This is a genomic window from Microbacterium sp. P5_B6, assembly GCF_056400345.1.
Genome location: NZ_JBFULL010000008.1, coordinates 114,573 through 199,584, shown reverse-complemented (window position 1 = coordinate 199,584; position 85,012 = coordinate 114,573). Strand labels below are relative to the sequence as shown.

The window sequence follows — 85,012 nt, the reverse complement described above, 5'->3', positions numbered from 1 at the left end:
GGCTATGTCTGGCCGACTCAGTGCTGGGGGCAGCTGGATTGCATGAGCTGCTTCACGAAGATCGTCGACGGTGAGCGCGATGCTCTCCCCGCCGAGGATGCAGAGCTCGACGCCGTACGGATGAAGATGCCGGGACCGATGGCTAGCGACAGCCTGGTGCGGCTGGCATGCCAGCTGCGATGCAAGGGCGACTCCCTGGTTCTCGAGAAGCGGGGCGTGCGGTCCGAGGTCGCTGAGGACAACAACATGAAGGATCTGGAAAGGAGTGCGACATGAGCGCAACAACCGAGGCCGTCGGTACGGCCTCCGTTCTCGACACCGCGGCGCTGCGGAGTCTGTGGCGGTCGATGGCCCGTGAGGAAGCGCTGGATACGCGCATCGTCACCGGCATCAAGCGAGGAGAGCTCGCCACGGTGATCTGGCCCTCACGCGGACAGGAAGCCGTGTCCGCCGCGATGGGTCACGTGCTCCGGCAGGACGACCGGCTGGTCACCACCTACCGCGGTCTGCATGACCACGTCGCGAAGGGCGTGCCGCTCACCGAGATCATCGGCGAGGTGATGGGCACCTCCGTCGGCGCCTCGCGTGGCAAAGGCGGCACGATGCACATCACCGATCCCGAACATGGAGTGCTGCTCACGACCGGCATCGTGGGTTCCGGCATACCGATCGCAGTCGGTGCCGCCCTTGCCGCGGTCAAGCAAGGCTCCGACCGTGTCGTCGTCGTCACGTTCGGCGACGGGGCCACAAACACGGGGTCGTTCCATGAAGGCGTCAACCTGGCGGCGGTCTGGAAGCTGCCGGTCGTCTTCCTGTGCCAGAACAACCTGTACGCCGAGATGACTCCGATCGAGGACACGATGGCGATCCCGCATGTGGCCGATCGCGCCAAGGGCGTCGGGATGCCGGGGGTCACTGTCGACGGCAATGACCCGGTCGCAATGGTATCGGCGCTCGAGGAAGCCGTCGAACGCGCCCGGGCGGGAKGCGGCCCCACTCTGGTCGAGGCCGTGACCTTCCGATTCGAAGGTCACTACGCAGGCGACTCGGGCAAGTACATCCCGGGAGATCAGCTCGCGCACCAGAAGACGGTAGACCCCATGGTCACCTTCCCCCGGTACCTCGTCGAGAGGGGGATCTCGCAGGCCGAGATCGACCGGATCCGCGCCGAGGCTGCGGCCGAGGTCGAGGAAGCACTCAAGATCGTTCTCGCCGCACCCATCCCGGACGCCGACGAGATCCGCGCCGACGTCTACGCAAACGAATTGGTGGTCACTCATGACTGACACACGCGTCATCTCCATCCGTGAGGCTCTCAACGAGGCGCTCGAGGAAGCCCTTCGGACCGACCCCACGGTCTTCCTCCTCGGGGAGGACCTCGCAGATCCCGCCGCGGGGGTCAACGGTGTCACCCGCGGACTCTCGACGGCCTTCGGTGACGACCGGGTGATGAATACCCCAATATCGGAGGCAGCGATCATCGGCGCCGCCGTCGGTGCCGCGATCGAGGGCTTCAAGCCCGTTGCCGAGATCATGATCATGGACTTCATCGGAATCGCGATGGATCAGATGGTCAACCATGCGGCCAAGATCCGATACATGTCGGGCGGGCGCACAACCTGCCCGCTGACCGTGCGCACCGCCGTCTTCGCGGGAACCGGCTCGGGCGGCACGCACTCGCAGTCTCTCGAGGCCTGGTTTATGCACGTTCCAGGAATGAAGGTCGTCTTCCCCAGCAACCCTGCCGACGCTAAGGGGCTGCTTCTCGAGGCCATCTTCGACCCCGATCCTGTCCTCGTCATCGAGGCGTCACGCCTATACGGGCTGAAGGGTGAAGTGCCGGTCGGTGACGGACATCGGGTGCCCATCGGAAAGGCGGCGGTACTCCGCCCGGGATCGGACATGACCCTCATCACGTACGGCCTGGCGACCACGGCGACCTTGCAGGCCGCCGAGAAGCTGGCGGAGGAAGGCATCGAGGCCGAAGTCATCGATCTTCGGTCGTTGCTTCCCCTCGACATGGACACCGTGCTCGAGTCGGTGGGTCGCACTCGTCGTGCCGTCATCGCCCACAACGCCACCACCTTCGCGGGGCCCGGGGCCGAGATCGCCGCGCAGATCTCGGCGAAGCTCTTCGGGGTCCTGGCCGAGCCGGTCCAGCGCGTCGGGGCGGACTTCACGCCGATTCCCGCGCGGGCCTCTGAATTCGCCGTGACGCTTGGCGTGGACGGCATCCTCAATGCAGCAAGAACAGTGATGGGAGCAGTACGTGTCTGAAGTGTCGGTGACGATTCCGAAAGTGTCGATGGCGTCCGAAGAGGTCGTCTTCGTGGGATGGCTGGTCGGCGACGGGGCTCCCGTCAGCGAGGGGGATGCGATCTACAGCATCGAGACGGAGAAGGTCGAGACGGACATCGAGGCGGCTGCCAGCGGCATTCTCCGGTACGGAGAAGCCACGGACGACGAGACCTACGCGGTCGGCAGTGAAATCGGACGCATCGAGCTGACGTCTTGAGCGCAGTCGTCTGGGACGAAGAGTTCGACGTCGTTGTCATCGGCAGCGGGGGCGGCGGACTTGTCGCCGCTCTCGCCGCGCACTCGTCGCGCAGGCGGTCGAGTTCTCGCAGCTGGCCCAGAACATCATCGTCAAGATTCCCGCCACAGCAACCGGAATCGCCGCGATGGAGGAAGCCGCATATCGCGGCGTCAGCATCAACGCGACCCTGAGCTTCACCGTCCCGCAGGCGGTCGCGGTCGGAGAAGCGCTCGAGCGGGCGCTTGACCGGCGCGCCGCAGACGGACTGCCCGAGCAGGAGTTCGGTCACGTCGTCACGATCATGGGTGGGCGCTTGGACGATTGGCTCAAGAAATGGACCTCGGAGCATCGCGTCCTCACCAGCCCGGGTGCCCATGGACTGGGCGGGGGTCGCCGCGCTCAAGCGCGCACACCACCTGTTCACCGAGCGCGCTTATCGGAGCCGCATCCTCTCCGCTGCCTTCCGCAATCATCTGCAGTGGTCAGAGCTCGTCGGTGGCGATCTGGTCGTTTCACCTCCGTTCGACTGGCAGGCGCGCATCAATGAAAACGAAATCCCGGCGGAGTCCCGGATCGACGTACCGGTCGCCGCGGACATCCTGAGCGAACTCTATTCGCTGACCGAGTTCCGTCGCGCCTACGCAGTCGATGGCATGGTGCCTGCGGAGTTCGAGGACTTCGGCGCCGCGCGCAACACGCTGCGTCAGTTCCTCGATGCTGCCGCTCAGCTTGATGCTCTGGTCCGCGACATCCTCATTCCCGCCGCGTGACGAGAGAGCCTTCGTAGAGGAAATCACCTTTCGATCTCGTCGCTGGGTGCGCCCCGAGGACCTGAACGCGAACGGGACACTGTTCGGCGGCAGCCTGTTGCGCTGGATCGACGGAGAGGCCGCGATTTGCGCAATCGTTCAGCTGGGCAACAACCGTGTTCAGCGACATCACCTACGACCGTGATCGGATGCCGAGAGCATCCTTCTCATGACAGGCTCATTGCACGGGCTCAAGGGGGACTCCATGACCGGTTGGCGCATCCGCGACTACCACGCCGACGATGTCGACGGCATCCTGCGCCTTTGGGAGCAAGTGCTCGCCGCAAACGCGGAGCCCGTGTACGGGCTTGCGGACGTCCTCGCCTCCTGCTCCAAGGACCATGCGGTTGTTGCCGTGATCGGCGACGAGGTCGTCGGCGCTGCCATCGGCCGCGTCGCGCACGCACAGGGCTGGGTGGTCTTTCTTGCAACGGCATCGCACGTGCGCGGCCTCGGAATCGGCTCGTCGCTCCTTGCCGCGCTGGAGGCCCGAATGGCGGCTGCGGGCATCTCGAAGATGTCGGCGCTCATGCCGGCCGCCGAAACGAGGATCGGCGCATTCCTGCATCAGGGATTCGCTTTGAAGCAGGACCTGCACTACTTCGAGCGTCACATCCCCGTCCAACGGGAGGAGCTGAAGATCCTCGCCGAGCTGGGCGGACGCGTTCTTCCGCGTGGGCTGTGGGACAGCGTTGGCGGAATGACCGCCGAGAAGGCTCTGCTTGAGCGCCGTGTGGTGATGCCGCTCGCGCAGTCCGAACTGGCGGACAGATTCGGTGTCGTCCCACCACGTGCCATCGTGCTGTTCGGCCCGCCCGGAACGGGCAAGACCACGTTCGCGAAGGCCATCGCGTCGCGCCTCGAGTGGTCCTTCGTCGAGGTCTTCCCGTCCCGCCTCGCATCGAACCCCGGTGGGCTGGCGGGGGCTCTTCGCGAGACCTTCACGAAGATCTCCCAACTAGAGCATGCTGTGGTGTTCATCGACGAGGTCGAAGAGATCGCCTCGCATCGTCAGGGGGAGCCGCCCTCCCCGACGCAGGGGGTCACGAACGAGCTCTTGAAGATCATCCCCGCCTTCCGGGAGCAGCCAGGGAGACTTCTGATCTGCGCGACGAACTTCATCAGGGCGTTGGATGCCGCCTTCCTGCGGCATGGGAGGTTCGACTACGTCATCCCGATCGGGCTCCCCGACGAGGAAGCCCGCGACGCGATCTGGCGTCGCTACATCCCGGCTGCGGCAGGCAGCCTCGACGTTCCGAGCCTGGTCGGAATGACCGAGGGATTCTCGCCAGCAGACATCGAATATGCCGCCCGAAAGGCATCCCAATCCGCGCTCGAGAACGCGGTCTACTCCCGCGCGGAAGACCCTGAAGGTCCCTTGGTCGAGGATTACGTCGCGGCGATCTCGGCGACGCGGGCCACAGTGTCGGCCGAGGTCGCCGCCGAGTTCTGGGAGGACATCGAGACGGTCGGGCGCCTGTAGTGCGTGGCAGTGGCGAATGGGCGAATGTGTGCACGGATGTGTGAGCGAAGGCTCGACATCCGCGGCTTCACGCGACTCTCTGGCCTCCTGCCGTCCGCCTACGGATCAGAAGGTTGCGCTGCGCCGACGCTGCCGGTGCGCGGCCTCACCTTGACTTCAGCTGACCCATGACGCGGCCTGACACATGTGCATCGATGTCGAATAGTATAGGAGATCCGCAAGACAGGGTTTGGAAGGGGTCCGTATGGGGAGCGTGGAGCCTTACGAGACCACGGCCGGGCGCCGCTACCGCGTGCGCTATAGACGTCCCGACCACCGGCAGATGGCCAAGCGAGGCTTCCGGACCAAGCGTGAGGCCGAGCGCTATCTGGTTACCGTCGAGTCGCAGATGCTGACCGGAGAGTTCATCGACCCCGCGAGCGCTCGAGTGACCGTGGGGGAACTCGCTCCGAACTGGCTCGGCGTCAAGCGGATGAAGCTGAAACCGTCCAGCTACAAGCCACTAGATGATGCGTGGCGCGTATACGTGGAACCCCGATGGGGATCGATTCAGCTCGGCGCGATCACTCACTCAGAAGTGCAGAAGTGGATTACCGAAGTGAGCGCAGGGACCGCGCACACCACCCGACGCCTGCACCCGCGGACCGCCGGACAAGCCGGTCGCCCGAAAAGCGCATCCGTTGTCATTCGCGCACACGGCGTGCTTGCTGCGGTCCTCGACGTCGCCGTCCGTGATCGGCGGATTCCACGCAATCCCGCGCGAGGGGTCGACCTGCCTCGAAAGCTCAAGAAGCCCCACCGTTACCTCTCTCACGAGGAGGTGGACCGGCTCGCGGACGCCGCGGGCCCACTACATTCGACTGTTGTGCTCGTTGCGGCGTATACCGGGCTTCGATGGGGCGAGTTGTCGGCCCTCCGTGTCCGCGACCTCGACATCGAGCGTGGCCGACTGGCAGTCAACGAGAACGCCGTGGTAGTCGGAACCGACTTGCATCTCGGTTCACCGAAGACTCACGAACTGCGATCTGTGGGATTTCCTACGTTCCTTCGCGGATCTCTCGCGGCTCTGGCGGATGGCAAATCGCCGCACGCCCTTCTCTTCGGAGCCGGTGAGGTTCATCTCACGCGACCGCGATCATCCGGCGCGTCGCGATCGTGGTTCATGCGCGCGTTGGCCGAYGCGGGCCTGCCTCGCATGACCGTTCACGATCTTCGTCACACGGCGGCGTCCCTCGCGATCGCGTCTGGCGCCAATGTCAAAGCGGTCCAAAGAATGCTCGGTCACGCATCGGCGGCGATGACCCTGGACGTATATGCCGACCTCTTCGACGAAGACGTGGATACCGTCTCGGCGGCACTGGATCGAGCCCGCTCTGCAGCGCTTGTGTCCAAATTGTGTCCATTCGAGGTCGAGGCCTCGGACTAGAAGGTCCGCGATCCCAGTCTTTTCAAGGGATCGCGGACCTTCTAACTTCGACGCGACGGCGGGAGTCGAACCCGCTGCTCAGCCGGTATGAGCCGGTGCCCGGGACCACCCGGATCGTCGCGATGACCTCACGCTAGCCCCAGTCGCCCACAGAGTGAGAGAGCGTTAACCGGGGTTTCGCTGTGAGTCCTCTCGTGACGGGCGCACCGCCTCAGGCGAGAGACGCCGCATATCGCCGCAGGTGCTCGACGACGAACGCGTGATCATCCTCCTGCGGCAGACCAGATACGCCCACCGTGCCGACGACGCCCACCCCCGCAATGGTGATGGGAAACACCCCGCCGTGTGCGGCGTAGAGCGTCGTGTCGAGGCGGCCGTCGACGTCGAAGTCGCCCCCGTGGGCCTTGAACGACTGCCCGACGGCGTACGAGGAACGCCCGTACCGGCGGGCGACGCGCGTTTTGCGTTCGAGCCACCCGTCGTTGTCGGCGCTCGATCCCTTCAGCGCCTTATGGAACACCCGCGCCTCGCCCAACGTGATGCCGATCACGATCGGCAGCCCTGCATCCAGGGCTGCGGCGCGCAGCGCCGATCCCAGCCGCCACGCGTCCTCCAGGTCGAAGCGGGGGAGCACGATCTCCGCTTCTTCGGCCTCGATGCGGGTCAGGATCTCGCGAGGGTCGCTCATGCACTCGAGCGTAGCGACGCGCGTGGCGCGGCATCCGTCACCGTTTCGAGTCGCACGGCACGGACCCGGAGCCCGATCTGCGGACGGATGCTGTCTCGACGGTGGTCAGCGCGTATGACGTTCTGCGCGCATCGATGACGGCATGTGACACAAGACAACCAACCGTGACGCGGCGGTGTGCGGGCGGCCCGGCGCCATCCCTACTGTCGGGGAGCGCCGAGGAGCACCGAGCCGGCGCCCCTGCCCCTCCCCACGAAAGGCGCCGTGATGTCCACGACGACCGCTCCACTCGCCGACACGCGGCTGTCCACGGCCCTGCGCTCCGTGCTCGCCGACCTCGGGCGATTCCCGCAGATCGAGGTGCGGCATCCTTCTGAGGACACCCTCGACTATCTGCACGATGCGGCGACCCGCGGCGCGCGCATCGGCGCCGATGCGGGCCCTGCCGTCGCCCTCCCGACTTCGGCCGAGCAGGTGCAGCAGGTCGTGCGGATCGCGGGGGCGCACGGTGTCGCGATCGTTCCGCGTGGCGCGGGCACCGGTCTGTCGGGCGGCGCGCTCGCGGCCGGCGACCAGCTCGTCGTGTCGACGGAGCGTCTGGACAGAATCGTGGAGGTCTCGCCCCTCGATGAGGTCGCCGTCGTCGAGCCCGGTGTGCTCAACGCCGCTCTCAACGCCCACGTCGCCCAGTGGGACCTCTTCTATGCGCCGGATCCGGCAAGCTACGAGATCTCGACGATCGGCGGCAACATCGCCACGAACGCGGGCGGCCTGCGCTGTGCGAAGTATGGAGTGACTCGCGAATCGGTCCTCGCCCTCGACGTCGTCCTCGCGGACGGCAGTCTCGTCTCCGTCGGGCACCGTTCGATCAAGGGCGTGACGGGTCTCGACCTCGTCTCGCTCTTCGTCGGTTCGGAGGGCATCCTCGGCATCGTGGTGCGGGCGACCGTGCGCCTGCGGCCCCTCCCTGTCGCGCGCCGCACGATCACCGCCTTCTTCGGCTCGACCGACGACGGGGCTTCGGCGCTCGCCGCCATCACCCGCAGTCGCGTGAGGCCCGCCGTCATCGAGTTCCTCGACGAGCGGACCCTCCGCAACATCGACCGGCATCGCGGCACCGACCTGCGGGAACGCGGGGGATCGCTGCTCCTCATCGAGCTCGACGGCTACGGCATCGACGAGCAGTTCGCCGATCTGCGGGTTGCCCTCGAAGGCGTCGGGGGAGTCGTCCGAGTTGAGGACGATGCCGAGGGTGAGACGCTCTGGGCGCTCCGTCGTGGGGGCCGCGGGTTCGACGACGACACGTGGTTCGCCGGCGGTGACATCGCGGTGCCGAAGTCCCGGATCCCCGAGGTGTACCGCGCCCTGCCGAGCCTCGAGGCCCGGTTCGGGGTCGAGATCGGCGCGGTGGCGCACGCCGGCGACGGGAATCTGCATCCGATCATCACCAAGCCGATCCCCGCAGGCGCCGATCCCGCATCGCCGCCCGCCGAGCTGCACGAGGCGGCCGACGAGCTCGTCCGCCTGGCACTCGCCCTCGGCGGCACCGTCAGCGGCGAGCACGGCATCGGCACGGTCAAGCGAGAGCTCGCCGCGCTCGAGCTCTCGGAACGCAGCCTCACCGCGCAGCGGGCGGTCAAGGCGGCGTTCGATCCACACGCCCTGTTCAACCCGGGCAAGGCGTTCTGAGACGTCGGCGCCTCGGCGCCGCCACCCATCCCCACATCACAGCAAGGACAAGAAGAATGACCAAGAGACGATTCCTCTGGCGGGCCGCGGTCGCGGCCACCGCCCTTCTCACGACGACGGCGCTCGTCACGGCCTGCGCCGGCCCCAGCACCGACACGGCGAGCGTCGACACCGCTTCTGTCTCGCCGAAGGAAGGCGGCGACCTCGTCTTCCTCATCGACTCGCTCGGCGCCACCTGGATCCCGAACTCCAGCTCCATCTCGAGCTATCAGGGCCACGTGTGGGGCCACATCACGGACAAGCTCATCTACGTCGACGGCGAGGGCAATCTCAGCCCCTGGGTCGCCGAGAGCTGGGAGCAGAGCGCGGACGCGACCGAGTTCACGATCCACCTGAAGGACGGGGTCACCTTCTCGGACGGAACCTCGCTGGATGCCGCAGCCGTCGTCGCGAACATCGACATCTGGGCGAAGGGCGCGCCCGACAAGGGCATCGCGCGCATCGGCCTGTTTCCGTCGGCGAACTACGTCGCGGCGGAGGCCGTCGATGACACGACGGTGAAGGTCACGTTCTCGAAGCCCACTCTGAGCTTCATCCCGACGCTCGCGTACCACGGCTCGATCCTCATCTCGCCCTCGACGCTGTCGCTCTCCGCCGAGGAGCAGGCCGATCTCTCGAACGACATCGGAAGCGGCCCCTTCGTCGTCGAGTCCTGGAAGGAGGGCGACAGCGTCGTCCTCACCAAGCGGGCCGATTACGACTGGGGGCCCGAGGCACTCGATCACGAAGGCCCGGCTTATCTGGACTCGCTCACCTACAAGATCGTCGCCGAGCCGACTCTGCGCACCGGAGCGGTGCAGGCAGGGCAGGCGGATGTCGCCTACAACGCCTCCCCGCAGGAATTGGATGCCCTGAAAGACGAGGGCTTCGTCATCTCGGTGCCCCGGTACCTCGGCTTCGCGAACGGCTACGCGCTGAACACCACCGTCGCGCCCTTCGACGACGAGGCCGTCCGGCAGGCTTACACGCACGGCATCGACCGCGACCAGATCCTGGCGACGGTCTACACCGACGACTGGCACGCGGCCGAGACGTTCGTGCAGAGCAACGTGCCCGAGGCGACCGACCACACATCGGCTTTCGCGTACGACCCCAAGAAGTCCGAAGAGCTGCTCGACGACGCCGGATGGGTCGAGGGCGCCGACGGAGTCCGTGCCAAGAACGGCGTTCCGCTCGCTGTGACGCTCTACCCGAACCCCTATCTCGCGACGTCGAAGGCGATCGACGAGCTCGTCGCCCAGCAGCTCGCCGAGATCGGCTTCACAGTAGACATCGAGGCGTACGACGTGGTCACCTACGGCACGAAGGTCATCGGCAACAAGACCGTCGCGGCCACCGAGATCACCCGAAGCTTCGTCGACATCGGCACGATCCCCGGCGTCCTCACCGCCAGCAACCCCGGCGACGAGGACTGGTTCAAGGTCGGCACCAGCGATGCCCAGCTCAACGATCTCGCTGCTTCCCTCGCCTCGGCGACCGACACCGAGTCGCGCGCGAAGGTCTTCGAGGACGTGCAGGAGCACGTGCTGTCGAAGGGCTACTTCGTCCCGCTCGTGGCGCTGCGTTCACGCGCAGCGCCACGGTCCCACCTCTCGAGGAGGCCGAGATGAAATCCGAGTACGCCCGCTTCGCCGTCCCGCGGATCGCCCAGGCGATCGTGGTCGTGCTCCTGGCCTACGTCTTCACGTTCATCGTCATCAGCGTGCTGCCGGGCGATCCGGTCTCGAGCACGCTCCGCAATCCCGACAACGGTTTCACCGAAGATGAAATCCAGACGATCGTCGAGTACTACGGCCTCGACCAGCCGATGTTCGTCCAGCTCTGGCAGTCGCTGACGCGCTTCCTGCTGGGCGACTTCGGCCTCTCCCTGCGCTCCAACATCCCGGTGAGCCAGCTCATCGCCGAAGCACTCCCGTCGACCGTCATCCTCGCCTCGACCGCGCTCGTCGTCGCGATCGTGCTGGCCGCTCTCATCGCGTGGGGCAGCCAGGTGCTGCCAGTCCGCTATGGCCAGGGCGTCCTGCGCGCGTTCCCCTCGCTCTTCCTCTCCATCCCCAACTTCGTCATCGGATTGCTGCTCATCCAGGTGTTCGCGTTCGGCCTCGGCGTCTTCCGGATCATCGACGCCGAGAGTCCGTGGTCGACGTTCTTCGCCGCCATAGCCCTCGGCATCCCGGTGTCGGCTCAGCTGGCCGAGGTGCTCATCGCGAACCTCGACCACGAGAGCCGGCAGGAGTACGTCGCCGTGGCCAGGTCACAGGGACTGCGCCGGACGGCGGTCTTCGGGCGCCACCTGCTCAAGCCCTCCGCCCTCCCGACGGTGACGGTGCTCGCGCTCATCGTCGGAGAGCTGCTCGGCGGCTCGCTGATCACCGAGTCGATCTTCGGTCGCACCGGGATCGGCTCTTTGGTCCAGCGCGCTGTCGCCACGCAGGACCTCCCGGTTCTTCAGGCCGTCGTCTCTCTCGCGGCCGTCGTGTTCGTCGTCGTGAATCTGCTGGCCGACCTCGCCTACCCGATCCTCGACCCGCGCGTGAGCCTCGGCAGGGCGCGACGAGCCTCCGCGCCGGTCGCGGTCCAGCCCGCGGCCCTCCCCGTGCCGGCGACCACCGGCACCGGCCCAGAGCCGGCCCCGATCAAAGAAGAGGTGAGCGTCCGATGACCGGCGCAGCTCTCACCCTGCGCCGGCCGGTGTCGGCCACGCGGGCCCTTGCGGCATCCGTGCCCCTCACGACGCTCGTGTCGTTCGCGTTCCTCGCGATCGTCCTCGCCTGGGCCGTCGCACCGGGCGCCTTCACGGCGTACGACCCCGCAGTCGGCGTTCCTGAGGACAAATTCCTCGCACCCAGCGCCGTGCATCTCTTCGGCACCGACCAGCTCGGCCGGGACCAGCTCACCCGCGTGATCTTCGGCACGCAGTCGTCGGTCCTGAGTGCGCTCGTCGCCGTCGCCATCGGCGTCATGGTCGGCGGCGTGATCGGCCTGGTCGCCGGCTCCTTCGGATCCTGGCCCGACATCGCCCTCGCCCGGCTCGTCGACGTCCTCCTCGCCATCCCGAGCTTCCTGTTGGCCGTGGTGATCGTGAGCTCGCTCGGCTTCCAAACGATCAACGCGGCGATCGCGACAGGCGTTTCCGCCGTCGCGGTCTTCGCGCGAGTCATGCGCTCCGAGGTCATCAAGACGCGCCGTGCGGTGTTCGTCGAGGCATCCACGCTGCAGGGCGGCTCCCGCGCGCACATCCTCTTCCGCCACATCCTGCCGAACGCCTCACGGTCAATCCTGACGCTGGCCGTCCTCCAGTTCGGCCTCTCGATCCTCGTGATCGCCGGGCTCGCCTTCCTCGGCTACGGCGACCCGCCCCCGGCATCGGACTGGGGTCTGCTCATCTCCTCGGGCAAGGACTACCCGCGCGCACCCTGGCTGCTCGTCTTCCCCGCCGCCATCACGATCGCCACCGTCCTCTCGATCAACCGCATCAGCCGCTGGCTGCGCAAGACGTCCTGACCGCACGCAGAGAGGAAACGCACATGATCGACAGCACTTCTCCTGAACTCCTCCGCGTCGAGGGCCTGACGGTCGCCTACGGCAGGAACGAGGTCGTCTTCGATGCCGGCTTCGGGCTCCGCCGCGGCGAGAGCCTCGCGCTCATCGGTGAGTCCGGCTCGGGCAAGTCCACGATCGCCCGGTCGATCCTGCGCCTTCTGCCCGAGGGTGCGCGGGCGCGGGGCAGTGTCTGGTTCCAGCGCACAGAGACCCTCGGCCTCTCGGATCGCCGGTTTCGCCCGCTGCGCGGACGCGAGATCGGGTTCGTCCCTCAGGACCCCGCCAATGCGCTCAATCCCGTGCGCACGATCGGGGGCCAGGCGCACGAGGCGGCGGCCCTCGTCGAGCCGCGGGATTCCCGCCTGCGCAGAGCCCTCATCCTCGACACCTTCGAGCGGGTCGGGCTGCGCGATCCGCAGCGCGTCTACGACTCGTACCCTCACCAGCTTTCCGGCGGAATGCTGCAACGCGTGCTCATCGGACTCGCCGTCATCCCGGCACCCCACCTGATCGTCGCGGATGAGCCGACGAGCGCGCTCGACGTCACGATCCAGAAGCGCATCCTCGACCTGCTGTCCGACCTGCAGGCCGACCGTGGCATCGGACTGCTCCTCGTCACACACGACCTCGCGATCGCGGCCGAGCGGACCGATCGGATCGTCGTCCTGAAAGACGGACGGGTTCAGGATGCCGGTGCCACCGCCGACGTGTTCACCGCGCCCTCGTCGGACTACACGGTCCGGCTGCGCGACGATGCTCCGTCACTCAATCCCGATCGCTACAGCGCGGTGCGCAGCATCCGTCGTCCCGATCCGACTTCGGACCCGCGGATCGAGGTCACCGACCTGACGAAGACCTTCCACGTGGACGGTCGGGCGCACACAGCCGTCGACTGCGTCTCGTTCTCGGTGGCCGCCGGGACCACCCATGCGCTGGTGGGCGAGTCGGGGTCGGGCAAGACCACCGCGCTGCGGCTGCTGCTGGGCCTCGAGCAGGCGGACGAGGGCACCATTCGCATCGATGGCGAGTCGATCGCGGGGCGCTCGACCGCCGAGGTGCGCGACACCCGCCGGCAGCTGCAGCTCGTCTACCAGAACCCCTTCACGTCGCTCGACCCGTCGTGGCGGGTGGGTGCAATCGTTCGCGAGCCGCTCGACCGGTACAAGGTCGGGGCGCGGCGCGATCGTGCGGCGGTCGTCGCATCGACGCTCGCAGCAGTGGGCCTGAGCACCGGGCACGCGAAGCGGCGACCGTCGGAGCTCTCCGGCGGCCAGCGCCAGCGCGTCGCGATCGCCCGGGCGCTCGTGCTCGAGCCCGAGGTCATCGTGTTCGATGAGCCGACCAGCGCCCTCGACGTGACCGTGCAGTCCGAGATCGTGCAGATCCTCCTGCGACTGCAAGCCGAGCGGGGCCTCACCTACCTGTTCGTGTCGCACGACCTCGCACTCGTCCGCCAGGTCGCCGACAGCGTCTCGGTGCTGCATGGCGGCGTGGTCGTCGAGAGCGGCCCCGCCGACCGGGTGCTCAACGATCCTCGGCACGACTACACGCGCGGACTGCTCAACGCCGTGCCCCGACCCGCATCCCGCGGCGAGAGCTTCGCCGAGACCAGCCCCGAATCACCGCTCGAGACCCGCGCCGACGCCGCGCCGCTGGTCCGCACCATCTGACATCCGGAGGACACCGTGACCATCGACACCCTCACGCACGAGCACCGTGCGACCGCGCTCATCGCAGCCCTCTCCCGTCCGAAGGGCTTCGGCGACCAGACGCTTCGCGAGCGCCGGCCCGATGCCATCGAGCTGCTCGGAGGGATCCCCGACCCGTCGGCGCTCCCGGCGGCGGAGCTCGCCCAGTCGGCCGCGCGCGTCCTCGCCGAGCCCGGGCTCCCGGCGCTCCAGTACTCGCGCACCGAGGGGATTCCGCTCCTGCGCGAGTGGATCGCGCAGCGCGAGGGGGTGGATGTCTCGCGGATCGTCGTGACGAACGGGGGGTTCCACGGCCTCGCGCTGGCGATCCAGACGACCGTGGAGCGAGGCGACCTCGTGGCGGTCGACACTCCGATCTTCCCGCTGTTCCTCCGCGGTCTGGAGCTCTCGGACGCGCGGACACTTCCCGTGCGGGTGGGCGCAGCCGGACTCGACCTGGACGAGCTCGAGACGCACCTGCGAGAGGGTGCGCGCCCGTCCGCGCTCTACACGGTTCCCGACTTCCACAACCCGTCGCAGGGGTCGCTGCCGGTCGAGAGCCGGCGCGAGCTCGTGCGGCTGGCGGAGCACTACGGCTTCGTCGTGTTCGCCGACAATCCCTACCGCGAGCTGCGCTTCGAGGGTGGGTCGGCCGACGAGGAGCCGTTCAACCACTCCGAGCAGGTCATCCACGTCAACACGTTCACCAAGACGCTCGGGCCCGGGCTCCGGCTGGGCTGGCTCGTGCTGCCCGACGCACTCGTCCCCGACGTCGTGGCCCTGCGGAGCCGGCAGGACTCGCATTCGTCGACCCTGGTCGAGGCGATCGTCGCCGACCTGCTCACCCAGGACGAGGGGCTCTTCGATCGCACGCTCACGGCGGCGCGCGGACTGTACGCGAGCAGGGCGCGGGCGCTCGCCGCTGCCCTCGAGCGCGAGGCCCCCGGCGTGTTCGACATCGAGGTGCCCCTCGGCGGCCTCTTCCTCTGGCCGCGCGTGCGCGACGAGAGGATCGACACCGACCGCCTCGCCGATGACGCGAGCGACGAGGGCGTGCTCTATCAGCGCGGCTCGTTCTTCGCTTCGGGACCCGGGACGGATGCCGGGCGCCATCTGCGGCTGGCATTCGGCGATACCCCGATCAAGGGTCTCGACGAGGCCGCCGCGCGCATCGGGAGGGCCGTCCGCCGCCAGCGCTGATCCCGGCATGCGACTCGCTGTGGCCACGGAACCGTAACGATTCCGGCGAAGGCGGCCGCGAGAGGGCGACCGGGAACGGATGCCGCGACCCGGCCCCTTAGGCTTCTCCCCATGTCTATGGCGCGACGACGGGGGATCCTCGCTGTCGTCACCGCCATCGTCCTCCTCGCCCTCGGTCTCGGCGTGGGCGTCGTGGTCGGTGACGCGCTCGGCATATCCACCGAGCCCTCCACGCAGATGACCCCGGCCGACCCCGTCGTCCCTGAGGTCGCCGCTCCCGTGGCCGCCCCTCGCTTCTCCACCGTCGATGCGCCTGTGACACCACGCATCTCGCTCGCTCTTGAGGATCTGACGGATGCCGCAGCCGGCGCCGAGACGTCGGGCGAGGCATCCCTCACCGTTTCTGCGGGGGAGGGCGACGACTCTGACGACTCGTACACCCTGAGCGGCGACGCGACCGCGCTGCGGATCGACGCGGCCAGCGAAGCGGGAGCAGCGCGAGGCGTCTACGACCTGGCCGATGCCACCCGCACCGGCACGGACGTCACCGCAAGGCTCGGTGCGCAGCCCGCCGCCGACCTCCCGTTCCGCATGGTCGATCTCGGCGCCGTCGGCGTGGACCCCGACCCGTCGCAGTGGGTGGACGGCACCGACTACTCCCACGTCTCGCGGGCCTTCGAGGACGTATACCTCGCCGACCCGCCCTACATCGACCAGGATGCCCTGGCGCTCGCGTACGACGACTGGGAGAGCTTCCTCGCGCACTCTGTGGCGAATGGCTACAACGCCGTGTCCTGGCCGGGATTCGTCGAGTTCGCGACCTTCGCCGATGTGCCCGACGGTCCCGTCTATCCGGACGGCGACCCGCACGAGGCTCGCGCGCTCGCGCTCCGCGAGGCCTTCGGGCCGTTCTGGGATCGCGCCGCAGAGCTGGGTGTCAAGATCTTCCTCCGCACCGACATGCCGACGCTCACCCCCGAGCTCGCGGACTACTTCGACAGCCGCTTCGGAGGCCTCGACACCGAGAACCCCGAACTGTGGCAGGTGTACACGGCCGCGCTCGACGAGCTGTACGCCGCCGAGCCGGCGCTGTCGGGCATCCTGATCCGCATCGGCGAGGGCGGCAACGTCTACCAGGAGCCGGGCTGGAACTACTACTCCGAGATCGCGGTGCGCACGGTCGACGCGGTGCGGACGATGCTCGAGACGTACTCCGCGCAGGCCGAGGAGACCGAGCGCGAGGTGATCTTCCGCACGTGGAGCGTCGGGATCGGCGATGTCGGCGACATGCACACCGACCCCGCTTCGTACCACGCGGTGCTCGACGGCATCGACTCCCCGGCGCTCATCGTGTCGACGAAGTACACGCTCGGCGACTTCTACAGCTGGCTGCCCCTCAACGAGACCCTCGAGACGGGCGACCAGCGCCGCATCATCGAGTTCCAGAGCCGACGCGAGTTCGAGGCGTTCGGCTCGTTCCCGAACGATCTCGGCCCCGAGTACCAGTGGGCGCTGCAGACGATCCTCGCGTCGAATCCGAACGTCGAGGGCATCTGGACGTGGACGCAGGACGGCGGTCCCTGGCGCGCGGGTCCGATGATCCTCTACCTGAAGACCGGCTTCTGGCACCTCTCAGAGCTCAACACCCAGGCCGCCGCGGCTCTTGCCCGCGACCCTCAGGCCGACATCGGCCAGGTCACCGTCGATTGGGCGCGCGAGTGGTTCTCGGATGATCCCGCAACCGCGACGGCCATCGCCGACGCGATGGCGCAGTCACGCGACGCCATCACGCAGGGCCTCTACATCGAGCCGTTCGCCGAAGTGCGGACGGTGGCACTCGGGCTGCATCCGCCGCCCCAGATGTGGCTGTTCGAGTGGGACATCCTGACCGGCGACAGTGCCACCCTCGGCGTCATCTACGAGATCACGGGCGACCGGGTCGACGAGACGATCGCGGCGGGAGCCGAGGCCGTCGCAACGGCCGAGCGCATGCGCGACACAGTAGCGGGGACGGATGCCGGCACCTGGCGTGATCCCGCGCTTCGCGACGACCTGATCGGCGCACTCTCGTACCAGGCCGACGTGCTCAAGCTGCTCGGCGCCTACCGCGCGATGTTCCTGCAGCAGATGCGCTGGCACGACACCCTCGACCCGGCGGCGCACGCCGCGTGGACCGAAGCCCGCGACGAGTACGTCGCCCTCGCCGACGCACACCTCGACACCTACACGGGCGACCTCGCCCACCCCGCGTGGAACCTCGCCGCCGCCGAGCTGGGCGTGCAGCGCGCGGACCGCGACGAGGCGATGGCATGGATCGCCCGCGTGCTGCTCGCGCTCGCTCTCGGGTGGCTCGTGATCGGCATGGTCGCCGCGCGCACACGTCTGGTGCGCAGGCCCGGCGCCGCGGCCGCGCGCAGCACCTGGCTCGCCTCGACCCGTCCCTGGCGGGCGCGCGAGTCGATCCTCGGGCTGCTCCCTCTGGACAGATGGATGCTGGTCCTCGTCCCGGGCGGCCTCCTCGTCGCGACGCGCGCCGTGCAGACCTCCTTCCTCTCGTGGACGCACCTCGTGCTCGTGCTCGGGGCCTGGCTGGTCTTCCTCATCGTGGTCGACCTGTTCCTCCGCCGCCGTTCGCCGTGGCCCGTCATCGCGGCCGTCGGCGGCGTGATCGTGCTGCGCTGCATCGTGACGCTGACCGCCCTCTCGTTCACCGGGCCGGGCGGCTACTGGTTCGCGTTCTGGACCGACCCGGTACGGCGGACGCTCTACATCTCGGTCGCCTTCGCCCTCTTCGTGTGGGTCTTCGTCGCGGCGGGCTGGGCCCTCTCCACTCAGTTCGGCCGTCGCCGGGGAACCGGGATCATCCTCACGGCCGTCGGCGCCGGACTCGCCCTCCCCGCTGCGGTCGTCGGCCTGCTCGGCCTCGAGACCGTCCTCTCGGCATGGAACGACCAGATGGGGCTCCTGCCCTGGGGCCTCGCGCGCATCCTCGGCCTCACGACGTACCTCGAGATCCCGGACGACACCGCGTGGTGGGCGGCCGCACTGGGTGCCGTGATCTGCGCCGTCGGCGTGCTGCTGACCCTCCCGTGGGGGAGCCGCGACGGCAAGGGCGCGGACTCGGCCGGGTCGCGGCATCCTGTCCCCTCCCAGGGCTAGGCTGACGCCACGTGCGCGCCTCGCCGCACGAGGAACCGAGGAGACGCCGATGTCCAAGAAGTCGAACGAGGGCGGCGGCCTGAGCGGCAAGCAGTATGCCAAGGAGCTCAAGCGGCTGCACATCGAGCTCGTGAAGCTGCAGGAGTGGGTCAAGTACTCCGGAGCCAAGGTCTGCATCGTCTTCGAGGGCCGCGACGGCGCAGGCAAGGGCGGTGTCATCAAGGCGATCACCGAGCGGGTGAGCCCGCGGGTCTTCCGCGTGGTGGCGCTCCCGGCGCCCACCGAGCGCGAGCTCAGCCAGATGTACATCCAGCGGTACATCCCGCATCTGCCCGCCGCGGGCGAGGTCGTCATCTTCGACCGCAGCTGGTACAACCGCGCGGGCGTCGAGCGGGTGATGGGCTTCACGGATGACGCGACGGCCGACAAGTTCCTCGAGCAGGTGCCGTTCGTCGAGCAGTCCATGGTCGACTCGGGCATCATCCTGCTGAAGTACTGGCTCGAAGTCAGCCCCGAGKAGCAGACGAAGCGGCTCGAGGACCGCATCCACGACGGACGCAAGACGTGGAAGCTCTCGCCGATGGACCTCAAGTCCTACAACCGCTGGTACGACTACTCCCGGGCGCGCGATCTGATGTTCGCCGCCACCGACACTCCCACTGCGCCGTGGCACGTCGCGGTCTCGGACGACAAAGAGCGTGCGCGGCTCAACATCATCACGCACTTCCTGTCGCAGGTGCCCTATGCCGAGGTGCCGCACGAGGAGCCCGTGCTCCCCGCGCGTCAGCAGGCGGGTGACTACGTCGACCCGAATTACGCGTACCGCTACGTGCCGGACGTCTTCTGACCCGGGCGTCGCTGTCGGCGCCCGCGTTTAGACTCGAAGGGACATGACCGACGCATCCACGCCCCTCATCGTCGGCAGCGAGCGCGGGCCCGGCGCGTCGAGCTTCCGCCCCGACGAAGACCTCCTCGCGGGACTCAATCCGCCGCAGCGTGAAGCCGTCACCTACCGTGGCCCGGCGCTCCTGATCGTCGCGGGCGCAGGGTCGGGAAAGACCAGTGTGCTCACGCGACGCATCGCGTCGCTGCTGCGCAGCAAAGAGGCCTGGCCGAGTCAGATCCTCGCGATCACGTTCACGAACAAGGCGGCGGGCGAGATGCGCGAGCGCGTTGCGCACCTCGTGGGTGACGCCGTGCAGGGCATGTGGATCTCGACCTTCCACTCGGCGTGCGTGCGCATCCTGCGGCGCGAGGCCCAGCAGTTCGGCTTCACCAAGGCCTTCACGATCTACGATTCCGGCGACTCGCGCGCCCTCATCAAGCGCCTCGTCAAAGAGCACGAGGCCGACGCCTTCGGCCTCACTCCCGCCGCGGTGCAGGGCAAGATCTCCAAGCTCAAGAACGAGCTGGCAGACGCGGAGTCCTATGCCCGCTCGGCCAACATGGAAGACCCTGCCGAGCGCATCTTCGTGGAGCTCTTCAGCGAGTATCAGCGGGCGCTGCAACGGGCGAACGCCTTCGACTTCGACGATCTGATCGCGCAGACGGTGTACCTGTTCCGGGCGTTCCCGCACGTCGCCGACGTCTATCGCCGGCGGTTCCGCCACATCCTTGTCGACGAGTACCAAGACACCAACCACTCCCAGTACGCGCTCATCCACGAGCTCACCCGACCCGTGGTCGGGGCCGCGGCCGACCCGTATGCCTCGGGCGGCATGATGATCTTCGAGCCCTCCGAAGCCCCTGAGCTCGAAGGAGCCTCGCTCACTGTGGTCGGGGACTCCGACCAGTCGATCTACGCCTTCCGCGGCGCCGACATCCGCAACATCTCTGAGTTCGAGCGCGACTTCCCTGGTGCCCGCGTCGTGCTGCTCGAGCAGAACTACCGGTCGACCCAGAACATCCTGACGGCGGCGAACGCCGTCATCAGCAACAACTTCGACCGCAAAGACAAGAAGCTGTGGACCGACGTCGGCGCGGGCGAGAAGATCGTCGGCTTCACCGGCTACTCGCAGCACGATGAGGCCCAGTTCGTCGCCGACGAGATCGACCGCCTCCGCCGTGCGGGAGTCGACTACTCGCAGATTGCGGTCTTCTATCGCACGAACTCCCAGTCCCGTGCGCTGGAGGAGATCTTCATCCGCTCTGCGCTGCCCTACAAGATCATGGGCGGCACCAAGTTCTACGAGCGCGCCGAGATCAAGGACGCGCTCGCGTACCTCGTGGCGGTCGCGAACCCCGCCGACGAGATGGCGGTGCGACGCATCCTCAACAAGCCGCGGCGCGGGATCGGCGACGTCACCGAGACGGCCATCGCGCGCTACGCCGCCGACGAGGGCATCACGTTCCGCGATGCCCTCGCGAACGCCTCGGCGCTCGGTGTCGGACCCAAGATCCAGGCGGGGATCGCCCAGCTCGATGCCGTGCTGGCCGAGGCATCCGAGCACATGCTGCCCGCCACCGGCGAGCTTGCGCCGCCGACGGCCGTGGCGGAGGGCCTCCAGCTCCTGCTGCAGAAGAGCGGCTACCTCGATGCTCTGCGCGCGAGCCGCGACCCGCAGGACGAAGCGCGCCTCGAGAACCTCGACGAGCTCGTGGCGGTCGCCCGCGAGTTCGCCCGCAACAACCCCGAGGGCACGATCATCGACTTCCTGACCGAGGTCGCGCTGGTGTCCGATGCCGACGACCTCGAAGACGCGTCGGGCTCGGTCTCGCTCATGACGATGCACACCGCGAAGGGCCTCGAGTACGATGCCGTCTTCATCACGGGCGTCGAGGAAGACCTCATCCCGCACCGCATCTCGGCGGGTGAACCCGGCGGTCCGCAAGAGGAGCGCCGGCTGTTCTACGTCGGCGTGACCCGTGCCCGCAAGCGCCTCTACTTCACCCTCGCGATGACGAGGGCGCTGTTCGGCGAGGTCACCGTCGCGATGCCGAGCCGATTCCTCCAGGAGATCCCCGCCGAGCTGCTGGACTGGCGTCAGTCTCCGGGCGACGTCAATTCACGCGGCGGCTCGCAGTCTCGCGCCCTCAACGCCCGGCGCCCCGGCGGCTTCGGCAACAGCTCGGGATCGAGCCGCTACGGCGAAGACCTCGTCCCGAAGTCGACGTCGATCGAGCGTTTCGCGAACCGCATCCCCGCCAAGGTGCGTGACAACGGCGACATGCAGCTCGTGCCGGGTGACCGCATCCGTCATGACGATTTCGGCGAAGGAAAAGTGGATGCCGTGACCGGCGAAGGCGCGAAGCGCGTCGCGCACGTGCGGTTCGACAAGGCCGGTCCCAAGAAGCTGCTCGTCAAGATCGCGCCGATCGAGAAGATCTGACCACACCTGTCGGTTCTGCACGGGATGCACCCGACGAGCATGGGGTTGTCGGGCTAGGCTCGCCTGATGCCACTCTTCTCCCGCGGCAAGCGCGACCGGGACCAGCAGTCCGATACTTCCCCGCCGCAGGATCCTCAGGCGGCAGATCCGGCGGGCGAAGACGCGATTCCGGATGCTGCGCCCTCCGTGGCCGTCGAGCCGGCGCAGGCTGATACCGGCGCGGAGGCACCCGGGCACGTCGACACCGCCGCCGATGCGGCATCCGTCGGCATCTCGGTATCGGCGTACCGGGGGATGGGGGCGACAACCCCGGAGCGCGCCCCTCAGGCCTCCGGGCTGCCCACCCCTGAGCCCGCCAAGGCTCCGGCGCGCGAGATCGCACCGCCCACCACAGAGACGCTGCCCGGCATCCGCGACAACGTGCTGCTCGCCGAGGCGCTCCGCGCGCTCGACAGCCCGCCGTCGCCGCCGCAGATCCTCGAGGTCGCGCGCCAGCTTCTGCAGGGTCCGCTCGTGCTCCGTGTCAAGGGCGATGCCCGTTCCCTGCTGGCACAGGGGGCTCAGCCGCCGCTCGCGGTCGCCAAGCTCGGCGAGGAGACGTTCGTCCTCGTGTTCAGCGGCGGCGCAGCGCTGTCCGAGAGCGTCAAGCGCGACGGCGACACCGACACATCGGCGATGGGGCAGTCGGCTCTGGCCATCCTGCGCTACGTGCTCGCCGGCCCGCACGCCGGCATCGTGATCGATCCGGCCTCCGCGCCGCACAGCGCAGTGCTCCGCCGGCCGATGCTCGAGAAGATCTTCGAGAGCATGGACTCGGAAGTGACGATCAAGAGCCTGCTCGTGTCAGATCGCACCGCCGCGACGGCGCCGGCCATCGCCGACGCGCTCTCGCGGGTGCCCTTCTGGGTCGCGGTGCGGCGCGTGGGGGAGTCCGATCGACTGGGCGTCGCCGAGGCGCGCACCGCCGAGGGCGAGCGCTACCTCGAGGTGTACTCGCATCCCCTCGAAGTGGTCGCGCTGGGTCGGGGCGACCAGCCCGCCCCGATGACGGGCGCGCAGCTCGGCAAGGCTCTTGCCTCCGACCCCGAGGTGACGGGCGTGCTGATCGACCCCGCGGGCCCGTGGATCAAGCTCACACGGGCAGACCTCGCCGGCATCATCCCGGCCTGAATCACCGCGCACGGCGTTTCGGGGTCTCGAACCATTGACCTCGCGCGAAACCACGAGTTCAGCGCGTCGAACTCGGTGGTTTCGGGTGAACTCGGTGGTTTCAGCGGATCGTGGGGCTGAGCGACGGCCTCGGGCTGTGGGACCCGGTCGCTAAAGTCAGTGCATGGCGTCGGAACGCATCACCGTGACCGTCCCCGGACCGGACGGCGACCGCGAGGTCGGACTCTCCAGCCCGAACCGCGTGCTCTGGCCCGAGCTGGGGATCACCAAGCACGAACTCGCGGAGTACCTCCTGGCGGTGTCGGGCCCGTTCCTTTCGGCGAACGGCGACCGAGCGGTCTCGCTCGAGCGGTTCCCCGAGGGGGTGGACGGCGAGCGGTTCTACTCGAAGAACCCGCCGAAGGGCGCGCCGTCCTTCGTCCAGGCCCAGACCGTCACCTACAACAGCGGGCGTCGGCATCCGCAGCTCATCCTCACCGAGATCGCCACGGCGGTGTGGGCCGTCCAGATGAACACGATCGTCTTCCACCCCTGGGCGTCGCTGACGGCGAACGTCGACAATCCGGTCGAGCTGCGGATCGACCTCGATCCGTATGGAGACACCGGATTCGCGGATGCCGCAGCCGTCGCCCCCGCGATGCGCGAGGTACTGGCCGAAGCCGGCCTCACTTCCTTCGTCAAGACCAGCGGCAACCGCGGCATCCACGTCTTCTGCCCCATCCAGCCGACGCACGAGTTCCTCGACGTGCGGCACGCGGTGATCGCCGCGGGGCGCGAGCTCGAACGGCGCATGCCCGACAGGGTCACGATGAACTGGTGGAAGGAAGAGCGCGGAGACCGCATCTTCATCGACTTCAATCAGGCGAATCGCGACCGCACGATGGCCGGCGCCTACAGTCCTCGTGCGCTGCCCGGTGCCACCGTGTCCACGCCGGTGACGTGGGACGAGCTCGAGGCCGGAGTCGACCCCTCATCCTTCACAGTGCGCTCGCTGCCGCAGCGTCTCGCCGATCACGGCGACCCCTGGAACACCCTTCTCGACGAGCGGGGCACCATCGACACGCTCCTCGAGTGGTGGCAGCGGGATCTGGATGCCGGGCTCGGCGAGCTGCCGTTCCCGCCGGACTTCCCGAAGATGCCGGGCGAGCCGCCGCGCGTTCAGCCCAGCAGGAAGAACGAGGCGAACTGGGACTGAGGCCGGCAGGGCTTCAGCCCTCCGCCTCGAACTCGTTCAGGATGGCTTTCGCCAGGTCGCGGGCGTTGCCCGGGAGCATCGCTTCTATGGGGGATTGGTCGAGGCCGATCTCGGACGCGACCACGACGACCAGTTTCCGGGATGGATCCACCACGACGACGGTGCCTCCGATGCCGATCGCGCTGAAGAAATGGTCGGCGGACGATACCCACCACTGAAACCCGTAGTGATCGGTGTGACCGCGCCGCGCCGGTACCTCCACTTGGGGCATGGTGGCCTGCTCGACCCATGACTCGGAGACGAGCTGCGTCCCGTTCCACTGCCCTCGGTCGAGGTACAGCTGACCGAGCTTCGCCAGATCCGATGGTCGGAGCTTCATCAACCCCGAGCCGAGATGGATCCCCGTGACGTCGACGGGCCATGCGAATTCGGCCTCGTGGTAGGCCTTCGCCTGAAGTTCATACTCTTCCGGGGTCGAGGGGAAGGGGATGGTGGGCTCCAAGGCCGGCCGTGTCACGATGCCCAGTGGATCGAGCAGATACTGACGAGCGAACGCGAGCACGGGCATACCGGCCGCCTCCGAAACGATCGCGGCGAGAACGTGGGAACCGGCACCGGAATAGTTGAAGTACCCGTCGCCTGGGCCCATGCGGGCGCGCGTTGCGAGGATCTCTCCGACCGGGTCGGCTGACATGAACACGCCAGAGGCGTCGGTCTGGTTCTCGGGCACGAAATTCGCCGTGTGGGTGAGAACAGCTCGCAGGGGGATCGCGCTGGTCTCAGCTGTGAGCTGCGCCGACCAGCGGGGCAGCAGCTCACCAAGGGTCGCATCCACATCGGAGATGAGTCCCTGGTCGATCGCGATTCCGACGAGCGTGGCCGTGAAGCTCTTGGTGACCGATCGGATATCCCAGTAGTCGTCCGGGCCCGAGCCGATGTAACGGTCATAGATCAGGTCGCCATCCTCGAGCACCAGGACAGCGCGGACGCCGTCATGGGGATCGCGTTCGGCGAGTTGGGCCTCGACCACTTCGTCCAGCGCGGCGGTGAGCGTCGGCGTCGGCGTCGGCGTGGGCGTGAGCGTGGGGCCGGCCGTGCATCCGGACGCCATGGCGAGGAGGAGCACGACCGCGGGAAGTCCGGCGCGCCTGACGCGCGCGTCGAAACGCGGCGAGGGTGACATGGCGACCTCTCATCGGGATTGATCCGCTGAGCCGAACCATACGCCTCGCGTGCTCCCCGTGGCAGGCCTGCGACTGGTTGCGCCGCGGGCGCTGCAGTTTCCGGCATCCGCTGTCTCTATCGGTGGCGCGGATGCCGGAATCAGGCGCGTTCGCGCCGCTCTTGCCGCCGGGTGGCGCGGATGCCGGAATCAGGCCGGCGCCCGGCATCCGTCAGTCCAGCACGTCGCCCAGGTCGTAGGCCGAGACGGTCTCGAGCTGCTCATAGGTGCACGAGCGCGGATCACGGTCGGGGCGCCACCGCTCGAACTGCACCGTGTGGCGGAAGCGCCATCCTTCGAGCTGGTCGTAGCGCACCTCGAGCACGCGCTCGGGGCGGAGCTTGACGAACGACGAGTCCTTGCGCGCAGCGGCGAAGCGCGACTTCTCGCCCTCACCGGTAAGCGCCTCACCGTCGTCGCCGCGCTGCACGAGCGGCTCGAGCTCGTCGACGAGCTCGAGCCGGCGGGCGTTGCTCCACGCCGCCACGCCGCCCACGGGGTAGAGCGTGCCGTCCTCGCCGTAGAGCCCCACGAGGAGCGAGCCCACGCCCAGCCCGGACTTGTGCACCCGATAGCCGAGGGCGACGACATCCGCCGTCCGCGCATGCTTGATCTTGAACATCGTGCGCTTGTTGGGCGCGTAGGGCTGGGCGAGCGGCTTCGCGATGACGCCGTCGAGGCCCGCGCCCTCGAACTCGGCCAGCCAGCCGTGCGCCAGGTCTGCGTCCTGCGTCGTGCGCGTGAGGTGCAGCGGATGCGGCACTCCGCGGAGCAGATCGACGAGCTCCGCCCGGCGCACCGAGAACGGCTCGCCCTGCAGGTCGCGATCGCCGCGCGCGAGCAGGTCGAAGGCGATGAACATCGCCGGCGTCTCGACGGAGAGCTTGGTCACGCGGGATGCCGCCGGATGTATGCGCTGCGAGAGCGACTCCCAGTCCAGCCGCTGCGCGCCGGCCGCGCCCTTCGGCACGACGACCTCGCCGTCGAGCAGGCACGGCTCGGGCAGGAGTCGGGAGAATGCGTCGACGAGCTCGGGGAAGTAGCGGGTGAGCGGCTTGGCCCCCCGTGAGCCGATCTCGACCTCGGTCCCGTCCCACGACACGAGCGCCCGGAACCCGTCCCACTTGGGCTCGAAACTGAGCCCGCCCGCGACCGCATCCTGCGCGGGCACCTGCGGAACGGACTTCGCGAGCATGGGGGCGGGGATGTCGTAGGGCATGGCGTCCATCCTGCCGTCCCGCAGGCGACACGCACAGATGTCCGAGCCCACGGCCGTAGCGGTCGACGTGCCATCACGGCAGACTCAGAGCGGGTGCTCGCTTCAGATGACGGGAGGTGCGGGTGGACGTCATCTTCACGTTCCTCGCGGCGCAGCCGGTGATCGTCGTCTTCCTGCTCCTGGGTATCGGCTCTGCGCTGGGCCGCATCAGGGTCGGTGGGGTGTCGCTCGGTGCGGTCGCGGTGCTGTTCAGCGCGATGGGGCTCGTCGCCTGGAGTGTCGCCGTCGGCCAGCCGATCGCGATCCCCAGTTACATCGGCGACGTGGGACTGGTCGTCTTCGCCTTCTGCACCGGCATCATCGCCGGTCCGGGCTTCTTCAACGCCATGAAGACGGCGTACCCGCTGATGATCGTGGTGACCGTGATGATGGCGCTCGCGGCCTTCACGGCGATCATCCTCGGGAAGCTGGTGAACCTCACGCCCGTCACGATCGCCGGTGTCTTCGCCGGGGCGGTGACGAACACGCCGGCGCTCGCGGCGACGGGCGGAAGCGCCGAGGCAACTGTCGGCTACGCCAGCACCTACGCGTTCGCCGTCATCGCGGCCATGGGAGCCGTTGCGCTCGCGCTGCGCAACAGCGACAAGGACAAGGACACCCCGAGCCCGATCGTCGACAAGCCGATCCGGGTCGACACCACGTCGATGCGCAGGACGACCGACATCGCCAAAGCACACGGCAACCGCGTGGCGTTCTCGCGTCGCAGCGCCGGCGGAGACGGCCCGGTGGAGGCCATCGGGCCCGACACGACCCTCTCGGCAGGCGATGTCGTGAACGTGGTCGGCCCGAGCGATGTCGTGGATCAGGTCGCGGCAGAGCTCGGCCACACCTCGGCGATCGACATCGCCAGTGATCGCAGCCGGCTCGACTTCCGCCGGATCATCCTCTCCGAGTCCAAGCACGCCGGGCGGACGATCGAGAGCCTGGGCCTGCGGGCGCGCTTCGGGGCGAACATCGTGCGGGTGCGGCGCGGCGACGTCGAGTTCGTCGGCAGCCCCTCGTTCGTGCTGCAGCTGGGCGACCGCCTGCGGGTGGTCGGCCCCACCGACACCATGCCCGAGGTGACGACGTTCCTCGGTGACTCCGAGCGAGGCCTCGCCGACCTCAACCCCGCCGCCTTCGGCATCGGCATCACGATCGGCCTCCTCCTCGGCTCGATCCAGATCCCGCTGCCGGGCGGTTCGCACTTCAGCCTCGGCTTCGCCGCCGGCGCGCTCATCATCGGGCTCGTCATGGGCCGCGTCGGCCGCCTGGGACCGTTCGTCCTGGCGCTTCCGCACACCGCGGCCACGGTCCTCGCCGAGCTCGGACTGCTCATCTTCCTGGCCTACGCGGGAGCCAACGCCGGGTCGCTCATCGTGCCGGCCTTCGTCTCGGGCGAGGTGTTCGTGCTGGCCGGTGTCGGGGTCGTGGTGACCCTGATCGCCACCTTCGGCACCTTCCTCGTCGTGAAGTACGCCTTCCGCACTGGCGGCACCCGGCTCTCCGGCGTCGTCGGCGGATCGCAGACGAACCCGGCGATCCTCGGCTTCGCGAACTCCCGCACCCATTACGACATCCGCGTCGCACTCGGCTACAGCCTGGTGTACCCCGCCGCGATGGTCGTGAAGATCCTGCTCGCACAGGTCATCGTCGTGCTCTGACGGATGCCCTCGCGCGCCGTCTCGGGATCCCTCTGTTCGGCGTGCTGAGCGGAGCCAGCGGCCCCCGCGCTCCGCATCCGTCACTCGCCCTCAGGAACCGACCGCCTTGCGCGGACGCGCCCACCGCGCGGGGGTGTCGGGCCCGTCCCAGACCTGGATCGCGCCCCACACGACCGCAGCCATCGGAACCGCCAGCACGGCGCCGAGGATGCCGCCGATCGCGGCGCCCCCGGCCAGCACGATGAGGATCGCGAAGGAATGCAGCCGCATCGACCTGCCCATGAGGACAGGCTGGAGGAGGTTGCCCTCGAGCTGATTGACGAGGACCACCACGCCCACGACGAGAAGGGCGTTGAGTGGGCCATTCGAGACGAGCGCGACGAGGGCAGCGATGATGCCGCCGAGGACCGCTCCGACGATCGGGATGAACGACAGGATGAAGGTCAGCACGGCCAGCGGAATTGCGAGCGGCACCTGCAGGATCAGCAGGCCGATCAGGATGCCGGTGGCATCGACGAGCGCGACGAGAGCCGTTCCGCGCACATACGAGCCGAGCGTCCCGATGGTCTTGTCGCCAATGCGCCGTGCCCTCGTGTACGACGCGCCCCGGAAGGGGCGGAGAACGAACTCCCACATCTCGGGTCCGTCCTTCAGGAAGAAGAACAGGATCGTGACGAGGAGCACGAGCCCGGTGATGAAGTTCGTGATCGCGTTCACCCCACGGAGGGCGCTCGAGCCGAACTGGGAGCTCGTGAGGAAATCTGTGAACTGCGCGGTCCACTCGCTGAACTGGTCAGGGGTCGGCGCGAAGGGCAGCGTCTGGACCTGATCGGTGAGGCGGCTGAAGCCCTCCCGCGCCTGCTGGGCGAGGTCGCTCCACTGATCGCTGACGGCCCACACGATGAGCCAGGTGAACCCGCCCAGGATGAGGAGCACAGCGAGAAGCGAGATGACGGTCGCGAGCGGGGCGGGCACGCCGCGGCGCCGCATCCAGGCCATCGCCGGCGCGAAGGCCGCGGCGAAGATCAGGGCGAGCACGAGCGGGATCGTCACAAGGGTGAGCTGCAGATTCACCCAGACGAGCGCCGTGGCGAGCAGAGCGACGATGAGAACCTGCAGCGACCTCGTCGAGAGCTTTCCGAAGGTGTCGGCCCAGAGGCTCGTCGGAGGACGCTGCGCCGGCTGCTGGTCGGCAGCGAGCCGCACGCTGAGCGGTTCGCGGGGTCGGAAGATGGCCATTCGGCCACGGTAGTGGCACCGGACGTCGCGTTTCGGGGGCTTGCGCCGGTGGCGCTGTCCCCGTAGCGCTGTGGCGGCGGCAGCGGGGGAGCGCCGCCGGCCTCACGCGTAGAGCGTCTCTGAACTTCAGGCGCAGAGCGTGCCGGACCTCAGGCGAACGCGCTCATCCCGGTGATGTCACGGCCGATCAGGAGTGCCTGGATGGATTCGGTGCCCTCGTACGTGTGGATCGCCTCGATGTCGGCCAGGTGCTGCATCACCCGGTTCTCGAGCAGGATGCCGTTGCCGCCCAGCAGATCGCGCGCGGTCGCCGCGATCCGACGTGCGGCCCGCGTGTTGTGGTACTTCGCGAGCGAGGCCTGGGTCGGGCGCAGGCCGCCGGACAGCTCGAGATCCGCGAGATGCCGGCAGTACAGCTGCATGCCGGTGAGCTCCTCGAGCATCTGCGCGAGCCGCTCCTGCACCATCTGGAACTTCGCGAGCGGTCGGCCGAACTGCACGCGCTGCTGAGAGTAGCTGAGCGCGGCCTCGTAGCAGGCGGTGGCGTGTCCGAGCGCCGACCAGGCGACGCCCGAGCGCGTCGAGTAGAGCACGGTGGAGGCGTCCTTGAAGCTCTTCGCGCCCGGGAGCACCGCATCCTGGGGCACGCGGACACCGTCCAGGGCGATGTGGGCCTGATGGATGCCGCGCAGCGAGGCTTTGCCGGTGATCACCGTGCCGGTGTAGCCCGGGGTGTCCTGCTCGACGAGGAAGCACCGGACGGACCCGTGGTCGTCGGCGTCCGCGTCGTCCACCCGGGCCCAGACGAACGTCACGCCACCCGATGCCCCGTTGCCGATCCACTTCTTGGCGCCGTCGAGCACCCACTCCTCCCCGTCGCGCCGGGCGATCGTCTCCAATGAGACCGAGTCCGATCCGTGGTCGGGCTCGGTCAGCGCGAACGCCGCAGGCACCTCAGAGCGCGCGATCGCACGGAGCCATCGCGTCTGCTGCTCGGGGCTGCCGAACAGTGCGAGGGTCCGCAGCGCCAGGCCGCCCTGCACGGCGACGACGGTGCCGAGCGACCCGTCCCCCCGCGAGACCTCCATGTTGACCAGGCCCGCGGCCAGGGGCGAGAAGTGGGTCAGCTCAGGATGCTCGATCCCGTCGTTCAGCAGATCGAGCTCGCCCAGGCGCCGGGCGAGGTCGAGGGGGTACTCGGCGCGGTCCCAGGCGTCCAGCATCCGGTCGCCCACCTCGTCGACGAACGCCTGCGCCCGCTGCCAGACGGCGCGGTCCGCCTCGGGGATGTCGGCGAACACGCCGTAGTAGTCGGTGCCGAGGCGGCGCGTCACGTCATACCCGTCAGCGCCCTCGCCGGGGCGCGCGGTGAAGTCGGTCATGGCAGCCTCCAGGGTCGGTGCAGATGCATTCCGCACCGATTCTACTGGAACTGAGTCTCATGAATTACAGGACTCAGTGTCACTGCGTCATGGTGATGAGCTGCCGCAGCTCTGCTCCCGACGCGAGCCGGTCCATTGCGCCGTCGAGGTCGTCGAGCCGGACCCGCGACGACACGAGCCGCTTGAGGGGCAGCCTGCCCGCGCGCCACAGCTCGACATAGCGGGGGATGTCGCGAGCCGGCACCGCAGAGCCGAGATAGCTGCCCACGATCGTGCGGGCCTCGGCCGTCAGCACGAGGGGTGAGACGCTCGCCCGGGCGTCAGGAGAGGGGAGGCCCACAGTGACGGTCGTGCCGCCCGGTGCAGTGATCGCCAGCGCGGTCTCGAATGCCCGCACCGCTCCGGCAGCCTCGATGACCACCGGGGCGCGGATTCCGCGGTCGAGTGCCTCTGCCGGCCCGAGAGCTTCGGCAGCGCCGAGCTCGAGCGCGAGGTCCAGCTTGGACGGCACCGCGTCGATGCCGATGACCTCATGACCGAGTGCGACCGCCACGAGGAGGGCGGCCATGCCGACGCCGCCGAGACCCACGATGGCGATCCGATCGCCGGTTGCCGGGCGGCCCGCATTGAGGACGGCTCCGCCACCGGTCAGAACGGCGCAGCCGAGGAGGGCGGCGACCTCGGGTGGCACGTCCGACGCTACGGGGACGACCGAGGTGCGGCTCACGACGGCGTGCGTGGCGAAGGCCGAGACGCCCAGGTGGTGGTGGACGTGCTGGGACGATCCGTCCGGCCCGGTCCTGTGCAGGCGGATGCCTCCTCCCACCAGCGTCCCCGCGTTGTTGGCTTCGGTGCCGCGCGCACCCGGCAGCCGGCCGTCGGTGCGGCATCCGTCACATTCGCCGCAACGCGGAAGGAACGTCATCACGACACGGTCGCCCGGTGCGATGTCCGCCACGCCGGCCCCGAGCTCTTCGACGATTCCGGCTGCCTCGTGACCGAGGAGCATGGGGGTCTGCCGCACCCGGTTGCCGTCGACGACGCTCAGGTCGGAGTGGCAGACCCCAGCAGCCTCGATGCGGACCAGGAGCTCGCCGGGCCCTGGCGGATCGAGCTCGAGCTCCCCGATCGTGAACGGCTTCGAGACGGCGAACGGCGCCGCGGCTCCGGACTGCTCGAGGACTGCTCCCGTGATGCGCATGCGACCTCCGCGTACGATCCTGCCGTACGAGCCGCCGCGGGCGTCAGCCCTTGACCACCGCCCCGCGCTTGGCGATCCTGCGCCGGCGGATCCACTTCTCGACCTCGACGAACAGCGGGACGACGACGGCGAGGCCGATGCAGATGAGCCACTGGTCACCGCTCAGCGAGGTGGTCAGGATGAGGTTCTGCAGGAAGGGGATTTCGACCGCGGCCACGGTCAGCGCGAGCGGGATCGACAGCCACTTGATCGCCGAGATGATCGGCGCGTTGAGGCCGGCATCCGGGTCGCGGCGCATCGCGAGTCCGCCGAGGACGGCGCCGAACGCGGCGACGACGAAGGTCATCGTGACGGGGACGTTGGGCTCGGTCGGGCTCAGCAGGTCGGGGTAGAGCAGCAGCGGGACGAGGGTCATCAGGAACAGCAGGCCGCCGTAGACGAACCACAGGATGACGGCTCCGCGGTTGGCGATGGTCTTCTTCGGGTCGCGCGGGGGCTTCTGCATGATCCCGTCCGGCACGGGGTCCTGGAGGATCACGATGACCGGGAAGATCGCCACGAAGAAGTTGAGGAACAGGATCATGATCGGCTGCAGCGGAACGCCGTGGTTGATGTTGAACAGGCTCGCGACGAGGAAGAGCAGCACGAGCGAGAACAGCTGCGACATCTGGTAGCGGACGTAGCTGACGATCTTGTCGTAGATCGCGCGGCCCAGCCGCACCGCGGTGACGAGGGTGCCGAAGTTGTCGTCGACGAGGATCATCTTGCCCGCCTGCTTCGTCACCTCGCTCCCCGAGCCCATCGCGACGCCGATGTCGGCCTGCTTGAGGGCGGCGGCGTCGTTGACGGCGTCACCGGTCATGGCCACGACCGCCCCCTCCTCCTGCATGAGCCGTGCGAGGCGCAGCTTGTCTTCCGGCGTCACGCGCCCGAAGACGTGGAGGTCGGGAAGCTTCGCCTTGAGCTCGTCGTCGCTCATCGCCTGGATCTCGGCGCCGCTGGCTGCTCCGGATCCGAGCCCGAGCTTGGAGCCGATCGCGGCCGCCGTGATGGCGTGGTCGCCCGTGATCATACGGACCTCGATGCCGGCCTCGCGGGCGATGCGCACGGCCTCCTTCGAGGACGGACGCAGCGGGTCGATGATGCCGACGAGTCCGGCGAGGGTGAGGTCCTTGACCTCGGCCATCGGATCGGCGGGAACCGCAGTGCCCGGCTCGAAGCGGCGGAAGGCGAAGGCGAGCACTCGCAGCCCCTGCTCGGAGAGGCTGCGGTTGGCGTCGATGACGGCCTGCCGCTTCTCGTCGATCGACACAGGACCGTCGGCGGTCAGCACCGTCGAGCAGCGCTCGAGGACGACATCCGGACCGCCCTTGACGAGGCCGATGAGGCGGGTCGCGCCGTCCTGCGGGATCTCGTGGAAGGTCGCCATGAACTTGTACTCGGAGTCGAACGGAACTTCCGCGGCACGCGGGTACTCGGCGCGGGTCAGCTCGGCGTCGACGCCCATCTTCGCGGCCAGCACGATGAGCGCGGCCTCTGTCGGGTCGCCGATGACGACGCCGTCGTCGGTGACCGTGGCGTCGCTGCAGAGGGTGAGCCCGAGCGCCAGCGTGGTGAAGTCGGGGTTCGGGGTGCCGGCGACGCGCCGGATCTCGCCGGACTTCTCGTAGCCGCTGCCGGCGACCGTGAACCACTCGCCCGCGAGGTAGAGCGACTCGACGGTCATCTCGTTCATCGTGAGCGTGCCGGTCTTGTCGGAGTTGATGGCGCTCGTGGCGCCGAGCGTCTCGACATCGGTGAGGTTCTTCACGACCGCGTTGTGCTCGGCGAGCTGCCGCGAGCCGAACGACAGCATCGCCTGCACGAACGACGGCATGCCCGTCGGGATGGCCGAGATCGCCATCGAGATGCCGAGCAGGACGACAGAGGTGATCTCCTGCCCGCGCAGGAGGCCCGTGATGACGATGATCGCAACGGCGCCCCAGGCGATCCAGCCGAGCACGCCGGTCAGCGAGTCGAGCTCGCGCTGCAGCGGCGACTTGGCGGGCTTCACGGCCGACAGCATCGACGCGATGCGGCCCATCTGGGTGGTCATGCCCGTGTCGGTCACGACGATCGTCGCCGTCCCGCGGGTGACCTGGGTGTTCTGGAACACCATGTTGGCCCGGTCGCCGAGGGTCGTCTCGGGATCGCTGAGTGCGGCGGCGTCCTTGGGGATCGGCGCGCTCTCACCCGTCAGGGCGGCTTCCTGGGTCTCGAGGGTCGCCGATCGCAGGATGCGGCCGTCGGCCGGGACGATCTCGCCGGCTTCGAGGGCGACGATGTCACCGGGGACGAGCGTCGACGCCTCGATCTGCACGAGCGTGCCGTCGCGGAACACGCGAGCACGGGGGATCTGCATCTTCGACAGCGCGTCGACGGATGCCTTCGCCTTGAGCTCCTGCCGGGCGCCCATGACGACGTTGAGGATGACGAGGATCCCGACCAGGATGCCGACGCTCACCTGATCGATGAAGAGGCTGATGACCGCGACCGCCACGAGCATCAGGTTCATGGGGTCGATCACCTGCGCCCACGCCACCTGCCAGATCGACGGTGAGGGCTCTGCCGGGATGGAGTTGGGCCCGTGCTCAGCCAGGCGGCGCGCGGCCTCGGCCTGCGTCAGCCCCCGCTCACGGTCGGTGCTGAAGGATGCCGTGACATCAGCGGCGTCTTGTACATACCAGGGTGCGGTCGGCGAGGTGTCCACAGCGGTCATGCTCTGACGCTACGCCTATACGGAGAGGCGGGGGCGGCGATTCAGCCTCTGGGGGCGAGGGTGCTCAGCTGAGGCTCTCGCCGAGCCGTCTCGCGAGCTCGGCCTTCGGCATCCGTCGTGGAAAGATCGCCACCACCAGGTCGTCCTGTGCGGCATCCGCCTGGCCGGGGTGCACTCCGAATCGGCGCAGCACATCGTCCAGCGCGTTGCGGAGGACCGATACGGGCACGCGCTTCGAGGTGCGCAGCAGCTGGCGGAGCACGTGGTTGTGCACGGCGGTCACGAGCGCCGCGAAGCCGACCGCATCGAGCGGATCGATCCCGGGGAGCGCCTCACGCAGGTAGTCGTCGAAGAGCCGCTCGTACCGGAAGACCGTGACGATCTCGCGCTCGCGGAGGGCGGGCACGCCTCGGACGACCGCGTAGCGGCGCCGCGCGAGCTCGGGATCCGCGGTGAACTGCTTGAACACCCAGATGGATGCCTCGCACACGGCCGCCCACGGGTCATCGTGCGGCTGCGAGAGGTAGGCGCGGAGGCCGTCGAGAAGCTGCTCGTGGTCGGCGAAGACGACGTCGTCCTTGCCGCCGAACTGCCGGAAGAACGTCGACCGCGAGATGCCGGCGGCCTGCGCGATCTGCTCCACGGAGGTGGCCTCGAACCCCTGCGACGCGAACAGATCGAGAGCCGCGGAAACGACGGCGTGTCGTCCGCTGGCGGGCGGAGCGGAGTCATTCATGGGCCGAGCCTAGTGTGGCGCCGCCGCGAGGGAAGGCGGCGCCCCTATCCTGGCGGCATGCCGGGGACTGGCGAGGTCTTGCGGCGGCGTCGTCGGCGCGGAATGGCGACTGTCGTCGTGTGCGCTGTGGTGGCGGCGGGGACACTCGCCCTCGTCGCGGCGACAGACGCGCGGCCCCCCGACACGGGCGGAGCAGCCGCGGCCTTCCTGCCCGCGGACGGCGCGGTCGGGTGGACGGCGATGCCGGGAGGCGTCGCGCAGTACGAGCATCGGCGCGCACCGGGAGCGGGGGCGCTCTTCGTCCTCCCCGAGGTCGCCGCCGGCATCGCCATCACGGCGTACCTCGATCGCGCGCAGTCGACGCCGCACTGGGCCACCTACTGGGGGCCGGAGGCCGGTCGCCCGGGCGCCAACCCCCGGGATCTCTACAGCATCGGCCCGGACGGCATCCGGACCGTCGCGAATATCGGATACGCGGTCGACGCGGTCTTCGCGCCGGGGCTGCGCGTGCTGCCGTCGGATGTGAAGGCGGGTGCGAAGTGGACGAGCGACGGCACCAGCGTGTGGTCGCAGCTCGCCGCAGACGGCTCGTCGCAGTCGGCGGAGCTCGCCTACTCCGCCGCATTCACGGCTCGGGAGCCGGAGGCGGACGAGTTCGCCGGGTTCTCACGTGAAGGATGCCTCGAGACGGTGTCCGACCTGAGCCTCACGCCCGCCGAGGGGGATGCCCTGATCTATCACCAGACCTCACTCTGGTGCCCCGGCGAAGGGCAGATCGCATCCTCCGGGGGGCTGGAGGGCGAGGAGCCCACGACCGTCATCCTGGCGAGAGCGCCCGATCTGGCCGTGCAGCTGTCGGCGCGGGTGCCGTCGTGGCAGCATCCCGAATCCTGGGATGCCGCCGCCGTCGCCGCGCGGTGGTCAGACCCCGTCTGGGGAGACACGGCCTTCACGGCCACCCCCGCGGTGACCCCCGTGATGGTCGGCGACGCGCTCGCCGTGGCCGACGTCAACTCGGGCGACCTCACGCTGCTGCGAGAAGACGAGCAGGGTCTCGTCGTCTCGCGGGTGCTGCGACCGGGCGGAGATGTCATCGCCCTCGCAGCCGTGGGGGAGCTGCTCGTCGCAGCGACGTCGCAGCGCGACCTCGTCGCCTACACCGTGCGGGGCGATCGCGTCTGGACGCACCGCACGCCCGACCTCGTCGTCGCCGCGCCCGTGACCGACCGCGGGGATGGGCTGGTGGTCGCGTGCCTCGACGGCACTCTGCGACTGCTCGACGCGGCCACGGGCAAGGAGCGCTGGTCGACCGAGGTCTCGAGCGACGGCGTGGACTCGCTGACTGTCACGAGGGACGTCGTCGTCTCGGCGGACCGCACGGGAGCGCTTGCGGCGGTCGATCTGGACGACGGGGAGCCGCTGTGGACCGACGAGAGCGAGGGCGAGGTGGCAGGCTTCGCGACCGACGGCGACAGCCTCTACGCCGCCCGCGACGATGACATCGAGCGATTGGATGCCGCCTCCGGCGCGACGGTCTGGAAGGCGAACGTCGGCACCGGGACCGACGACGTCGTCCTCGCCGGCGCACACGTGGTGGCGCAGACCTGGGACGACATCGCGGCGATGGATCCCGAAACCGGCCGTATCGTCTGGCGCGCGCCCGGTGCCGGCGCCATCACCACCGACGGCTCCTCGCTCATGGCGGCAAGCGGCGCACGCCTCCGTCTCATCGGGAAGGACGGAGCGGATGCTGCGACCTGGCCCGTGCCGCCGGAGTCGCTGGGATCGTTCCGCTTCCTCACCCCCTCGGTCAACGCCGTCTGGGTCATCGACGGCACGACCGGCATCGTGAAGGCGGGACCATGAGCGGCGCACCGGTGCACGTATCCGAGACGCAGCGGCCGAACCCTCGCTCGGACCGGATGCGCGGCATCCGTCCCGTGCTCGGCGTCGTCCGCGACTTCGTGGTGCACGTCCTCGTGGAACCTGTCCGCACGGGACGGCTCCGGGCCGGGCGGTGGCCGCGCGGCCTCGCGCCCGTCGTCGCGATCGCCTTCGCGGGCTACGTGCTCGCCGCGGTAGCCGTCGTCGCGGCGAAGGGCATCCGCGAGGCGAGCGAGCTGAGCGCCTCGGCCGGGGTGGCAGCGATCTCACTGCCCGCGTGGACGGTCGGGCCTCTGCTCGCACTCGTCGTCCTCTCGCTGGCGCTGGCGCAGACGGCGGCGCTGCGGGTGCCGCTGTGGCTCGCGCTGATCGTGACCGTGCTCTCAAGCCTCGTCATGATCTCGGTCGGCGTGAACGACACGGCGCTCGACACCGCCGTGACCCCGGGACGTGTGGCGGCGGCGCTCGGGACGATCGCGCTCTGGGTGATCCTGCTCGTGCGGCGTGGACGGCGGTATTCGTGGGTCGAGTTCGCCGTCGTCTTCGGAGTGATCACGATCGGCATCGGCGTGGGCGCCTGGGCGACCACGCATGACGCGGCCGACTTCGGCATCGAGGCGGGTCCGGTCGCTCTCGCCTCGATCATGCAGAACATCGGGACGCTGGCGTACCCCGCGGCGCTCGCCGCTGGCGCGGCGGTCGCACAGCTGTCGTGCGCGATGGCGACGCAGTCCGTCGCATCGGTCGAGCGCAGGCTGCCGCTCGTGGCGGGCGCGGCCCTGCTCGCGGCGCTCGTCGTCTGGCGCGGATGGGCGATCATCGCCGGCTTCACCTCGGGCGAGATCTACGAGCCCCTCTCCTTCTTCTCGGCCGCACTGCTGCTGGCGGCGATCGCGGGCAGCTGGGTGCTGCTCGGACGCACGCGAGGCCCGGTCGCGCCGCCCGCGGCAGCGGCGCTCGAATCGCGGTTCGGGGAGGTCGCGCAGGGGATCGCGGCGCTGCTCGTCATCGGCATCCTCCCCTCGACGATCCTCTACATGGCGACGTCGATCCTGTACGCCCTGACCTTCGACGATCAGGTCGCCGGGCCCACCGCCGCCGTGGCGGGTGCGATCGCGAATGAGCGGGTCGTCTGGCTGGTCCGCGCCGCAGTGGGCGGCGGCCTGGTGCTGTTCGCCGTCCGCGACGCGCGGCGCGGGCGTCGGACGACACCGGAGCTCTACTCGTCGATGGGCATCGTCTGCCTCGTGACCTCGGCGTTCGCGCTGGCGGGGCTCGACCGATTCGCCTGGACGGGCTTCTCCCTCACCGTCATCGTCACTGTCGCGGCTGTCGTGCTGCTCGGCGCCTGGATCGCGCGCCGCACGCTCACTCCCGCCCGGGGTGCCGCCATCGGGGTGGCGCTGCTGATCGCGGCGCTGTTCGACCAGCGGACCTTCGTCGAGGACCCCCTCGAGTGGGCGCTCGGATTCGCCGGCTCGGCCTTCGTGCTCTTCGGGTTCGTCTGGGCGCTGCTCACCGGAGGAAGCCGAGCGAACGGGACGTCGCGCCGCTATCCGCGATCGAGCCGGGTGCTGCTCTTCCTCGCGAACGCGCTCTTCGGCGTCACCGTGCTGGCCTTCGCAGCCCTGGCCCGCGACCCCGGGGCCACCGTCGATCTCAGCGCACCCCTGCTGCTCGGCGACGAGCTGCTGGGCACCGGACTGCTCGCCGCGGCCCTGCTCGCCGCGCTCGCTGTGGCGCTCGACCGGAAGGCGGCGGTAAGCGGGGATGCCGGTGCGGCAGGCGATCCGCCCCCGCCGCCGCCGCTTCCGCCGCTGCCGCCACGGCCCCCGCTTCCGCCGCTCGCCGACCGGGCGCCGCGGGCTGCGGCATCCCGAATCGCGCCTCGACCCGACCCGGGGAACGGGCCGGCCGACGAGCGGTAGTAGGCTCGGATACTGGCCGATCTCTTGATATCGAGAGATCTTCTGGCCTTTCCCCACATTCGCCCCAGCGGAGGACTGCACTGTGGATCTGTTCGAGTACCAGGCACGCGATCTCTTCGAGAAGTATGGGGTGCCGGTGCTGCCGGGCCTCATCGCCGACACACCTGAGGAGGCGAAGGCCGCCGCTGAGAAGCTCGGCGGCGTCGTCGTCGTCAAGGCGCAGGTCAAGACCGGAGGCCGCGGCAAGGCCGGCGGCGTCAAGGTCGCCAAGAACCCCGACGAGGCATACGAGGCCGCCAAGGCGATCCTCGGCCTCGACATCAAGGGGCACGTCGTCAAGCGCGTGATGATCGCCGCGGGCGCCCGCATCGCTGAGGAGTTCTACTTCTCGGTGCTGCTCGACCGCGCGAACCGCTCCTACCTGTCGCTCGCGAGCGTCGAGGGCGGCATGGAGATCGAGGTGCTCGCGGTCGAGAAGCCCGAGGCTCTCGCGCGCATCGAGGTCGACCCGCTGACAGGCATCGACGCGGCGAAGGCCCTCGAGATCGCCAAGGCGGCGAACTTCGATGACGAGCTGGCCCCCAAGGTCGCGGACGTCTTCGTCAAGCTCTTCGAGGTCTACAAGGGCGAGGACGCGACGCTGGTCGAGGTCAACCCGCTGATCCTCTCGGAGGACGGGGAGATCATCGCTCTGGACGGCAAGGTCTCGCTCGATGAGAACGCCGACTTCCGTCACGCGGGCCACGCGCTCCTCGAAGACAAGGATGCGGCCGACCCGCTCGAGGCGAAGGCCAAGGAGAACGACCTCAACTACGTCAAGCTCGACGGCGAGGTGGGCGTCATCGGAAACGGCGCGGGCCTGGTCATGTCGACGCTGGACGTCGTCGCCTACGCCGGTGAGAACCACGGCGGCGTGAAGCCCGCCAACTTCCTCGACATCGGCGGCGGCGCCTCGGCCGAGGTCATGGCTGCCGGACTGGACGTCATTCTGGGCGACCCGCAGGTCAAGAGCGTCTTCGTCAACGTCTTCGGCGGCATCACCGCGTGCGACGCGGTCGCCAAGGGCATCGTCGGCGCGCTGGCCGAGCTCGGCGCGAGCGCCTCCAAGCCGCTCGTCGTCCGCCTCGACGGCAACAAGGTCGAGGAGGGCCGGGCGATCCTCCGCGACGCGAACCACCCGCTGGTGACGCTGGCCGAGACCATGGACGAGGGCGCCGACAAGGCCGCCGAGCTCGCGAACGCATAAGGGACAACGAACATGTCGATCTTTCTTGACAAGGACTCCAAGGTCATCGTCCAGGGCATCACCGGCGGCGAAGGCACCAAGCACACTGCGCTCATGCTGAAGGCCGGCACCCAGGTCGTCGGCGGCGTGAACGCCCGCAAGGCAGGCACGACGGTGCTGCACCACGATTCCGACGGCAACGCCGTCGAACTGCCCGTGTTCGCCTCGGTCGCCGAGGCGATCGAGAAGACCGGCGCCGACGTGTCGATCGCGTTCGTGCCGCCCGCCTTCACGAAGGACGCGATGGTCGAGGCCATCGACGCCGAGATCCCCCTCCTCGTCGTGATCACCGAGGGCGTTCCCGTCGGCGACACCGCCGAGGCATGGGCGTACGCCCAGTCCAAGGGCAACACCACCCGCATCATCGGCCCGAACTGCCCCGGGATCATCACGCCGGGTGAAGCGCTCGTCGGCATCACTCCGGCGAACATCACCGGCAAGGGCCCGATCGGCCTCGTGTCGAAGTCGGGCACCCTGACGTACCAGATGATGTACGAGCTGCGCGAGATCGGCTTCTCCACCGCCATCGGCATCGGCGGCGACCCGATCATCGGCACCACGCACATCGACGCGCTGGCCGCTTTCGAGGCCGATCCCGAGACCAAGGCGATCGTGATGATCGGCGAGATCGGCGGCGACGCCGAAGAGCGCGCGGCCGACTTTATCAAAGCCAACGTCACCAAGCCGGTCGTCGGCTACGTGGCGGGCTTCACGGCCCCCGAGGGCAAGACGATGGGCCACGCCGGGGCCATCGTCTCGGGCTCGGCGGGCACCGCGCAGGCCAAGAAGGAGGCCCTCGAGGCCGCCGGGGTCAAGGTCGGCAAGACGCCGTCCGAGACGGCCGATCTCATGCGCGAGATTATCCAGGGCCTGTAGCCAGCCTTTCGGCAGCACGGTCACGAAGGGGTCCCGTTCGCGGGGCCCCTTCGTCGTGCGTGGGTTCGGATGACGGATGCTGCGGCATCCGTCATCGCCTCCCTGGAGCTGTCAGCCGCCCAGCGCCGCCGCGATCGGGCCGCGCGCGAAGTAGACGACGAAGCCCGCGGCGACGATCCACAGCAGCGGGCTGATCTCCTTCGCCTTGCCGGACAGTGATCGGATGACGACCCACGAGATGAAGCCGGCTCCGATGCCGTTCGCGATCGAGTACGTGAAGGGCATGACGGTCACCGTGAGGAAGACCGGGATCAGCGTCGACAGCTCGGTGAGATCGACATGGCGGATCTGCGCCATCATGAGCGATCCGACGATGACGAGGGCGGCTGCGGCCACCTCGGAGGGGACGATCGTCGTGAGGGGCGTCAGGAACATGGCCAGCAGGAACAGGATGCCGGTCACGAGGTTCGCCATCCCGGTTCGCGCGCCCTCGCCGATGCCGGAGGCCGATTCGACGAAGACGGTGTTCGAAGACGATGAGGTGAAACCGCCGGCGACGGCGCCGACCCCTTCCACGATCAAGGCGGAGCGCAGGCGCGGGAAGTCTCCCTTGGCGTCGGCGAGCCCCGATTCGCGCGAGAGTCCGGTCATCGTGCCCATGGCATCGAAGAAGTTGGTGAAGACGAGGGTGAAGATGAGCCCGATCGCCGCCGGTGCGCCGATGCTGACGAAGGCTCCGAGTGGATCCACCTGGCCGACGAGGCTGAGATCGGGAAGGCTGATCCAGCTCTCGGGAAGCTGAGGCACAGTGAGGCGCCAGCCCGTCGGGTTGGACTCCGCGTCGGCGGGGCCGAAGTTCCAGATCGACTCCACGACGACGGCCAGGACCGTTCCGACGACCAGTCCGATGAGCAGGGCCGCCTGCACGCGGAGCGCCATCAGCACGGCGCACAGCAGAAGCGTCACGACGAACAGCAGCGTCGGCACCGACGCGATCGACCCGTCGATCCCGAGACCGACCGGAGGCGACGCCACGCCGGTGGAGGTGACGAAACCCGCATCCACGAATCCGATGAACGCGATGAAGAGGCCGATGCCGACCGTGATCGCCGTCTTCAGCTGGACCGGAACCGCATCKAAGATCAGCCGACGCAGGCCCGTGGCGGCCAGGATGACGATGATCAGCCCGTTGACCATGACGAGACCCATCGCCTCGGGCCACGTGACGTCGCGCACGACGCTCACCGCGAGGAACGAGTTGATGCCGAGGCCGGCGGCGAACGCGAACGGGAGGCGCGAGACGAGTCCGAACAGGATCGTCATCGCACCCGCTGTCAAAGCGGTGACCGCAGCGACCTGCTCGAACCCGAGGCTCTGCCCTGCGACATCGGGCGAGCCCGAGAGGATGATCGGATTCAGGATGACGATGTAGGCCATCGTCACGAAGGTCACGATGCCGCCGCGCACCTCGGTGCCCGGTGTCGAGCCGCGGCGGGTGATCTCGAAGAAGCGGTCGAGTCGACCTCGAGGTTCGGCGACGTCGGATGCTGTCGTTGGCGCTGTGCTCACGGGTGGACCTCCGACTCGACATTAGAGTGTCTGCATGCCACTCACCGGAGACTATGCGCCGTCCACATCCGATTGGGCCCGCAAGCAGGCCGAGGCGTTCGAGGCCAGCGACGGCGCCGAGGCCAACCTGCTGCGAGGCAAGCCGATCATCGTCCTGACGACGGTCGGGGCGAAGACCGGGGCGCTGCGCAAGACCGCGCTCATGCGCGTCGAGCACGACGGGCGCTACGCAGTCGTCGCCTCCCGCGGCGGAGCTCCGGAGGCGCCCCAGTGGTACTGGAACCTGCGCAAGAACCCCCACGTCGAGCTGCAGGACGGGGCGGCCAAGCGCGACTATGTCGCACGCGAGCTCTCGGGCGACGAGCGCTCCGAGTGGTGGGCGCGCGCCGTCGAGGCCTGGCCGGACTACGAGAACTACCAGACGAAGACCGATCGCCTCATCGCGGTCTTCCTCCTCGAGCCGATCGAGGCGTAGAGCCGATCCCGGCACCGGGGCGCGTCCGCAGAGAGGGGCTCCCGACGCTGGGTAGGGTCGTCAGGGCATGCATCGCCTCATCGTCCTCTTCCTCTCCGCGTTCGACGCCGCCATCGCGGTCGCCGTGGGGATCGGCGCTACCCTGGCGCCCCTCACGCTCCTGTGGATCTTCGCTCTGGGTGACACCGCAGACTGGGCCAGCCTCTGGCCGGCCAGTGCGGTCATCTGGCAGCTCGGGCACCTCGTGCCCTTCCAGATCTCGCTGGCCGGCGACTACCTCGCAGAAGCGGGGGTCGCCGAGGATGCGGCATCCTTCGTCCTCTCGCTCGCTCCGCTCGCGTTCGCCACGTTCACGGCGATCTTCGCCTGGCGCTCCGGGACGCGAGCGTCGCGGGCCGGCGCATGGAGCGTGGGGGTCGTCACGTCGGCGCTGGTCACGGGGGTCCTCGCCTCGCTGATCGGGACGACTTCCCAGAATGCGGTGGCCGGGGCGCCGCTCTGGCAGTCCGTGCTCTTTCCGACGCTGCTCTTCGCCGTCCCCGCCCTCGCGGGCGGCATCGTGACGGAATGGCGTGAAGCATCCGAGGGATGGCTCGCCCGGCTTCGGGACCGCATCGAGGATGCTCCCGGGGGCTGGGGTGTGGTTCCCGGAGTGAGTGTGCGCGCCTCGGCGGCGGCGGTCGTCGGCCTCATCGGCGCCGGCGCGCTTTCGCTCGCCGTCGCCTTCCTGGTGCGCGCCGGCGACATCGTCGCGCTCTATCAAGCCGGAAACTTCGACGTGCTGGGTGCGGTCGTGGTGACCCTCGCCCAGTTCGCGTATCTGCCGACACTCGTGGTCTGGGGGGTCTCGTTCATGACGGGCCCGGGATTCTCGGTCGGCGAGGGGACTGCCGTCTCACCGTCCGGCACAACGGCCGGGGTGCTTCCCGGGATCCCCGCGCTCGGCCTCATCCCTGAATCGTCGAGCCCGTGGCTCCTGCTGGTGGTGCTGATCCCGATCGGCGTCGGCGCGTTCGCGGGCTGGCTCGCTCGCTCGCACATGGCGCAGCGCGCCCCCGAGCCGCCGGCAGAGACGTCGACAGTCTGGCCGCGTCGCGACGATCCCCTCGTGGAGCCCTTCCTGCCGCGCCTCGTGGTGGCGGTCGCCGTGGCGGCGCTGAGCGCGGGCGCTGCGGCGGTGCTCGCGGTCTTCGCCTCGGGATCACTCGGCCCTGGGCGGTTCGCTCACGTGGGACCGAGCCCGGGTCCGGTCGCGCTCGCTGCGGGTCTCGAAGTCCTGCTCGGTGCCGCGATCATGCTGCTGTCGGCTCGGTCCGCCTCGGAACGACGTCACATGTCGGGGGACGATGCAACGACGAGGGATGCCTCTCCGCAGGAGGGAACCACCCTCGCGTCTCCCGGTCAGGGCATGCTCGCCACCCCACCGCCCCTTCCCGAACCCGTCTCGACCGGTCCCGGGCTGCCCGCCTCGATGGCCGTCGGTTCGACCGCATCCGCCCTGCTGCGGCCGGGCAGCGAGGCGGCGCCGGTGCGCGAGGCGCCGCCGGTRCGCGAGGCGGGGCCGCTGCCCGAGGCCGGACCGCTGCCCGAGGCGCCGGTGGCCGCGACCGGGACGCCAACGGTCGCGGGGCCTCCGCCATTCGCCAAGCGTCCACCAGTGCCGACCGCGCGCCCGCTGCCGGAACCCGCGGCATCCGACCGGCCGGCGGGATCGGCGGCGCCGACCGGTGTCGACCCGAATGCCGACACCGCGCCGATCGACCTTCCGGGGCCGCCGGACACAGGCGGCGAAGCGTCGTCGTTAGACTAGGGGCGTGCTCTCGGTCGCCGTCCTCATCTCGGGTACGGGGTCCAATCTCCGGGCCCTGCTCGACGCGGCGGCCGACCCCGACTTTCCCGCGCGCATCGTCGTCGTCGGCGCCGATCGCGAAGCCGAGGGGTTCGCGCACGCCGAGGACTACGGCATCCCGACATTCCTCGTCCCCTGGCGCGAGTTCGACACGCGCGACGAGTGGGGTGACGAGCTCGCCGCTCAGCTCGCGGTCTGGAAGCCCGACCTGGTCGTCCTGAGCGGCCTCATGCGTCTGCTGCCCTCGGCCGTCGTGGAAGCCTGGTCGCCGAGCCTCATCAACACGCATCCCGCCTACCTCCCCGAGTTCCCCGGGGCGCACGCCGTGCGCGACGCTCTCGAGTCGGGTGTCGTCCAGACGGGGGCGAGCGTCATCGTCGTCGACGACGGGGTCGACACGGGCCCGATCGTCGCCCAGGAGCGCGTTCCGGTGCTGCCGGGCGACGACCTGCACAGCCTTCACGAGCGCATCAAGCCCGTCGAGCGGCGCCTGCTGATCGACGTCGTCCACCGCATCGCGACGGGCGAGCTCGATCTCGCAGCGGCCGCGGCCTCAGCATCCGCTCCCTCCTGACCGGCCGTTTCACGGCATCCCCCCACTCTCTGCGCACGACCCGATCCTGAGGAGTCCTCTTATGGCCGGACCCAGCCACGACCCGTCCCTGTACCGCGACCGCGACCTCGTGCCTCTCCGGCGCGCGCTCATCTCGGTGAGCGACAAGTCGGGCCTCCTCGAGCTCGCCCAGGCGCTCGACGCTGCCGGGGTCGAGATCGTGTCGACCGGCGGCTCGGCCTCGCTGATCCGGGATGCCGGCATCACCGTCGTCGACGTCGCGAGCGTCACGGGATTCCCCGAGTCGCTCGACGGCCGGGTCAAGACGCTGCACCCCGGCGTGCACGCCGGACTGCTCGCCGACCTCCGGCTCGAGGATCACGAGCGCCAGCTGGCAGAGCTGCACATCGACCCGTTCGAACTGGTCGTGGTGAACCTCTACCCGTTCGTCGAGACCGTCGCCTCGGGCGCGGAAGGCGACGACGTCGTCGAGCAGATCGACATCGGCGGTCCCGCGATGGTCCGGGCGTCCGCGAAGAACTTTGCGAACGTCGCGATCGTCGTGGCCCCCGAGTCGTACCCCGCCATCATCGAGGCGCTGGGCTCGGGCGGAACGACGCTCTCGCAGCGGCGCGAGCTGGCCGCGCGCGCCTTCGCCCACACCTGTGAGTACGACCGCGCGGTCGCCACCTGGTTCGCCGAGCAGACGCTCGGCCAACCCAACCTGCCGCAGCACCTCACGATCAAGGCCGAGCGCCAGTCGATCCTGCGCTACGGCGAGAACTCCCACCAGCGAGCGGCCATCTACACGCGAGCCGGCGGCCACGGCATCGCGCAGGCCAGGCAGCTGCAGGGCAAGGAGATGTCGTACAACAACTACGTCGATGCCGATGCCGCCCTCCGCGCCGCGTTCGACATGGTGAAGCCCGCCGTGGCGATCATCAAGCACGCGAACCCCTGCGGGATCGCCGTCGCGGCACCGAATGCGCTCGATCCGATCGCCAGTGCCCACCTGCGCGCGCACGAGTGCGACCCCGTGTCTGCATTCGGCGGGGTCATCGCGGCGAACCGCACCGTAACGCTGAAGATGGCCGAGAACCTGCGTGACATCTTCACCGAGGTGATCATCGCCCCCGACTTCGCGCCCGAGGCCCTCGAGGTCTTCAAGCTGAAGAAGAACCTGCGCGTCCTGCAGATGCCTGCCGACTGGCAGGAGGAGCCCATGGACGTCCGGCTCGTGTCGGGCGGCCTGCTGCTGCAGGATGCCGACCGCTTCCCCGACGACATCGAGTCGGTTGCCAAGGACTGGCAGCTCGTCTCGGGGGAGCGTCCGGCGGACGAGGACATGGAGAACCTCATCTTCGCCTGGAAGTCCTGCCGGGCCGTCAAATCCAACGCGATCGTGCTCGCGAAGAACTCCGCGACCGTCGGCATCGGGATGGGGCAGGTCAACCGCGTCGACTCGTGCCGTCTCGCTGTCGAGCGTGCCGGCGACCGCGCGGCGGGCTCGGTGGCGGCATCCGATGCCTTCTTCCCGTTCGCCGACGGACCTCAGGTGCTCATCGACGCGGGGGTCGCGGCGATCGTCCAGCCCGGCGGCTCGGTCCGCGACAGCGAGGTCATCGAGGCCGCTCGCGACGCGGGGGTCACGATGTTCTTCACCGGCGAGCGCCACTTCTTCCACTGACACCCCGGGCATCCGGCGGCATCTGTCGCGTGTCCGAGGCTGTGCGCCTTCTGCGCGAGTTCTGCACTGCGCGCGCGTAGCGCCGTTCGGAGCGCGATGCAAGGGGGTTACGAGTCGTGCCCTGAACCGGTTTAGTCGACGGAGAACTCGCCGGGCGATGCCCGGAGGGAACTCACGTGGAGGTGGCCGATGGCGCAGACGCAGCCGACGATCGCCGACGTCGCACGCCGGGCCGGAGTCAGCAAGGGCCTCGTATCGTTCGCCCTGAACGACCGCCCGGGAGTTTCGACCGAGACGCGTGACCGCATCCTCGAGGCGGCCCGAGAGCTCGGCTGGACCCCGAGCCGGCAGGCGCGATCGCTGAGCACCGGGCGATCCTTCGCGTGCGGGCTCGTGATCGGCCGCAGTCCGGACGTCATCGCTGCGGACCCGTTCTTCCACTCCTTCATCGCAGGCCTCGAGGACGAGTTCTCGGTGTCGGACCAGGTGCTCGTGCACGCCGTCGCGACACCCGGCCGGCACGAGCACGTCACCTACCGCGGCCTCGTCACCGACAAGCGCGTGGACGGTGTCATCGTCACCGACCTGCGGTCGCACGACGAGAGGATCGCGCTGCTGCGGGACCTCGGCCTGGCGGCTGTCACTCTGGGTGAGCCCGATATCGAGAGTCCCTTCTCGAGCGTTTCGGTCGACGACGGCTGCGGCATCCGGGCCGCCGTCGATCATCTCGTCGGCCTGGGCCACCACCGGCTCGCGCACGTCGCGGGACCGGATCGGATGCTGCACTCCCTGCATCGCCGGACAGCCTTCCATGCGGCCGCAGCGGACGCGGGCGTCAAAGCGGCGTCGATCGAGACCGATTTCAGCGCCGAGGCCGGGGCATCCGTCACCGAGTCGCTGCTCTCGAGCAACGACCCTCCGACGGCCATCGTGTACTCGAACGACCACATGGCGCTTGCCGGACAGGGAGTCGCGCAGCGCCGCGGCCTCGTCGTCCCCCGAGACCTCTCGATCACCGGCTTCGACGACACCGAGGTCGGCCGATACCTCCATCCCGCACTCACGAGCGTCGCCACCGACGCCCGTGCTTGGGGGGCGGTCGCCGCACGCACTCTCCTCGACGCCATCGAGGGCAAGGAGCCCGTGCACGTCCGCCTTCCCGCCCCGACCCTCGCCGTGCGTGACTCCACCGGTCCCGCACCGAACGAAGAACGCGGCCACCGCCGCCGATGACAAGGAGCACGACATGCGACGACGCATTCTCATCGCCGCGGGGGCTGCAGCATCCGCCCTCGCCCTGACCGCCTGCGGCGCGGGCGGAGGCGGCAGTTCCGCCGGCGACTTGGAAGCCAAAGGCGACATCACCATCTGGTACTCCAACAACGAGGCCGAGATCGCCTGGGGCAAGCAGATGGTGAAGGCCTGGAACGACGAGCATCCTGACGAGCAGATCAAGGCGCAGGAGATCCCTGCGGGAGCCTCGAGCGAGGAGTCGATCACCGCGGCGATCACCGCGGGCAACGCCCCGTGCCTGGTCTTCAACACGTCGCCTGCCGCGGTCCCCGGCTTCCAGAAGCAGGGCGGACTCGTCGATCTCTCCGACTTCAAGGACGGTGACTCCTACATCACCGAGCGCAGCGGCGACCTCGCCGACCAGTACCGCTCGGAGGACGGCGACTTCTATCAGCTGCCCTGGAAGTCGAACCCGGTCATGATCTTCTACAACAAGGACATGTTCCAGCAGGCCGGGCTCGATCCCGAGAACCCGGCGCTGTCGACCTACGACGACTTCCTCGCGACCTCCCGCACCCTTGTCCAGGCCGGTGTGTCGGAGTTCGCCATCAACCCGGCTCCGACCAGCGAGTTCTTCCAGTCGTGGTTCGACTTCTACCCGCTCTACGCGGCGCAGTCCGGCGGGACGCTGCTCGTCGAGGATGGCAAGGCGACGTTCAACGATGAGAACGGCAAGGCGGTCTCCAACTTCTGGCGGACCCTCTACGACGAGAAGCTGGCCGGCAACGAGCAGTACCAGGGCGACTCGTTCGCCGACGGGATCTCGGCGATGGCGATCGTCGGCCCGTGGGCGATCTCGGTCTACGGCGACTCGGTGAACTGGGGAGCTGTCCCCGTGCCGACTGAATCGGGCACGGCGCCCGAGGAGACCTACACCTTCAGCGACGCCAAGAACATCGGCCTCTTCACCGCCTGCAAGAACAAGGGCACAGCGTGGGAGGTGCTGAAGTTCGCCACGAGCGAGGAGCAGGACGGCAAGTGGCTCGAAGAGACCGGGCAGATGCCGCTGCGGCAGGATCTGACCACGACGTATCCCGACTACTTCGAGGCGAACCCGGCGTACTCCCAGTTCGGCGATCAGGCGTCGCGGACCATCGAGGTGCCGAACGTCGCGAACTCGATCGAGATCTGGCAGGCGTTCCGCGATGGCTATTCGAAGGCCGTGATCTTCGGTGAGAACGACATCGACTCGTTCCTCTCCGACACCGCCAAAAAGGTCGACGAGCTGGCGGCGGGAAAGTGACATGACCGTCACCAGTTCCGACGCGGCCAGCCGGACCGGGGGAAACCCCGGCCGGCCGGGCCGCGGCGGGGGCGCCAAGGCCCCTGCCGCTCCGGCGAGCCGCAGTTCGCGACGAGGGCTGCTCGGTGAGAATCCCATCGGGATGCTGCTCTCGGCGCCGTACATCATCTTCGTGCTCGTCGTCTTCGCCTACCCGATCGTGTTCGTCGTCTGGATGTCGTTCCAGGACTACTTCTTCGCGGCGCCCGGCGCGAACGTCGAGCGCGCGTTCGTCGGCTTCGACAACTACGTGCAGGTGCTGCAGGATCCGGCGGTGTGGCAGTCGTTCCGCAACGTCGGGGTCTTCCTCGTCATCAACGTTCCGCTGACGGTCGTGCTCTCCCTGCTGCTCGCGACGGCGCTGAACCGGATCGTGCACGCGCGGACGTTCTTCCGGGTGAGCTACTACGTCCCGTTCGTGACGGCATCCGTCGCCGTGGTCGCCGTGTGGCTGTTCCTGTTCTCCAAGAACGGCCTGGTGAACAACGTGCTCGGGCCGCTGGCACCGAACCCCTCATGGCTGGTGAATGCGTCGCTCGCGATGCCGACCATCGCCCTGTTCGTCACGTGGAAGGGGCTGGGGTTCTACATCCTGCTGTACCTGTCGGCGCTGCAGAACGTTCCGAACGAGCTGTACGAATCGGTCTCGATGGACGGCGGCGGGAAGATCCGCCAGTTCTTCGCCGTCACTGTCCCGGGCGTCCGTCCGGCGACGCTCCTGGTGCTGCTGCTGGCGACCATCACCGGCGCCAACCTCTTCACCGAGCCCTATCTGCTGACCGGCGGCGGTGGGCCCAATGGAGCGTCGGCGTCGCCGGTGCTCCTGATGTACCAGAAGGGCATCGAGCAGGGCAATCCCGACATCGCCGCGGCGATCGGGGTCATCCTGATCATCCTGGTGCTGATCATCGCGGCCATCCAGCGCCGCCTCGTCGGAGGTGAGGAGTCATGAAGCGCGTCTCCGGAAGCAAGGTCGCCCAGTACATCGTGCTGAGCATCGGCGCCCTGGTCTTCCTCTTCCCCTTCTACTACATGGTGGTCGGCTCGTTCCAGGCGGTCCTGAACCCCACCATCGCGGGCGCCTTCCCGGACCCGGCCAATCTGACCACGAAGAACTACGCCGACATCAACGCGCGGATCAACCTGCTGCAGGGGCTGGCGAACTCGGGGATCTTCACCGCCGGCGTGCTCATCGGCACCGTCGTCTTCGGAGTCCTCGCCGGGTATGCCCTCGCCATCCTGCACTGGCGCGGGCGCGGCACGATCTTCGCCCTGGCGCTGCTCGTGCAGGTGGTCCCGTTCCAGCTGCTGATGATCCCGCTGTACGTCATGATCGCCCGCGACTTCGGGCTCGCCGACAGCTACCTCGGGATGATCCTGCCGTTCTTCATCAGCTCGACGGCGGTGGTGATCTTCCGGCAATACTTCCTGCAGCTGCCTCGCGAGCTGTTCGACGCGGCGCGGATCGACGGCGCCGGCGACCTGCGRGTGCTGTGGAACATCGCGCTGCCCCTGGTGCGGCCGGCGTTGCTGACGGTGGTGCTGCTCACCTTCATCGGCCCGTGGAACGAATTCCTCTGGCCGTTCTTGATCACCAAGGAGGCATCGATGCAGCCGCTCGCGGTMTCGCTGGCGAACTTCATCTCGAACATCGCGGCCTCCACGGCGAACCCCTTCGGGGCGATGATGGCGGGCGCCGTGGTGCTCTCGATCCCTGCGATCGTGCTGTTCCTCGTCACCCAGCGGTATTTCCTCTCGAACGACCTCGGCTCAGGAGTGAAGGGATGACCATGTCCGAAGAAAGCACGGAGATCCCGTATTCGCTGACGCGTGTCGGCGTGATCATGACTCCGGATGCCGCGGACTCGCTCGAGGCGGAGGGCGTGCTCAACCCGGGCTCGGGGCGCGGCCCTGACGGGCAGCTGTATCTGCTTCCGAGAATCGTGGCCGAGGGCAATGTCTCGCGGGTCGGCCTCGCTCGTGTCGTGATCGAGGACGGCATCCCGGTGGCGGTCGAACGCGAGGGCGTCGTCCTCGCACCCGATCGCGGGTGGGAGCGGGGCGTCGGCAACGCGGGGGTGGAAGACCCGCGGGTCACCTGGATCGGGGCGCTCGGGCTGCACGTCATGACCTACGTCGCCTTCGGTCCACTCGGCCCGCGCACCGCGATCGCGGTCTCGGTCGATCTGCGCGAGTGGACGAGGCTCGGACCCGCGCTCTTCCGCTATGACGACCACCTCGACATGGATCTGAACCTGTTCCACAACAAGGACACGGTGTTCTTCCCCGAGCCGGTCACCGCCCCCGACGGCATCCCGGCGCTCGCGGTGCTCCACCGACCCATGTGGGATCTCGACGAGACCAGGGCGGGGCAAGGTGTGCGCCTGCCCGCAGGAGTCCGCGACGCCCGGCAGTCGATCTGGATCAGCTACGTGCCGCTGGATGCTGTGCGGCAGGACCTGCGGGCGCTGACCCTCTGGGAGCAGCACCGATTCGTCGCCGGTCCGAAGTACGACTTCGAGGAGCTGAAGATCGGGGGAGGGCCGCCGCCGCTGCGGGTGCCCGAGGGCTGGCTCGTCGTCCACCACGGGGTCACCGGTGTCATCTCAGGTGCATTCGGCCAGCAGTCGCGCGTGAACTACGCCGCCGGTGCTCTGATCCTGGATGCCGACGACCCGAGCCGCGTGATCGCTCGGACGCCGCGACCGCTCCTCGCCCCCGAGACCGAGGAGGAGCGGAGCGGCATCGTGCCCAACGTCGTCTTCCCGACGGCCATCGAGGCGATCGAGGGACGCCATTTCGTCTTCTACGGCATGGCCGATTCGAAGATCGGGGTCGCCTTGCTCGAGCGCACCGCCGACTGACCTCGTTCGATGAGAACTCATCACCACCGCCGCTCGCCCGGCCCTCAAAGAAGGAACCGATACTCATGAATCTGCTCGCACGGCGAGGTGCGCGCTTCTCGGCCCTGACGGCCGGCGCCGCCCTCGGACTGACCATCGCACTGATCGCCCCTGGGGTCGCGGCATCCGCCACCGCCCCTTCCGCACGAACCGCGGCCACCGACGCCGCGCCGCTCACGAACCTCGCGCACCTGAACTTCCTGCTGGATGAGGCGACGCCTCCGCAGGACGTCGCGGGCCACACGACGTATCGGCTCGAGGAGGAGCCGACCCTCGTCGCCCCGTGGACGTACGCGGACGCACGCGCCGGGGGCGCCTTCGAGCGGGTCGGCGGAGGAGGGTTCAACACCGCGACCGGCTACTGGAATCAGGGCGCCTACAACGCCGACGACATCGCGCGGGCAGCGGTGGTGTATCTCCGCCACTGGCGGCTGACCGGCTCTGACACGAGCCGCGACACCGCCTACGAGCTGCTGCGCACGATCACCTACCTCCAGACCGCCGAAGGCCCGAACGCCGGAAACGTCGTGCTCTGGATGCAGGCCGACGGCACGCTGACCCCTTCCGCGGTGCCCGTCGAGCTGCCCGATCCCTCGGACTCCGGCCCGAGCTACTGGCTCGCGCGCACGATCTGGGCTCTCGGCGAGGGCTATGCCGCGTTCGCCGACGAATCGCCCGAGTTCGCCGCCTTCCTCGAGCAGCGACTCGCGCTGTCGGTCGACGCGTTGAACCGCCAGGTGCTCGTGCGCTACGGCGAGTGGGCCGTGTCGGACGGCATGAGAGTGCCGGCATGGCTGATCGTCGATGGAGCGGATGCCTCGGCTGAGGCTGCTCTCGGCCTCGCCGCCCGGGTCGAGTCGAAGCCGAGCGACGCTGTCGCTGCGACCGCGCTTCGTCAGCTTGCGGAGGGGATCGCGGCGATGTCGGCGGGCGACGAGCGCTCCTGGCCGTACGGAGCGATCCTGCCGTGGGCGCAGTCGCGCAGCATGTGGCACGCGTGGGGCTCGCAGATGCCGGCGGCGCTGGCCGAGGCATCCGTCGCCCTCCACGACAGCTCGCTCGCGGCCCCCGCCGTGCGTGACTCCGCTCTCTTCACCCCCACGCTGATCACGGCCGGCGGACCCGACAACGGGTGGTTCCCGAGCCCGACCGACCGCGTGCAGATCGCGTACGGTGCAGACTCGCGAGTCCAGTCGCTGCTGGCCGTCGCCGAGGCCAGCGGGTCCGACGGCTTCGCCGATCTCGCCGCGATCCAGGCGGCGTGGTTCTTCGGCGCGAACCGTTCGGGCGCCGTCATGTACGACCCGGCGACGGGCGTCACCTACGACGGACTCCAGCCCGACGGAACGGTCAACCGCAACAGCGGGGCGGAGAGCACGATCCACGGGCTGCTGACGATGATCGCACTCGACGGGCATCCCGGGCTCGGAGACCGCGCTCGCACCGTCGCGACGATCGAGGAGCGGGCGGGCCTGCGCGTCGTGGAGGCCGAGACGGCCGCGCACAACGGCACCGTCTTCACCCCGGAGTCGTGGACGGGCGAATCGAGCTGGTCGGGCAGCGCGCTGCGACTTGCGGCCGGGCAGAACGCGACGTTCGACCTCGGAACGGACGCCGGCTCGCGCTGGGTCGAGCCCGTCGTCTGGTCGGCGCCGGGCTCGTCGAGCACGTCGAGATGGACATCCAAGAATCGTCCGATCGGATCGCTGTCCGAGTCCGCGCCCGAGCAGGGGATCTCGCCGGCCCCCGGCGTGCTCCTGCCGCGGCAGCTCTCGCGTGCTGTCGCCGGCGATCGGGCCGACCTGAACGTCACGGTGGACAGCGGCACGCTCACGCTCGACACGCTGCTCGTGCGACCGTACGTGTCGCGCCTCGTCCTCGCAGGGTCGGGAGGCCGGACGGAGCTCGTGCACTCGGCCGCGCCGTCGCCCCAGCCGACCTCGGTGGGCGAGAACGGCACGGACGCGCATGTCGAGGTGTACGGCGCCGACGGAATGCTCGTCAGAGGTTTCGACATCCAGGGCCAGCGCACGGTCGTCCTCCCCGTCGGAGGGTTCGCCATCATCCAGCGCTGAGTCCGCGGTGGTCCCGCAGCCCCTTCATCCCTGCCTTCGTCTGTCGACAGAGCGCTCTGTCGCCGAGCGTGCACGTTCTCAACGGGAACAAGCCACTCACTCGGCGACAGAGTGCGCTGCGGACGAACACGGCGGCGGATGACGGATGCCCACAGCCGTGTCCGATTTCCGCTAGAGCGGGGGGACGCGGCGTGTCAGGCTAGTCGTCATGAGCAGTCCCGTCACCGGCTTCGACGAGCGGTACAGCGTGATCCGGTCACGCGATCCGCGGTTCGACGGGCAGTTCGTGACAGCAGTGCGCTCGACCGGCATCTACTGCCGGCCCAGCTGCCCGGCTCGCACGCCGAAGGAATCCAACGTGACGTTCTACGCCACGAGCGCCGCCGCGCACGAAGCGGGCTACCGCGCGTGCAAGCGATGCCTCCCCGAGGCGGCGCCCGGGTCGCCCGCCTGGAACATCCGCGGCGACACGACAGCTCGAGCGATGCGCCTCATCGCCGACGGCGTCGTCGAGCGCGAGGGTGTGACGGGGCTCGCCCATCGGCTGGGTTACTCGACTCGGCACCTCACACGTCTCCTCACGGCCGAACTCGGTGCCGGGCCCCTCGCGCTGAGCCGCGCGCATCGCGCCCACACCGCCCGCATGCTCCTCGTCGGCACCGATCTCCCGGCGGCCGACGTCGCCTTCTCCGCCGGGTTCGCCAGCGTCCGGCAGTTCAACGAGACCATCCGCGAGGTGTTCGGGATGCCGCCGCTCGAGGTTCGCGCGCGGCGCCGGCGCCCGGCATCCGGAGCAGGAGAGGCACCGGGATCCATCGACCTCGTCCTGCCTCACCGCGGCCCCCTCGACGCTGATGGGCTCTTCGCGTGGATGATCGCCCGCGTCATTCCCGGAATGGAGACGGCCACACCCACCTCCTTCGCTCGCGCGCTGCGGCTCGACGGAGGCCCGGCATGGTTCGAGCTGCGGCTCGACGAGACCGGACGGCTGCGCCTGCGCGCGAAGCTCACCGCGCTCCGCGATCTGCCGGCCGTCGTGGCGCGCGCTCGGCGGCTCTTCGACCTGGATGCCGACCCCATCGCCGTCGACGAGGCGCTCGCGCGGCATCCCGAGCTCGCGCCGCTCGTCGCCCGCACCCCGGGTATTCGCGTCCCCGGCGCGATCGACCCGCACGAGATGCTCATCCGCGCGATGGTCGGCCAGCAGATCACGGTCTCGGCCGCCCGCACCGCGCTCACCGCGCTGACCGAGGCGCTGGGGGAGCGGATCGAGGGTTTTGAGGGTGCGAGCGTGCTCTTCCCCACGATGGCCGCGATCGCCGAGCGCGGACATGAGGTGCTCCGCGGTCCGGCGGCCCGCACCCGGTCACTGATCGGCGCGGCGGCGGCGCTCGCTGACGGCAGCCTGACGCTGACGACCGGCGACGACGGTCCGACCCAGCGGGCAGCGCTGCTCGCCATGCCCGGCATCGGCCCGTGGACGGCCGACTACGTCCGCATGCGGGTGCTCGGCGACCCCGACATCGTGCTGCCAGGCGATGTCGCCGCGCGCGCGGGCGCCGCGGCAGCCGGCATCCCCTCCGATCCCGCCGGACTCACCGCCTGGGCTGCCCGCACCGCGCCCTGGCGCAGCTATCTGACCGCGCACCTCTGGGCGGCCGCCCCCACGAAGCGGCCGCGCCGCGCACTCGATCCCGCCCAGCTTCAGGAGACGACATGAGCACCGCCACCATCCAGACCATCGACACCCCCGACGGGGCCTTCACGATCGTCGCCGACGACCGTGGCCGCGTGCTGGCCTCCGGCTGGACTGCCGACCCCGAGGCTGCCCTCGCCCGCATCGGAGCGCGTCTTCGCCCGTCCACGATCTTCGCCGGAGAGACGGATGCCGCCTCCGCCGCCCGCGCGTACTACGACGGCGACCTCAGCGCGATCGACGGCATCGAGGTCGCTCAGAGCGGCACGGACATGCAGCTCGCGGGCTGGAGCGCGCTTCGCGCCATCGCGCCCGGCGCACCGCTGAGCTATGCCGGGTTCGCCGCCGCACTCGGGCAGCCGAGCGCGGTGCGGGCAGCGGCATCCATCTGCGCACGCAACGCCCCGGCGCTGTTCGTGCCGTGCCACCGCGTGCTGCGCACCGACGGGTCGCTCGGTGGTTTCGCCTGGGGGCTGGACGTCAAGCGCTCGCTGCTCGCGCGCGAAGCGTGACGCGCTGCTCGCCCGCGAGACTCCTGACCCGTCACCTCCCCCTGCGACTCGCGAACCCATGAAATATCACCGAACCCATGAGCTGTTCCGCATGGTTTCGGGAACAACTCATGGGTTCGCGAGTCCCGGGCGGGGGATGCGGCCGGCGTCGCGATCGAAGCGGTTGCACTCAGCAGACTCTCAGGTCTAGTCTGGAGGGCTGTCGCGCCGATTGCGCGGAGCCCCGTGATCTGAGGAGGAAGCCATGTACCAGGCCGTCATCGCCAACCAGCCGGCTGTCCTCTCTCCTGAGGTCCCGTCCGGCAAGGGCAGCCCCGTCGTCGAGCGCACGCGCAGTTAACCGCCTCGCAGATCCGGCATACCGCCGGATCCGTCAGCGTTCCCTTCGACAGACCGGGTAAACCGGCCTCCTCTTTGCGCCCTGGCGCTCCTCGCTGTTCCGCCGCGGTGTCGCGGCATCCGTCACCTCCACAAGGATCATGACTTCCACTGCTGCCTCTTCTCAGGTCTCGACCGCTCGCGCGCTGTCGCGGCTTCTTCCGTACACGAAGCCGGTCATGGGCCGGCTCATCCTCGGCATGCTCAGCGCACTCGCCGCGAGCCTCGTCGCGCTCAGCATCCCGCTCGTCCTCGAGGTGGTCGTCGCAGGTCCGATCGCCTCGGGCGACATCGGTCAGATCGTCCTCGGGGCCGCCATCGTGCTCGCCCTCGGCCTCGCCGAGGCCGGCCTGGTGTGGGCGCGCCGCTGGTTCGTGCTGACCCCGTCGACGCGCGTCGAGTACCAGCTGCGCACGGGCTTCTACGAGCGCCTGCAGCGCCTGCCCGTGTCGTTCCACGATCGCTGGCAGTCGGGGCAGCTCCTCAGCCGGATGATGCAGGACATCAGTCTCATCCGCCGCTGGCTCGCCTTCGGCATCGTGCTGCTGCTGGTCAACCTCATCACCATCGTCATCGGTTCGCTCATCCTGTTCCGCTGGCACTGGGTGCTCGGGACGATCTTCCTCGCGTGCTCGCTGCCGCTCTGGTACGCCGGCTACCGCTTCGAGAAGCGGTACGGCGCGCTCGCGCGCAAGAGCCAGGACCAGGCGGGCGACCTGGCGACGGCCGTCGAAGAGAGCGTTCACGGCATCCGCGTGCTCAAGGCGTTCGGGCGCGGCAAGTATGCGCTGCGCAAGTTCGCCTCGCAGGCCGAGACCCTGCGCGAGACCGAGCTCGGCAAGGCCCGCGCGATCGGAGTCATCTGGTTCTGGCTCGTGCTGGGTCCCGATGTCGCGTTCGCGCTGTGCCTGGCCGCCGGCATCCTGCTCAACCTCGCGGGTCAGCTCACCGTCGCCGAGCTGTTCGCGTTCTTCGCGATGGCCACGGTCCTGCGCTGGCCCATGGAGTCGATCGGGTTCCTCTTCTCCTTCCTCCTCGATGCGCGCACGGCCACCGACCGGATCTTCGAGGTCTTCGACGAGCAGAACACGATCTCGGACCCCGCCGAGCCGCTGACGATCGCCGAGCCGCATGGTGCGCTGGTGTTCGAAGGCGTGCACTTCCGCTATCAGGATGCCCCGGCATCCCAGCGCGACCTGCTCGACGGGATCGACCTCGTGCTGCGTCCCGGCGAGACGATGGCGCTGGTGGGGCTCACCGGCTCGGGCAAGACGACGCTGACGACCCTGCCGGCGCGGCTGTACGACGTCACAGGAGGACGCGTCACGCTCGACGGCGTCGACATCCGCGACCTCACCCTGGCGGAGCTGCGCAGACACGTGTCGATGGCGTTCGAGGATGCGACGCTCTTCTCGTCGTCGGTGCGCGACAACGTGCTGCTCGGGCGGGAGGACCTCGAGCCGGGGAGCCCCGAAGCAAATGAGGCGCTGCGCGAGGCGCTCGCCGTGGCGCAGGCGCACTTCGTCCACGACCTCCCGGACGGCGCCGACACCGTCATCGGCGAGGAGGGGCTCTCGCTCTCGGGCGGTCAGCGCCAGCGCCTCGCCCTCGCGCGGGCCGTCGCGGCCAAGCCGGCGGTGCTCGTGCTCGACGACCCGCTGTCGGCGCTCGACGTCGACACCGAGGCGCTCGTCGAAGAAGCGCTGCGCGAAGTACTCGCCGAGACGACGGCGCTGATCGTCGCGCACCGCCCGTCGACGGTGGCGCTCGCCGACAGGGTCGCGCTTCTCGAGGCCGGGCGCATCACGGCGGTCGGCGCGCACTCCGAGCTGCTGCGCACCAGCGAGCACTATCGCCACGTCATATCGAGTCTCGAAGCGAAAGAGGCCCAAGAGGCCGGCGCCGGGTCTGAAGCCCTGCGCGAGAAGGAGGTGACCCCGTGACCACGGCAACCGTCACTGGGACGAGCGGCGAAGACCGCTCGGACTACACCAGCGAAGAGAGCCGGCAGATCCGCCGCCGCTCGCTGCGACTGCTGGGTTCGCTCGTCGGAACGCTGCGCTGGCAGCTCGTCCTGGCCGCCACCGTGCTCGTCGTCTCGACGATCCTCCGGGTCGCGGGCCCCGCGCTGATCGCGTTCGGCATCAACACGGCGCTTCCGGCGGTCGCCGAAGAGGGCGATTGGATGCCGACCATCATGGTGGTCTCGGTCTACCTCACGGCGGCACTCGGCGGGGCGGCCCTCATCGGCTGGTACGTCGTCGTCGCGGCCCGTCTCACGCAGGCTGTCATGCTCGACCTTCGCAAGCGGATCTTCCTGCACACGCAGCGGCTGAGCCTCGAGTTCCACGAGTCGTACACGTCGGGGCGCATCATCTCGCGCCAGACGAGCGACCTCGACTCGATCAAGGAGCTCCTGGACGGCGGACTCAACGAGCTCGTGTCGGGCGTTCTGTACGGCGGCTTCACCCTCATCGCGCTGCTCCTGATCGACTGGCAGTCGGGTGTCATCCTCCTCGTCTCGGGCGTGCCGCTCGCTCTGCTCATGCGGTGGTTCTACACGAGGTCGCAGCAGGCCTACCGGCAGTCCCGCGTGGTCAGTGCGAAGGTCATCGTGCACTTCGTGGAGACTATGACCGGCATCCGAGCGGTCAAGGCCTTCCGCAAAGAGCCCCGCAACGATGAGCAGTTCGGCGAGCTGTCCGGCCAGTACCGCGATGTCAACCTGCGCTCGATCCGCCTCTTCGGAACCTTCGAGCCGGGGCTCATGGCGATCGCGTCGGTCGCGATGGCCGGGGTGCTCCTGTGGGGCTCGGTGCGCGTCGCCGGCGGCGCTCTCGCCGTCGGCACGCTCCTCGCGGCCGTCGTCTACGTGCGCAACTTCTTCTCGCCGATGCAGGAGGTCGCGTTCTTCCTCAACTCGTACCAGTCGGCCACGGCGGCGCTCGAGAAGGTGTCCGGAGTCCTCGAGGAGGAGCCCACCGTTCCCGATCCCATCGCCCCTGTCGACCTGTGGACCGCCCGCGGGCATCTGCGGTTCGACGCGGTCACCTTCGGGTACGGCGGCGACCGGACGGTGCTGCCGAACTTCACCCTCGACATCCCTGCCGGCCAGACGATCGCGCTGGTCGGAACGACGGGTGCCGGCAAGTCGACCCTGGCCAAGCTCGTGTCGCGGTTCTACGATCCGACCGACGGGCGGGTGCTGCTCGACGGCATCGATCTGAGATCGCTGCACCCGAAGGATCTCCGCCGCGCGATCGTCATGGTGACGCAGGAGGCGTATCTCTTCAGCGGCTCGGTGGCCGACAATATCGCACTCGGAAACCCCGACGCGACGCTCGACGAGATCATCGGCGCTGCCCGCGCTGTCGGTGCGCACGACTTCATCGAGGCGCTGCCGGACGGCTATGACACCGACGTCAACAAGCGCGGCGGCCGCGTGTCTGCCGGTCAGCGCCAGCTGATCTCGTTCGCGCGCGCGTTCCTCGCCGATCCGGCGGTGCTCATCCTCGACGAGGCGACCGCGTCGCTCGACATCCCGTCCGAGCGTCTGATCCAGGAGGCCCTTCAGTCGCTGCTCGCCGACCGCACCGCGATCATCATCGCGCACCGCCTCTCGACGGTCGCGATCGCAGACCGGGTGCTGGTCATGGAGCACGGGCGCATCATCGAGGACGACACCCCGAGCAACCTCATCGGCGGCACCGGCAAGTTCGCGCAGCTCCACGCCGCCTGGCGCGAGTCGCTCGTGTAGCCAGGGTTCAGACAGGAATGTCGGATGCCGCGCCCGCGCTCTGCGGCGGGTCGCGGCATCCGTCCTTCGTCCTTCGGTGCCCGCGCTCGGCGCCGGGTCGCGGCATCCGTCCTCCGTCCGCCCGCCAACCACCCTTTCGCGACACCGCGGTCGGAGATAGGGGCCTTTGTCGGAGGATTCGGCGCGATTGTTCCGACGAACGCTGAATCTTCCGACGCTCGTCCTGCGGCCGAGGGGTGACAGGCACATACGCGCGAACGTCCCGCATCACTCAGATCGGACAGGACGACGGATGCCGCTCCGGCGCTTCCGCCGGGTGGCCGCATCCGTCATGTCTGCTTTCCGAAGGGCGCTGAGGGGAGGGGGCGCCCCGCGGAGCCGGGCCGTCGGCCAGCCGTTTCCGGCATCGCGGTCGGAGATGCTGACCTTTGTCGGAGGATTCGGCGCGACTGTTCCGACGAACGCCCGATTTTCCGACGCTCGTCCGCCGTCGGCTCGATTGTTCCGACGAAAAGCTATAGCATCCTACCTCGATCAGACGGCCCGGTGGGCTCCCGTCGCGAGGGCGCGCGCGATGGTTCTCTCGACCGCTGGCCAGTCGTGGACCACCTGCGCATAGGTGAAACGCAAGACGGTGAAGCCGCGAAGACGCAGTTCGGCGTCGTGCGCAACGTCGCGTCCGCGTTGGGCGGCAGCCGAGTGATGCGCGAACCCGTCGATCTGCACGACGAGCCGCTCCCCGAGAAGCACATCGACGCGGTGGCCTGCGATGACGATCTGCTGGCGGATGCGGAGGCCCCAAGGAGTGAGCCTCACGACGACGAGTGTCTCCAGTCCCGAGTCGCTCAACCCGTTCACCGTCTGCGCGCATTCCCGTGCTGCGATAGAAGTCCATCGCACGCGACGCAGTGCGTCCACGGAGAGTCCCTCAATGCGAATCGCGGACTCCCATACGACGAGCGCCGATTCTCGTGGGAGGCAGTCCGCGATGTTGTGGAGAGCGGTCTCGGGCGAGTCCATGAGCCCGAGCGCGGGCCCGGGAGCGATCGCACGACGCCAATGCAGATGCGTATTCTCAGGGCGACCTGGTGAGCGCCCGTTCGGGTCGAGCGACACATGATGGCGCGCGTCGACGTTCTCCGGCATCCACCAGTTCCTGTGACGGGCGAGCGACACGCAGGTGAGGCGGCCGCCGATCTCTGCAGCCGCGATAAGGGCGTCAGGCGCCTGATCGACCGCAAGCCATGCGCGACGAATGCGTCGGATCCGACCCGAGGCGATTTCCCGCTGCCGCACGCCACGCCGATAGCCGGCCGCCTCGGCTTCTTCACGATGCGCGATTCCGCCGCGCAGCAGGAGCCACTGATGCAAGTCCATCTCGCGACCTTCTCAAAGGTCACCTCATCACGGTGCCCCGGCAGCGTTGACTGGGGGATGGCGAACTCTCTCCGCGGCTGGGGAGGAAGGAAGTTCGCTCAGCGGCAGCGCACCACGGGGCGTTCGGCCAGCGAGGAGGGGCCGCCGCGATCGCGGCACTCACGTCGGCCCAAGCGCCGAATGTCGGAGGATTTTGAGGTAAGCATCCGACGAAGCGCGAATTCTCCGACGGGCTGCCGTCGCCCGATCCCGCTCGAAAGCATCAAGCCGCTCACAGCGAAACCGCCAGATACGCCGGGAACCGGGCCGATCACAACGGCGGGAAGCCGAAGCTAGAGGCGGATCTCGGCGATGACCTCGCCGTACTCGGTCTCGCCGACCGGCGTGAAGCCCACGCGGTCGAAGAACGCCTGGGGGCCGCCCTCGCCCGCCTCGTAGATGACGTCGACGTGGTCCATGCCGCGATTGCGCGCCTCTTCGAGGAGCTTCTGCACGGCGAAGCGGCCGACGCCGCGACCCTGGTCGTCGGCGTCGACGTTGATGCGCCACAGCACCGAGCGGAAGTGGTCCTGTGTGGCATCGAGGTCGAAGTTGGCGCTCACGAAGCCGACGACCTCGTCGTTGTCGAGCACGACGCGCTGCCACGCGGTCGCGGGGTTCGCCACAGTGCCGGCCACCGCATACGACACAGGAGCCAGGAACTGCTCCTGGCCGGGCTTCAGCGACAGATTGTTGACCGCCACGATCGTCGTCGCGGACAGTTCCACAAGTCGCAGGTCACCCATAACGCACAGGCTAGCCCGGATCACCGGCATCCCGCACACGGAGAAAACAGTGTGACACAAAGTATCTTGATGTCAAGATACTTTTGCCGGTGGGATAGGCTGGATTCCGCCCCCAGAACGAAAGACGGAACACGTGACCGACTCCATCATCTACACGTACACCGACGAGGCTCCGGCGCTCGCGACCGCGTCATTCCTGCCCATCGTGCAGGCCGTCACGGGTCAGGCGGGAGTGGAGGTCGAGATCCGCGACATCTCGCTGGCCGGCCGGATTCTCGCGGCGTTCCCGCAGAACCTCACACCCGAGCAGCAGGTCGGCGATGCACTCGCAGAGCTCGGCGGCCTCGCGACGCTGCCCGAGGCGAACATCATCAAGCTTCCCAACATCTCGGCCTCGATCCCGCAGCTGAAGGGCGCGATCGCCGAGCTGAAGAGCCAGGGCTTCGACATCCCCGACTACCCGGACGATGCCGAGTCGCTCGAAGACAAGGACGTGCGCGCGCGCTACGACCGCATCAAGGGATCCGCGGTGAACCCGGTCCTCCGCGAGGGCAACAGCGACCGGCGCGCACCCCTCTCCGTCAAGAACTACGCGCGCAAGCACCCGCACCGCAACAAGCCCTTCCCGGAGGGGTCGAAGACCCGCGTCGCCACCATGGGGCACGACGACTTCCGCACGAATGAGAAGTCGTTCGTCTCCTCGGGAGACGACGTCCTCACGATCCAGCACATCACCGCCGAGGGCACGGTCACTGAGCTCAAGACCGGGCTGAAGGTCCTGCCGGGCGAGATCATCGACGCGACGTTCCTCTCGGCCGCCGCGCTCGACGCCTTCCTCGCGCAGACCCTGAAGGATGCCGCGGCCGAAGACGTGCTCTATTCGGTGCACCTCAAGGCGACCATGATGAAGGTCAGCGACCCGATCATCTTCGGCCACGTCGTGAAGGCCTACTTCTCAGACATCTTCGAGAAGTACGGCGACAAGATCGCCGAGGCAGGCCTGACCCCCAACGACGGCCTCGGCGCCATCCTCGCGGGGCTCTCGTCGGTCGAGGGCGGCGACGAGATCCGGGCCGCGATCACCGCCGATCTCGAGCGGGGCCCTCGCCTCTCGTACACGAACTCCGACAAGGGCCTCACGAACCTGCACGTCCCGTCCGACGTCATCGTGGATGCCTCGATGCCTGCGCTTATCCGCAACGGCGGCAAGCTGTGGGGCGTCGACGGCGGCGAGGACGACACCCTCGCCGTCATCCCCGACTCCTCGTATGCGAGCGTCTTCCAGACGGTCATCGAGGACGTCAACGCCCACGGTCCGCTCGACCCGGCCACCATCGGCACGGTTCCGAACGTGGGGCTCATGGCCCAGGCGGCTGAGGAGTACGGCAGCCACGACAAGACGTTCGAGATCGCGGCCGCAGGCGTCGTGCAGGTGCGCAGCGCCTCCGGCGACGTGCTGCTCGAGCACGACGTGCAGGCGGGCGACATCTGGCGCGCGACGCAGACCAAGGATGTCGCCATCCGCGACTGGGTGAAGCTCGCCGTCTCGCGTGCCCGGGCGAGCGCCACTCCCGCTGTCTTCTGGCTCGACGAGACCCGCGCGCACGACGCGGAGCTCATCACGAAGGTGAAGACCTACCTTGCGGACCACGACACCGAGGGCCTGACGATCGAGATCCTCGCTCCGGCGGCGGCGACGCAGTACTCGCTCGATCGCCTGCGCAAGGGCGAAGACACCATCTCGGTGACGGGCAATGTGCTGCGCGACTACAACACCGACCTCTTCCCGATCCTCGAGGTCGGCACGTCCGCGAAAATGCTCAGCATCGTGCCGCTCCTCGCGGGCGGCGGTCTCTTCGAGACGGGTGCCGGCGGTTCGGCGCCCAAGCACGTGCAGCAGCTCGTCGAGCAGGACTACCTGCGCTGGGACTCGCTCGGCGAGTTCTTCGCGCTCGCCGCCTCGCTCGAGCACTTCGCGGACTTCACCGGCAACGTCAAGGCGCAGGTGCTGGCCGACACGCTGGATGCCGCCACCGGCACGTTCCTCGAGAACGACAAGTCGCCCGGCCGTGCGCTCGGCACGATCGACAACCGCGGCAGCCACTTCTACCTGGCCCTCTACTGGGTGCAGGAGCTGGCAGCGCAGCAGTCCGACCCCGAGCTCGCGTCGGCCTTCGCGCCGGTGGCCGAGGCGCTTGCCTCGAACGAGCAGCAGATCGTCGAGGAGCTCCTCGCCGTGCAGGGAACGCCGGTCGACATCGGCGGCTACTACCGTCCCGACCCGCTGGCTGTCGAGGGCGTGATGCGTCCTTCGGCGACCTTCAACGGGATCATCGCGACCCTGGGCGCTCAGCGGAGCTGAGCGGCCAGGAAGCCCGGTCGTTGAGCGTCCGGCGCGAAGCGGCGGACCTGTCGAAACGAGGCGCTCAGCGGAGCTGAGCGCCCAGGAGGTCGTTGAGCGTCCGGCGCGAAGCGGCGGACTAGTCGAAACCGGCCGGCCAGCGGAGCTGATCGAACACTGACGAAGGGGCGACGGATGCTGCGGCATCCGTCGCCCCTTTCGCTTCTCCCCGCGCGGCTCTTCTGCCCGCGCGGCGTCCGATCTCCTCACGGCACCACCCGCCGGGCCCTCCTCAGGCGACTGCCCGATGCACGGCGGAGGAAAGCGGATGCTCGGCCGGAAGATCGGCGAGCGCGAGAGCCCCGTCGATGCCTTCGCCGAGCGGTTCGACGACCGCGACATCGGCCCGCGTGCCGCCCTCGGTGAGTGCCGTGGTGAACGACTCCTGCAGCCGCGTCGAGCGGAAGACGCCCCCGATCGCGCACACCGCGGCGCGCTCCTCGCCATGGCCCACCCGGCGGAGCGCGGTCGTCACGCTGAGTGCCAGCTCGCCGGCTGCGCGGTCGGTGATCGCCTGGGCGACAGCATCCCCCTCCACCGCCAGCCGCGCCACGACCGCGGCGAACGACGCGACGATCTGGACGCGGTCCTCGGCGGCCTGCAGGTCGATGTAGGCCTCGGAGAGGTCGGGCCAGCGCTCGCGGACGGGATCGGCGAGTGCGGTGGCAGGCCCGCGCCCGTCGTAGGCGCGCATGACGGCGTCGAGGGCTTCGCGCCCGATCCAGTACCCGCTGCCCGCGTCGCCCATGATGTAGCCCCAGCCGTCGATGCGCGAGACGGCGTCCTGCCCGACGGCGAGGGTCACGACTCCGGTGCCCGCCGCGACGACCGCGCCTCGTGCGTCCCCGAGCGCGCCGAGGAACGACGTCGTCGAGTCGTGGGCGAGCGAGGCGCCCCGCACGCCGGTGTCGCGCACGAGCGACAGCAGCCGCCCGGCGTCGGCATCGCGATCCGTGAGCCCCGAGATCCCGGCCGTCACGATCTCCGGCGAGGCGCCGGTGCGATCGATCGCGGCCCGTACGACGTGGGCGAGCTGGGGGAGCAGCGGCTCGTGCGTGTCGATGCCCCGGAAGACGACATCCTGCCGCTCGCCCGGTCCTGCGAGACGGACCTTCATGCCCGTCTGGCCCGCGTCGATCGCGAGCACACGCGCTGATGTCATCGCAGTTCCCCCATGCTCATGGCCTGATAGGCCTCGCGGAGATAGGTTCCCGCGGGCTTGCCGTAAGGGCAATATTCGTCGTTCACGGCCGCATCCTCGGGCCCGTAGAGGCTCGCCGGCCAGTCCCACAGCATGAAGCCCTGCATCCATGGCCGGCGCGCGCAGGCGTCGAACATCTCGCGGTAGTACCGCAGCTGCTCGTCACCGGATGGTTCGCCCTGGAGCGTCCAGTCGTTGGGTCGTGCCGCCGATCCGGTGCGGCTCGGGCAGCCCGCCTCCATGAAGAAGAACGGCTTGCCGGATGCCTGGACCACCGCCTCGATGCGGTCGAGGTGCTCTTCCCAAGTGCCTGCCGGGTAGTAGCCGCTCGACGAGATGACGTCGACAGCATCCCACCAGGTGAGGCGGTCCTCCTGGTACTTGTCGCAGTTGTAGGTCACCAGCCCGGAGTAGACCCCACGGATCTCCGCGATGAGGCGGCGCCACTCCTCCTCGCGGGCGTCGGCGCGCACCATCTCGCACCCGATGCACAGCATCTCGCAGCCCTCCGCCTCCGCGATCGAGGCGGCGTGCAACAGGAACAGCCGGTACGAGGCGAACCACTCGGCCCACGTCGGCTCGCCCGGCACATCCCGGTCGAAGAAGCCGATGTGCGCCCGCCAGGTGCCGTCCGCGCAGTTGACGACGGGCTTCAGGCACACCTTCAGCCCGAGTCCCTTCGCCTCGCGGATGGCCCACGCGATCTCGTCGTCGGTCACCGTCGGCGCCTCATCGAACGGGATCTCGGTGCTGAACGGCGTCGCCTGCAGAGCCGAATAGGCCAGAGCGGTCCAGGTGACCGCATGGTCGGCCATCGCCGCCATGGATGCTGTCGCCTCGGGCGTCGCCCAGGTTCCTCGTGTGCCGACCCATCCCCACGTCATGCCGCAGACGGGGTCGGCGAGTGCGCTCACCGGACCACCAGCTGATTGGCGCTGCGCAGAACCTCGGGTGCCGTCAGCCGTTGGAGGTCGAGCTTTCCGGCATGCCGGATCAGGATGCTGGAGCTCTCGCCCGGCAGCAGTGTCACGAGCCCGTCCGCCGCCACCGCGGAGAGGTCGAGCTTGTCGGCGAGGATCGTGAGGTCGCGCACCAGCGTGCGTGCGGTGACGGTGACCAGCGTTCCGTCGCTGACGGCGGCGCTCTGGACATCGACCTCGGCTGCGGCGAGTGCGGAGTCGCGTGGCTCGGCGAAGAACCACTCGCCGCGCACGCCGTTCGCCTCGGCCACCAGCAGTTCGCTGGACGCGTTGCCGGGCGACGCCAGCTCATCCTGGAGAGCGATCGACGCGGTGCTACGCGCGGCCACGTCGAGCGCGGCATCCGTTTCGGCCAGCACTGTCCCGTCGAAGGCGAGCCGGCGCACGCGCAGTGCTGCCGACCACGCCTCGGCCGTGTCATTGGACACGACCGCGGCCAGGCCTCCGTCACGCGGCTGGATCGTGACGAGCCTCGGCGCGAAGGCGCGGCGCAACCCGTAGAAAAGCGGCTTCGGACGCTCGTCGCCGTCGATCGCAGCCCACGAGGTGACGGGCCAGCAGTCGTTGAGCTGCCACACGATGGCGCCCTGGGTGTGCGGCGCCCACGAGCGGAAGTGCTCGAGGGCAGTGCGCACGGCGATCGCCTGGTTCAGTTGCATCGCCCAGTGCCACGTCTCCATGTCTTCCGGCACGCGGAAATGGGGGACCAGGCCGCCGGTGAGCTTGACGTTGCCCTCCATCGCCTTCTGGTGGACGATCATGCCGGGCGACTCGGGTGTGAGCGGGTCATCGCTGACCGAGCGCACGAGCGTGCTCCACGCGGGCGGGCCCTGCCATCCGAACTCGGCGACGAAGCGGGGCCGGTGCTCGCGATACGTCGCCCAGTCGCGGCGGTTCCACTGCTCCCACAGGTGCATCGAGCCGTGCTGCTCGTCGTTGGGGTGCGGGCCCGTCTGGCGCTCGCCATCCCAGCCGGCGCCGGGACTGTAGGGACTCCCCGGGGCGTACGGCACGTGCGGTGCGAGCTCGCCGATGATCCGCGGGAAGAGGTCGTAGTAGTAGTACGCCCCCCACGTCTTGCCGTCGAGCCGCTCCTTCCACCCCCAGTCCTCGTAGCCCCAAAGGTTCTCGTTGTTGCCCGTGAGCAGCACGAGCGACGCGTGGTGCGAGAGCCGCACGACGTTCTCGCGAGCCTCGGCCTCGATCTCGGAGCGCAGCGGCTCCTCCTCGGCGTACGCCGCGCAGGCGAAGAGGAAGTCCTGCCACGCGAGCAGGCCGAGTTCGTCGCACAGCTCGTAGAAGTCGTCGGACTCGTACAGGCCTCCGCCCCACACGCGGATGAGATTGAGGTTGGCATCGAGCGCCTGCTCGAATCGGCGGCGCAGCCGGTCGCGCGTGACGCGCACCGGCAGCGCGTCGTCGGGGATCCAGTTGGCGCCCTTCACGAAGACCGGCTGGTCGTTGACGACCAGCGTGAACGGCGTGCCAGCGGCATCCGGCTGCGTGTCCCAGCGGACCGTCCGGAACCCGACACGGCGCGACGCGGAGTCGAGCACCCGCTCGCCCTCGACGAGCTCGACCCGCACGTCCGTGAGGGGCTGCGCGCCATAGCCGACGGGCCACCACAGCTCGACATCGTCCAGGTCGAGGGTGACGGATGCCGCTGCTCCGCCTGTCTCGACGATCGCCGTCGCGCCGCCGGCCGTCACGCGGAGCGCGAGCGCGGCATCGCCCGTGCGCTCGAGGTCGGCGACCACGTCGATCGCGCCAGAGCCCTCGCCGGTGACCCGCGCGGTGACGCGCACCTGGGCGAGCCGTGCCAGCGACCAGCTTTCGAGCCGGACAGGTCCGACGATGCCACTCGTATACGTCGCGATGCCCCAGTCCCACCCGAAGTTGCAGGCCGACTTGCGGATCGCGTCGTACGGGAGCGGGTAGGGGCGTTGGCGCGCGCCCAATGCCACGCTCTGCGCGTTGGCGTATTTGACGGGGGAGTGGAAGGCGACTTCGAGCTCGTTGGCGCCGTCGATGAGCACGTCGGTCACATCGAACCGGTACGAACGGTGCTGGTTGGCGGTCTCGCCCAGGACGGCGCCGTTGAGTGTCACGCGCGCCACCGTGTCGAGGCTCGCGAAGGCGAGGTCGACGCGGTCCGCGCCCTCCGGCGACCACTCGAACGACGTGCGGTACGTCCAGTCCACCAGGCCGATCCAGGCGAGGAGCGACTCGTTGTCGTCGAGGTACGGGTCGGGGATGAGCCCGGCGTCGAGCAGATCGGTGTGGACGCAGCCCGGCACGGTGGCAGGAACCACCGCGTCGGCGATCGCCTGCGGGGCAGGGCCGGAAGCGGCGGTGAGCTGCCAGCCGGTATCGATCGGTCTGCTCAGGAGCGCGCTGCGGGCGGGGATGGTCGAAGTCACTTGACGGCTCCGGAGGTCAGGCCGCGGTAGATCCACCGCTGCAGGAGAAGGAAGGCGATGAGGGTCGGGACGATGACGATGATCGTGCCGGCGGCGATGACCTCCCATTGGGCGCCGAACGGTCCTTTGAACCGGAACAGCGAGGTGGAGATCATGCCCTCACTGGGCAGATAGAGGAAGGGGGCGTAGAACTCGTTGTAGACCGCGATGCCCTTGATGATCATGACGGTGGCGATGGCGGGCTTCAGGAGCGGAAGGACGATGCGCCAGTAGATCGTCCAGCGGTTCGCCCCGTCGATCATCGCGGCCTCGTCGAGCGAGACCGGGATCGACTGCATGAACTGGATGAAGAGGTACAGGGCGATGACGTCGGTGCCCATGAACAGCAGGATGAGGGCGGCCTTCGTGTCATACAGCCCCAGGCCGTTGATCAGCTGGAAGGTGGCCACCTGGCTCGTGACGCTCGGAATCAGCGTGGCGACGAGGAACAGCGCCATCACGAGCTTCTTGCCGCGGAAGTTGAACCGGTCGAGGGCATAGGCGGCCATCGTCCCGATCAGCACGGTGCCGGCCAGAGAGACCACCAGCACGATGGTCGTGTTGACGAATCCCTCGAGCATCTTGCCGCTCGTGAACGCCGTGACGAAGTTGTCGAAGTTCAGCCAGCTCGACGGAGGTGCGAACGGCCCGGTCGTGCCGTACTCCTGGCTCGTCTTGAAGCTCGCGAACAGCAGCACGGTCAGTGGGAGGAGCGTCAGGATCGAGGCGACGATGAGGCTCGTGTACTTCGCGGTCTGCGCGCTCATCGAGCGCGCCCGCATCCCCATCGTCAGGCCGTTGCGCGCGGCATTGCGCGGCGGTGCCATCGTGGCGGTCATGTGAGGTCAACCTTCTCGTCGGGGAACAGTTTTCGCTGGATCCAGGTGATGACCAGCACGATGAGCAGCAGCACGACGGCCATCGCGGAGGCGAGTCCGACCTGTCGGTAGCTGAACGCGGTCTGCAGCGTCTGGATGACGAACGTCGCCGAGCCGTTCGCGCCGCCGGTCATGATGAAGGGGATCTCGAACACCGACAGGCTCCCTGCGATGGCGAGGATGAAGGACAGGCCGATCACGCGCCGGATGCCGGGGAAGATGATCGCCCAGAACTGCTGCCACTTGCTGGCCCCATCGAGGTCGGCGGCCTCGTACAGCTCGTGAGGAAGCGACTGGATCGCGCCGAGGAACAGCACGAAGTTCATGCCGGTGTAGCGCCAGACCGAGGTCGCGGAGAGCGACCAGTTGACGATCGCCGGGTCGCCGAGCCACTGCGGCGGGTCGCTCACGCCGAACCACGACAGCACCGTGTCGAGGGTGCCGCCCGGCTGGAAGAGGTAGAGGAAGACGAAGCCGATCGCCACGCCGTTGATGAGGTAGGGGAAGAACAGGATGCCCCGGAAGAGGTTCGAGAAGCGTGTCGCGAAGCTCAGGATCACGGCGAAGTAGAGCGCGATCGCCATCTGCACGAACGACGCGAGGAAGTAGTAGAGGCTCACGAAGAAGACGCTGAAGATCTTCGGGTCGGTGAAGACCTCGACGTAGTTCTCGAGCCCTACGAGGTTCTTCGTGCGGTCGATCCCGTCCCAGTCCGTGAGGCTGAAGTAGACGAGGTTGATCGCGGGCCAGTAGGTGAAGACCAGCAGCAGGCCCACGGCCGCGCCGAGGAAGAGCCACGGGGTGAGGCCGCCGAGCACTCTGCCGCGGCGACGTGTGACGAGCGGCCGGGGCCCGCCGGCTCCTTGGATCGCTCCACGGAGCCGGCGAGACTGAACCGCCGGGGACAGGACGGCAGGTGCTCCGGCTGGAGCCCCACCTGGGGATGTGATGGACATATGCCTGCCGTCCTCTCCGTCAGCCCGCGAGCTTCGTGACGGCCGCGCCCCACTGGTCGTTGAGCTCGGCGAAGTAGCTGTCCTTGTCGCCGTCGGCTGCGCCGCGGGCGATGTCGACGAGCTTCTGGCGATACAGCGGGCCGTAGAGGTCGACCTTCGACTCGTTGGCGGTGTCGGCGAGCAGGCTCTCCTCGCCGGCCGGCGCCGGGTTGATCTCCATCAGCTCGACTCCCGCGTCGGAGAAGTCGGACAGGTTGGTCGGCAGCTCCTTGTCCTTGAGGGGCGAGATCATGCCCTGCGTCTCGGTGTAGCCCGAGTCGGCCACAACCCACTGGATCCATGCCCAGGCGGCTGCCTTGGCCTTGGAGAACTTGCTGACGGCGAGGTTGTAGTCCCCGCCGATGACGGCGTACTGCGTGCCGTCGACGTTGGCCGGGAAGGCCATGTAGCCGATGTCGTCGGCCGATCCGCCGTTGTCCTCAGCGGCCGCCTGCATCTGCGAGATCGCCCACGATCCGAGGGTCATGGTCCCGATCTTGCCGGTGGCGAGATCGACCTTGGACTGCTCCCAGTTCGTCGTCAGCGGGTCGTCCTCGGTCAGTCCTGCAGCGACGGAGTCGTACAGGAGCGAGTCGATCGCGTAGACGTCGGTGCCCTCCGTCCACGGCGCCTCATCGTGCGCCATGGTGATGGGGGCGTCCGCGTCGTCGGTGATKACGCCGAGGTTGCCGAAGCTCTGCGTGAGCGGCCAGCCGTCCTTGTAGTTGGTGTAGAGCGGGATGGCGTCGGTGTTGTCCTTGACCTTCTGCAGGTCGTCGAGCCACTCGTCCTCGCTCGTCGGCAGCGACGTGATGCCGGCCTCCGCCCAGACCTTCTTGTTGTAGACGACGCCGTTCGCGTTTCCGCCGAAGGCGATGCCGTACTGAGTGCCGTCGTAGCTGGCGGCAGGCAGGAACCGGTAGGTGTCGGTGAAGTCCGAGGTGTCGCCGAGAGGCTCGAGGAACTGCTCGTACTGGTCGGGCTGAATCGCCGGGATGCCGATGACGTCGCCGAAGTTGTTGGTGCTCATCCGGGTGAGCATCTCGCCGGAATAGTCGGTGATCCCCTCGAAGGTCACCTTCACGTCGGGGTACTTCTTGTTGAACTCGGCTGCGTACTTGTCGAACGTGCCGTCGCTGATCAGATCCGTGCGCCAGGTGACGACCTTGACGTCTCCCTTCACCTCGCCGTCGATCGTGTTGTCAGCGCTGTCGCCCGACGCGCCTGCGCAGCCGCTGAGCATGATGCCCGCGGTCACGGTCAGCGCGACGGCGGCGAATGCCTTCCTTGCCATGTGTCTCTCCTTGTCGGTTCACCCTTGAACTCCGGATGCGGGGGTCCGCCGCATCGTCGCGCGGGTTTGTCGCAACTGAAGAGTAGGCATGCGGTTGAGGGCTTCGCAAGCGGAAAATGTCAACGCTGTCTCCTGGTGTCCGATCGCAATATCGGCCAAAATAAATGAGCTTGACCGGGTCTATTTCTGCCGCAATGGGGATGCCAAGACGCCATATGTCTCGAAAATGTCCATCGTCGACATTCTGCGTTCCGGTGCTAGGCTGGCGGCATTCCAAGGGAGGAAGCAGACCGATGACGGTGCAGAATCGTGCGACGCTCGACGATGTCGCGCGGCTGGCGGGAGTGAGTTCGAAGACGGTGTCGCGTGTCTTCGCCAACCGAGAGCTGGTCGCACCCGAGACTGTCGAGCGCGTGCTGGCGGCCGCCAAGAGGCTTCGGTTCCGGCCGAACACGCTTGCGCGCAGCCTCCGCCGGGGCGGCTCGACGAAGACCTTCGGCTTCATCATGGGCGAGCTCGGCAACCCCTTCTACTACAAGGTGGCCGCGGGGATGGAGAAGGAGCTGGCGGCCAACGGCTTCGCCCTCCTGGTCGCGACGACGGACGACACCGCCGAGGGCGAGGAGCGGGTGGCGGATGCCCTGCTCGCGCAGCGCGTCGGAGCGCTGCTGCTCATTCCGGTTGCCGAGGACCAGTCCTATCTCGAGGGCGAGCGCCACCTCGGCACCCCCGTCATCGCCATCGACCGACCGGCTCGCAACCTCGTCGCCGATTCGATCGTGCTGGAGAACCACCGCGGGGTGTACGACGCCACCACCCGGCTGCTCGCGCGGGGGCACCGCCGGATCGGCTACGTGTGCAATCCGGCATCGGTGTACACGCAGTCCGAGCGACTGCGCGGCTACCGCGACGCGCTCGCCGCGTACGGCATTCACGACAGCGCTCGGTGGGAGCGGCTCCTGGACGATCTGAGCGTCCGCCCGGACGGCATCGTCGAAGATCTCCTGTCTCAGTCCGACGCCCCGACGGCGATCATCACCGGCAACAACCGCGTCACCGTCGGCGCGCTTCGCGTGCTCCGCGACCGTCATGACGACGATCGCACGGCGCTCATCGGGTTCGACGACTTCGACACCGCGGATGTGCTCGGTGTATCCGTCGTCTCGTACGACCCGGTCGAGCTCGGACGTCGAGCGGCGATGCTCGCCATCGAGCGGATCGCCGACCCCTCCGGCTTCACCCGGCAGATCGAGCTGCCGACCTGGATCGTCGAGCGCGGCACGGGCGAGCGCGTGCCGCGAGAGGAGAGCGAATGACCACGGAGCACGTCCATCTTCGGTCCGGGGATGTGTCCGTCCTCCTCGAGCACCGCGCGCGCGGGCTGCCACGTGTCCTGCACTGGGGTGCGGCACTCGGCGAAGTGTCCGAAGCCGATGCCGTGGAGCTGGCCAAGGGACTGAGTCGCCAATCGCCGGCGGGAACGCTCGACGCGGCCTGGCAGGTGTCGCTCTCGCCGGCGGAAGGCGACGGCTGGAGCGGCCGCCCAGGCATGCAGCTGCGACGTGCCGGTGTGCTCCACCACGCGCGGTGGGTCGAGACCGACCGCACCGCCACCGTCGACTCCATCGAGGTGCACGCGCGGGATGCGGCATCCGGTCTCATCCTCACGATCCGCGTGGCGATCGAGGCGGGCGGCGTCGCGTGGGTCGAGCAGCGACTGCGCCACGACGGTGAGCCGGATGCCGCGCCCGTCGAGGTCGAGTGGCTCGAGTCCGCGCTGCCCGCGCCGACCACGACGGACACGCTGACCACGTTCGACGGACGGTGGACCCGCGAGAAGCGACCCGTCACGACCGGGATGCCGGCAGGCTCGACGGTCCGCCAGTCGCGACGAGGCCGCCCCGGGCACGATGCTCCGACCGTCATCATCGCCTCCGAGCGACCGCCGCTGTGGGGGAGCGGCCGGCTGTGGGCGGCGCACGCGGCCTGGTCGTCCGACGTCACGTACCGCGTCGACCGGGTGACCGACGCGGTGACCCTCATCGGGGCGGGCGAGCTCCTCCGCCCTGGTGAGATGGTGCTCGCCCCCGGCCAGGAGTATGCGGCGCCGCGGGTCGCGTTCGTGTTCAGCGGGGCGGGCCTGGACGGTCTCGCCGCGCGCACCCACACCTGGATGCGAGGGCGGGCGCAGCATCCGTCATCCCCACGGCCTCTGGTGCTGAACACGTGGGAGGCGGTCTACTTCGACCACGACGAGGCCCGGCTCCTGCAGCTCGCCGAGCGTGCGGCCGACGTCGGCATCGAGCGCTTCGTGCTCGATGACGGCTGGTTCCAGGGGCGCCGCGACGACACGACGAGCCTGGGCGACTGGGTCGTCGACAGCGAGGTGTGGCCCGGCGGGCTCGTGCCCCTCGCCGCGCGCGTGCACGACCTGGGCATGCAGTTCGGCCTGTGGTTCGAGCCCGAGATGATCTCGCTCGACTCCGATGTCGCGCGCTCCCACCCCGAGTGGCTGCTGCACGACCCCGGTCATCTCGACCACGACGCCGAGCTGTCGTGGCGCACGCAGTACGTCCTCGATCTTGCGAACCCGGATGCCTATGCTCACGTCCTCGGGCAGCTCGACGCCGTCGTCCGCGAGGTGGGCGTGGACTTCATCAAGTGGGACCACAACCGCGACCTGGTCGAGTCGACGCACGACGGACGCCCGGGCGGGCACCTGCAGATGATCGCGGTGTACCGGCTCATCGCCGAGCTGAAGCACCGGCATCCGGCCCTCGAGATCGAGTCCTGCTCGAGCGGCGGCGCGCGGACGGACCTCGGCATCCTCGAGGTCTGCGATCGGGTCTGGGCGAGCGATTCGAACGACCCGGTCGAGCGGCAGGACATCCAGCGCTGGACGGGGCTGCTGCTGCCCCCCGAACTCGTCGGCGCGCACGTCGGCCCCACCACGTCGCACAGCTCGGGACGCACCACCGCCCTCTCGTACCGGATGGCGACCAGCCTGTTGGGCTCGGCGGGCTTTGAATGGGACATCCTGTTGTGCGACGCGGAGGAGACCGCGACGATCCAGCGGTTCGGTGAGCTCTACCGGGAGCTGCGGTCCGTCGTCCACACCGGCGCCGTCGTGCACCCCGACCTCCGCGACCCCGCGTGGCGGGTGACCGGATTCGTGACCCCCGACGCCTCGGTGTTCGTGGTGGCCACGGTGGCGAGTCTCGAGGATGCGCGTGCGGAGCGGCTCCGGATGCCGTGGCTCGACCCCGCCCGCCGCTACCGGGTGCGGGTGCGCCGTGAGATCGGCGATGCAGAGTACGGGTGGATCGCACCGGAGTGGTACACCGACGGCGCGATCGAGCTGCCCGGACGCCTGCTCGCGGAGGTCGGGCTGCAGATGCCGACCCTGTGGCCTGTGCAGGCGTTCGTCCTCCACGTGACCGCGCTGGATTGAGGCCGGTGCCGCCGGACCAGGTGTCCGGCGGCGCTCCTCACCCGGCCTGGAGCAGCACGAGTCGCGAGTAGGCGCCGCCGGCGGCGATGAGCTCGGCGTGGGTGCCCTGCTCGATGACACGGCCGTGATCGATGACGACGATCCGGTCGGCGCCCCGGACGGTCGACAGCCGGTGCGCGACGATCAGCGTCGTGCGACCCCGCCTGGCGCGGTCGAGGGCTTCGGTCACGGTGGCTTCGGAACGGGGGTCCAGAGCGCTGGTCGCCTCGTCGAGCACGAGGATGCGAGGGTCGCGGACGAGGGCCCGAGCGATCGCGAGCCGCTGTCGCTGACCCCCTGAGAGACGCGAGCCGCGCTCGCCGACCATCGTGTCGAGGCCCTGCGACGACCCCTCCACGATGTCGAGGGCGTTCGCCGATGCGAGCGCCTCCATGATCACGTCGTCCGGGATGTGGCCGGCGCCGTAAGTGACGTTCTGCCGAACGGTGCCGGCGAGCAGCACGGTCTCCTGGGGGACGATCGACACGTGCCGGCGGAGGGCCCGCAGGTGCAGCGTGGCGAGGTCGTGCCCGTCCACCAGCACCGCTCCGGAGGACGGGCGGATGAAACCGAGGATCACGTTGAGGATCGTCGACTTGCCCGACCCCGACGCGCCGACGAAGGCGACCGTCTCGCCGGAGCGGATCTCGAGCGAGATCGCGTCGAGCGCGGGGCGGCCGTCGCTGTCCGGGTCGGGATAGGTCACCGTGAGGTCTCGGAGGGAGATGTCGCCTCTGATCCTCTCGAGCCTGGCCTTGCCGGTGTTGTCCTCGACATCGAGCTCTTCGGCGACGTCGGCGATCGAGCGCATGGCGTCCATGCCGCGGGCGAGCACGGGGGCGGCGCCCAGCAGCATGACGATGGCGTTCGTCAGGATGGTGAAGTACGTGGAGACCAGGACGACCTCGCCGGCGCTGATCGGGATGACCCCGGTGATCGACGCGGCCGCCGCTCCGACGAGGCATCCGAGCCCTAGCAGCTGGTAGGCGATCCACGAGATGGCGCCGAAGCGTCCGTTGAGGACGTCGAGGTCGCCCCCGGCGCGGCGCACCGAGTCGGCGCGCTCCGCCACCCGCGCGGTCGCGACGTCCTCGAGGGCGTGGCCCCGGGTCAGCGGAAGGAGCGTCGCCATCTCGTTGACCTGCGCCGAGAGCTGCTCGACTTCGCGCCGGAACACCTCGTTGCGCGTCGCGGCCCGCCGCCGGATGTAGACGATGAGCGAGGCGGCGAGCGGGATCGCCAGCGCGAAGACGACGACGAACTGCGGCACGCGGAGGGCGGTGACGACGAGCGCGCCCACCAGGGTCGCCGCGGCCGACACGACGGTCGGGAAGAGCTGGGCGAGCATGAGCTCGAGGTTCTCGACATCCCGGACGATCTTCGTCTGCACGATCGACGCGCTCTGCCGGTTGTGGAAGCCGAGCGACAGGCGCTGCATCCGCGCCGCGAGGCCCGACCGGACCGAATAGGCGAGCGATCGGGTGGCGTCGCTCGTGAGCCGGATCACGATCATGCTGAACGGGTAGTTCAGTGCGAGCAGCAGCGCCGCGATGGCGCCCCAGAGCCAGATGCGCTCCAGCGGTCCGCCCCCCACGACGATGTCGATGATGGCCGCCGTCACCGGGGGAAGCACCCAGACCGGGCTGTCCTTCACGACGAAGGCGATGACCGCGATGATCATGCCTCGCCGGTGCGGTCTCAGCAGTCGGAAGAGGGACCGCAGCGGATGCCGCGCGGTGATGCTCTTCGTGAGGGCGGCCTCGTGGTCGACCCCCGACACCCAGCCGGTGCGCGCGTCAGACACGGGCCTTCACGAACCCGACCTGCTCGGCCCACTGGTACGCCTGACCGCCCTCGTGCTCGTTGTGGGTGTACACCTCGATGTGCTTGTCGGCGCCCGCGTAGCGGTTGAACGCCGCGAAGACGGTGGACGGAGGGCAGATCGGGTCCATGAGGGCGACGGAGAACAGCGCCGGCGCCGTCGCGCGAGTGGCCATGGTGGCGCCGTCGAAGTACGAGAGGGTGCGGTGGACCCGTTCGTCCGCCCCGCGGTGCACCGACAGATACCGCACGATCTCCTGGTACGGATCGCGATCGGTGAACCCGACCGCGCGCGGGAAGTCGCAGAGGAACGGCACGTCGGGGAGTACGGCGACGAGGTCATCGCACAGCGCGCCGGCCGCCAGCGCGATGCCCCCGCCCTGGCTGGCTCCGACGACCGACACCCGTGAGGCGTCGACCTGTGCGAGCGTGCGCACGGCGTCGACCGCGCGCACGGCATCCGTGAAGACCCGACGGTAGTAGTAGTCCGCGGGATCCTCGATGCCGCGCGTCATGAACCCGCTGGAGGACGGACCGGTGCCGTGTGGATCGGGGGTGCCCCCGCCCGATCCCCACATGGAGCCCTGTCCTCGGGTGTCCATGAAGAGATACGCGAAGCCTGCCGAGGCCCAGCCGAGCCGCTCGAAGGGGAGGCCCCGGCCGCCGCCGTAGCCGTTGTACTCCACGACCGCCGGGAGCGGGCCCTCGGCCCCGGCGGGCAGCAGCAGCCACGCCTTCACGGGATCGCCGGCGAACCCGGGGAACGTCACGTCGAAGGCCTCGATCGTCTCGAGGGGCGTGTCGATCGGAGCCACGAGGACGTCGCCGCCGGCCGCCCGCGACTGCGCGAGCGTGTCTGCCCAGAAGGCGTCGAAGTCCTCCGGCTCGGGCAGGGCGGGGGAGTACGACTGGAGTTCGGCGAGGGGCAGGTCCAAACGGGGCACGGCAGTCCTTCTGGGGGAGTGGGATGCCGGCGCCCGCCGGCCATCGAGCGCACCGTCGACCGGTCGCATCGCCACGATAGGCACTGGGCCGGGGCCGGTGCAAACCGCGCCGGATGCCGGTGTCCGGTCGTGTCCGGGAGTGACTCCGGCCGTTGCGTGGAGCGCTCAGAGCGCTGGCGCGCAGATAGCGGGGACCGTGCGCCCATCGCGGGCGGCCCGCGCCCGTGCGGCTCTCACCGTGTCCTACGACTGTCCGGGTGCAGCTCTCAGGAGTGAATCCATACGTCGACGCCGCGGGGCGCCCAATCGTAGATCTGCTTCGCGCGCGACTCCGGCATGCCGACGCAGCCGTGGCTCCGCTGGGTGCCGAAGGCATTGTGCCAGTAGACGCCGTGGAACGCCTGACCCCCGTTGAAGTACATCGGCCACCGGACGTTCGGGGTGGAGTACGTGCCCGTGACGTTGCCCGCGGCGTCGCGGTTGAAGCCGTTCATCGTCTGGACGGCCGTCTTGTAGCCGATCGTGTAGTGGCCCGTGTAGGTGGGTGTGTTGGGAAGGCCGCTGGAGATGGGCCAGGAGTCGACCACCGCGCCGTTCTCCTTGACGTAGAGGCGCTGCTCGCTGAGGTCGACTTCGAGCAGGCGCGCGAGACTCGTGGTGGTGAACGCCACTTCCTTCACGGGCAGCGTGTAGACGGCGTTCCCGCTCGCGAGCTGCTCGGCGTAGGCGTTCGCGATGCCGTCCGTGGTCTCGAGCTGGCGGCCGACGACGCCTTCGGTGGGGGTGCTCAGCACCTTCCCCGACTGGTTGACGATCGTCGTCGAGTTGACGGCAGCGCGATCGACGGCGGCGGGAAGCCCATCCACGGCGGCCTGGATCGCGCCGGCGTCGGCACTGATGTCGAACGTGCCCTCCTCGGTGGGAGCGACAGTCAGCCAGGACGCGAGCGTCGCCCGGTCGACCGGTACGGTGCGCTCGGACCCGACGTAGAAGCCGGCCGAGTCGAGCATGCCGTTGAGAAGCGAGGCGCTCTGGTCAGCGATGGCGGTGGTTCCCTCAGCAGGGACGGCGGCCGCCACGGGGGTGACCTCGCTCGTGGTGTCGCCCTCGGCGAACGCGGCGGTGAGGCTGGACTGCACGGCGTCGATGTCGACACCCTGTCCGTCCACCGCGGGCGTCACGACATAGGTGGCGCTCGCGGGGTCGAAGGCGATGGAGGCATTCACGGGTTCGATGTACATCGCCGGCAGCGCCGCACGCAGAGCCGACACAGCGGTGGCCGCGTCCAGCGCGACCGGCGCGTCGACCGGGTCGCTGAACCAGGCTCCGACATTCCAGGCAGGTCGCTCGGCGAACGCGGAATCGACGAGGGCCTTCGCGTCCAGGGACGCGCCGAGCTCGGAGCCGGTCAGCTGCGCTTCGCCGTCTGCGGTCGTGAGGACGAGCGTCGTGGACGCGAGCCCCTCTTCGACCGCCTCAGCTGCCGCACCCGGCGTGAGGCCGCCCACATCCACGCCCGCGATGGCGGTTCCCGGGGCGATGAGAACGAGGGATGCCGATCCCATGCCCGCGGCGACGACAGCGACCGGGATGCCGATCCAGAGCCAGAGACGCCGCTTCTTGCCGGCGGGCTGCGCCTCGGCCCATTCGTAGGCGGGTTCTTCCGCCGTCTCTGCAGCTGAGCTCAGGACGACCGTGTCGTCGTCTGGCGAGGACGCATCAGCGTCCGGCCTGGCGGCCAAATCGGTCATGCCATCACCCCCGGCTCCCGAAACCTTGACTCTCATGGTACGGGAAAGCACATTTCGCCGCGGCTACGGTCGTATCACGACGCTCTCCGTCACTCTGGAGCGCAGAGATCCTCGAACTGCTGCACGGTCTCCTGGAACGTCTCGCCGATGGTTGCGAGCTTGCCGATCGCCGACACATCGCCCTCGACGATGTCCTGGAGGATCCCCGCTGTGGTGTCGAACATCTCCTGCACGCCGGGGAGCACAGCGGCCACATCCTCGTTGGTGATCTGGTCTGCGGCATCGCCGAGCTCGGCGGCCGCCGTCTTCATCGCCTCCACCACTGCTGCCGGATCATCCTGGGCCGCGTCCTGGAAGTCCTTCGACGCCTGCTCGATGGTGTCCTGTACGAGCGCGCATGCTTCGGCGACGCTCTGCCCCTCGGCATCCGGAGTCTTCGAGGCCTCAGCCGTGCGACTTGCGGTCGGTGACGGCGTCGGAAAGGCGGTGCAGGCGGTCAGTCCGAACACGGTGGCGACGACGACGATGGCGAGTGCGGTGATGCGGCGGTTCATGGGTGGGCCTCCCGTGCCACAGCCTATGGCGAGGAGCGCGATCGGGGGAGTGGTGGGCGGGTCGGAGCGAATGTAACAAGTTTGTAAATGTCCCATCCAAATCCGCCTCTGCGGTTGCGACATGTTTGTTTGTACGGTGTACTAACAAACATGTCTGCATCGGAAGTGCAGCGCGGCTCTTCCACCATCGAGTCGCCGCACCCTCATCCCGGAACCGGGAACTCCCGCGCGTTCGGCCCGGGACGGGCTCTCCGCCAGGGCGGAAAGGTGCTTCCTGAGCACGCTCGCGGTCACAACCGCTCGCTCGTACTCCAGACGCTCTTCCACCAGGGTGCGATGTCGCGAGCGGATCTCGCCCGCGAGACCGGCCTCACCCGGGTGACGATCTCGGACCTGGTCGCCGACCTGATCGCAGACGGCTTCGTCGCCGAAAGGGGCGTCCGTGAGGCATCCGGCCCCGGCAAGCCGGCCATGCTCGTCGATCTCGACAGGGACGGGCACCGGATCGTGGGCCTGGATCTGTCTGGCAGCGAGGCGTTCATCGGCGCGGTGCTGACCCTCGACGGAGACATCGTGGCCCGCGCGAGCCTTCCGGTTCCCGCCGGGGCGCAGGACGTGGTCGAGGCTGTCGTCTCGCTCGCCCGCGGACTCGTGGCCGACGCGCACGCTCCTGTCCTGGGCATCGGCGTCGGGACCCCCGGCATCGTGAACGAGCAGGGCGTCATCCTGACCGCCCCCAACCTCGGCTGGGCAGGGTTCGATCTCGAAAGCGCCCTGCGTGAGGCCCTCGGGGTGCCCGTGCTCGTCGCGAACGACGCCAATGCGGCCGTCCTCGCCGAGTACACCTTCGGCGGCGCCGGCGACGACGTGCTGCTCGTGAAGGTCGGGCGCGGTGTCGGTTCGGGTCTGCTGGCCTCGGGTCAGCCGATGCGCGGCGCCCACTTCGCCGCAGGCGAGATCGGTCACGTCACCATCGGAACGGACGGCGGCCCCGTGTGCGTCTGCGGCAAGGTCGGATGCCTCGAAGCCTGGCTCGCGGTGCCTGCGCTGACCGCCCGGCTCGCCGGGGCGCCGGACTCCGACCGCGACGGCATCCTGCGCGATGCGGGGGAGCGCCTCGGCATCGCCCTCGCACCGATCGTCGGCGTGCTCGACGTCTCGGAGATCGTCCTCTCCGGTCCCACTGAACTTCTCGGCGGACCCCTCGCGGAAGCGACCGTCGAGACCCTCCGCGCGCGGACGCTCGCCGAATACCACGACGGCGTGCGCGTGCGGATGACGGAGCAGGGCCAGGACATCGTCCTGCGCGGTGCAGCCGTCATGGTCCTGTCGGGACAACTCGGGGTGTCGTAGTACAGCTCGTCCTGCTCCCGGGTTCGGCCCGGACCAACAATCCCCCCGGATGGGCCACCAGGCCCATCGAATCACCAGAAACGAAGGAAGACACCATGAACAAGAAGCTGGGAGCCTTCGCCTTCCTGGGCGCCGCGGCATTGGTGCTCGCGGGCTGCTCGGGCGGCGCCGGCGGCGAGGCGAGCGCCGCGCCCTCCGGATTCGACCCCGATGGCGCCAAGAACCAGAACATCACCTTCTGGGTCATGGGCGGCGACACCCCGCCGGAGCTGCGCGACTACCTCGTCACGGAGTACAAGTCCGCCACCGGCGGCACCCTGACGATCGAGGAGCAGAGCTGGGGCGACGCGCTCACGAAGCTCGCGAACCAGCTCCCCGACGCGAACAACACCCCGGACGTGACCGAGATCGGCAACACCTGGGCGCCGACGTTCACGACGGCGGGTGCGTTCAGCGACCTCAGCAGCATCTACGACGACCTCGGCGGCAAGGACCTCCTGCAGTCGTTCGTCGACGTCGGTTCGGTCGACGGCAAGGAATACGCGCTTCCGTATTACTTCGGCTCGCGCTACATCACCTACCGCAAGGACATCTGGGATGCCGCAGGCCTGTCGGCGCCGACCACGCTCGACGAGTTCAACAGCGATGTGAAGTCCCTGAAGACCGACGATCAGGCAGGCTTCTACATCGGCGGCCAGGACTGGCGCAACGGCATCTCGTGGGTCTTCGCCAACGGCGGAGAGCTCGCGAAGAAGGACGGCGACACCTGGGTCTCGACCCTCTCGGACCCGAACAGCATCAAGGGTCTCGAGCAGTTCCAGGATCTCTTCGTGAACGCATCGACGGCTCCGGTCACCGAGGCCGACAGCACCCCGTGGGTCAACATCAACAACGACAAGACGGGTGCCCCGCCGACCGCCGCGACGATCATCGCGCCGGGCTGGGCGCACTGGTCGATCGGCGACTACACGGGCGACAAGACCAAGGACGACGGCACCACCGTCGAGGTGCGCGAGTGGAACGACGACACGTTCGGCGTCTTCCCGCTGCCCGGCACGACGGCCGGCGAGGCCGCGCCGGTGTTCGCCGGTGGCTCGAACATCGGCATCTCGGCCAAGAGCAAGAACCAGGCCGGCGCCAAGGAGCTGATGCGCATCATCTTCTCCGACGAGTACCAGCAGATGCTCGGCCAGAACGGCCTCGGGCCGGCCAACACGACCCAGGTCAGCTCGCTCGGCGACGACCAGTTCGCGAAGGCGCTGATCGACTCCGCGCTGAACTCGAAGCTCACC

Annotated in this window: 63 protein-coding genes, 1 tRNA gene and 2 pseudogenes (1 of these 66 running past the window's edge); 44 read left to right on the top strand and 22 right to left on the bottom strand. The window is 68.9% G+C overall.

Annotated features, from left to right (window positions below; genetic code table 11):
- From AC1DP3_RS13200 to AC1DP3_RS13160, 9 genes and pseudogenes are all read left to right on the top strand, one after another.
- On the top strand, positions 1-276 hold a 276-nt coding region (locus AC1DP3_RS13200; RefSeq protein WP_477293965.1), incomplete at its 5' end, for a hypothetical protein.
- Positions 273-1,286: a thiamine pyrophosphate-dependent dehydrogenase E1 component subunit alpha gene (locus AC1DP3_RS13195; RefSeq protein ID WP_477293964.1), complete on the top strand. Its 1,014-nt coding sequence runs from the start codon at positions 273-275 to the stop codon at positions 1,284-1,286. The genes AC1DP3_RS13200 and AC1DP3_RS13195, both read left to right, overlap by 4 nt.
- Complete coding sequence (locus AC1DP3_RS13190; protein WP_477293962.1) at positions 1,279-2,277, top strand: alpha-ketoacid dehydrogenase subunit beta; 999 nt, start codon at positions 1,279-1,281, stop codon at positions 2,275-2,277. Before AC1DP3_RS13195 ends, AC1DP3_RS13190 begins: the two co-directional genes overlap by 8 nt.
- Positions 2,270-2,515, top strand: a complete 246-nt coding sequence (locus tag AC1DP3_RS13185; protein ID WP_477293960.1) for a biotin/lipoyl-containing protein — start codon at positions 2,270-2,272, stop codon at positions 2,513-2,515. The genes AC1DP3_RS13190 and AC1DP3_RS13185 overlap by 8 nt, the downstream gene beginning before the upstream one ends.
- 10 nt (positions 2,516-2,525) lie before the next feature.
- Positions 2,526-2,822 (top strand): annotated as a pseudogene (locus AC1DP3_RS13180) (transaldolase family protein); the annotation flags it as partial.
- Positions 2,823-2,904: 82 nt separating this feature from the next.
- On the top strand, positions 2,905-3,306 hold the full coding sequence (locus tag AC1DP3_RS13175; protein ID WP_477293959.1) for a hypothetical protein: 402 nt from the start codon (positions 2,905-2,907) through the stop codon (positions 3,304-3,306).
- A pseudogene (locus tag AC1DP3_RS13170) lies at positions 3,269-3,463 on the top strand (hypothetical protein); the annotation flags it as partial. The gene AC1DP3_RS13175 and the pseudogene AC1DP3_RS13170, both read left to right, overlap by 38 nt.
- An 87-nt stretch (positions 3,464-3,550) precedes the next feature.
- Positions 3,551-4,828, top strand: a complete 1,278-nt coding sequence (locus AC1DP3_RS13165) for an ATP-binding protein (RefSeq protein WP_477293957.1) — start codon at positions 3,551-3,553, stop codon at positions 4,826-4,828.
- Positions 4,829-5,072: 244 nt separating this feature from the next.
- Positions 5,073-6,254 carry a tyrosine-type recombinase/integrase gene (locus tag AC1DP3_RS13160; RefSeq protein WP_477293955.1) on the top strand — a complete coding sequence of 394 codons (1,182 nt, stop codon included), beginning with the start codon at positions 5,073-5,075 and terminating at the stop codon, positions 6,252-6,254.
- Between the two features lie 50 nt (positions 6,255-6,304).
- Here the strand turns inward: AC1DP3_RS13160 and AC1DP3_RS13155 are convergent.
- Together AC1DP3_RS13155 and AC1DP3_RS13150 are read right to left on the bottom strand one after the other, a co-directional pair.
- Positions 6,305-6,376, bottom strand: a tRNA-OTHER gene (locus tag AC1DP3_RS13155).
- Between the two features lie 89 nt (positions 6,377-6,465).
- The gene (locus AC1DP3_RS13150) at positions 6,466-6,942 is read right to left on the bottom strand and encodes a heme-degrading domain-containing protein (protein ID WP_477293953.1); all 477 of its coding nucleotides are present in this window, start codon (positions 6,940-6,942) and stop codon (positions 6,466-6,468) included.
- A 267-nt stretch (positions 6,943-7,209) separates the two neighbouring features.
- Here AC1DP3_RS13150 and AC1DP3_RS13145 point away from each other — a divergent pair, with 267 nt between their 5' ends.
- The 11 genes from AC1DP3_RS13145 to ligD all read left to right on the top strand — a co-directional run bounded on the left by AC1DP3_RS13145 (position 7,210) and on the right by ligD (position 23,975).
- Positions 7,210-8,631, top strand: coding sequence for an FAD-binding oxidoreductase (locus tag AC1DP3_RS13145; RefSeq protein ID WP_477293952.1), 1,422 nt, complete (start codon positions 7,210-7,212; stop codon positions 8,629-8,631).
- Positions 8,632-8,687: 56 nt separating this feature from the next.
- The gene (locus tag AC1DP3_RS13140) at positions 8,688-10,301 is read left to right on the top strand and encodes an ABC transporter substrate-binding protein (RefSeq protein WP_477293950.1); all 1,614 of its coding nucleotides are present in this window, start codon (positions 8,688-8,690) and stop codon (positions 10,299-10,301) included.
- Positions 10,298-11,353: an ABC transporter permease gene (locus AC1DP3_RS13135; protein ID WP_477293948.1), complete on the top strand. Its 1,056-nt coding sequence runs from the start codon at positions 10,298-10,300 to the stop codon at positions 11,351-11,353. Before AC1DP3_RS13140 ends, AC1DP3_RS13135 begins: the two co-directional genes overlap by 4 nt.
- Positions 11,350-12,195: an ABC transporter permease gene (locus AC1DP3_RS13130; protein ID WP_477293947.1), complete on the top strand. Its 846-nt coding sequence runs from the start codon at positions 11,350-11,352 to the stop codon at positions 12,193-12,195. The genes AC1DP3_RS13135 and AC1DP3_RS13130 overlap by 4 nt, the downstream gene beginning before the upstream one ends.
- 23 nt (positions 12,196-12,218) lie before the next feature.
- Positions 12,219-13,904 (top strand): dipeptide ABC transporter ATP-binding protein, encoded by a 1,686-nt coding sequence (locus tag AC1DP3_RS13125; protein WP_477293945.1) that lies wholly within the window; start codon positions 12,219-12,221, stop codon positions 13,902-13,904.
- Positions 13,905-13,919: 15 nt separating this feature from the next.
- On the top strand, positions 13,920-15,122 hold the full coding sequence (locus AC1DP3_RS13120) for an aminotransferase-like domain-containing protein (RefSeq protein ID WP_477293944.1): 1,203 nt from the start codon (positions 13,920-13,922) through the stop codon (positions 15,120-15,122).
- Positions 15,123-15,233: 111 nt separating this feature from the next.
- Entirely contained in the window at positions 15,234-18,281 is a 3,048-nt protein-coding gene (locus tag AC1DP3_RS13115; RefSeq protein WP_477293943.1) for a hypothetical protein, read from the top strand.
- Positions 18,282-18,330: 49 nt separating this feature from the next.
- Complete coding sequence (ppk2, locus tag AC1DP3_RS13110; RefSeq protein ID WP_477293942.1) at positions 18,331-19,128, top strand: polyphosphate kinase 2; 798 nt, start codon at positions 18,331-18,333, stop codon at positions 19,126-19,128.
- A 43-nt stretch (positions 19,129-19,171) separates the two neighbouring features.
- Positions 19,172-21,610 (top strand): ATP-dependent helicase, encoded by a 2,439-nt coding sequence (locus AC1DP3_RS13105; protein WP_477293940.1) that lies wholly within the window; start codon positions 19,172-19,174, stop codon positions 21,608-21,610.
- Positions 21,611-21,676: 66 nt separating this feature from the next.
- A complete protein-coding gene (locus tag AC1DP3_RS13100) occupies positions 21,677-22,780 on the top strand; it encodes an SseB family protein (protein ID WP_477293938.1) in 1,104 nt (367 codons plus the stop codon).
- 163 nt (positions 22,781-22,943) lie between these two features.
- Entirely contained in the window at positions 22,944-23,975 is a 1,032-nt protein-coding gene (gene ligD / locus AC1DP3_RS13095) for a non-homologous end-joining DNA ligase (protein WP_477293936.1), read from the top strand.
- 13 nt (positions 23,976-23,988) lie between these two features.
- Here ligD and AC1DP3_RS13090 read toward each other — a convergent pair whose 3' ends face one another.
- Together AC1DP3_RS13090 and AC1DP3_RS13085 are read right to left on the bottom strand one after the other, a co-directional pair.
- Positions 23,989-25,158 (bottom strand): serine hydrolase domain-containing protein, encoded by a 1,170-nt coding sequence (locus tag AC1DP3_RS13090; RefSeq protein WP_477293935.1) that lies wholly within the window; start codon positions 25,156-25,158, stop codon positions 23,989-23,991.
- Positions 25,159-25,369: 211 nt separating this feature from the next.
- Complete coding sequence (locus tag AC1DP3_RS13085) at positions 25,370-26,416, bottom strand: ATP-dependent DNA ligase (RefSeq protein ID WP_477293934.1); 1,047 nt, start codon at positions 26,414-26,416, stop codon at positions 25,370-25,372.
- A gap of 122 nt (positions 26,417-26,538) precedes the next feature.
- Here AC1DP3_RS13085 and AC1DP3_RS13080 point away from each other — a divergent pair, with 122 nt between their 5' ends.
- Positions 26,539-28,119 carry an aspartate:alanine exchanger family transporter gene (locus AC1DP3_RS13080; protein ID WP_477293932.1) on the top strand — a complete coding sequence of 527 codons (1,581 nt, stop codon included), beginning with the start codon at positions 26,539-26,541 and terminating at the stop codon, positions 28,117-28,119.
- Positions 28,120-28,209: 90 nt separating this feature from the next.
- On the opposite strand, the gene AC1DP3_RS13075 is transcribed toward AC1DP3_RS13080, so the two are convergent.
- The 5 genes from AC1DP3_RS13075 to AC1DP3_RS13055 all read right to left on the bottom strand — a co-directional run bounded on the left by AC1DP3_RS13075 (position 28,210) and on the right by AC1DP3_RS13055 (position 35,435).
- Positions 28,210-29,358, bottom strand: coding sequence for an AI-2E family transporter (locus AC1DP3_RS13075; protein ID WP_477293930.1), 1,149 nt, complete (start codon positions 29,356-29,358; stop codon positions 28,210-28,212).
- A 149-nt stretch (positions 29,359-29,507) separates the two neighbouring features.
- On the bottom strand, positions 29,508-30,740 hold the full coding sequence (locus AC1DP3_RS13070; RefSeq protein ID WP_477293928.1) for an acyl-CoA dehydrogenase family protein: 1,233 nt from the start codon (positions 30,738-30,740) through the stop codon (positions 29,508-29,510).
- 79 nt (positions 30,741-30,819) lie between these two features.
- Positions 30,820-31,941 carry an alcohol dehydrogenase catalytic domain-containing protein gene (locus AC1DP3_RS13065; RefSeq protein ID WP_477293927.1) on the bottom strand — a complete coding sequence of 374 codons (1,122 nt, stop codon included), beginning with the start codon at positions 31,939-31,941 and terminating at the stop codon, positions 30,820-30,822.
- 43 nt (positions 31,942-31,984) lie between these two features.
- Entirely contained in the window at positions 31,985-34,699 is a 2,715-nt protein-coding gene (locus tag AC1DP3_RS13060; RefSeq protein WP_477293925.1) for a cation-translocating P-type ATPase, read from the bottom strand.
- A 64-nt stretch (positions 34,700-34,763) separates the two neighbouring features.
- Positions 34,764-35,435 (bottom strand): TetR/AcrR family transcriptional regulator, encoded by a 672-nt coding sequence (locus tag AC1DP3_RS13055; protein WP_477293923.1) that lies wholly within the window; start codon positions 35,433-35,435, stop codon positions 34,764-34,766.
- A 57-nt stretch (positions 35,436-35,492) separates the two neighbouring features.
- On the opposite strand from AC1DP3_RS13055, the gene AC1DP3_RS13050 reads away from it, so the two are divergent.
- The 4 genes from AC1DP3_RS13050 (at position 35,493) to sucD (ending at position 41,408) form a co-directional block, all read left to right on the top strand.
- Positions 35,493-37,301 (top strand): outer membrane protein assembly factor BamB family protein, encoded by a 1,809-nt coding sequence (locus AC1DP3_RS13050; protein WP_477293921.1) that lies wholly within the window; start codon positions 35,493-35,495, stop codon positions 37,299-37,301.
- Complete coding sequence (locus AC1DP3_RS13045) at positions 37,298-39,247, top strand: hypothetical protein (RefSeq protein ID WP_477293919.1); 1,950 nt, start codon at positions 37,298-37,300, stop codon at positions 39,245-39,247. The genes AC1DP3_RS13050 and AC1DP3_RS13045 overlap by 4 nt, the downstream gene beginning before the upstream one ends.
- 82 nt (positions 39,248-39,329) lie before the next feature.
- A complete protein-coding gene (gene sucC, locus AC1DP3_RS13040; RefSeq protein WP_477293918.1) occupies positions 39,330-40,493 on the top strand; it encodes an ADP-forming succinate--CoA ligase subunit beta in 1,164 nt (387 codons plus the stop codon).
- A gap of 12 nt (positions 40,494-40,505) precedes the next feature.
- Complete coding sequence (sucD, locus tag AC1DP3_RS13035) at positions 40,506-41,408, top strand: succinate--CoA ligase subunit alpha (RefSeq protein WP_477293916.1); 903 nt, start codon at positions 40,506-40,508, stop codon at positions 41,406-41,408.
- Between the two features lie 111 nt (positions 41,409-41,519).
- On the opposite strand, the gene AC1DP3_RS13030 is transcribed toward sucD, so the two are convergent.
- The gene (locus tag AC1DP3_RS13030) at positions 41,520-42,977 is read right to left on the bottom strand and encodes an NCS2 family permease (RefSeq protein WP_477293914.1); all 1,458 of its coding nucleotides are present in this window, start codon (positions 42,975-42,977) and stop codon (positions 41,520-41,522) included.
- A gap of 34 nt (positions 42,978-43,011) precedes the next feature.
- Here AC1DP3_RS13030 and AC1DP3_RS13025 point away from each other — a divergent pair, with 34 nt between their 5' ends.
- The 14 genes from AC1DP3_RS13025 to AC1DP3_RS12960 all read left to right on the top strand — a co-directional run bounded on the left by AC1DP3_RS13025 (position 43,012) and on the right by AC1DP3_RS12960 (position 61,437).
- Positions 43,012-43,452, top strand: a complete 441-nt coding sequence (locus tag AC1DP3_RS13025; protein WP_477293912.1) for a nitroreductase family deazaflavin-dependent oxidoreductase — start codon at positions 43,012-43,014, stop codon at positions 43,450-43,452.
- A 67-nt stretch (positions 43,453-43,519) separates the two neighbouring features.
- Positions 43,520-45,262, top strand: coding sequence for a cell division protein PerM (locus tag AC1DP3_RS13020; protein ID WP_477293910.1), 1,743 nt, complete (start codon positions 43,520-43,522; stop codon positions 45,260-45,262).
- A 4-nt stretch (positions 45,263-45,266) separates the two neighbouring features.
- Entirely contained in the window at positions 45,267-45,875 is a 609-nt protein-coding gene (gene purN / locus AC1DP3_RS13015; protein ID WP_477293909.1) for a phosphoribosylglycinamide formyltransferase, read from the top strand.
- 61 nt (positions 45,876-45,936) lie between these two features.
- Complete coding sequence (gene purH, locus AC1DP3_RS13010) at positions 45,937-47,541, top strand: bifunctional phosphoribosylaminoimidazolecarboxamide formyltransferase/IMP cyclohydrolase (RefSeq protein ID WP_477293907.1); 1,605 nt, start codon at positions 45,937-45,939, stop codon at positions 47,539-47,541.
- A gap of 189 nt (positions 47,542-47,730) precedes the next feature.
- The gene (locus AC1DP3_RS13005) at positions 47,731-48,774 is read left to right on the top strand and encodes a LacI family DNA-binding transcriptional regulator (RefSeq protein ID WP_477293905.1); all 1,044 of its coding nucleotides are present in this window, start codon (positions 47,731-47,733) and stop codon (positions 48,772-48,774) included.
- 13 nt (positions 48,775-48,787) lie between these two features.
- Positions 48,788-50,077 (top strand): extracellular solute-binding protein, encoded by a 1,290-nt coding sequence (locus AC1DP3_RS13000; protein ID WP_477293903.1) that lies wholly within the window; start codon positions 48,788-48,790, stop codon positions 50,075-50,077.
- A gap of 1 nt (position 50,078) precedes the next feature.
- Entirely contained in the window at positions 50,079-51,068 is a 990-nt protein-coding gene (locus AC1DP3_RS12995; protein WP_477293901.1) for a carbohydrate ABC transporter permease, read from the top strand.
- Positions 51,065-51,904: a carbohydrate ABC transporter permease gene (locus tag AC1DP3_RS12990; protein ID WP_477293899.1), complete on the top strand. Its 840-nt coding sequence runs from the start codon at positions 51,065-51,067 to the stop codon at positions 51,902-51,904. Before AC1DP3_RS12995 ends, AC1DP3_RS12990 begins: the two co-directional genes overlap by 4 nt.
- On the top strand, positions 51,901-52,980 hold the full coding sequence (locus tag AC1DP3_RS12985; RefSeq protein WP_477293897.1) for a glycoside hydrolase family 130 protein: 1,080 nt from the start codon (positions 51,901-51,903) through the stop codon (positions 52,978-52,980). The genes AC1DP3_RS12990 and AC1DP3_RS12985 overlap by 4 nt, the downstream gene beginning before the upstream one ends.
- 65 nt (positions 52,981-53,045) lie before the next feature.
- Positions 53,046-55,094, top strand: coding sequence for a hypothetical protein (locus tag AC1DP3_RS12980; protein WP_477293895.1), 2,049 nt, complete (start codon positions 53,046-53,048; stop codon positions 55,092-55,094).
- Positions 55,095-55,302: 208 nt separating this feature from the next.
- Positions 55,303-56,814 (top strand): AlkA N-terminal domain-containing protein, encoded by a 1,512-nt coding sequence (locus AC1DP3_RS12975; RefSeq protein ID WP_477293893.1) that lies wholly within the window; start codon positions 55,303-55,305, stop codon positions 56,812-56,814.
- Entirely contained in the window at positions 56,811-57,302 is a 492-nt protein-coding gene (locus tag AC1DP3_RS12970; protein WP_477293891.1) for a methylated-DNA--[protein]-cysteine S-methyltransferase, read from the top strand. Before AC1DP3_RS12975 ends, AC1DP3_RS12970 begins: the two co-directional genes overlap by 4 nt.
- 479 nt (positions 57,303-57,781) lie before the next feature.
- Positions 57,782-59,623, top strand: coding sequence for an ABC transporter ATP-binding protein (locus AC1DP3_RS12965; protein WP_477293889.1), 1,842 nt, complete (start codon positions 57,782-57,784; stop codon positions 59,621-59,623).
- The gene (locus AC1DP3_RS12960; RefSeq protein WP_477293887.1) at positions 59,620-61,437 is read left to right on the top strand and encodes an ABC transporter ATP-binding protein; all 1,818 of its coding nucleotides are present in this window, start codon (positions 59,620-59,622) and stop codon (positions 61,435-61,437) included. Before AC1DP3_RS12965 ends, AC1DP3_RS12960 begins: the two co-directional genes overlap by 4 nt.
- Before the next feature lie 534 nt (positions 61,438-61,971).
- Here the strand turns inward: AC1DP3_RS12960 and AC1DP3_RS12955 are convergent.
- Positions 61,972-62,814 carry an endonuclease domain-containing protein gene (locus AC1DP3_RS12955; protein ID WP_477293885.1) on the bottom strand — a complete coding sequence of 281 codons (843 nt, stop codon included), beginning with the start codon at positions 62,812-62,814 and terminating at the stop codon, positions 61,972-61,974.
- A 332-nt stretch (positions 62,815-63,146) separates the two neighbouring features.
- The gene (locus AC1DP3_RS12950) at positions 63,147-63,599 is read right to left on the bottom strand and encodes a GNAT family N-acetyltransferase (RefSeq protein WP_477293883.1); all 453 of its coding nucleotides are present in this window, start codon (positions 63,597-63,599) and stop codon (positions 63,147-63,149) included.
- A gap of 133 nt (positions 63,600-63,732) precedes the next feature.
- Between AC1DP3_RS12950 and AC1DP3_RS12945 the strand changes: the two genes are divergently transcribed.
- Positions 63,733-65,961 carry an NADP-dependent isocitrate dehydrogenase gene (locus AC1DP3_RS12945; protein WP_477293881.1) on the top strand — a complete coding sequence of 743 codons (2,229 nt, stop codon included), beginning with the start codon at positions 63,733-63,735 and terminating at the stop codon, positions 65,959-65,961.
- A 271-nt stretch (positions 65,962-66,232) separates the two neighbouring features.
- Here AC1DP3_RS12945 and AC1DP3_RS12940 read toward each other — a convergent pair whose 3' ends face one another.
- The 6 genes from AC1DP3_RS12940 to AC1DP3_RS12915 are packed head-to-tail and all read right to left on the bottom strand — an operon-like array spanning position 66,233 to position 73,807.
- Positions 66,233-67,162: an N-acetylglucosamine kinase gene (locus tag AC1DP3_RS12940; RefSeq protein WP_477293880.1), complete on the bottom strand. Its 930-nt coding sequence runs from the start codon at positions 67,160-67,162 to the stop codon at positions 66,233-66,235.
- Positions 67,159-68,115, bottom strand: coding sequence for a glycoside hydrolase family 113 (locus AC1DP3_RS12935; protein WP_477293878.1), 957 nt, complete (start codon positions 68,113-68,115; stop codon positions 67,159-67,161). Before AC1DP3_RS12935 ends, AC1DP3_RS12940 begins: the two co-directional genes overlap by 4 nt.
- Positions 68,112-70,601, bottom strand: coding sequence for a glycoside hydrolase family 2 protein (locus tag AC1DP3_RS12930; RefSeq protein ID WP_477293876.1), 2,490 nt, complete (start codon positions 70,599-70,601; stop codon positions 68,112-68,114). The genes AC1DP3_RS12935 and AC1DP3_RS12930 overlap by 4 nt, the downstream gene beginning before the upstream one ends.
- Positions 70,598-71,479, bottom strand: coding sequence for a carbohydrate ABC transporter permease (locus tag AC1DP3_RS12925; protein ID WP_477293874.1), 882 nt, complete (start codon positions 71,477-71,479; stop codon positions 70,598-70,600). The genes AC1DP3_RS12930 and AC1DP3_RS12925 overlap by 4 nt, the downstream gene beginning before the upstream one ends.
- Positions 71,476-72,474, bottom strand: coding sequence for a carbohydrate ABC transporter permease (locus AC1DP3_RS12920; RefSeq protein ID WP_477293872.1), 999 nt, complete (start codon positions 72,472-72,474; stop codon positions 71,476-71,478). The genes AC1DP3_RS12925 and AC1DP3_RS12920 overlap by 4 nt, the downstream gene beginning before the upstream one ends.
- 19 nt (positions 72,475-72,493) lie before the next feature.
- Positions 72,494-73,807, bottom strand: coding sequence for an ABC transporter substrate-binding protein (locus tag AC1DP3_RS12915; RefSeq protein ID WP_477293870.1), 1,314 nt, complete (start codon positions 73,805-73,807; stop codon positions 72,494-72,496).
- A gap of 293 nt (positions 73,808-74,100) precedes the next feature.
- Between AC1DP3_RS12915 and AC1DP3_RS12910 the strand changes: the two genes are divergently transcribed.
- Positions 74,101-75,123 carry a LacI family DNA-binding transcriptional regulator gene (locus AC1DP3_RS12910; protein WP_477293869.1) on the top strand — a complete coding sequence of 341 codons (1,023 nt, stop codon included), beginning with the start codon at positions 74,101-74,103 and terminating at the stop codon, positions 75,121-75,123.
- Positions 75,120-77,258 carry an alpha-galactosidase gene (locus AC1DP3_RS12905; protein WP_477293867.1) on the top strand — a complete coding sequence of 713 codons (2,139 nt, stop codon included), beginning with the start codon at positions 75,120-75,122 and terminating at the stop codon, positions 77,256-77,258. Before AC1DP3_RS12910 ends, AC1DP3_RS12905 begins: the two co-directional genes overlap by 4 nt.
- A 37-nt stretch (positions 77,259-77,295) precedes the next feature.
- Here AC1DP3_RS12905 and AC1DP3_RS12900 read toward each other — a convergent pair whose 3' ends face one another.
- From AC1DP3_RS12900 to AC1DP3_RS12885, 4 genes are all read right to left on the bottom strand, one after another.
- On the bottom strand, positions 77,296-79,101 hold the full coding sequence (locus AC1DP3_RS12900; RefSeq protein WP_477293866.1) for an ABC transporter ATP-binding protein: 1,806 nt from the start codon (positions 79,099-79,101) through the stop codon (positions 77,296-77,298).
- Entirely contained in the window at positions 79,094-80,062 is a 969-nt protein-coding gene (locus tag AC1DP3_RS12895) for an acetylxylan esterase (RefSeq protein ID WP_477293864.1), read from the bottom strand. The genes AC1DP3_RS12900 and AC1DP3_RS12895 overlap by 8 nt, the downstream gene beginning before the upstream one ends.
- Before the next feature lie 266 nt (positions 80,063-80,328).
- On the bottom strand, positions 80,329-81,813 hold the full coding sequence (locus tag AC1DP3_RS12890; protein ID WP_477293863.1) for a L,D-transpeptidase family protein: 1,485 nt from the start codon (positions 81,811-81,813) through the stop codon (positions 80,329-80,331).
- A gap of 89 nt (positions 81,814-81,902) precedes the next feature.
- Positions 81,903-82,367 (bottom strand): hypothetical protein, encoded by a 465-nt coding sequence (locus tag AC1DP3_RS12885; protein WP_477293861.1) that lies wholly within the window; start codon positions 82,365-82,367, stop codon positions 81,903-81,905.
- Positions 82,368-82,517: 150 nt separating this feature from the next.
- On the opposite strand from AC1DP3_RS12885, the gene AC1DP3_RS12880 reads away from it, so the two are divergent.
- Complete coding sequence (locus AC1DP3_RS12880) at positions 82,518-83,720, top strand: ROK family transcriptional regulator (RefSeq protein WP_477293860.1); 1,203 nt, start codon at positions 82,518-82,520, stop codon at positions 83,718-83,720.
- Positions 83,721-83,815: 95 nt separating this feature from the next.
- Positions 83,816-85,012 carry the 5' portion of an extracellular solute-binding protein gene (locus tag AC1DP3_RS12875; RefSeq protein ID WP_477293858.1) on the top strand. It continues 138 nt past the right edge of the window, so only the first 1,197 of its 1,335 coding nucleotides appear in the window; it begins with the start codon at positions 83,816-83,818; its stop codon lies off the right edge, out of view.

Bases quoted from the DNA above. Each gene is read 5' to 3' on its own strand.
- AC1DP3_RS13190 (WP_477293962.1), top strand. From the start codon at position 1,279: ATGACTGACACACGCGTCATCTCCATCCGTGAGGCTCTCAACGAGGCG.
- AC1DP3_RS13165 (WP_477293957.1), top strand. From the start codon at position 3,551: ATGACCGGTTGGCGCATCCGCGACTACCACGCCGACGATGTCGACGGC.
- AC1DP3_RS13150 (WP_477293953.1), bottom strand. From the start codon at position 6,942: ATGAGCGACCCTCGCGAGATCCTGACCCGCATCGAGGCCGAAGAAGCG.
- AC1DP3_RS13145 (WP_477293952.1), top strand. From the start codon at position 7,210: ATGTCCACGACGACCGCTCCACTCGCCGACACGCGGCTGTCCACGGCC.
- AC1DP3_RS13140 (WP_477293950.1), top strand. From the start codon at position 8,688: ATGACCAAGAGACGATTCCTCTGGCGGGCCGCGGTCGCGGCCACCGCC.
- AC1DP3_RS13135 (WP_477293948.1), top strand. From the start codon at position 10,298: ATGAAATCCGAGTACGCCCGCTTCGCCGTCCCGCGGATCGCCCAGGCG.
- AC1DP3_RS13130 (WP_477293947.1), top strand. From the start codon at position 11,350: ATGACCGGCGCAGCTCTCACCCTGCGCCGGCCGGTGTCGGCCACGCGG.
- AC1DP3_RS13125 (WP_477293945.1), top strand. From the start codon at position 12,219: ATGATCGACAGCACTTCTCCTGAACTCCTCCGCGTCGAGGGCCTGACG.
- AC1DP3_RS13115 (WP_477293943.1), top strand. From the start codon at position 15,234: ATGTCTATGGCGCGACGACGGGGGATCCTCGCTGTCGTCACCGCCATC.
- AC1DP3_RS13105 (WP_477293940.1), top strand. From the start codon at position 19,172: ATGACCGACGCATCCACGCCCCTCATCGTCGGCAGCGAGCGCGGGCCC.
- AC1DP3_RS13100 (WP_477293938.1), top strand. From the start codon at position 21,677: ATGCCACTCTTCTCCCGCGGCAAGCGCGACCGGGACCAGCAGTCCGAT.
- ligD (WP_477293936.1), top strand. From the start codon at position 22,944: ATGGCGTCGGAACGCATCACCGTGACCGTCCCCGGACCGGACGGCGAC.
- AC1DP3_RS13090 (WP_477293935.1), bottom strand. From the start codon at position 25,158: ATGTCACCCTCGCCGCGTTTCGACGCGCGCGTCAGGCGCGCCGGACTT.
- AC1DP3_RS13085 (WP_477293934.1), bottom strand. From the start codon at position 26,416: ATGCCCTACGACATCCCCGCCCCCATGCTCGCGAAGTCCGTTCCGCAG.
- AC1DP3_RS13075 (WP_477293930.1), bottom strand. From the start codon at position 29,358: ATGGCCATCTTCCGACCCCGCGAACCGCTCAGCGTGCGGCTCGCTGCC.
- AC1DP3_RS13070 (WP_477293928.1), bottom strand. From the start codon at position 30,740: ATGACCGACTTCACCGCGCGCCCCGGCGAGGGCGCTGACGGGTATGAC.
- AC1DP3_RS13065 (WP_477293927.1), bottom strand. From the start codon at position 31,941: ATGCGCATCACGGGAGCAGTCCTCGAGCAGTCCGGAGCCGCGGCGCCG.
- AC1DP3_RS13060 (WP_477293925.1), bottom strand. From the start codon at position 34,699: ATGACCGCTGTGGACACCTCGCCGACCGCACCCTGGTATGTACAAGAC.
- AC1DP3_RS13055 (WP_477293923.1), bottom strand. From the start codon at position 35,435: ATGAATGACTCCGCTCCGCCCGCCAGCGGACGACACGCCGTCGTTTCC.
- AC1DP3_RS13050 (WP_477293921.1), top strand. From the start codon at position 35,493: ATGCCGGGGACTGGCGAGGTCTTGCGGCGGCGTCGTCGGCGCGGAATG.
- AC1DP3_RS13045 (WP_477293919.1), top strand. From the start codon at position 37,298: ATGAGCGGCGCACCGGTGCACGTATCCGAGACGCAGCGGCCGAACCCT.
- sucD (WP_477293916.1), top strand. From the start codon at position 40,506: ATGTCGATCTTTCTTGACAAGGACTCCAAGGTCATCGTCCAGGGCATC.
- AC1DP3_RS13025 (WP_477293912.1), top strand. From the start codon at position 43,012: ATGCCACTCACCGGAGACTATGCGCCGTCCACATCCGATTGGGCCCGC.
- purH (WP_477293907.1), top strand. From the start codon at position 45,937: ATGGCCGGACCCAGCCACGACCCGTCCCTGTACCGCGACCGCGACCTC.
- AC1DP3_RS13005 (WP_477293905.1), top strand. From the start codon at position 47,731: ATGGCGCAGACGCAGCCGACGATCGCCGACGTCGCACGCCGGGCCGGA.
- AC1DP3_RS13000 (WP_477293903.1), top strand. From the start codon at position 48,788: ATGCGACGACGCATTCTCATCGCCGCGGGGGCTGCAGCATCCGCCCTC.
- AC1DP3_RS12995 (WP_477293901.1), top strand. From the start codon at position 50,079: ATGACCGTCACCAGTTCCGACGCGGCCAGCCGGACCGGGGGAAACCCC.
- AC1DP3_RS12985 (WP_477293897.1), top strand. From the start codon at position 51,901: ATGACCATGTCCGAAGAAAGCACGGAGATCCCGTATTCGCTGACGCGT.
- AC1DP3_RS12980 (WP_477293895.1), top strand. From the start codon at position 53,046: ATGAATCTGCTCGCACGGCGAGGTGCGCGCTTCTCGGCCCTGACGGCC.
- AC1DP3_RS12975 (WP_477293893.1), top strand. From the start codon at position 55,303: ATGAGCAGTCCCGTCACCGGCTTCGACGAGCGGTACAGCGTGATCCGG.
- AC1DP3_RS12970 (WP_477293891.1), top strand. From the start codon at position 56,811: ATGAGCACCGCCACCATCCAGACCATCGACACCCCCGACGGGGCCTTC.
- AC1DP3_RS12965 (WP_477293889.1), top strand. From the start codon at position 57,782: ATGACTTCCACTGCTGCCTCTTCTCAGGTCTCGACCGCTCGCGCGCTG.
- AC1DP3_RS12955 (WP_477293885.1), bottom strand. From the start codon at position 62,814: ATGGACTTGCATCAGTGGCTCCTGCTGCGCGGCGGAATCGCGCATCGT.
- AC1DP3_RS12950 (WP_477293883.1), bottom strand. From the start codon at position 63,599: ATGGGTGACCTGCGACTTGTGGAACTGTCCGCGACGACGATCGTGGCG.
- AC1DP3_RS12940 (WP_477293880.1), bottom strand. From the start codon at position 67,162: ATGACATCAGCGCGTGTGCTCGCGATCGACGCGGGCCAGACGGGCATG.
- AC1DP3_RS12925 (WP_477293874.1), bottom strand. From the start codon at position 71,479: ATGACCGCCACGATGGCACCGCCGCGCAATGCCGCGCGCAACGGCCTG.
- AC1DP3_RS12920 (WP_477293872.1), bottom strand. From the start codon at position 72,474: ATGTCCATCACATCCCCAGGTGGGGCTCCAGCCGGAGCACCTGCCGTC.
- AC1DP3_RS12910 (WP_477293869.1), top strand. From the start codon at position 74,101: ATGACGGTGCAGAATCGTGCGACGCTCGACGATGTCGCGCGGCTGGCG.
- AC1DP3_RS12905 (WP_477293867.1), top strand. From the start codon at position 75,120: ATGACCACGGAGCACGTCCATCTTCGGTCCGGGGATGTGTCCGTCCTC.
- AC1DP3_RS12890 (WP_477293863.1), bottom strand. From the start codon at position 81,813: ATGACCGATTTGGCCGCCAGGCCGGACGCTGATGCGTCCTCGCCAGAC.
- AC1DP3_RS12885 (WP_477293861.1), bottom strand. From the start codon at position 82,367: ATGAACCGCCGCATCACCGCACTCGCCATCGTCGTCGTCGCCACCGTG.
- AC1DP3_RS12880 (WP_477293860.1), top strand. From the start codon at position 82,518: ATGTCTGCATCGGAAGTGCAGCGCGGCTCTTCCACCATCGAGTCGCCG.